Genomic DNA, 113,763 nt, shown 5'->3' with positions numbered 1-113,763 from the left:
CTCCTGCACCCGGTCGTCGCGCCGCCGGGTCGCGCCGTCGACGGGTGGCTCGCCGCGACCGCCGCTGACGCCGTGGCCGAGCCGGCGCAGCAGCGCGGCGACCTCCTGGGCGGCTGTCGAGTCGCCGCCGTCGGGCACCACTGCGCCGACCGTCCCCAGCACGTCGGCCAGCGCCCGTTCCTCGTCATCGAGCAGCCCGCGGTAGGCGGGGTCCAGGAGGTAGCCGGTGGGCGGGGTGGACAGGCAGCCGATCAGGTCCAGCAGCACCTCGAGCAGCCGCGCCGCCTCGGCCGGCGACGCATCGGCCGGGGCCATCGCGACGGTCTCCACGTCCCGCTCCCACAGCCGGGCGCGGGCCGGGTCCTCGCGGAGCGCCAGCACCGTGCCGCTGCGGTGGCCGCCGTCGGAGCCCTGCACCTGCAGCGCGCTGCGCACCTGGTGGGAGATCCGGATCAGGTCGTCGTCCAGCATCGAGGTGCCGACGAACAGCACGTGCCGGGTGAGCAGCAGCGAGTGCAGCACGCCGGCCAGCGCGGCCCGGGTGTCGCCGAACTCCAGGTACTCCTCGCGGGTCAGCACGACGCTCTCCGGGTGCGCCGAGTCGCCGTGCAGCTTGAGCAGCCAGGGCGCCCCGGGCAGCGCCTCCTGGAAGGGCAGCACCCGCGGGTCGCGGCCGATGTCGGCGGCGGCGAGCTCGACCAGCGGGTCGTAGTTCGTCGTCACGTACTCCTGCACCGGCAGGTCGGCGATCAGCGCGTGCGCCAGCGCGTAGGGCCCGGGGCCGAAGCGCTGCTCGACGAAGCCCTCGACCTCGTCGCGCCCCAGCTCGCGGGCCAGCAGCGCGGCGGCGTCCTGCGGCGGCAGCTGGGCCAGCCCGGCGCGCAGATCGCCGGGCAGCCCGGACCGGGCGGCCAGCTCGTCGAGCAGCTGCTCCCAGGTGGGCAGGCCCGCCGCGGCGCTCACCCCGGCGCCGATGAACAACGCCAGCTGCCCCCGCCGGGCCCGCTCCCCGAGGTCACCGGCCAGCTCCTGCAGGTGACCGGGCAGGTCCCAGCCGCCGTCCTCCCCCCGGCGCACCCGCTGCGCGGCGGCCAGGTCGCTGGCCCCCTTGAGCACGAGGGCGACGTCGAAGCCGTGCTCCTCGGCCGCCTCGCGGAGCACCGGCAGCAGCTGCTGCAGCAGCGCTCCGCGCTGGCCCGCCGCACCGCCCCAGCCGGTGCCCAGCGCCGGCAGCCCCACCAGCCGACGGGCACGGCCGTGCGCGGGCTCCCGCACCTCCCGCCGGGCGACGGCGGCCAGCGCCTCCCGCGCGCCGTCGAGCAGCCACGGCAGGCCGCGGCCCTGGTCGTCGACGGTGTCGACCAGCCACACCCGGCGGGCGCCCTCACCCGGGACCGCGAGCACCCGCTCGTCGCCGGACCAGGACAGGCCCACGCAGGCACCGGTGTCGTCGGCGTCGGTGACCAGCTCCGGGGGCAGCAGCGGGCACCAGCCCGGCGACACCCGCAGCGTGCGGCCGGTCGGGACGAGGACGTCGTCGCACGACAGCCGGGTGAGATCGGCGCCCACCACGAAGACGTGTCCGGTCACGCCCCGCCCCTACCCGCGGCGGAACGCCTGCGACACGGAAGGGGTCAGGCGGCGCCGCAGCCCCCGGCACCGCAGGCGCAGCCACCGCAGCCGGCGCGCACCGGTGCGGGCTCCGGCTCCGGCTGCGCCGCCACCGAGCGCAGGTTGGCCGCGGCGACCAGCACGGGCACGCCGAGGACGGCGACGGCCAGCGCGGCGGCGACGGTGGCCAGGTCGGCGGCGCGGTCCCAGTCGCGGCCCAGGCCCGTGGCGACGATCAGGCCGGTGACCAGCACCGCCCACACGCCCAGCACCTGACCACCCCGGCGGGCGACGCCGCCGCGGGAGAGCAGCGCGAGGGCCCCGCCGATCAGGAGCACGGGGACGCCGACGAGCAGCACGGTCGCGGCCGCGGCTCCGGAGATGAGGGCGACGACGAGCGCGGCGACGCCCGCGAGGCCCGCGACGGTCCCCAGGCTCCGGGCCCGGCCGGCCAGCTCGCCGTCGAGGTCCGGCGCGCTGCGCAGCAGGACCGCGCCCCGGACGGCGAGGAACAGGCCCAGCGCGCCGAGCAGCAGCCGCGAGCCGCCCTCGGTCCAGACCGCCGACACGACCGCGACGGCGATCATCGCGACGCCCAGCGCCAGCCAGCGCGGCCACGCCCGTCGGGCCACCCCGGGGGTGGGCTGCGCGGTCAGGATGCCGGTTCCAGCGTTCGCCACGGACCCAGTGTCCCTCACCCGTCCGCGGTATCGGCAGGCAGCGCGACGTCGCGCGTGCCACGCTGAACCGTTCCCCTCGTCGCCGTGAAGGAGTCCACCGCATGAGTGCGCAGCGTTCGGCCGGCCGCGTCCTCGGCGCCGCCGACGGCGACGGCCTGGAGCACCTGGCCCGCGTGGGCCTGATCGCCTACGGCGTCGTGCACCTCCTGCTGGCCTGGCTGGCGCTGCAGCTGGCGTGGGGCGGCGGCGACCAGCAGGCCGACCAGTCCGGCGCGATGGCCACCCTCGCCGAGTCCCCGCTGGGGAAGCCGCTGCTGTGGATCGTGGCCGTCGGCCTGATCGCGCTGGCGGTCTGGCAGGCACTCGAGGTGGTGCGCTGGCGGTCCGGGTGGTCGGCGTCGGGCAAGCAGCGCACCCGCGCCCTGCGCAGGTCCGGGAAGGCGGTGGTCAAGGCCGCGGTCTACGCCGCGCTGGCCGTGCTGGCGATCCGGTTCGCCACCGGCAGCAGCAGCTCGGGCTCGAGCTCCCAGCAGCAGCAGGACACCGCCGCCGGCGTCTTCGGCTGGCCCGCCGGGCGCTGGCTGGTGGGTGCCGCCGGGCTCGTGCTGGTGGGGGTGGGCGCCTACCACGTCTACAAGGGCGTCACGAAGCGGTTCCTCAAGGAGATCGACCTCGGCGAGGCGCCGCGACCGGCGGTCCGGCTGGTCACCCGGCTCGGTCAGGTCGGCTACCCCGGCAAGGGCGTCGCGCTCGGGGTGGTCGGCGGCCTGCTGGTCTACGCGGCGGTCACCTTCGACCCGGCCAAGGCGACCGGCCTGGACGGCGCCATGCACACGATCCTCGACGCACCGTTCGGCCAGTGGCTCCTGACGCTCGTCGCGCTCGGCATCGCCGCCTTCGGCGCCTACCTCTTCGTGCGGGCCCGCTACCCCGAGCGCACCTGAGCCCGCAGCTCGCGGTCGAGGAACGCGGTGACCTCACGCACCGCCCGGGTCCGGACCTCGCTCTCGCGCGTCGGTCGAGCGCGCGCCGCGTCGTCGACCTCGCGGTGTCGCGGTGAGGCGCGCGGTCGACCGCGCGCCTCACGGCCGCACGACGAGGACGACGTCACGCGGTGCGGACGACGCCGCGGGGTCGGGGGGCGCGGTGACGGTGCGTCGCGCCGGAACGGGCGTGGCCAGCAGTCGCACTCCCGCCGTGGGCACGCCGGCACGCCAGCGGCCCGGGTCGCCCATGGCAGGCGCATCCCGCACGATCGGCGCGTGCCTTCCGCCCGCTCGCTGCGCGACCGCGTGCACGCCGCCGTCGAGCAGGCCCGCGAGGTCACCGACCACCCGGTGCTCACGCACCTCGCCCGCGTGGGGCTGATCGCCTACGCCGCCGTCCACTTCCTCATCGGCTGGCTGGCGCTGCGCATGGCCTGGGGGCTGCGCGGCGCCGACGCCGACCAGACCGGGGCGCTGGAGACCGTCGCCACCGGCCCCGGCGGGCGGGTGCTGCTCTGGACGATCGGGCTGGGCATGCTCGCGCTCGCCGTGTGGCAGGCCGGTGAGGTGCTGCTGTGGTGGCGCGGGCTGCTCGACCGGGCGCACCGCGTGCGCACCGCCGTCGTCTGCGCCAAGTGCCTGGCCAAGGCGCTGGTCTACGGCGTCCTCGGGGTCACCGCGCTGCTCTTCGCGCTCGGCCTGGAGTACGAGGCCGACGAGCGGCTGCAGGAGCTCACCGACGACGCGCTGCACATCCCCGGCGGGGCGGTCGCCGTGGGCGCCGCCGCGGTGGGGGTGCTCGCGGTCGGCGCGTACACCGTCGTCCGCGGCTTCACCGGCGGATTCATGAAGGACGTCGACCTGCCGGCCACCCCCGACCGCTGGGAACCGCTCATCGAGGGCATCGGCCGGGTCGGCTACGTCGCCAAGGGCATCGCCTTCGGGCTGGTCGGCGTCCTGCTCTGGCGCGCGGCGGCCTCGGCCGACGTCTCCACCGCCACCGGGCTCGACGGCGCCATGACCGCCATCGCCGGCGTGCGGGCCGGGCCGTGGCTGCTCACCGCGGTCGTCGTGGGCTTCGCCGCGTTCGGGCTCTACGCCCTGGCCCGCGCCCGCTACCCCGATCGCGACCCGTCGTCGTGACCGGCGCCGGGGCCCCCGCACGCCGGGCCGGGGGATCGCGCTGGACCGCCCTCCGGCTGGCGCTGACCGGCACCCTGTGGCCGCTGCCGGCGCTCGCCGTCGCGCTGGCCGTGGGACTCGGGGTGGCGCTTCCGGCGGTCGACGAGGCCCTCGCCTACGGCGACCACCCGATCACCTTCGTGTTCGGCGGCGGCCCGTCCGCGGCACGCACCATGCTGTCGGCGATCGCCTCGTCGCTGATCTCGGTGACCACGCTGCTCCTGTCGCTCACGATCGTCACCCTGCAGCTGGCGAGCAGCCAGTACTCGCCGCGCCTCCTGCAGACCTTTGTCCGCGACCGGGTGGTGCAGACCTGCCTGGGCGTCCTGCTCGGCACGTTCGTCTACGCCCTGGTCGTGCTGCGCACCGTCCGGTCCGCCGACGAGGACGCCGGCGGCGCCTTCGTCCCCCGGCTGTCGGTCTCGGTCGCCTTCGTGCTCACCCTCGCCTCGGTCGCGGCGCTGGTGGCGTTCCTGAACCACCAGACCCGCCAGCTGCGGGCCGAGACGATGATGCGGGACGTGCACGCCGAGGCCTCGGCGACGTTGCACCGGCTGGCCGACCAGCTGGCCGACCAGCCGGCCGGGGGCCTCCCGGCGGTACCCCCGCACGCCCGGCCGGTGTGCGCGCGGCGCAGCGGCTTCCTGGTCCAGGTGCGGGAGGACCCGCTGCTGGATGCGCTGACCGCCACGCGGACGCGGCTGAGGCTGGTCCCGCGGCCGGGCGACCCGGTGGTCGAGGGAACCCCGGTGGCCTGGGCCTGGGCCGACACCCCGGACCCCGACACCCCGGACGCCGGCGTGCCGGTGGACGAGCTGGCCGAGGTGCTGGATCGAGGGCTGCTGGTGGCCCACGAGCGGCAGGACGAGGGCGATCCCAGCTACGGCCTGCGCAAGCTCGTGGACATCGTGGTGCGGGGCCTGTCCCCCGGCATCAACGACCCGACGACCGCCGTCCACGCGCTGTCGCACGTGTCGGCCCTGCTCGGCGCGCTCGCCTCGCGGAGCACGTGGCACCGCCGGGTGACCGACGCGTCGGGTGCCGAGCGGCTCACCGTCCCGTCGTGGGAGTTCGCCGCCCTCCTGGACCTCGCCCTCACCCAGCCGCGCTGCTACGGCCACCGCGACGCCGCGGTGGTCGAGCGGCTGTTCGCCCTCCTGGCCGAGACCGCCTGGCGCACGACCGCGGCCGACCAGCGGAAGGCCGTCGACCACCAGCGGCAGCTGCTCGTCGAGCAGGTGTCCGCCGCGCCGCCCGTCGGCCGGACCCGGGAGGACGTGGCGACCTGGTCGGCGCGGATCGGCGCCGCGCTGGCCGGCGACTGGCCGCGCCCCTGAGGCTCAGTTCCGCGGGCCGCCGGCGACGTAGACCACCTGACCGGAGACGAAGCCGGCGCCCTCGCTCACGAAGAACGAGACCGTGTGCGCGATGTCCTCGGGCACACCGGCGCGGGCCACCGGGATCGCGGCGGCGCGCTTGGCCACGTAGGGCTCCCACTCCTCGCCGATCCGCTCCGCCGTCGCCTTCGTCATCTCGGTCTGGATGAAGCCCGGCGCGATGGCGTTGGCGGTGACGCCGAACTTGCCCAGCTCGATGGCCAGGGTCTTGGTGAAGCCCTGCAGGCCGGCCTTGGCGGTGGCGTAGTTGGCCTGGCCGCGGTTGCCCAGCGCCGAGGTGCTCGACAGGTTCACGATCCGGCCCCAGCCGGCGTCGATCATGTGCTTCTGCACCGCGCGGGTCATGAGGAACGAGCCGCGCAGGTGCACGTGCATGACGACGTCCCAGTCGGCGTCGCTCATCTTGAACAGCAGGTTGTCGCGGGTGACCCCGGCGTTGTTCACCAGCACCACCGGCGGGCCGAGCTCCGCGGCGATCCGGTCGACGGCCGCCTGCACCTGCTCGGCGTCGGCGACGTCGGCGCCCACCGCCAGCGCCCGGCCGCCGGCCGCCTCGATCGCGGCGACGGTGCCGGCGCAGTCGTCCTCGCGCAGGTCGAGGACGGCGACGGCGAACCCGTCGGCGGCGAGCCGCTGCGCGGTGGCCGCCCCGATGCCCCGCGCCGCCCCGGTGACGACCGCGACCCTCACGGCGCGACCCGCTCGAACACCGCGGCCAGGCCCTGGCCGCCGCCGATGCACATCGTCTCCAGGCCGTAGCGGGCCTCGCGGCGGTCCATCTCGCGCAGCAGCGTGGCGAGGATCCGCCCGCCGGTGGCGCCCACCGGGTGGCCGAGCGAGATGCCCGAGCCGTTGACGTTGGTGCGCTCCCAGTCGGCGTCGGTGAACGCCCACTCCCGCGCGACGGCGAGCACTTGGGACGCGAACGCCTCGTTGAGCTCGATCAGGTCGATGTCGGCGAGCTTCAGCCCGGCCAGGCCCAGGGCCTTCTCGGTCGCCGGCACCGGGCCGATGCCCATGGTCCTCGGCGGCACGCCGGCCACGCTCCAGGAGACCAGCCGGGCCAGCGGGCGCAGCCCGAGCTCGGCGGCCTTCTCCGGCGAGGTGACGATCGCGACCGCGGCGCCGTCGTTCTGCCCGCTGGCGTTGCCCGCGGTGACGGTGGCCTCCGGGTCGTCCTTGCCCATGATCGGCCGCAGCTTGGCCAGCGTCTCGACGCTCGAGTCGGGGCGGATGTGCTCGTCGCGGTCGACGACGGTCTCGCTCTTCCGGCCCTTCACCGTGATCGGGACGATCTCGTCGGCGAACCGGCCGGCCTCGGTGGCGGCCGCGGCCCGCTGGTGGCTGCGCACCGAGTACTCGTCCTGCTCCTCCCGGGAGATCCGGTACTCGCGGCGCAGGTTCTCGGCGGTCTCGAGCATGCCGCCGGGCACCGGGTGGTTCCGGCCGCCGGCGGTGACGCGGCCGCGGGCAAGCCCGTCCTGCAGCAGGACGCCTGGTCCGGCCTTGATCCCCCAGCGCATGGCGGTCGAGTAGAACGGCGCGTTGCTCATCGACTCCGCGCCGCCGGCCAGCACGAGGTCGGCGGCCCCGGTCTGCACCTGCATGGCCGCGTAGACGACGGCCTGCAGCCCCGAGCCGCAGCGGCGGTCGATCTGCAGCCCCGAGGCGGTGACCGGCAGACCGGCGTCCAGCGCGGCGACGCGACCGAGGGCCGGTGCGTCCATCGTCGGGTAGCAGTGGCCGAGCAGGACGTCGTCCACCGACTCCGGCGGGAGCCCGGTCCGCTCGACCAGCGCCCGGATGACGGCGCTGGCCAGGTCCTGGACGGGGACGTCGCGCAACGAGCCGCCGAAGCCGCCGACGGGCGTCCGGAGGGGCTCGCAGATGACCGCGTCTCGCACGGGGGTCCTCCTCGGGGGTCCGGGCGCCGGTGCGGGCCCGAGCGACCCCGAGTCTGCCCTCCTCCCCCGCGCGACGTCGCGCGGGGCGGGCGGGCCCCGGGTCAGGCGATGCCGCGCTCCGCCGAGGAGTCCGCGACCTGCTCGGCGGAGAGCAGGTCCCACAGGCCGGTGATCTGCAGCGGGCGGACGACCGCCCGGGAGGAGGCGACCACGCGCACGCGGCCGCCGGCCGCTTCGGCCCGGCGGTGCGCCATGGCCAGGGTGGACAGGCCGGCGGAGTCGAGGAACGTGACGCCGCGGAGATCGACGGTCACCGCGGCCGGGCTGGTCTCGAGCACGGTGTCGAGGTGGTGGGCGAGGACGGGGGCCGACGAGGAGTCGACCTCCCCGCTGACGGCGACGAGGATCCCCGTCGCATCGGGGAGGACGTCGACGGTCACGAGGTCGGACGTCGGGGGTTCAAGGGTGGCGGTCACGGTCTGCCTCTCGGGCGGGTGGTACCGGACCAGTGCAAGAAGTGGCGCCACGGCGAAGCGGCGACAGAACCCGTACCGGAGTGACGGCTTGCTGTTGAACCGCTCCCCCGAGAGTAGGGACACGGTGTCCGCCCTGTCCAGGGGCGAGGCGCCGACGCCACCACCGGCGGCGGATACTGGGAGCCGTGAGCACCGGCCCGGACCCCGCCCGACGCCGCACCCGTCCGGTCCTGGGCGTCGTCGCCGTCGCCGTCCTCTGCGCGCTCGCCTTCGTCGTCCTCGACGTGGTGATCGCCGCCTTCGTCGTGGTCCTCCTGCTCACCGGCCTGGTCATCGCCCTCGCGGCCCGCGACTGGGACCAGCACCCGGATTTCGAGCAGCGCGAGCTCGAGCGCGCCCGGCGCCGCAAGGAGAAGTGGCAGCGCAACGCCGGTGCCCGCGCCCGCGACCGCGCCCGGTGGGAGGCGCACCAGGCCCGCCGGTCCGCCGCGGGCGGCGCCGCCGACGACAGCCGCTCGCAGCCGCCCGCGTAATTCCGTCGACAGGTCGGCACGACGCTCCTAACGTCCCGGGGCATGCGGTACTCCGTGCGCACGCGCACCGTCTGAGCTGACGTCCCGCGGGCCGGCCTCGCCGCCCGCCGATCGCGCCCCGGCCCCTCGCCCGGGCGCCGCTCCCGCCCCACCCCGTCCGGCCCCTCTGCGGCCCCGGGTCCCGCACGCACCCCGCACGGAGGTACCCCGTGTCACGACCGACCCCGCACCCCGCCGCCGCCGAGGCCCGCACGGCCCTGCCCGACGTCGACACCACCGACTTCGACCGGCTGGCCGCCGCCGTCCTCGCCGCACCCGGCGCCCCGCTCGGCGCGGTCCTCCGCGGCCAGCTGCCCGGCACCGCCGGGGTCCGCTGGCTGCGCCAGGAGGGGCTGCCGCCGACCACCCGGCCGACGGCGCTCACCCCGGCCCAGTGGCTGTCGCTGTTCGAGTGCTGGCACGCCCAGCACCGAGCCCCCGTCCCCGGCGCCCCGGGCGACCGGCGCGGCGGGCGGCCGTCCACCCACGGTCACGCCCCGGGCGCGACCGCGATCCCCCGCTGGGGCTCGTAGCCCCGTCGACCGGATCGGCCAGCCGCAGCACCCACGCACGGCTCCCACCTGCAGTCGCTGTAACGACCCAGGTGGGGGCCGTTGCGGTGTTCGGCCTCCGCCCGACGGGAGGCACCGTGCCGAAGGGGTCGGCAACGAGCGGACCTCCCACGGGTCGCGACCACAGAGGCCGCACCGACCCATCCGGGTGAGACGGAGGTTGGGAGGTCTCGGGACCGGGCACCGGCGTCCCGAGACCGATGGAGCGGTCTCGATCGAACCAGGGAAGGCGGTGGCGGCGTGGCGCTGTGGCAGTCCCTGCCGCTCCCGACCGGCTTCACCGAGCTGTGGTGCCAGCAGCTCAGCTCCCTGGCCGAGCTGGCCGGGCTGCGGGCACGGCTGCGCGCCGCGCTCACCGGCCACGAGACCGTCGAGCACCCCGAGCGCGAGCACTGGTCCGAGCGGCTGGTGCTGGTCGCCGACGAGCTCGCCTCCAACGGGCTGCGCCACGGTGGCGCGCCCGTCGCCGCGGCGCTCAGCCGGGGCCCGGGACGGTGGCTGATCGCGGTCAGCGACACCTCCCCCGACGTGCCGCCGACGCCCGCCCAGGGCCGCGATCCCGGCAAGGGCGGCTTCGGCCTGTACCTGGTCGCCGACCTCGCCGAGGCGCACGGCTGGGCGCGCACCGCCCGTGGCGAGAAGACCGCCTGGGCCGTCCTCGCCGAGGCCTGAACCCCGGCCGGGCGACCCTCGGGCAGGTACGTGTGACTCGCGGGTAACCTGCGCCACATGTCGCTCGCGGAGCAGATGGACACGGTCACCGACGACGCTGCCGGGACCGTGGACCGGCACGACACCAGCCAGACGTTCGAGTCCACCGACCCGGCCACCGGCGCCGTCGTCGGCGTCTTCCCGGTGCACGACGCCGACGCCGTCGCCGAGACGGTGCAGCGCGCCCGCGCCGCCGCCGAGGCCTGGGGCGCGCTCGGCTTCGAGGGGCGCAAGCAGAAGCTGGCCGCCTACCGCGGCTACCTCGCGCGCCGCATGCACGAGCTGGCCGACCTGGTGCACCGCGAGAACGGCAAGCCGCACGCCGACGCGATCCTCGAGATCACCCTCGCCGTCGACCACCTGGCCTGGGCCGCCGGCCACGCCCGCAAGGCGCTCGGCCCGCGCCGGGTGAACCCGGGGCTGATCGCCGCCAACCACGCCGCCTACTTGGAGTACCAGCCGCTGGGCGTCATCGGCGTCATCGGGCCGTGGAACTACCCGGTGTTCACGCCGATGGGCTCGATCGCCTACGCCCTGGCCGCCGGCAACGCCGTCGTCTTCAAGCCCTCCGAGCACACCCCGGCGATCGGCGCGTGGCTGGCCGCCGCGTGGCGGGCCGCCGTCCCCGAGGTCGCCGACGCCTTCCAGGTCGTCACCGGCTTCGGCGACACCGGCGCCGCGCTGTGCCGGGTGCCGGTCGACAAGATCGCCTTCACCGGCTCCGCGCCCACCGGCAAGAAGGTGATGGCCACCTGCGCCGAGACGCTCACGCCGGTGCTCATGGAGCTCGGCGGCAAGGACGCGATGATCGTCGACGACGACGCCGACGTCGTGGCCGCCGCCGACGCCGCCGTCTGGGGCGCGATGAGCAACGCCGGCCAGACCTGCATCGGCATCGAGCGGGTGTACGCCACCTCCGCCGTCTACGACCGGTTCGTCGCCGAGGTCACCGAGCAGGTGCGCAAGCTGCGCCCCGGTGCCGACGACGAGGCCACCTACGGGCCGATGACCATGGCCTCGCAGATCGACGTCGTGAAGCGGCACGTGCAGGACGCCGCCACCGCCGGGGCCCGCGTGGTCACCGGTGGTCCGGACGCCGACGCGTTCCCCGGTGAGGGCTACGTCGCACCCACCGTCCTGCTCGACGTGCCCGAGGACTCCTCGGCCGTCAAGGAGGAGACCTTCGGCCCGACGCTCACCATCACCAGGGTGCGCGACGCCGAGGAGGCGCTGCAGCGGGCCAACGACACCACCTACGGCCTGGCCGGCTCGATCTTCTCCGCGTCCAAGGACAAGGCCATGGACCTCGCCCGCCGGATGCGCAGCGGCATGACCTCGATCAACTCGGTGCTCACCTTCGCCTCGGTGCCGGCCCTGCCCTTCGGCGGCGTCGGCGACTCCGGCTTCGGCCGCATCCACGGCGAGGACGGGCTCAAGGAGTTCACCCGCGCCAAGGCCATCACCCGCCAGCGGATGCCGCTGCCGGTGAACCTGATGAGCTTCGGCCGGCCGGAGAAGGCCGCCGACGCGCTCGCCCGTGTCATGGGCATGCTGCACGGGCGGCACCGCTGATGGGCGTGCAGGAGGAGTACGACGTCGTCGTCGTCGGCGCCGGCTCGGCCGGGTGCGCGCTGGCCGGGCGGCTGAGCGAGGACCCGTCGCTGAAGGTCCTCCTGCTGGAGGCCGGCGGCTCGGACAAGCTGCTCGAGGTGCAGGCCCCGGCCGGGCTGTACAAGGTCTGGCGCACCCGGCGCGACTGGAACTACACGACCGACGAGCAGCCCGGCCTGGACGGTCGCAAGCTCTTCTGGCCGCGCGGCAAGCTGCTCGGCGGCTCCTCGTCGATCAACGCGATGATCTACATCCGCGGCGCGGCGGCCGACTACGACGAGTGGGCCGAGCTGACCGGCGACCCGTCGTGGTCCTACGAGCACGTGCTGCCGCTGTTCCGCCGCATGGAGGACAACGCCCGCGGCGCCGACCGGTGGCACGGCGTCGGGGGCCCGCTGCGGGTCGAGGACCTGCGCTCGCCGCACCCCTGGACGACGGCGGTCGTGGAGTCGGCGGTCGCGGCCGGCTACCCGCGCAACCCCGACTTCAACGGCGCCACCCAGGAGGGCGTCGGCCAGTACCAGGTGACGCAGAAGCGCGGCCGCCGCTGGTCGTCGGCCGACGCCTACCTGCACCCCGCCGAGGGCCGGCCCAACCTGACCGTGCGCACCGGCGCCCTGACCACCCGCGTGCTGGTCTCCGGTGGCCGGGCGACCGGCGTCGAGTACCGCTGCGGCGGGCAGCTGCACACCGCCAGGGCCACCTCCGAGGTGGTGCTCTCCGGCGGCGCGGTCAACTCCCCGCAGCTGCTCATGCTCTCGGGCATCGGCCCGGCCGACCACCTGCGCGAGGTCGGCGTCGACGTCCTCCACGACCTGCCCGGCGTCGGTGCCGGCCTGCAGGACCACCCGCTGGTGCCGGTCATCTGGGACGTGCGGTCGGGCACCTCGCTACGCCTGGCCGAGACGCCGCTCAACGTCGCGAAGTGGAAGGCCGCCGGGCGCGGGCCGCTCACCTCGAACCTGGCCGAGGCCGGGCTGTTCACCCGGTCCCGCCCCGACCTGGCCGAGCCGGACCTGCAGTTCCACTTCCTGCCGGTGAAGTTCTGGAAGCAGGCCGAGATCGACCCCGACGCCGAGGCGTTCACCGCCGCCGTCGTGCTGGTCGACGTGCACTCGCGCGGCTCGGTGCGGTTGCGCTCGGCCGACCCGACCTGGGCGCCGTCGATCGACGCCGGCTACCTCACCGACCCCCGCGACCTCGACGCGCTGGTGTGCGGCGTGGAGAAGGCCCGCGAGATCGCCTCGGTCGGGCCGCTGGCCTCGGTGCTGGCCGAGGAGTGGTCGCCCGGCGGCACGGTGCACGGGGCCGACGCGCTGCGCGGCAAGGTGCGGGAGACCCTGGAGTCGCTGTACCACCCGGTGTCGTCGTGCCGGATGGGCACCGACGAGCAGTCCGTCGTCGACCCGCAGCTGCGGGTGCACGGCATCGAGGGGCTGCGGGTGGTCGACGCCTCGGTCATGCCGACCCTGGTCCGCGGCAACACCAACGCGCCGACGATCATGATCGCCGAGCGGGCCGCCGACCTGATCCTGGGCCGCACCGTGGACCCGGAGCTCGCCGCCGCGAGGTGACCCCGCTGCCGGCTTCCGGTACCGAGAGCTGCGGTCCACCGCGCAGCTTTCGGTACCGAAAGCCGGTTCAGCCGTGGGCCTGGGCGGCGGCCGCCTCCTGCCGGTCGGTGGGCAGCGCGGTCGCCGCGGGCGCGGGCAGGTTGCGGCGGATGGAGATCGACAGCACGGCGGCCAGCACGCACAGCGCGCCGGCGGCGAACCAGGCGAGGTCGTAGGAGCCGGTGACGTCGCGGACCACGCCCCCGCCGAACGCGGCGAACGCCGAGCCGAGCTGGTGGGCGGCGAACACCCAGCCGAACACCACCGGCGCGCGGGACCCGAAGTGCTCGCGGCACAGCGCCAGCGTGGGCGGCACGGTCGCCACCCAGTCCAGGCCGTAGAAGACGATGAACGCGATCATCGCCACCTCGAGGTCGGGCCCGAACAGCGGCGGCAGCAGGAACAGCGAGAACCCGCGCAGCGCGTAGTAGGCCAGCAGCAGCACCCGCGGGTCGACCCGGTCGGTCAGCCAGCCGGAGAGCACGGTCCCGGCGATGTCGAAGATGCCGACGACGGCGAGCAGCCCGGCCGCGGTGGTCACCGGCATGCCGTGGTCGTGCGCGGCCGGGATGAAGTGCGGCTGCACCAGCCCGTTGGTCGACAGCCCGCAGATGAAGAAGCCACCGGCCAGCAGCCAGAACGGCCGGGAGCGCGCCGCCTCGGCCAGCCCGCGGACCGCGGCCCGCGCCGCGCCCTGCCGCACCGGGTCGACGTCGTCGGCGGCGGTGCCGCCGTAGGGGACGGCGCCGGCGTCGCGCGGCCGGTCGCGCAGCAGCCAGGCCACCAGCGGGACGACGGCCAGCGCGGCGGCGGTGGTGCCCAGCGACGCCGAGCGCCAGCCCCAGTTCTGGTCCGCCCACGCCACCAGCGGGAGGAACACCAGCTGACCGGTCGCGCCGCCCGCGGTGAGGATGCCCGACACCAGCCCGCGGCGGGCGACGAACCATCGGCCGGTCACGGTGGCCACCAGCGACAGCGCCATCGAGCCGGTGCCCAGGCCCACGGCGAAGCCCCACAGCAGCACCAGCTGCCAGCTCGCCGTCATGAAGACCGTCAGCCCGCTGCCGGCGGCGGTGAGCAGCAGCGCGCCGATCACGACGCGGCGGATGCCGAACTTCTCCATCAGCGCCGCCGCGAACGGCGCGGTCAGCCCGTAGAGCGCCATGTTGACCGCGACGGCGGCGGAGATGGTCGAGACCGACCAGCCGAACTCCTCGCGCAACGGGTCGATGAGCACGCCGGGGACGGCACGGAAGGCGGCGGCACCCACGAGCGCCAGGAAGGTCACCGCGGCCACCCACCACGCGGGGTGGATGCGCGTCGTCGTCCGCGTGCTCACGCCGGACAGGATGACCCAGCGGGCCGGGGCCGGACGAGGCCCCCGGCCTGCCGGGACCCACCGGTTTCCTGCCACCTCCCTCACCCGATGTGATCCTCCCCTCCCCCGCGGTGGGCACGGATCGGCGCCGGGTCTGGTTGAGTACGGAGTACCGGCGCCGCCCTTTGCTCATCCGGAGCGGCAGGAATCGACGTCGGGCTGAGGCTGCGCCACCGAGGCGCGCCCGGCTGACCGACGTCTCGCCGACGATGCGAGCCCCGCACCCCGAGGTGCGCCGGCGCTCGCGCTCGCCGAGCTCGCGGCGGCCACTCGAGCGTTGGGACATCACCGCATGAGCACCCCCACTCCCCCTGCCGCCGACGGCACCGCCCGTCCGCGCCGCCGTCGCGGCGGCCGCGGTCGCGGCACCCGCCCGGCCGGCGAGCAGACGCAGGTCCAGCAGCAGAGCACCCCGGCGCCGGCTCCCGTCGTCGTCCCCGTCGGCGCGGACGCCACCGTCCTGCCCACCGACACCACGTTCGCGGCGCTCGGCGTGCCCGCGCCCATGGTCGAGGTGCTCTCGGCCAGCGGCATCACCGCGCCGTTCCCGATCCAGGTCGCCACGCTGCCCGACAGCCTCGGCGGCCGCGACGTGCTCGGCCGCGGGCGCACCGGCTCGGGCAAGACCCTGGCCTTCTCCATCCCGCTGGTCGCCCGGCTGGCCGCCTCCGACAGCCGCCGCTCCGCCAAGCGCCCCCGGGCGCTGGTGCTGGTGCCGACCCGCGAGCTGGCCAACCAGGTGTTCGCCGTCGTCGACCCGCTGGCCCGTGCCCTGGGCATGAACGCCACCACGATCTTCGGCGGCGTCGGCCAGAACCCGCAGGTCCAGGCGCTGGCCAAGGGCGTCGACATCGTCATCGCCTGCCCCGGCCGGCTCGAGGACCTCATCGGCCAGGGCCACTGCGACCTCGGCGCCGTCGAGATCACCATCCTGGACGAGGCCGACCACATGGCCGACCTCGGCTTCCTGCCCGGCGTCAAGCGGCTCATGGACCGCACCCCGAAGACCGGCCAGCGGCTGCTCTTCTCGGCGACCCTGGACAACGGCGTCGACGTCCTGGTCAAGCGCTACCTGAGCAACCCGGTCACGCACTCGGTCGACCCCGCGGTCGCGCCGGTGAGCACCATGACCCACCACGTCTTCCACGTGCAGACCGCCGACAAGGGCGAGGTCGTGCGCCAGCTGGCCGCGGGCCTCGGCCGCAGCGTGCTGTTCACCCGCACCAAGCACCAGGCCAAGAAGCTGGCCAAGCAGCTCACCGCGTCGGGCATCCCGGCCGTCGACCTGCACGGCAACCTCAGCCAGAACGCCCGCGAGCGCAACCTCGAGGCGTTCAGCAACGGCTCCTCCCGGGTGCTGTGCGCCACCGACATCGCCGCCCGCGGCATCCACGTCGACGACGTCGCGCTGGTCGTGCACGTCGACCCGCCGACCGAGCACAAGGCCTACCTGCACCGCTCGGGCCGCACCGCCCGCGCCGGCGCCGGTGGCACGGTCGTCACCATCACCACCCCCGACATGGTCGGCGAGGTGCGCACGCTGACCCGCCAGGCCGGGATCACCCCGACCGTGACCCAGGTCCGGCCGGGCGCCGAGCTGATCGCCGAGCTCGCCGGCCCGCCGGCGCCCTACGTGGAGCCGGCCCCCGCGCCGGAGCCGCAGCCGCAGGGCTCCGGTGGCGGCCGTCGTCGTCGCGGGGGGTCGGGCTCGGGTTCCGCGTCGGCCAAGCCGGCCGCCTCGGGCCGCGGTGGGGCCTCCGGCGGCGGCCGGGCCAGCGGCCCGGCGCGCACCCGCGCCGAGCTGGCCGCCCGCGCCGGCACCAGCAGCGCCGCCTCGTTCAGCGCCCGCTCGCGCCGCGGCCGCTGATCTCCCGCCGGACCCGGGAGACCTCCGCCGGTCTCCCGGGTTCAGCGCTGCCCGGGGTGGGCACCGAGGACGGCATGGGACTGCCGATCACCCTCTCCGAGATCGCGCCGCGCATCTCCGCGGGCGCCTTCATCCTGAACAGCGGCCTCGGCAAGCGCGGGGCCGACGCCGAGACCGCCGCCGGCATGCACGGCTTCGCCGCCGGCGCCTACCCGGTGCTGAAGAACGTCCCCCCGCAGCAGTTCGTGCAGGGGCTGGCGACGGCGGAGATCGTCGTGGGGGCGGCGCTGCTGACGCCCTTCGTGCCGACCTTCGCGGCCGGTGTCGCGCTGACCGCCTTCTCCGGCGGGCTGCTCGGCCTGTACCTCAAGACGCCGGGCATGCGGAAGCCGGGCAGCCTCGCGCCGACCGAGCAGGGCCTGTCCATCGCCAAGGACAGCTGGCTGGTCGGGATCGGCATCGGCCTCATGACCCGCGGGCTGATCGAGCGCCGTCCCCGCGTGTCGGTGAAGAAGGCGGAGAAGCTGGCCCGTACCCAGGCGAAGCAGGCCGCGAAGGACGCCCGCCGCGAGGCGCGGGCGCGCTAGTCCCCCGGCAGGTGCACGGTGCTGACCAGCCGGCGGCGGCGCCCCTCCGCCGGCTGGTTCGCCGCGCGGGCGGCCAGCACCGCCCGCAGGTCGGCCACCAGCTCGGCGAACTCGTCCTCGGTGAGCCACAGCCCCACCTGCCGGTAGCCGACGCCGTCCCGCGCGAGGTCGACGTTGCCGCGGGTCAGGTACCGGTCGAAGTCGGCCAGCAGCGCGGCGACGAACGTGGTGAACGCCCGGCGGTGCTCCTCGGGGTCCATCCGGGACGCGGCGTCGGGGCCGATGGACGCCGCCGCGGGCACCAGCCGGTAGCTGCGCTCGGCGGCGCCCCGCACCCGGCGCTCCCCCACGACCTCCAGCACGCCGGCCTCGGCCAGCGTGGCGACGTGCCGGTAGAGCGACGCCGTCGGGACGTCGGGCAGCCCGGCGTGCAGGTCGGCGGTGGTGAGCGTGCGCTCGCCCAGGAACGCCTGGACGATCCGCAGCCGCACCGGGTGCAGCAGCAGGTCCGAGGTCGGCATCCGCGCCACCATTCTCATCTTTGACAACGCTCTCGCGATTGAGAATGATGGTGCCATGGCGACGATCCGGACGACACCCGACAGCCTGCAGATCTCCCTCACGCGGGCGGAGAAGTTCTTCGGCATGCTCCGCGACCTCGAGGTGCCCCCGTCGGCCGTGACCTCCGTCGAGGCGGTGCCGTCCGGCCTGGCCGCGCTGCGCGGGCTGCGCGCGCCGGGGCTCGGGCTCCCCGGCGTGCGCGCCATCGGCACCTGGCGGCGGCGCGGCGAGAAGACCTACGTCTCGGTGCGCCGCGGGCAGCCCGCGCTCCGGATCCGGCTGACCGGCCAGCGCTACGACACCGTGCTGGTCGGGGCCGACGACGCCGCGGCGCTCGCCGGCACGCTCTCCCCCGCGGGCTGAGCGTGCGCGAGCTCCCCCTGGCCGTGCCGGGCGAGCACCCGCTCGCCGGCACGCTCACCCTCCCCGACGGCCCGCTCCCCGCGCCCGCCGTGGTGCTGGCCGCCGGGTCGGGGCCGGTCGACCGGGACTCCGACCACCCGCGCGCGCGGTTCGGGGTCACCCGCGCCCTGGCGCACGCGCTGGCCGGCGCCGGCCTGGCCAGCTACCGCTACGACAAGCGCGGCGTCGGCGGCAGCCCCGGCGACTGGCGCCGAGCCGGGTTCACCGACAACGTCGACGACCTGGCCCGCGTCGTGACCGCCGTCGCGGACCGGCCCGAGGTGGACGCCGACCGGCTGCTCCTGGCCGGCCACAGCGAGGGGGCGCTGCTGTCCGCCGCCGTCGCCGCCCGCGGTGCGCACGTCGCGGGGCTGGTCCTCCTGGCCATGAGCGCCAGCCCCGGCGAGGAGCTGCTGCGCTGGCAGGCGCGGCAGATCGCACCCACCCTGCCGGCACCGGTGCGGCTGCTGCTCCGCGTCCTCCGCACCGACCTGGAGAAGAAGGTCGCGGCCAACCACGTCCGCATCAAGGCGACCACCACCGACGTCGCCCGGATCGGCGGAGCGCGGGTCAACGCCCGGTGGACCCGCGAGTTCATGGCCCACGACCCGAGCGCAGACCTGCGCCGGGTGCGCGTGCCGGTCCTGGCCATCACCGGCGGCAAGGACCTGCAGGTGCCGGCCGACGACCTCGACCGGATCGCGGCGACCGCGGCCGGGCCGGTCGAGGTGCGCCGCGTCCCCGACCTGACGCACACGCTGCGCCGCCAGTCCGGGCCGCCGTCGATGTCGCGCTACAAGGCCGAGCTGCGCGAGCCGGTCGACCCCGAGGTGCTCGCCCTCGTCACCGGCTGGGCCCGCCGGGTCACCGGCTGACCCCTTCCGCCCGGTCCTTGACGGTTGCACCATCGGGGCAGCGCCCCCCGCGAGGGACGCCCGACCCAGGAGGCGCCATGCCCCGGACCCCGCTGACCGCCGGTGCGCTGCCGGCCGCCGCCGTCCTGACCGTCGCCGTCCTGACCGGCTGCGGGAGCTCCGAACCGGAACCGGACTCCCCCGCCGCCGCGTCGACCACCAGCCCGGGCACGGCCGAGCCGACCGACGTGACCCCCGCGGCGGAGAGCGCCGCGCTGGAGGTGACCGCGGTCGACTTCGGCTTCGAGCTCGACGACGAGGAGCTGACCGCCGGCACCTACGAGATCACGCTGACCAACGACGGCGGCTCCACCCACGACCTGGTCGTCGAGCGGGACGGCGAGGACGTCGCGGAGTCCGAGGACGTCGACCCGGGCGAGAGCACCACGTTCACGGTGACGCTGGACGAGGGCGAGTACGTCTTCTACTGCTCGATCGCCAACCACCGCGCCATGGGCATGGAGGTGCCGGTCGAGGTGGGGGCGTGACCCGCACGCCGGTGCGGGTGCGGCGCACCGGGACTCCGACGCTGTGGGGCCTGCGGCTGCTCGGCGCGGCGCTGCTGGCGGCCACGGCCTGGATCCACCTGGACCTGTGGCGCGACGGCTACCGGGACGTCGACGTCATCGGGCCGGCGTTCCTGCTCGCCGTCGTCCTGGGGTCCGGGTCGGCGGCGCTGCTGCTCGTGGTGCCGCGCGCCGTCCTGCCGTGGGTGGCCGCCCTGGGCGCGCTCGTGTGCGGGGGCACGCTGGCCGCCCTGCTGGTCTCCACCTGGGTGGGCCTGTTCGGCTTCCGCGAGTCGACCGCGGCGGCCCTGTGGTGGGAGTCGTTCTGGGTGGAGGCGGCGGGCGCTCTCGTGCTGGCCGGGCTGGCCTGGCTCGCGAGCGCCCGCCGCTGATCGGTCAGTTCCCGCTGGCGAAGGCGGCGTCGAACGCGGCCGCCGGCGGGTCGAACGCCAGCCGGCGCACGAACTCCAGCGCCTCGGGGGCGCCGACCAGGCGGTCCATGCCGGCGTCCTCCCACTCCACCGAGATGGGGCCGTCGTAGCCGATCGTGTTGAGCATCCGGAAGCAGGCCTCCCACGGGACGTCGCCGTGGCCGGTGGAGACGAAGTCCCAGCCGCGCCGCGGGTCGGCCCAGGGCAGGTGCGACCCCATCCGGCCGTTGCGGCCGTTGCCCACCTGCTTCTTCGCGTCCTTGCAGTCGACGTGGTAGATCCGGTCCTTGAAGTCCCAGATGAAGCTGACCGGGTCCAGGTCCTGCCAGACGAAGTGCGACGGGTCCCAGTTGAGCCCGAACGCCTCGCGGTGGCCGATGGCCTCCATCGTGCGCACCGTCGTCCAGTAGTCGTAGGCGATCTCGCTCGGGTGCACCTCGTGCGCGAACTTCACGCCGACCTCGTCGAAGACGTCGAGGATCGGGTTCCAGCGGTCGGCGAAGTCGCGGTAGCCGTCCTCGATCATCGACTCGGGCACCGGCGGGAACATCGCCACGGTCTTCCAGATCTTCGACCCGGTGAAGCCCACGACGACGTCGACGCCGAGCTTGCGGGCCGCCCGCGCGGTCAGCTTCATCTCCTCGGCCGCCCGCTGCCGGACGCCCTCCGGGTCGCCGTCGCCCCACACCCGCGGGTGCACCATGCCGCGGTGCCGCTCGTCGATCGGGTCGTCGCACACGGCCTGGCCGTTGAGGTGGTTGCTGATCGCGAACACCTGCAGGCCGTAGCGCTTGAGCAGGTCGAGCTTCTCCTGCACGTAGGAGTCGTCGTTCGCCGCGCGCTCGACGTCGAGGTGGTCGCCCCAGCAGGCGATCTCCAGGCCGTCGTAACCCCACTCCGAGGCCAGCCGCGCCACCTCCTCGAACGGCAGGTCGGCCCACTGGCCGGTGAACAGCGTGACGGGACGGGGCATCAGCGGTCTCCTTCGATCGGGGTCCAGCGGGAGTCGTCGGCCGCGCTGCGCTCGACGGCGTCGAGCACCCGCTGCACCTGCAGGCCGTCGGCGAAGGACGGCGCCGGGTCCTCCCCCTTGGCGATGGCGGTGACCAGGTCGACGACCTGGTGGGTGAAGCCGTGCTCGTACCCGAGCCCGTGCCCGGCCGGCCACCAGGCGCCGACGTAGGGGTGACCGGGCTCGGTGACGACGATCCGGCGGAAGCCCGCGGTCTCGTCCGGGTCGTCGCCGTCGAAGAAGTGCAGGACGTTCATGTCCTCGAAGTCGAACGCCAGGCTCCCGCGCGAGCCGTTGATCTCGATGCGGATGGCGTTCTTGCGCCCCAGCGCGAACCGGGTCGCCTCGAAGCTGGCCACCGCCCCGCCGTCGAACCGGCCGAGGAACAGGGCCGCGTCGTCGACGGTGACCGTGCCGGTGCCCTCGCCCGCGACACCGGACAGCGAGCCGGCAGCCGCGGGCAGCGGGCGCTCCGTCACGAAGGTCTCCAGCAGCGCGCTCACGCCGGTGAGCCGCTGGCCGGTGATGTGCTGGGTCAGGTCGACGACGTGCGCGCCGATGTCGCCCAGCGCGCCCGAGCCGGCCTTGTCCTTCTCCAGCCGCCACGACATCGGCGCGCTGGGGTCGGCGATCCAGTCCTGCAGGTACTGCGCGCGCACGTGCCGGATGTCGCCGAGCCGGCCGGCGGCGACCAGCTGGCGGGCCAGCGCGATCGCCGGCACCCGGCGGTAGGTGAACCCGACCATCGAGCGGACGCCGTTGCGGGCGGCCCGCGCGGCGGCCTCGGCCATCGCCTCGGCCTCGGCGACCGAGTTGGCCAGCGGCTTCTCGCAGAGCACGTGCTTGCCGGCCTCGAGCGCGGCGATCGCGATCTCGGCGTGGGTGTCCCCGGGCGTGCAGACGTCGACCAGGTCGACGTCCTCGCGTCCGAGCACCCGCCGCCAGTCGGTCTCGGTGGCCGACCAGCCGAGCTTGCCGGCCGCCTCGGCCACGCGGGCGGGGTCACGGCCGACGAGGACGGCGAGGTCGGGCCGCAGCGGCAGGTCGAAGAAGTGGGGGGCGGTGCGCCAGGCGTGCGAGTGCGCGGCGCCCATGAAGGCGTGGCCGATCATGGCCACGCGCAGGTGCGGCCGGTCGGGAGTGGTCATCGGAGCTCCTCGGGAAGCGGGGTGGCCGGGCGCGGGCAGACGCCCGGCCACCCCACGGCGATCAGGACTCGAACGCGGCGTCGATGAAGTCGTCGACGTTCTCCGAGGTCACGACCGGGGCGTTGAGGACGATCGTCCGCGGCACGCCCTGGGAGTTGAGGTCGGAGATGCTCTTGCCCTGCGCGACCAGCCGGGCCAGCCGGACGCCGTCCGCGGCCTGGGTGTGCGGGTAGATGACCGTCGCCTGCAGGACCGAGTCGCCGGACTCGATCTCGCGCATGGCGTTGGCCGAGCCGGCGCCGCCGACCATGAAGAACTCGTCGCGGCCGGCGTTCTCGATGGCGGCCAGGACGCCGACGCCCTGGTCGTCGTCGTGGTTCCAGATCGCGTCGATCTGCGGTGCGGCCTGGAGCAGGTTGGCCGCGGCCTCCTCACCGCCCTCGACGGTGAAGTCGGCGGCGACCCGGTTGGCCACCTCGAGCCCGCAGTCGGCCAGCGCGTCGGCGAAGCCCTGGCTGCGGTCCTGGGTGAGCGGCAGCGAGTCGATGCCGGCGATCTCGGCGACGACGGCGTCGCGCTGGTCGCCGAGCTGCTCGCAGACGTAGGTGCCGGCCGAGACGCCCATGCCGTAGTTGTCGCCGAGGATGGTGGCGCGGGCGGCGAACGGGCTGTCGAACTCGCGGTCGACGTTGATGACCGGGATGCCGGCCTCCATCGCCTCCAGCGCGACCGGGGTCAGCGCGGCACCGTCGAACGGCAGCAGCACGATCGCGTCGACGCCGTCGTTGATGAACGTCTCGACCTGGCTGATCTGGGTGCCGACGTCGTTGGTGCCCTCGGCGACCCGCAGCTCGACGTCGTCGTACTCTTCGTCGACGGCGCGCGCGGCCTCGGTGATGCCGGCCATCCAGCCGTGGTCCGCGGCGGGGGCGGAGAAGCCGATGACGACGGTGTCGCCTTCCTCGTCGTTGTCGCTCGCGGCGTTGGCGGTGCCCCCGCCACCGGAGTTCTCCGGCTCGTTGCTGGTGCAGCCGGCCACCAGCGCGGCGGCGCCGAGCAGGGCGACCGCGGTGTAGGGCAGGCGGCGGAACGGACGCTGCCTCGCTGCAGACATGTTCTCTCCTCGGGTCTGGCCGTCCTGGCGGGAGGCCAGGTGGTCGGGGTGGTGCGGGGATCGGGGGTGGAGCGCCCACGGGGCGGGCCCGGTGGGAGTCGGTGCTGACCGGCGCGCGGCGGCAGGACAGGACGCCGCGCGCCGGTCAGGTCTGGGGTGCGCCGGGGCGGGCGCCGCCGGGGCCGCCGGGTTCGCTCGTCCCGCCGGACACCGCGCCGGCCGGGCTGCCCTGGACGACCGGGGCGCCACCGCGGGCGCCGCCGCCGCCGGAGCGGGCGAAGGAGAAGCCGCCGGTGGCCAGCCGCTGCTGCAGCAGCACGGCGAGGACGATGATCACGCCGCGGGCGACGGCCTGGGCCGAGCTGGACAGGTTGTTCAGCGTGAAGACGTTGCCGAGCGTGGTGAAGATCAGCACGCCCAGGACGGTGCCGACGATCGTGCCCCGGCCGCCGATGAGCAGCGTGCCGCCGATGACGACCGCGGCGATCGCGTCCAGCTCCCACAGCGTGCCGTGCGTGGAGCTGCCGGTCGTCGTGCGGGCCATGATCATCACCGCGGCGATGCCGCAGGTGAACCCGGAGAGCACGTAGAGCTTCACGGTGTGCCGCTGCACGCGGATGCCGGCCAGGCGGGCCGCCTCGGCGTTGCCGCCGACGGCGAAGGTCCGCCGTCCGAAGGTGGTGCGGTTGAGCAGCACCCAGCCGGCGACGGCGACCAGCGCCCAGATGATGACCAGCGTCGGGATGCCGAGCACGTCGCCGGAGAAGAACGACAGGAAGTCCCGGTCGCGGATGATCTGCGTCCGCCGGTTGGAGATGATCTCGGCCAGCCCGCGCGCGGCCGCGAGCATGGCGAGGGTGGCGATGAAGGCGGCCAGCTTGCCGTAGGCGATGACCACCCCGTTGACCAGCCCCGCGATGCTGCCCACCAGCAGCGCGGTGACCACCATGACGATCCAGTGCACGTCCTCGGCCATCTGCTGGGTGGCCAGCGTGGTCGCCCAGACCGAGGAGAGCGCCGCGAGCGCGCCGACGGAAAGGTCGATGCCCCCGCCGATGATCACGAAGGTCATGCCGATGCTGACCACGCCGATGACCGCGGACAGCCGCAGGATGGTCAGCACGTTGTCGAGGTCGGCGAAGCGGTCGCCGGCCGTCGCGATGCCGACGATGCAGAGGATGACCAGGGCGACCACCAGGCCGAGGTTGCGGCCCACCGGCCCCGCCATCAGGCTCTGCCGCTGCCCGCCGTTCGGGCCGCGCCCGGCCGGGTCCACGGACGCGTCCGTCGTCCCGCTCGTCGTCGCGGTGGTGCTCCCGCTCATGCCACGTCCCCTTCGTGCTGCGTCTCGTGCTGCGTCGGGCGGAGGGGCGCGCCGCGGTGGCCGGTGCCCTCCATGACCAGGTCGAGCACCCGGTGCTCGTCGAGTTCTCCGGCCGGTGCCTCGGCGACGACGGCGCCCTCGGCGATCACCAGCACGCGGTCGGCCAGGCCGAGGACCTCCGGGATCTCGCTGGAGACCACGACGACGGCGACCCCGCGGTCGGCCAGGTCGCGGATCAGCGCGTAGATCTCCGAGCGGGCGCCGACGTCGACGCCGCGGGTGGGCTCGTCGAGCAGCAGCACCCGGCAGTCGCGCAGCAGCCACCGGGCCAGCACGACCTTCTGCTGGTTCCCACCGGACAGCGTGCGGACCTCGCGGTCGACGTCCTTCGGGCGGACGTCGAGCGAGCCGACCAGGTCCTGGGCGGCGTCGCGCTCGGCACCGCGGGAGAGGAAGCCGCCGCGGGCGAACCGGGCCAGGCTGGAGATGGAGATGTTGCGGTAGACGGAGTCGCCGAGCAGCAGCGCCTGGCTCTTGCGCTCCTCGGGGGCCAGGCCGACACCGGCGGCCACCGCTCCCCCGACGTCGCCGGGCCGCAGCCGCTTGCCGGCGACGCGCACCGTGCCGCTGGTGGCGCGGCGGGCGCCGAAGACGGTCTCCAGGATCTCGGAACGCCCGGCGCCGACCAGCCCGGCCAGGCCGACCACCTCGCCCGGGCGGACGGCGAAGGAGACGCCGCCGAAGCTGCCGCGCAGCCCGAGGTCCTCGACCTCCAGCAGCGGCTCCTGGTCGACGGCGACCTGTGCGCGCCGCTCCGGGAAGACGTACTCGATCGTCCGGCCGGTCATCAGCGTGATGACCTCGCGGGTCTCGGTCTCGCGCGCCGGCAGGCCGGTGGCCACGGTCCGGCCGTCCTTGAGGACGGTGATCCGGTCGCCGATCTGGCGGATCTCCTCGAGCCGGTGGGAGATGTAGACGACGGCGACGTCGTGGGCGGTGAGGTCGCGGACGACGGCGAAGAGCCGGTCGACCTCCTCGGTGTCCAGGACGGCCGAGGGCTCGTCCATGACGATCAGCTTCGCGTCCTGGGACAGCGCCCGGGCGATGCTGACCATCTGCTGGCCGGCCGCGGACAGGGAGCCGACCTCGGCGCCCGGCCGGATCTCCGGGTGGCCGAGCCGCTCGAGCAGCCGCGCGGCGGCCCGGTTGACCTCGGCGATGCGGGTCAGGCCGAACCGCGAGCGCTCCCGGCCGAGGAAGATGTTGTCGGCGACGCTCAGGCCGGAGACGAGGTCGAGCTCCTGGTAGATGGTGGCGATGCCCAGGCGCATCGCGGCCTGCGGGCTGCTCAGCCGCACCTCCTCGCCGCGCCAGGTGATCCGGCCCGCGTCGGGCTGGTGGGCGCCGGCCAGGACCTTGATCAGCGTCGACTTGCCGGCACCGTTCTGACCCAGCAGGCAGTGCACCTCGCCGGCGCGCACGTCGAGGTCGACGCCGTCGAGCGCCCGGACACCCGGGAACGTCTTGACGATGCCGTGCATCTCGAGGAGCGGGGTGCTCCCGGGTTCCGCCACGTTGCCTCCGGACTTTTGCTCAACACTGACCATTAGTCGGCTGAGGCAGCAACATATGTCCCGGGTCACACGGGGTCAAGGGACCTCCGGCACGGTTACCGGAACGAGACCAAGCCCGGGACCCGACGGGTCCCGGGGTGCTCGGTCCCCGCGGGTCAGCGCTCGGCGGCGAGCAGCGCGACCGAGTCCTCGTCCAGGAACTCCTCGATCGCCATGAGGGCCGCACCGACGCGGCCGGAGAGGTCGGGCGCGTCGCTGACGGTGATCTCCAGCGCCCGGGCGGCCAGCGGCATGGACCGCCGGTACACCGCCTCGCGGATGCCGGCCAGCAGGGGCACGCCCGCCCGCGCGACGCCGCCGGTCATGACGATGCGGTGCGGGTTGAAGAAGTTGACCAGCGCGGCCAGGACGGTGCCGATCGTGCGGCCCGCCTCGCGCACCAGCTCGAGCGCGGCGCCGTCCCCCTGCGCGGCGAGCTGGACGATGTCGCGCACCGTCTCGACCGGCAGGCCGGCCGCGACGGCGTCGCGCAGGATGGCGCCGCCGCCGGCGATCGCCTCGAGGCAGTTCTCCTGCCCGCAGCGGCAGACGACGGTGCGCCCGTCGGGCTGGGCGACGTGGATGTGCCCGATGTCGCCGGCGCTGCCCTGCGCGCCGCGGTACACCCGGCCCTCGACGATGACCCCGCAGCCGATGCCGGTGCCCACCTTGACCACGAGGAGGTCCTGGTCGGAGCCGGCGACGCCGATCTCGCCGAGCGCCATCACGTTGACGTCGTTGTCGACGTAGACCGGGCACTCGTACCGGCCGAACGCGCTGGGGACCGGGTAGTCGTGCCAGCCCGACATGATCGGCGGGTGCGAGGGCCGTCCGGTCGAGAACTCGACCGGTCCGGGCACCCCCACGCCGACGGCGCGCACGTCGGCCGGGGTCAGCCCCGCCTCGGCGAGCGCCTTCTGCGCCAGCCGGTCGACCTCGGCCAGCACGGGCCGGGGGCCCTCGGCGATGTCGATCGGGTGGCCGGCGGTGGCCAGGATCTGCGCGGACAGGTCGGTGACCGCGACGTCGACGCTGCTGGCGCCGAGGTCGACGGCGAGCACGCAGCCCGCCCGGCTGTTGAACTGCAGGAGCGTGGGCGGCCGGCCGCCGGTGCTCCAGCCGCGACCGCCCTCCTCGAGGAGGTTCGCCGCGATGAGCTGGTCCACCCGCGCGCTGACCGTGTTGCGCGACGCGCCGGTGAGCGCCACGAGGTCGGCGCGGCTGCGCGCACGCCCCGTGCGCACGTGCCGGAGCAGCGCCCCGGCCGACGCTGAGGTGGTGGCCACGTCGCCATAGTGGCACGGCCGGGCGTCCTCCCCGGCCCGCCTGCGGGGTGGCCTCCACCGGACGAGGGGCCGGGCAGCGTGCGCTCCCCGGCCCCTCGTCAGCGTGCGGTGGTCAGCGGACGCCGAGCAGGTGCTCCATCGCCAGCTGGTCGAGCCGCTCGAACTGCAGGCCGCGCTCGCCCAGGGCGACCGGGTCGTGCGCCTCGTCCCGGAGGGCCTGCAGCGACTCGCCCTCGCCCAGCGTGGGGACGGCGAGCTCGGTGACGCGGGCGGCCTCGAGGGCCTCGGCGACCTCCGGGTCCGCGCGGAACGCCTGCGCCTTCTCCTTGAGGATCAGGTAGTTGCGCATGCAGGCGCGGGCGGTCTCCCACACGCCCTCGATGTCCTCGGTCCGCGGCGGCTTGTAGTCGAAGTGCAGGTAGCCGTCGTAGGCGCGGCCGGAACCGGAGCCGAGCAGCGTGTCGACGGTCCAGAAGGCCCCGCGCAGGTTGCCGGCGCCGAAGCGCAGGTCCTGGTCGAAGCGGGGGCCGTGCTGGCCGTTGAGGTCGACGTGGAAGAGCTTGCCGTGCCACAGCGCCTGGGCGATGCCCTGGGCGAAGTTCAGCCCGGCCATCTCCTCGTGCCCGACCTCCGGGTTGAGGCCGACGCGGTCGGGCTCCTCGAGCTCGTTGATGAAGGCGATGGCGTGCCCGATGGTCGGCAGCAGGATGTCGCCGCGCGGCTCGTTGGGCTTGGGCTCGAGGGCGAACCGGATGTCGTAGCCCTGCTCGCGCACGTAGGCGCAGAGCAGGTCCAGGCCCTCCTTGTACCGGTCCAGCGCAGCGGCGACGTCCTTGCTGCCACCGGACTCGGCGCCCTCGCGGCCGCCCCACAGCACGTAGGTCTTCGCACCCAGCTCGGCGGCCAGGTCGATGTTGCGCAGCACCTTGGCGATCGCGTACCGGCGGACGGCGCGGTCGTTGGCGGTCAGGCCGCCGTCCTTGAACACCGGCGCGCCGAACAGGTTGGTGGTGGCCATCTCGACGCCGACGCCGGTCTCGGCGAGCGCCTTCTTGAACCGCTCGAGGGTGGCCTCGCGGGTGGCGTCGTCGGGCACCAGGTCGTCGTCGTGGAAGGTCACCGCGGCCGCACCCAGCTCGGCGAGCTTGTGCACCGCCTCGACCGGGTCCAGCGCCGGGCGGACGGCGCCGCCGAAGACGTCGACGCCCTGCCAGCCCACGGTCCACAGACCGAAGCTGAACTTGTCGTCCTTGGTGGGGGTGTAGCGGTCGCTCATGAGCGGTTCTCCGTCCGGGAGGGTGGATGGGCAGCAGGTCCCCCGCCGGTGGCGGGGGGACGGACGACGGGGATCGGGGTCACGAGACCCCGGCCGGTACCGCGTCGGGGACCGGCACGAGCGTGGGGTCGTCGAACACCGACTCGAGCGCGACGTGGGCGCCGCCGCGCACGGCGGCGCTGAAGCCGAGGGTGGAGAGCACCACGCGCGCGCCGGCCACGCCGGGCCCGAGCACGCGGGCCTCCAGCTCGGCCATCACCGGCCCCATGAGGTACTCGCCGAGGACGGCGAAGTACCCGCCCAGCAGCACGACGCGCGGGTTGAACACGTTGATGAGCACGGCCGCGCCGGCGCCGAGGGCGGTGCCCACCCGGTGCAGCGCGGCGAGCGTGCGCTCGTCGCCGGCGGCGGTGCGGGCGGCCACCTCGGCCAGCCGGGTCTCCAGGTCGCGGGTGTGGTCGTGCACGGGGTCGTCGTCGTCCGCGACCGCGTGCAGCAGCGCAGCCAGGCCGACGACGGTCTCCCAGCAGCCGGTCCGGCCGCAGCCGCAGACCGCATCGGGGTCGCCGAGGGACGTGTGCCCGACCTCGCCGGACAGGCCGCCGGCGCCGCGCAGCAGCTGACCGGCGACGATCACGCCGCCGCCGACGCCGACCTCACCGGTCAGGTAGACCAGGTCGGGGGTGCGCGCCTCGGCGCCCATCGCCCACTCGGCGATCGCGGAGAGGTTGGCGTCGTTCTCGACCCGGATCGGGAAGTCGACGTCGAGCCGGGCGCTGAGGCCGTCCAGCACCGGGACGTCCCGCCAGCCGATGTTGGGCGCGAGGATGACGACGCCGTCGACGCTGCGGACGAGGCCGGCGACGGCGACGGTGAGCCCGGCCGGGCGGGCGCCGCGGGTGGCGGCGGCGTCGACGGCCCGGCGGACCAGCGCCGCGACCTCGTCGAGGGTGCGGTCCACGCCGGCCGACGGCACGTCGAGGGCCAGCCGTTCCTCGAACAGCACCTCGCCGCGCAGGTCCAGCACCAGGACGGCGACGTAGTCGACGTTGAGCTCCACCCCGATGCCGCAGACGCACCGGCCGGCCAGCTCGACGATCACACCGGGGCGGCCGACCGAGCCGGCCCGGTCGATCTCGCCGGCGGTGACCAGCCGCCGCTCGCCCAGCTCGGCGACCAAGCTGGACACGGTGGCCTTGTTCAGCCCGGTGTCCTGGGCGATCCGCGCCCGCGACCGGGGGCCGGCGTCGCGCAGGTGGCGCAGCACCAGCCCGAGGTTGTTGCGCCGCACGGTGGCCTGGTCGGCCGGGGCGTTCCGGCGCGCACGGGGTCCGTCGTAGAGACCACGCTCCTCGAACACGGCGGTACACCTCCTCGCAACGGCAGCGTCATTTGTCTGTTGCGCAAACAAATTATGGGTGCGAACGACCGTGGTCAAGGTCGCACCCACCCGTTACCCAACCGCAACGCCGTCGTTCCCGCGCCGTGGGAGCGGAGAATAGTTCGACGCCCCGACGAACCGCCCGCGCCGCCGTTAAGGTCTGCGCCCATGACGCTCGTCGCCGGAGTCGACACCTCCACCCAGGCCTGCAAGGTCGTCGTGCGCGACGCCGCCACCGGGGAGCTGGTGCGCTCCGGCCGCGCAGCGCACCCTGCCGGCACCGAGGTCGCACCGCGGGCGTGGGAGGAGGCGTTCACCGCCGCCGCCGAGGCCGCCGGCGGGCTGGCCGACGTCGCCGCGCTCGCCGTCGGCGGGCAGCAGCACGGGATGGTCTGCCTCGACGAGGACGGCGAGGTCGTCCGCGACGCGCTGCTGTGGAACGACGTCCGCTCCGCCGGCGCGGCCCACGACCTCATCCTCGAGCTCGGCGACGGCGACGAGACCGCCGGGCGGCAGGCCTGGGCCGACGCGGTGGGCGTGGTACCGGTCGCCTCCTTCACCGCGACCAAGCTGCGCTGGCTCGCCGACGCCGAGCCTGCTCACGCCGACCGCACCGCCGCGGTGTGCCTCCCCCACGACTGGCTGACCTGGCGGATCTCCGAGGGCCGGACCCTCGGCACGCTGGCCACCGACCGCGGCGACGCCAGCGGCACCGCGTACTGGTCGGCGCGCACCGGCGAGTACCGGCTCGACCTGCTGGAGCGCGCGCTGCGCGGCCGCCGCCCCGCCGTCCCCCGGGTGGCCGGACCCGCCGAGCAGGTCGGCGCGCTCGCCGACTCCGGTGCGGTGCTCGGCCCCGGCACCGGCGACAACGCCGCCGCCGCGCTCGGCCTGGCCGCCCGGCCCGGCGACGTCGTCGTCTCGATCGGCACCTCCGGGGTGGTCTCCGCCGTCACGCCCACCGCGGTCGCCGACGTGACCGGCACCGTCGCCGGGTTCGCCGACGCGACCGGCAACCACCTGCCGCTGGTGGCCACGCTCAACGCCGCGCGGGTGCTGGACGCCGCGGCCCGGCTGCTCGGCGTCGACCACGCCACGCTGTCCGACCTCGCGCTGCAGGCCCCCTCCGGCGCCGACGGGCTGGTGCTGGTGCCCTACCTCGAGGGCGAGCGCACGCCCAACCTGCCGCACGCCACCGGCGCGGTGCACGGGCTGACGCTGCGCACCTCGACCCCGGCGCACCTCGCCCGCGCCGCCGTCGAGGGGCTGCTCTGCGGCCTGGCCGACGGGATCGAGGCCGTCGTCGCGCAGGGGGTCGCCGTCGAGCGGGTGCTGCTCATCGGCGGCGCGGCCGCCTCCCCCGCCGTCCAGCAGCTGGCCCCGGGCATCTTCGGCCGGCCGGTCGTCGTCCCGGCGCCGGGCGAGTACGTGGCCGACGGCGCCGCGCGGCAGGCGGCGTGGGTGCTGTCGGGGGCCGACGCCGCCCCGGAGTGGGCGCAGCCCGGGCTGCAGACCTTCGAGGCCGAGCCGACGCCCGCCGTCCGCGAGCGCTACGCCGAGGTCCGCACCCGCACTGACGGCCAGTAAGAGGACCACCCTTCCCCCCACGCCTCGCGCGCTCGGCGCGGGCCCCTGAAGGGCGGCCGTTCCATCACGTCACCTGCTCGGCGCGGGTCGGCACCCTCGCGCTGTGGCAGCGAGGCTCGCGGTCGGCGGCGAGGGTGGTTGCCGCACCGCGAGGACGACGACGGGCGGCGCGGTCAGATCGCGCGCAGGACGTCGGCGACGGCGGCGGGGTGGGTCATGGGCAGCAGGTGCGCGCCGCCGTCGATCTCGACCAGGCGGCCGGCCGGGGCCGATGCGGCCACGGCCCGGGCCCAGCCGGCGTCGCAGAGCCGGTCGCGGGTGCCCCGCACGACCACGACCGGCACCCGGACCTCGCGCAGCCGGTCCTCGATCCGGTCGGGAGCCGCCCGCCGCCACAGCGCGGTCATGGCCCGCGGGCCGGTCGACCACCACTGGGCCAGGACGGCCGGCACGATCCGCACGGGCTCGCGCACCGCCGTCGCCAGCCACCGCCCGACCAGCCCGCGCGCGGTGCGCAACCGCGGGTCCGTCGTCGGTCCCAGGAGGACGACGGCCCGCACCCGGGGGTCCCGCGCCACCGCGGCCACCACCTGGCAGCTCTGCGAGTGGCCGACGAGCACGACCGGGCCCTCCCCCAGCCCGGCGCTCAACCGGGCGGCCAGCACGTCCAGGTCGGGCACCGGCGCGGCTTCCCCCATACCGGGGAGCCGGACGACCCGGGCGGTCAGGAGCGACCGCAATCGGGCCGATGAACGTTCATCGAGGCCGAGACCGGGCACCAGCAGGTACGGAACCTCGGACGACGACACCCCGCTGGGTCTACCGGCCTCCGGCGGGGCCCGCGAGCCGGAGATCCGGGTGTGACCCGGGTCTCGCCGAGGCGGCGGGCAGCCGCGACAGCCGGAGTGGAAGGATATTCGTCATGACGACATCACCAACGCGCCTCCCCGCCGCCCACGAGACCACGGGCCGGCCGCGCGTCGTCATCATCGGGTCCGGCTTCGGCGGCCTCTTCGCGGCGAAGGCCCTGGCCAAGGCCCCGGTCGACGTCACCGTGATCGGGAAGACCGCGCACCACCTCTTCCAGCCGCTGCTGTACCAGGTGGCCACGGGCATCCTGTCCGAGGGCGAGATCGCCCCGGCCACCCGCGAGGTGCTGCGCAAGCAGCAGAACGCCACGACGGTGCTCGGCGAGGTCACCGACATCGACGTCGACGCCCGCACGGTCACCTCCCAGATCCTGGGCCGCGCGACCGTGCACCCCTACGACGAGCTCATCGTCGCCGCCGGTGCCGGCCAGTCGTACTTCGGCAACGACCACTTCGCCGAGTTCGCCCCCGGCATGAAGAGCATCGACGACGCGCTGGAGCTGCGCGGCCGCATCTTCGGCGCCTTCGAGCTCGCCGAGCTGGCCACCGACCCCGCCGAGATCGACCGGCTGCTCACCTTCGTCGTCGTCGGCGCCGGCCCCACCGGCGTCGAGATGGCCGGTCAGATCTCCGAGCTGGCCCGCCGGACGCTGCGCCGCGACTTCCGCCGCATCGACCCCACCACCGCCCGGGTCATCCTGCTCGACGCCGCGCCCGCGGTGCTCCCCTCCTTCGGCGAGAAGCTGGGCGAGCGCGCCCGGCGGCAGCTCACCGCCGGCGGCGTGGAGGTGCAGCTCGGCGCGATGGTCACCAACGTCGACGCCGACGGCATCGAGGTCAAGGACGCCGACGGCCAGGTCCGCCGGATCGACGCGGCCACCAAGATCTGGGCGGCCGGCGTGCAGGCCAGCTCGCTGGGCCGGCTGCTCGGCGAGAAGACCGGTGCCGAGGTGGACCGGGCCGGCCGCATCTCGGTGCAGCCTGACCTCACGCTGCCCGGGCACCCCGAGATCCACGTCGTCGGCGACATGATGGCGCTCGACCGGCTGCCGGGTGTCGCGCAGGTCGCCATCCAGGGTGGCCGCTACGCCGCCGAGGCCATCAAGCGCCGGGTGGCCGGCAAGCAGCCCCAGGCCCCGTTCCACTACAAGGACAAGGGCTCGATGGCGACGATCAGCCGCTTCCACGCGGTCGTCGACCTCGGCACGCTCAAGTTCGAGGGCTTCACCGCCTGGGTCATGTGGCTGGCCCTGCACCTGCTGTACATCGTCGGCTTCCGCAGCCGGTTCACCGCCGCGGTCAACTGGCTGGTCAGCTTCTTGGGCCGCGGTCGCTCCCAGCGGGTCGCCACCCAGCAGCAGGTCTACGGCCGGCTGGCGCTCGAGGCGCTCGGCGCGGGCTGGGAGGCCACCAAGACCGGTGGCCCGAAGAACGTCGACCCCGCGGGCGAGGACATGACCAACCGGGAGTCCGCCTAGCGGCTGCCGGGGGACCGCTGGGCCGTCCGGCTCAGCGGTTCTCCAGCGCGGTGCCCTCCCGGACGATCCGGGCGGCCACCGCGCGCCAGTCACCGGTCTCCTGCCAGGTCCGGCGCTGCCGCGACGCCGACGTCCCCCGCTCGAACAGGCCCTCCACCAGGTCGACGACCAGTGCCCACTCGTCGTGCGCCGCCAGGTCCTGCCGGAGCTCGGCCAGCAGCCGGCGCACCGCCACCCGTGCCGGGACGAGCTCGCAGGTCAGCGGGTCGAACAGCTGTCCCTCGAGGCCGAACCGGGCCGCCCGCCACCGTGCGGCGCGCAGCAGCTCCGGGCGGGGGCGGGGGCAGGGCTCGCCCCGCTCCGCCCGCCCGGCGAGGACCCGCACCAGCGACCGGACCAGCCCGGCGTGCAGGACGACGTCGTCGACCTCCGTGCAGACGTCGGCCATGCGGAACTCCAGCGTCGGCAGGTGACTGGACGGGCGCAGGTCCCAGTACAGGTGCGAGGAGTCGGCGACGACGCCGGAGGCGACCAGGCCGGCGACCACCTCCCGGTAGCGCTCGGCGCTGCCCAGGTGCTCGGGCGGGCCGGTCGTCGGCCACCGCGACCACCACACGGTGCGGTAGCTGTGGTGCCCGGTGTCGACGCCGGAGTGGAACGGCGAGCTGCCGGTCATGGCCAGCAGCGTGGCCAGGTAGGGCCGGGCGCGGTCCATCACCGCGACGGCGGTGTCCAGGTCGGGGACGCCGACGTGCACGTGGCAGCCCACGATGTCCTGCTGCTGGGCGAGACCGGCCCAGCGGTCCACCATCGCCTCGTACCGCGGGGCAGGCGTGATGTCCTGCTGCTGCCAGCTGTCGAACGGGTGGGTCGAGGCGGGCAGGATGCGCACGCCCGCGCGCGCCGCGGCGCCGGCCGCCTCCGCGCGCGTGGTGACCAGCTCGGCGCGCAGCTGCGGCAGGGACGTGCAGATGCCGGTCGCGGTCTCCAGCTGGGTCGTGGTGATCTCCGCGTGCAGGTGCGGCCCCGACTCACCGCGCAGCACGGCCTCCGCCAGCGCCGGGCTGCGGGTGAGCCGGTAGCTGCCGGGGTCGACGAGGTGGAACTCCTCCTCGACGCCGAAGGTCGCGCCCGTCGTGGTCGCCGCCGGGGGCGGGGCGGGTGCCGCGGGGCGTGCTGCGGCGGGCATCTGCATCGGCGCTCCTGGCGCGGGAGGGACCCGGTGGGCGCGACGGTACGGGGCCGCCCCGGTGTTCGCCCAGGGCGTGACCGGAGCGGTGGGCGGAGCCCGGCCGGCGGCGTTCACTGGTGCTCCTCCTCGATCCGGAGGTCGCCGATGAGCCTGGCCGCGGAGTCCCCGCTGGACGCCTACTCCCGCATCGTCACCGAGGTCGCCGCCGACCTCACCCCGCACGTGGCCGCGCTGCACGTGAGCGACGCCCGGGGCCGGGCCGGTGCCGGCTCGGCCGTGGTCGTGTCCGACGACGGGCTGCTCCTCACCAACGCCCACGTCGTCGGCGGCGCTCGCTCCGGCCGCGCCGTGTTCGGCGACGGCGGCGAGACCGACGTCGTGGTGGTCGGCGCCGACCCGCTCTCGGACCTCGCGGTGGTGCGGGCCCGCGGCGCGACGCCGCCACCGGCGGTGCTCGGGGACGCCGCCTCGCTGAGGGTCGGCCAGCTGGTGGTCGCCGTGGGCAACCCGCTGGGCCTGGCCGGCTCGGTGACCGCCGGCGTCGTGAGCGGGCTCGGGCGATCGCTGCCGACCCGGGACGGGCGCACCGCGCGGGTGGTCGAGGACGTCATCCAGACCGATGCGGCGCTCAACCCCGGCAACTCCGGCGGGGCGCTGGCCGACTCCACCTCCCGCGTCGTCGGGATCAACACCGCCGTCGCCGGCTGGGGGCTGGGGCTGGCGGTACCGATCAACGCGACCAGCCGGCGCATCGTCGACGCGCTCGTCGCCGACGGCCGCGTCCGACGTGCCTACCTGGGCCTGGTGAGCACCCCGGCACCGCTCCCCGCCGCGCTGGCGGAACGGACCGGGCGACGGCGGGGGCTGCGCATCGTCGACGTCGTCCCCGGGGCGCCCGCCGACCGGGCCGGGCTCAAGCCCGGCGACCTCGTGCTCGAGGCGGGGCGGCGACCGGTCGCGGACGCGCAGAGCCTGCAGCGGCTGCTGTTCGCCGAGGCGATCGGGCAGGCGCTGCCGATGACCGTGCACCGCCGCGGGGCGATGGTCGACGTGCTCACCGTCCCGGTCGAGCTCACCGGCTGATGCCCCGTCCGGGTGCCGTCGTCACCCGAACGGGAGGGCTCGGAACTCCCCGTGATCGCCGTCGGCGGGTCAAGATGCCGGGCATGGAGAGCGGACGCGGAGCGCCGGCGACCCTGCTGGCGGTCCTGTACCTCGTCGGCGGGGGGCTCTGCTACGCCGGCGCCGCCTGGCCGATGAACCCCGACGCCCCGATCGGGCTCCTCTGGGTGCTCGGCACGGTGGGGGTCGTGGGTGGCGGCGCGCTGGCGCTCTGGCCGCACCCGCTGCGGCCCTGGGTGGTGCACTCCGCCCTCGCGCTGGTGGCGCTGCTCGTCGCCGTCCTGGCCTGGCGGTCCGCGACGCCGGTCGGGGTGGTCGCCCTGGGCCCGGTGATCACCGCGGTCGCCCTGTACGCCGCGCACTTCCTGTGGCTGCCGGCCGCCCGGGCGCACACCGCGTTCCTGGTCGCCGTCACCAGCCTGGGCGCCCTGGCCGCGGAGCCCACCGGGTTCCTGGTGCCGTGGCTGGCGCTGGTCTGCACCGTCGTCGCGCTCACCGAGGCGCAGGGCCGCCTGGCCGGGCAGCTGCGCGCGGCGGCCGGCACCGACCCGCTGACCGGGGTGGCCAACCGCCGGGCCTGGGAGGCCGAGGCGGCCCGCCACCTGTCCCGGGCGCAGCGCACCGGCGAGCCGCTGTGCGTCGCGCTGCTGGACCTGGACGACTTCAAGCTGGTCAACGACCGCGACGGGCACGGCGCCGGCGACGCGCTGCTGCGCGAGCTGACCACCCGGTGGCGTGAGCGGCTGCGGCACGCCGACCTGCTCGGGCGGTACGGCGGCGACGAGTTCGTCCTGTGCCTCCCGGCCACCGACGAGACCGGCGCCTGGGAGCTGCTCGGCCGGCTGCAGGACGCCCACCCGTTCGGCTGGACCGTGGGCCTGGCCGTCGCCCGTCGCGGCGAACCGCTCCCCGACGTGCTCTCCCGCGCCGACGCCCACCTCTACGCGCGCAAGCGGAGCAGCCGGCGCGCGTGAGTCAGCCGCGGCGCCAGTCGCCGGACTCCAGGTGCGAGCCGGCCATCGGCCCCATCTCGAGCATGCCGCCGTCGACCGGCCACGACGCGCCGGTCACGTAGCCGGCCGCGGGTGAGGCCAGGAAGGCGACGACGGCGGCCACCTCGCGGGCGTGCCCCGGGCGGCCGATCGGCACCCCGGGCCGCTCGTGCCCGGGCGCGGTCGGGTCCTCGTCCTCCTGGCCGGTCATGGCGGTGGCGATCTCGCCCGGCGCCACCGCGTTCACCGTGATGCCGTGCTCGGCCAGTTCCAGCGCGGCCACCTTGGTGAGCAGCCCGAGCCCGCCCTTGGCCGCGCAGTAGGCCGCGGCCCCGACGCGGGGCGCGTGCTCGTGCACGCTGGTGATGTTGACGATCCGCCCGCCCCGGCCCGCGGCGACCATCCGCCGCGCGGCGCGCTGGAGGCAGAGGAAGGCCCCGTCCAGATCGGTGGCCAGGACCTCGCGCCAGGTGGCGAGGTCCAGCTCGAGCAGCGGCGTCATGTGCCCGGTGCCGGCGTCGTTGACCAGGACGTCGACGCCGCCCAGCGCCTCGGCCAGCTCGTCCACGACGTCGGCCGCGCCCGGCAGCCGGGTGAGGTCGAGGTGGCGCACCTCGGCGCGCCGGCCCCTGTCCCGCACCTGCCGGGCGGTCTCCTCGGCCGCCTCCTCCTCGCGGTACCAGGTGACGCCGACGTCGCAGCCCTGCTCGGCGAGGGCGACGGCGACGGCCCGCCCGATGCCGGACTCCGAACCGGTGACGATCGCGGTGCGCGGGGTGCCGTCCACGGAGCCGACGCTAGCCAGGGCCGGCGCGGTCCGCAGCCCGGTGGAACCGCCCCGCCCAGTCGGCCAGCAGGTCGCGCAGCCCCGGTGGGGAGAGCACCGTGAACTCCGCCCCGACCGAGCCCAGGGCCAGCGCCGCCCAGCTGAGGTCGTGGGTCTCCATCCGCACCCGGCACCGCCCGTCGTCCACCGGTTCCACGGTGGCCCACGGCCCGAGCCGGGCCCGCACCTCCTCGGCGGGGGCGTGCACCTCCGCCTCCATCACGTGCCCCGACGGCCGCTGGCCCTCCAGCCCGCGCCGCACGAAGGCGGCCGCGTCCGCGCCGGGCAGCGTCCGCGGGGAGAACCGCTGACCGGTGCCGCGCGGCTGCCCGATCCGGTCGAGCCGGAAGCTGCGCCAGTCGCCGCGGTGCAGGTCGTAGGCGACCAGGTACCAGCGCCGGCCGTGCGCGACCAGGCGGAACGGCTCCGTGAGCCGCTCGGTGCGGGCCCCGTCGCCGGCGGTGTAGCCGAACTCGAGCCGCTCGGTGTCGCGGCACGAGGTGGCGACGGCGGTGAGCACCTGCGGGTCGACGGCCGGGCCGGCGGCGCCCCAGGCGGCGGGCACGGTGACGGCCCGCAACGCGTCCGCCCGGCGCCGCAGGCGGGGCGGCAGCACCTGGGTCACGGTGGTCAGCGCGCGCACCGATGCCTCCGCCATGCCGGCGACTGCGCTCTGCGCGGCGGCCTGGAGCCCGACGGTCAGCGCCACGGCCTCGTCGTCGTCGAGCACCAGCGGGGGCAGCGAGGCCCCGGGCGCCAGCCGGTACCCGCCGTCGACGCCGGGCTGCGCGTCGACGGGGTAGCCGAGGTCGCGCAGCCGCTCGACGTCGCGGCGCAGCGTGCGCAGCGAGACCCCCAGCCGCTCAGCCAGCTCGCCACCGCCCCACTGCCGGCGTTGCTGGAGCAGCGAGAGCAGCCGCAGGGTGCGGTTCCCGGTCCCGGTCACGACCGCAGATCCTCCCCCATCGCGGCCAGAATCTGGCACCGATGGTCCCTAGCGTGGTCGGTGACGGACCTCCCGGGACGAAAGGACTCCCCCATGACCACCTCCACCGCCCTCACCGGCGAGCGCGCCGACCTCCTCGAGACGCTGGCCGCCCACCGCTCCTTCCTCCGGTACACCGTCCAGGGCCTCACCGACGAGCAGGCCCGGCAGCGCACCACCGCCAGCGAGCTCACCCTGGGCGGGCTGGTCAAGCACGTCGCGCACACCGAGGCGCAGTGGGCCCGGTTCGTCCTCGAGGGGCCCGACGCGATGGCCCCGCCCACCGACGACGCCGGCTACGAGGCCTGGGCGAACGCCTTCCGCCTGCTCCCCGAGGAGACGCTGGAGGGCGTGCTGGCCGGGTACGAGGAGGTGGCCCGCCGCACCGACGAGCTGGTGCGCACCCTGCCTGACCTGGACCTCTCGCACCCGCTGCCCGAGGCGCCGTGGTTCGCGCCGGGCGCCCGGCGGTCGGCCCGGCGGGTCTTCCTGCACATCGTGGCCGAGACCGCGCAGCACGCCGGCCACGCCGACATCCTGCGGGAGTCGCTGGACGGGCAGAAGACGATGGGGTGAGGGTCCGGGGTCAGCCCTCCTCGAGCTCGGCCAGCCTCGCGCGAGCCGTCTCGAGGGCGGCCTCGGCGTCGGCCGCCTCCCGCTCGGCGGTGCGGCTGCGGCGCTCGGCGCGCTTCAGCTCGGCGTCGGCCTCGGCGTCCTCGCGCTCGGCCTGCGCCAGCTGCTCGGACAGCTCGGCCACCCGGGCGCGGGTGCGCACCCGCCGGTCGTCGGCGGCCTCCGCGGCCCGGCGCTCCTCCTCCGCGGCGGCGCGCGCCTCCCCGGCGGTCTCCTCCGCGTCCTCCAGCGCCGCGCGGGCCTGGGCGAGCTCCGTGCGCCGCTGCTCCTCGGCGGCCCGGCGGCGCTCCTCCTCGCGCTCCCGGCGGCGCTGCTCGGCGTCCCCGCGGGCCTTCGCCGAACGCGCCGGAGCCGGCCGCGCCGGCTCCTCGGGCCGGACCACGCGCAGGTCGGGACGGCGACCGACGGTGCCCAGCCCGCTGTAGGACAACGCCCCGGTGAGCCGGCCGGACAGCAGCGCCTCCCCCGCCTCCGGATCGGCCATGGCGGCGCGCAGCGTGTCCTCGACCTGACCGGCGATGGCGGTGCTCACCCGGTGGCCCTGCTCGCGGGCCAGCGCCGCCGCCTGCCGGCCGAGGGCGTTGAGCAGCTGGGCGCGCTGCTTGTTCAGGGCGCGCAGCTCGTCGCCGGCCAGGTTCTCCTGGGCCTCGCGCAGCAGCCCGCCCAGCTCGACGAGCCCTTCGATCTCCGCGCGCCGGGCCCGGACCAGCAGGTTGCACACCCACGCCGCGGTCGAGGGCTTGGGCAGCCCGCCGATCGCCTTGGCCAGCGCGCGGTCGCCGTCGTCCTTGGCCTCGTCCTGCCGGGTCGTGCGCAGCGCGATGAAGTCGTCCGGCGGAACGGCGTACAGCTCGTCGGCGACCTCGTCGAACTCCACGCCGTCCAGCTTGCCCGAACCCTGCGCGCTCGTGGCGACCGACGCCGGATCGCCACGAGCGCGCGGAGATCGCCGGATCAGCAGCAGGAGGCCGTGAGGCGGGCGTCGGTGCCCGATCCCTCCGGCCGGCAGCAGCTCCCGTCGCCGCCGACCGCCGACAGGTCGGTGGCGGTCTTCCCCTCCAGGTCGGGGCGCGCGCCCCCGGTGACGGTGTAGACCTCCCACGGCTCGCCGCCGGGGCCGTTCACCCACACCTTGTCCTGGACGGCGTAGCAGCAGGTGGTGCCGTCCTCCACCCGCGTGGCCAGGCCCGCGTCGGCCAGCCGGTTCGTGGCTGCGGCGACGTCGTCGGTGGTGGCCACCTCGACGCCGAGGTGGTCCATCCGGGTGGGCTCGCCGGCCTCGCCCTCGAGGAGCACGAGCTTCAGCGGCGGCTCGGCGACGGCGAAGTTGGCGTAGCCGGGGCGGCGCTTGGCCGGCTCGGTGCCGAACAGCCGCGAGTAGAAGCCGACGGCGGCGTCGAGGTCGGCGACGCGGAGGGCGAGCTGGACACGGGACACGGGAACCTCCTGGGGTGAGGACATCGACGGACGTCGATGTCTGAACGCAGAATGAACACCGGACATCGACACTTGTCAATACGATGTCTGTCGTTACGATGGGCGCCGATGTCCACCGACGAGGAGACGACGATGAGCGACCCCGGGCTGGCCTGCTGCACCCCGCTCTCGGGCACGGCGATGTCCGCCGAGCAGGCCGAGCAGGTGGCCCCGCTGCTCAAGGCGCTGGCCGACCCGGTGCGGCTGCGCCTGGTGAGCCTGATCGGCTCGAGCGCGTCCGGCGAGGCGTGCGTGTGCGACCTCAACGACGCCTTCGAGCTGACCCAGGCGACGATCAGCCACCACCTCAAGGTGCTGCACTCGGCCGGGCTGCTCGACCGCGAGAAGCGGGGGGTGTGGGTCTACTACTCCGTGCGCCCGGCGGCCCTCGCCGCGATCGCCGGCCTGTTCGACACGACCGCCCTGGCGCCGGCGTGAGCGACGCCGTCCGCGAGACCGCCCGCGCCGGCGCACCCGCCGACGCCCCGGTCCTGCAGAAGCTGTCGACCCTCGACCGGTTCCTCCCGGTCTGGATCCTCGCGGCGATGGCCCTCGGCCTCGCGCTGGGCCGCTGGGTGCCCGGCCTGGACGACGCGCTGTCCGCCGTCGAGGTCGGCGACGTGAGCCTGCCGATCGCCGTCGGGCTGCTGCTGATGATGTACCCGGTGCTGGCGAAGGTGCGGTACTCCGAGCTGGACCGCGTCACCGGCGACCGGGCCCTCCTCGGCGCCAGCCTGGTGCTCAACTGGGTGGTCGGGCCGGCGCTGATGTTCGCCCTGGCCTGGCTGCTCCTCCCCGACCTGCCCGAGTACCGCACCGGCCTGGTCATCGTCGGGCTGGCCCGCTGCATCGCCATGGTGCTGATCTGGAACGACCTCTCCTGCGGTGACCGCGAGGCCGCCGCGGTGCTGGTCGCGATCAACTCGGTGTTCCAGATCGCCGCCTTCGCGGCGCTGGGCTGGTTCTACCTCCAGGTGCTGCCCGGCTGGCTGGGCCTGGAGACCACCTCGGCGGAGTTCAGCGTCTGGGCGATCGTGCTCAGCGTCCTGGTCTTCCTCGGCATCCCGCTGGTCGCAGGTTTCCTCACCCGGACGATCGGCGAGCGGCGGCGGGGCCGCGCCTGGTACGAGGGGAGCTTCCTGCCGCGGATCGGCCCCCTGGCGCTGTACGGGCTGCTGTTCACGATCGTCATGCTCTTCGCGCTGCAGGGCGATGCGATCACCTCCCGGCCCTGGGACGTCGCCCGGATCGCACTGCCCCTGCTGGCCTACTTCGCCCTGATGTTCGGCGGGTCCTTCCTGCTCGGCATGCGCCTGGGGCTGGGCTACGCGAAGACGGCGACGCTCGCCTTCACCGCGGCCGGCAACAACTTCGAGCTGGCCATCGCCGTGGCCATCGGCACCTTCGGGGTCACCAGCGGGCAGGCGCTCGCGGGCGTCGTCGGCCCGCTGATCGAGGTGCCGGTGCTGGTGGGCCTGGTCTACGTCGCCCTCTGGGCCGCCCGGCGCTGGTTCCCCGGCGATCCCACCGTCCCCACCCCCTCTCCCCGGAGCGCTCGATGACCACCGAGAAGTCGCTGCCCGGCCTGCTCACCCCCGAGGCGTCGCTGCACCGGCTCGCCGACGACCTCAGCGCCCGCTTCGCCGGGGTCTTCGCCCGCGAGACCGTGGACCGCTACGTCTTCGAGTCCTACACGGCGCTGGCCCGCACGGCCCGGGTCACCGCCCACCTGCCGGCGCTGACCGCCCGGTTCGCCACCGAGCGGCTCACCGCGCTGGCCCAGGCGAAGGGCGCGGTGGCACGCGAGGTCCCGGAGGTCCTGTTCGTCTGCGTGCAGAACGCCGGCCGCTCGCAGATGGCCGCCGGGCTGCTGCAGCTGCGCGGCGGCGACCGGGTGCACGTCCGCTCGGCCGGCTCCCAGCCGGCACCGGCCGTCGACGACGCGGTCGTCTCCGCCATGGCCGAGCTCGGCGTCGACCTCGGTGCCGAGTTCCCCAAGCCGCTGAACGACGACGTCGTCCGCGCGGCCGACGTCGTCGTCACCATGGGCTGCGGCGACGCCTGCCCGGTCTACCCCGGGAAGCGCTACCTCGACTGGCAGGTGCGCGACCCCGCCGGGCTGACCGTCGGGGAGGTGCGCGCCATCCGCGACGACATCGACGCCCGGGTGCGCGCGCTGCTGACCGAGCTGCAGCCCGCGCCCGCCTGACCCCCACTGACCCGATCCCGACGAGAGGAACCCGTGTCCGACAAGCCCAGCGTCCTGTTCGTCTGCGTGCACAACGCCGGCCGCTCGCAGATGGCCGCCGGCTGGCTGCGGCACCTGGCCGGCGACGCCGTCGAGGTCCGGTCCGCCGGCTCGCTGCCCGCCGACCAGGTGAACCCCGCGGCGGTCCAGGCCATGGCGGAGGTCGGCGTCGACATCGCCGAGGAGCGCCCGAAGGTGCTCACCACCGACGCGGTCGAGGCCTCCGACGTCGTCATCACCATGGGCTGCGGCGACGCCTGCCCGGTCTTCCCCGGCAAGCGCTACCTGGACTGGCAGCTCGACGACCCGGCCGGCCAGGGCGTCGAGGCCGTCCGTCCCATCCGCGACGACATCGAGGGCCGGATCCGGGGTCTGCTCGGCGAGCTGGGGGTCAGCCCTCGCGGGTGAGCCGGAAGAAGAACGGCTCGGGCAGGCCGCGCAGGTCCATGAGGCCCAGCACCGAGCCGTCGTCCACCCGCCGGAAGACGTCGATGATCGGCAGCGCGTCGTAGACCATCGCCGCCGTCACGACGCCCCGGTGCTCGACGGCGCGCAGGCGGGCCCGCGGCTTCGTCGTCGTCACCAGCGGCCGGACGGCGCGGAAGGCGAGCCGGGTGGCGCGGGCGTGCGCCACCGCGGGCCGGTCGCGCAGGACGCCGATCGGCACCAGCGCGGGGTCGACCGGCCGCGGGCCGGACCGGGTGCCGAACAGCAGCGGGTGCACGGTCTCGGTGTCGACGAACTCCTTGCCGTACCAGCCGTAGGACTCCAGCAGCCCGTCCAGCGGCGAGCCGGTGGGCACCCCGCTCCCCCGCCACCGGCCGAGCATCTCCTCGACCGCGACCGCCGGCGCCGCGTCGAACTCCGCCAGGACCTGCTCCCGCTCGCGCAGCGCCAGGCTCACGCGACGGGTCGCTCGAAGGTGACCAGCACGCCCTCGACCCCGCCGGGACCGATCCTCCCCTTCACCTCGACCGAGGTGATCGCCTTGAGCTGCCAGCCCTCGCGGGCGTGCTCGTTGAGCACCCTCTCCAGCTTCCCGCCGGACATCTTGCCGCCGATCATCCCCTCGCGGAGCTCCTCGACCTTGTACTCGTAGCGCGCTGCCATGCGTCCTCCTCGGGTCGCCGCCAGCCTGCCGGGCCGGGCCGCGGACGTCGAGGGGTCAGCCGAGCACCGGCAGGGTCCGCCTGGCCGCCAGCCGGTCCATGCCGGCCTGGATCTCCGCCTCGACCTGGCCGTAGATCTTCTGCACGTAGGCCTCGTCGTCGGCCCGGTCGGGGTCGGCGTCGACCTCGACCGGGTCGAGCAGCTCGGTGCGGATCTTGGCCGGGAGCGGCACGTGCGCGGGCAGCACCTCGACCGCCACCGGGAACGGGAAGCCGGCGATGATCGGCAGGTTGGCCCCGCGCAGCGTCTTCTTCAGCCCGGTGACCCGGTCCAGCGCGTCGGCCAGCCACTTGCCCTCGGAGACGACGAACACCGTGTCGTGCCCACCGACCGTGGCCACCGGGAGGATCGGGACGCCGGACCGGATCGCCTGCTTCACGAAGCCGGTGCGCCCGGCCAGGGTGGCGACGTCCCGCTTCCGCCAGCTGCGCATGGAGTCGACCTCGCCGCCCGGCCAGACGACGACGTCCTCGCCCCGGTCCAGGGCCGCCGACACGCTCCGCCGGTTGGCCGCGATGACCCCGACGGCCCGGAAGTAGTCACCCAGCCCGGGCGCGGCCATGAGCACGTCGTGCGCGGTGCCGTGCAGCGGGCGCCGACCCTCGAAGTGCGTGTGCCAGGCGTTGACCAGGGTCCAGGCGTCCATGGTCAGCGCCCCGCCGGAGTGCCCCCCGACGACCAGGCAGGTCCGGTCGGGGACCCGGTCCCAGCCCTCGACCTCCAGGCGGAAGTACCACTTGTTGAGCAGGTCGTAGAACGGCTGCTGCAGCTTGAGCAGCGTCTCGTTGGGCGGGTGCGGCTCCATCGCGGCACCGACCCGCCAGTCGATGAGCCGCTTGAGGATGTTGTCGGCCATGCTGCTCCCTCGTCTCTGAAGGACAACGGCCGTGCGACCTGCGAGGTCACGCGGCCGGCCGACAGGATGCCGGGTCAGGAGCCCGTCGGCACCTCGGGCGGCGGAGCGGGTCAGCCCGCGGTGCGGGCGCCCTCCCAGAGGTCGATGCCGCTGTCCACGGCGTGCCGGTCGATGGCGGCCAGCTCGTCGTCGGTGAAGGCCAGGTTGCCCAGGGCGCCGACGTTCTGCTCCAGCTGCCGCACGCTGCTCGCCCCGATCAGCACCGTGGTCAGCCGCGGGTCGCGCAGCGCCCAGGCCAGCGCCATCTGGGCGAGGGACTGGCCGCGCTCCCCCGCGAGGTCGTTCAACGCACGGATGTGGGTGAGCGCCTCGTCGGTCAGCAGGTCCGTCGACAGCGACTTGCCCTGGGTGGCGCGGGAGCCCTCGGGGATCCCGTCGAGGTACTTGTCGGTGAGCATGCCCTGCGCCAGGGGCGAGAAGGCGATGCAGCCGGCGCCGACGTCCTCGAGGGTGTCGAGGAGCCGGTCGGACTCGATCCAGCGGTTGAGCATCGAGTACGAGGGCTGGTGGATGAGCAGGGGCGTCCCGAGGTCGGCGAGGATCGCCGCCGCCCGGGCGGTGTCCTGCGCGGAGTAGGACGAGATGCCGGCGTACAGCGCCTTCCCCGAGCGGACAGCGGTGTCGAGGGCGGTCATCGTCTCCTCGAGCGGCGTCGTCGGGTCCGGCCGGTGCGAGTAGAAGATGTCGACGTAGTCCAGGCCCATGCGGCCCAGGGACTGGTCGAGGCTGGCCAGCAGGTACTTCCGCGAGCCACCGCCCTGCCCGTACGGGCCGGGCCACATGTCCCAGCCGGCCTTGGTGCTGATCACCAGCTCGTCGCGGTACGGGCGGAAGTCCTCGGCCAGGTGCCGGCCGAAGTTCGCCTCGGCGGAGCCGTAGGGCGGGCCGTAGTTGTTCGCCAGGTCGAAGTGCGTGATGCCGAGGTCGAAGGCGCGGCGCAGGATCGCCCGCTGCCGGTCGAACGGCACGTCGTCGCCGAAGTTGTGCCACAGGCCCAGGCTGATCACCGGCAGGTCGAGACCGCTGCGACCGGTGCGGCGGTAGGTCATGGAGTCGTAGCGCGCGTCGGCGGCGGAGTAGGCCATGCCCCGATCCTTCCTCCTGCCCGCCGGCGCCGCCGCCGGGGGCCTGCGGATCCGCTGCGTGATGCTCCCCATCCGCAGCGCGACGGCGCTCGCCACCGCCCGGCGAGCCGCTGTGACGCCGCGCACGCGGGGACCGCCGTCGTGCGGGGTGGGCTGTGCGGAACGTGGACGGGCAGTCGAGAATCGGGGCGGACCGGCGCCGAGCAGGTGCCCGGCGCTCTTCCCCCGCGCAGAGGAGACGACATGACGGTGCAGGCCGACCGTTCGCAGGAGGCAGGGTCGGCGCCCCGTCGTCCCAACCTGGACGGCGACCTCGACGAGCTGCTCGACGACCCCGGCCCGCACTTCCGCACCGCGCTGCGCGGGTACGACCGGGTGCAGGTCGACAACTACGTGATCTGGGCCGAGGCCGAGCTCGCCGCCGCCCGCCAGGCGGCCGCCGAGCAGGCCGCCCGGGCCGCCGCCCACCGCGCCGAGCTGCAGGCCCTCCGCGACCGCGCGGCGACCTCCGGCCAGGCCACCGAGTACGCGCGCCTCTCGGAGCGGTTCGCCGAGATGCTGCGCCTGGCGACCGAGGAGGCGACCGCGGTGCGCGAGGCCGGCGCGGCCGAGGCGGCCGAGATCGTCGCCTCCGCCCGGGCCGAGGCCGAGGAGATCGTCGGGTCGGCGCGCGCGGAGGCCGACCTCACGCTGCGCCGCGCGCAGAAGCTGGAGGCCGACGCGGCGTCCCGGCGCGCGGAGGCGGAGCAGGTCGTGGCGGCGGCCCAGGAGACCGCGGCGGCGCGGGTGGCCGAGGCCCTGGACGCCGCGGCGGGCCGCCTCGCCGAGACCGAGTCGCGGGTGGCGGAGCTGCACCGGCGGGGCACCGAGCTGCGCGCCGTGCTGGACGCGCTGGCCGGGCGGACCGACCAGGCGCTGCGGACCCTGGCGGACGGCGCCGTCGAGGCACCCGTCGACGCCGAGCCGGAGCCGGAGGTCGTGCACCAGAGCCGGCCGATGGTCGTGCACCGGACGCCGGCCGGTGCGCAGCCGGTCGACCGCACCCAGCTGCTGCCCGCCGTTCCGGCTCCCGGGCCCGGCCGCCGTCCGGAAGCCGAACCCGTCTGACCCGGGGACGCACCCCCTAGGCTGGCGGCGTCCGACCTGTCGATCCGGGGAGCTGCCGTGCTGCGTGTCATCGGGCTGCTGCTGGTGCTCTGGCTGGCGATCAGCCTCATCGGCGCGATCATCAAGGGCCTGTTCTGGCTGGCCCTCCTCGGCGGTCTGCTCTTCGTGGCGACCGCGGCGCTGGGCTGGACGAAGCGCGACCGGAAGACGCTGCCGCGCGGGTGGTGACCGGCTCCCCCGACGCGCCGGCGGCGCGCACCGCGACGCTGCGCGCCGCATCCGGCTACCTCCGCTCCTGGGTGGAGGCGCAGGCGGCGCACCGCCGGGTGCCCGGCGTCCAGGTGGCGATGCGCTCTGGGGACGAGCTGGTGCTGTCGGCCGCCGTCGGCCTGGCCGACGCGGTGTCCGGCGCGCCGCTGACCACGCGGCACCTGTTCCGGATCGCCTCCCACTCGAAGACCTTCACCGCGACCGCCGTCCTGCAGCTGGTCGAGGCCGGGCGGATGCGGCTGGACGACCCGATCGCGCAGCACGTGCCCGAGCTCGCCGGCTCCCCGGTCGGCCGGGCCACCGTGCGCGAGCTGCTCGGGCACCAGTCCGGCGTCATCCGCGACGGCGAGCACGCCGACTTCTGGCAGCTCGGGACGCCGTTCCCCGACCGCGCCGGCGTGGTCGCGGAGGTGCTGCGGGCCGGCGCGGTGCACGCCCGCAACGAGCACTTCAAGTACTCGAACACCGGCTACGCGCTGCTGGGGCTGGCGATCGAGGCGGTCACCGGCACGACGTACGCCGAGCACACCCGGGCAGCGATCCTCGAGCCGCTCGGGCTGCGCGACACCGGTGCGGAGTACGACCCGGCGCGGGCGGGCGAGTTCGCCGCCGGGCACACCGGGCTGCTGCTCGGCGAGGGGACCCGCGAGGTCATCGAGCACGTCGACACCCGGGCCATGGCCGCGGCCACCGGCTTCTACTCCACGGCCGAGGACCTGTCGGCCTACGGCGCGGCGCACTACCTCGGCGACGAGCGGTTGATCGGCGACGACTCGAAGCGGCTCATGCAGCGGCTGGAGTCGGTGGTCACCGCCTACGGCAGCGAGATCGGCCGGTACGGCCTCGGGCTGGAGCTCATGACCGTCGGGGAGCGGCAGCTGGTCGGGCACAGCGGCGGCTACCCCGGGCACATCACGCTCACCCTGGTCGACCCGGTCGGCCGGCTGGTGGTCAGCGTGCTCACCAACGCCATCGACGGCCCGGCGCACGAGCTGGCCGTCGGCCTGGTCAGGCTGGTCGACGTCGCGCTCTCCCCACGCACCGAGGTGCCTCCCCCGCCCGCGGACGCTCCGCCGCTGGCGTCCTTCACCGGCCGGTTCGCCGGCCTGTGGGGGCTGCTGGACGTCGCCGAGCTGGGCGGCCGGCTGGTGCTGCTGCGGCCGACCGCGCCGGACCCGCTGCCCACCGTCGAGGAGCTGCAGGTGCTCGACGCCAGCACGCTGCGGGTCGCTGCTCAGCCGGGGTTCGGGGCGTCCGGGGAGCGGGTGCCGGTCGAGCGCGACGCCGCCGGGCGGGTCACCGCGATCCGGCTGGCCGGGGTGACCAGCCGCCCGGTCGAGGAGTTCCTGCGGCGGCGGTCGGCGATGACCCGGGTCGGCTGGGCTCAGTCGCCGTCGCCGTCGATGTCGCCGCCCATCCCGTCGCCGTAGGGCAGCGGGTCGGTCGTCCAGCCGGCCGGTGGCTGCCGGATCTCGGCCTGCACCTCGACCTGGTCGGTGACCGGCACGTGGGTGCGTGCCTCGAACTCCTCCAGCGGGACGGCGAACCGGTTCTCGCTCATGCCGCCACCCTGGCCGAGAGACCTCACGCCGTCCAGCCCGTCCCGCTGTCAGGCGGCGGCGAGCACCGCGCGCCGGCCGCCGATCGGCACGACGGGCGCGCCGGGCACGCGGCTGCGCAGCACCGAGCAGACCACGAGCGCGCAGAGCAGACCGAAGCCGGCCGAGAGGGCGACCGCCGGCTGGTCGACCAGCCACCCGTACCCCGCCCAGGAGGCGCAGGAGGCGGCACCGAGGTGCCAGCGCGCCGGCGAGAGACCGGACAGGTCCTGGCTGCGGTCGCGCAGCAGGCTCACCGGCTGCGGCAGGGCGGCGGCCGCGCCGACGACCGAGGCGACGGCGGCGAGAGGGGCGCCCACGGCCGCGGGCACCGCATCGAGCAGGACGACGGCGACGACGCTGCCGGCCGCGAGCGCGGCCAGGCACGCGGCGCCGGACGCGGTGCGCAGCAGGGCCGCGCGGGTGCGCAGCTCCGGCTGGGTGAGCAGCAGCGCGCCGAGGACGGCGGTGTTCGCCGCGCCGACGACGGCGTTGGTGAGGGTCTGCGCGAGGTCGCCGGTGAGCAGGCCGAAGACCAGCCAGCAGAGGTTGAGCGCGACGGCCAGCCAGGCGCTGGTGGGCGACAGGCCGCGGGTGCGCCGGTGCCGGCAGGAGAGCCAGACCTGGGGCCAGACGAGGGCGATGCTGAAGGTGGACGCGAGGACGCCGAGGACGGCGGACATGGTGGAGCGGGATTCCGTTCGAGAGACAGCACGGTCGTGGCCGCCGGCGGGGATCACCCGCGCACCGGTTCGCGTGCGCTCCTCGATGAGCGGCGCCCGGAGGGCGCGGGCCACGCGCGGCCAGGAGGGTTCTCGGCGTTACCGGTTCGTGACCGGAACGGGAACGGCCTGATCGTCCTGTGACCTCCGTCGCGGCGGCCGGTCCAGGTCCGTAAATCGGCTGACGGACCGCCCGTCGTCGCGCATGCTGTCCGACGGCCCGGGAGCGGATCGGACGACGGAGGAGCAGGAACGGTGCAGGCGCTGACGGAGAAGCAGGTGCGGCGCTCGTTCGTGAACTGCTCGAAGGGCGAGGCCAACGCGCTCACGCTGCCCAAGGAGTTCGACGAGCTGGACTGGGCCGAGCTGGAGGTGCTCGGCTGGCGGGACCCGAAGGCGCCGCTGCGCGGCTACCTGGTGGTGGAGGTCGACGGCGAACCGGTGGGCATCGCGGTGCGCGCCGCCGACACCCGGATGTCGGCCCGGCGCTCGGCGATGTGCCTGCTGTGCCAGACCCCGCGGTCCGCCGACGGCATCTCGCTGTTCACGGCCAAGCGGATGGGCGAGGCCGGCCGCAACGGCAACACGGTCGGCACCTACATCTGCGCCGACCTGGCGTGCTCCCGGCGGGTGCGCACCGAGATCCCCCCGTGGCTGCAGGAGCGCGATCCGGCCGAGGTCATCGAGGAGCGCTCGTTCGAGCTGCACGAGCGGGTGCTGGGCTTCCTGGAGTCGGTCCGCCGCTGACCGCCGGCCGAGCCAGCTCCGGCGGCGGGTCGTACCCGCGCAGCACGGTCCGGTCGGCCGGGCTGCCGTACAGCGTGCCCTCGTAGGCCTTGACCGCTGCCACCAGCACGATGCTGACCACGACCAGCAGCGACCACGAGCCCAGCTTCGACGCGTGCACGAGGGTCCACACCGACTCCTGCGACGGGTACTGCCAGGCCCGCAGCAGCGTCGCGGCGTTCTCGGCCAGCCAGAGGAAGAAGCCGATCAGCCCGAAGGAGACCGCCAGCGGCATGGCGTAGCGGCGCCGGCCGACGGTGAAGTGCACCCACGCACGGCGGGTGACCAGCAGCAGCACCAGCGCCAGCGGGACCCGCACGTCGACTGTGACGTGGTGGGTGAAGAAGTTGAGGTAGACCAGGGCCGCGACCGCGGCGGTCGCCCACGGCCGGTAGCCGGTGATCCGCAGGTCGAGGCGGCGCCAGGCCTGGCACACGTAGCTGCCGACGGCCGCGTACATGAACCCGCTGTAGAGCGGGACGCCGCCGATGGCCGCGTGCCCGGTGTCGGGGTAGGACCACGAGCCCTGCGCGACCTTGAACAGCTCGAGGGCGAGCCCGACCAGGTGGAAGCCGAAGATGACGGCCACCTCCCGCCCGGTCTCCCAGCGCACCAGCCAGAGGACGACGGTGACGCCGAGGCACCAGACCAGCAGGGCGTCGGCCGGGTCGAGCGGCAGCGGCAGCACGCGGACCGCCGCGAGGCCGGCGAAGAAGAGGACGGCGAACAGGCAGCACTGCGCCTCGAGCCACGCGAACCGGAGCAGCTGCCGCACACCGCCGACGCTAGGCCAGCGGACCCGCCGTTCCCGGAAGCGACGCCGGGGCACGGGCGGCTGCCGCCACCCGTGCCCCGGTCCGGTCGGATCAGTCAAGGGTCAGGAGTCGTGCGCCTCCAGCGCGGCGGCGACGCGGCGGTGCGCCGTCCAGATCTCCTCCGGCAGGTCGCGGAACAGCTTCAGGTGCTCCTCGCGGTGCTCCATCTCCTGCCGCCAGCGACGGGTGTCGATGGACAGGAGCGTGTCCAGGTCGTCCTGGCGCAGGTCCTCCATGCCCTCGAGCTGCAGCTCCTCCTTGACCGGGACGATGCCGACCGGGGTCCGCCGTCCGGTGACCTCGCCGTTGCGCAGCTGCATGAGCCACAGCAGCGGACGCAGGTTGTCCCGGTAGCCCGGCCACAGGAAGCGCCCGTCCTCGCCGCGCTGGAACCAGTTCACGTGGGCGAAGATCGGCCCGTCCTTGGCGGCGCCGAGGACCTTCAGCCAGTGCGCGGCGTAGCGGCCTTCGGGGTAGGCCATGAACGGACGCATCGACATGGGGTCGTAGCGCAGCACACCCTCGGTGCCCTCGGCGGCGAAGGTGGCCTCCGCGCCCAGGGTGAGGCCGTCGTAGACGCCTTCGGCGAGGTCGGTGATCGCGCGGATCAGCGGCTCCCGGTCACGGGTACGCCCGCCGAAGATGATCGCGTCGACCGGCACGCCCTTCGGGTTCTCGTAGTCCGGCGCGATGTTCGGGATGTTGGCCAGCGTGGTGGTGAACCGGCTGTTCGGGTGCGCCCAGGGCGAGTTCTCCGCGCCCTCCGGCCGCTCGGAGATCAGTGCCCCCGTCCAGTCGCGCCAGCCGGTGACGTCGGCCGGCGGCTCGGGCGTCTTGCCCTCCCACCAGACGTCCTGCGTCAGCTCGTTGTAGGCGACGTTGGTGAAGATCGTCCCGGTGCCCTCGGCGATGGCCTGGACGGCGGTGGGGTTGGTGACCTCGTTGGTGTCCTTGGCGACGCCGAAGGCCCCGTACTCGGGGTTGATCGCGTAGACGCGGCCGTCCTCGGAGTCCACCCACAGCCAGGCGATGTCGTCGCCGTAGAAGTGCACCTGGTAGCGGTCACCGAGTGCGTCGGGCGACAGGATCATGGCCAGGTTCGTCTTGCCCGACGCGCTCGGCATGCCACCGGCGATGTGGTACGTGCGGCCGGTCTGCTTGTCGGTGATGCCGAGGAGCAGGAACTGCTCGGCGAGGAACTTCCCCGACGCCTGGCCGTCGTAGGTGGCCTGGCGCAGACCGTGGGCGATCTTGCCGAGCAGCGCGTTGCCGCCGTAGGAGGAGCCGTAGTGCAGGATCGTCCGCTCGTCGGCGACGGTGACGAACCAGCGCTGGTCCTCGGGCGTGCCCTGGCCCAGGTTCTCCAGGTCGCCGGTGACGTGCACGCCGCGCACGAAGCTGTTCTGGTCCGCCAGGTGGTTGACGTGGTCCACGCCGACCCGGGCCATGCGGATCATGTGCAGCACGACCGTGCGGGTGTCGGTGAGCTCGACGCCGGCGGCGAACGGCTCCAGGGGGCTCCCCGGCGGGGCCATGAGGTAGGGGACGACGTACATCGTCTTGCCGGCCGAGGCGCCGCGCATGCGCTCCTCGAGCAGCGGCTTCATCTCCGAGGAGGGCCGCCAGTTGTTGTAGACGCCCTCGTCGGCGGGGTCGCTGGTGGCGACGACGGTGCGCTCCTCCGAGCGCGCGGTGTCCTTGATGTAGCTCCGGGAGTAGTAGCGCCCCTCCCCCGCCGGCAGGATCTCGCCGGCGTCCAGCGCCTCCTGGAGCAGGCGGGCGTCGTCCTCGGCGTTGATCACCTCGACCCGGGCCGCGCCGGTCAGCTCGGCGTACCGCCGCACGAACTCCCGGACATGGCTGTTGGTCACACCTGCGGTCTCGAGCACCTGATCAACGTTGATCACAACTCACCTTCTCGTTCGGAACCAGCAGACTCAAATCGGAGGACGGTGCGGCCGCGACGTGCCGGGCGGCGTGCACCGCCGCTTCGGGGAAGGTAGCGAAGACGTGCCCCCGCTCGACGAGCGGTTCCAGCGCGCCGACCGCGGTGAGCAGTCGCCGGTGCTCCTCGCTGGCCAGCTTCACGAGAACGGTGGTGCCCCGGCGGTGCAGGCGGTCGGTGATCTCCCCCAGCGCGCGGGCGCCGGTGGCATCCAGCGCTGCCAGCGACCCCAGGCGCAGGATGACCACGCGGACGTCGGCCACCGCGGTCAGCTCCCGGAGGAAGCGGTCGGCGACGGGGAAGAACAACGGTCCGTCCAGGCGGTAGGTGAGCACGTGGCCCTGGAGCAGCGCGTGCTCGGTGGCGCTGTCGACACCGTCGGCCACCGGCGGCTCGGGGACGACGCGCGCGGTCCGGGCCAGCCGCGCGACGGCGAGCAGGACGGCCAGGCCGAGGCCGAGCTCCACCGCGGTGACGAGGTCGAAGGCGACGGTGGCTGCCGCGGTGAGGACGAACACGAGGGCGTCGCTGCGGGTCGAGGTCAGCACCGCCCGCACGGTGCTCCGCTCCACCATCCGGTAGGCGGTGACCAGGAGGACCCCGGCCAGCGCGACCAGCGGGATGCGACCGACCAGGCCGGACGCCGCGTACACGATCGCGGCCAGCACGAGCGCGTGGGTCAGCGCAGCCACGCGGGTGGTCGCGCCGGCCCGGGCGTTGACCGCCGTGCGCGCGATCGCGCCGGTGGCCGGCAGCCCGCCGGACAGCCCGGAGGCGATGTTGGCCAGGCCCTGGCCGAACAGCTCGCGATCGGGGTCGTGCCGCGGGGCGTCGCTCATGCCGTCGGCGACGCGGGCGGACAGGAGGCTCTCCAGCGCGGCGAGGAAGGCGACGACCAGCGCCGCACCCACCAGCTCCGGCGCCGCCCCGAGGTCGGGCACCGACGGCACGGGGAGCGACGACGGCAGCGAGCCGATCCGAGCCACCTCGACGCCGGACAGCTCCACGACGACCGTGACCAGCGCGACCGCGAGCAGGCTCGCCGGCAGCGCGCGGTGCACCCGTGGCAGCAGCGCGGTGAGCAGCACCGACGTGGCCAGCAGGGCGAGCACCGGCCAGTCGGGCCGGGCGGCGAACCGGGCGACCGCCACCGCCGCGGCGCCGGCGGCGTTCTCGACGCCGGGCGGGGCCACGCCGAGGGCGGTGGGCACCTGCTGCGCGGCGATCACGACCGCGATGCCGAGCGTGAAGCCCTCCACCAGGGGCCAGGGAACGTAGGCGAGCAGCCGGCCCAGCCGGAGCACCGCCGCCGCCACCACGAGGACGCCGGCCATGACGGCGACCGGGTAGACAGCTCCCGCGCCGTGCTCGGCGGCCACCGGGACGAGGACGACGGTCATGGCCCCCGTCGGGCCGGACACCTGCAGTGACGAGCCGCCGAGGACCGCGGCCACGGCGCCGGCCACCACCGCCGTGATCAGTCCCGGGGCGGCACCCACGCCCGAGGCCACGCCGAAGGCGAGGGCCAGCGGCAGGGCGACGACGCCCACCGTGACGCCGGCCGCCAGGTCGCGGGGCCAGGAACGCCGCAGGCCCGCGTAGTCCGCCCGCCGGGGCAGCAGCCGGGTCAGGGGGCGCAGCGCCTGGGTCAGCGCGCCCCTGCGGGCGCCGGTCACGCCGGCTTCCGCGCGAGGTCGCCGAGGGGCACGACATCACTTTACGACTTGATGGATCCGTCAAACAGGGACGTGCGCGTGAGCTCCGTCCCTACTCCGCGTGCATCGCACGGAGGATGTCGAGTCGCGCAGCCCGCCTGCTGGGCAGGGCGGCCGCGAGCAGGCCGGCCAGACCGGCGAGCACGACCACGACGGCGAGCGTCGTCCAGGGGACGTCGAACACGTCGAGCCCCTCGTCGGCCAGCGCCCGGGTCAGGGCCCAGCCGAGGAACATCCCGAGGACCAGCCCGAGGGCCGTGCCCTGGACGGCGATGACCACCGACTCCCAGCGGATCACGCCCCGGAGCTGACCGCGGGTCATGCCGACCGCCCGCAGCAACCCGATTTCGCGGATCCGCTCGACGACGGAGAGCGCCAGGGTGTTCCCGATGCCCAGCAGCGCGATGACGATGGCCAGGCCGAGCAGCGCGTAGACCAGCGACATGAGCGGGTCCAGCGGCGCGTAGATCGACTCGGCGAACTCCGCCCGGTCCATCACCTCGGCCCCCGGGTAGCCGGCGACCACGTCGTCCACCGCGGCGCGCGCTTCCGCGAGCGTGACGTCCGGGGCCTTCGCCACGACGACCTTCCAGTCGACGTCGTCGGCGACGTTCGCGGCGTACGTCGCCGTGCCGATGACGTAGGTCCCGACCGGCCCGTTCGCCTCGAGCTCCTCGCCGTAGATCATCGCGACGGTGAGCTCCTGCGGACCGGTGTCCCTGAAGACGACGGGGACCGTGGAGCCGATCTGCAGCCCCTCCTCACGGGCGGTGTCGTCGAGGACGGCGATGGCGTCGGGCGCCCCCAGTGCCTCCGGTGAGCCGTCCTGCGGCTGCAGGTCCAGCAGGTCGAAGGCGGTCGCGGGGTCGACCGCGCCCAGCAGCACCGGATCGCCGTCGAGCTCCGCCGGGGTGACGCGAAGACCCGTCACAGCTCCCACCTCCGGCAGCGCGTCCAGCCGGGCCGCGAGGGACGGGTCGACGCCGCCGGTGAGGCCGGCGCCGGAGTCGACGACGAGGTCGGCGGTGAACGCGCGCTCGATCTCGTCGTCCACGGTGGCCTTCGTCGACGACACGAAGACGTTGATGATCACCACGATCCCGACCCCCAGCATGAGGGCGGTGCCGGCCGCGGCGGTGCGCTTCGGGTTGCGCATCGCGTTCTCCCGGGCCAGCTGACCCGGGAGGCCACGCAGCCGCGGCAGCGGGGCGCTGATCACCCGGCTGAGCGGCAGGGAGATGGTGCGCCCGAGGACGAACACCCCGAGGAAGACCCCGGCGCTGCCGGCACCGATGACCGCCCAGCGGTTGCCGACGTCGGCGAAGATGCCCGTGAGGGTCGCCGCGAGGCCCGCAGCCAGGGCCACCCCGCCGACGACGACGCGGCTGACCGAGCCGTAGCCGGCGCTGCCGACCACCTCCGACGACATCGCCGCGATCGGTGGGACCTTGCCCGCTCGTCGGGCGGGTGCGACGGCGGCGACCAGCGTCACCAGGATGCCCGCGGCGAGGGCGACGACGACGGTCCGCGTCGCGAACACCAGCCCCCCGGCCGGGATGCCGAAGCCCAGCGCGTCGAGCAGCGCTTTCAGCCCGGTGGCGATGCCGAACCCGGCGAGCAGCCCCAGCACGGAGGCGAGCACGCCGACGGCGAGGGCCTCGATCAGCACCGACCCCAGCACCTGCCGGCGCGTGGCACCGAGAGCCCGCAGCAGCCCGTTCTGCCGGGTCCGCTGCGCCACGGTGATCGAGAAGGTGTTGAAGATCATGAAGGCGCCCACGAGCAGCGCCACGACGGCGAAGAAGTTCATGAAGTAGGTGAAGAACGACTCGCGTCGCGCGCGAACTGCTGGTTCTCCTCGACGACGGTCGATCCGGTCACCGCCTCCACGCCGGTCGGGACGACGGCGGCCAGCCGCGCGGTGAGCGTGGCCTGCGAGACCCCCTCCTCGGCGATCACGGAGATCTCGTTCCACGTACCCGGCTGGCCGAGCAGCGACTGGGCGGCCTGCGGGGTGAAGGCGACCATGGTGGCCCCGCCGATCGTCTCGGCGCTGCCGAACGCGATGGTGCCGACGACCGTCTTGCGCACCGGACCGGCCTGCACGAGCACCGTCATCGGATCGCCCAGACCGAGCCGGGACGTCTCCAGGCTGGGCGCGTCGACGACGATCTCGTCCGCCGACCGCGGCGCCCGGCCCTCGGTGACGACGAGCGGGTTGATCCGGTCGTCGTCGGACCAGGTGAGCCCGATCGCCGGCCCGCCGTTGGCCGGGTCCCCGATGGCCTCGCCGTCGGCGTTGGTGAGCCGGGCGTACCCGGTCGAGGACCCCTCGGCGGTCTGGACGCCGTCGACCCGGCGCACGCGGTCGACCAGTTCGTCGTCCACGCGGGGGCGTTGCGCGCCGGTGCTCATGGGGCCCTCGAACTGCTCCTGGCCGCGCACCACGGCGTCGACGCCCGCGTACACCTCGCCCATGGCGTTGTCGAAGGTGCGGGTGACCGTGTCGGTGAGGATCAACGTCCCGGCGGTGAAGGCGACGCCGAGGGTCACCGCCAGGGCGGTGGCCAGCAGCCGGAAGCGGTGCGCGATCAGCCCCCGGAGGGTAATCCAGAGCATCGCGGGATCACTCCCCGAACCGCTTCATGCGCTCGAGCACCCGCTCGGCCGTCGGGTCGCGCATCTCGTCGACGACCCGGCCGTCGGCGAGGAAGAGGATCCGGTCGGCGGTGGCGGCCGCGGTCGGGTCGTGGGTCACCATGACGATGGTCTGACCGAGGTCGTCGACGGCCTGGCGCAGGAAGTGCAGCACCTCGGCGCCGGCCTTGGAGTCCAGGTTCCCGGTCGGCTCGTCGGCGAAGATGATGTCCGGCCGGCCGGCGAGCGCACGGGCGACGGCGACGCGCTGCTGCTGCCCGCCGGACAGCTCGGACGGCCGGTGGTGCAGCCGGTCGGCGATCCCGAGCGTGCGGGTGATCTCGTCGATCCAGGCCTGGTCGCCGCGGCGCCCCGCCAGGCGCATGGGCAGGCCGATGTTGGCGCCCGCGTCGAGGGTCGGGACGAGGTTGAAGGACTGGAAGACGAAGCCGATCCGGTCCCGCCGCAGCACGGTCAGGTGCTGGTCGTCCAGCGCCGAGAGGTCCTGGTCACCGATGAAGGCCGAGCCGGAGGTGAGCGAGTCGAGCCCGGCCATGCAGTGCAGCAGCGTCGACTTGCCCGACCCGGACGGCCCCATGATCGCCGTGAGCACGCCGACCGGGAACTCGGCGGTGACCCCGTCGAGGGCCCGCACCTCGGCGGGGCCCGTGCCGTAGATCTTGAACGCGTCGACCGTGCGGGCAGCGGTGCGCGTCTCCGCCCGGCGCCGTGCCGGGATGACGGGAGTAGCCATGGAGAGGTCCTTCCGGCTGCTCCGCGGGCCGGTCTTCTGCGCCTGTGTCGCTCGTGAGGCTCGACCGCGCACCCGCGGGCCCGTTGTCTCGGGATGTGCTGGCCCGTCGATCGTCGACCGGGCCCGGCCCCGCGACCACGTCCGAACGTCCCGTCCCCCGCTGCTCCCGACCCTGTTCCCCAGCCGGCCGGAGAACCCGGGCACACCTCCCGGTGGGCGAGAACGCCGCCGGCCCGGCCCCTCGAGGAGAGGGACCGGGCCGGCGGGTCAGCTGGTGATCAGCTGCAGCCGCTGGTGGAGCCGCAGCCCTCGCAGACGTAGCAGCTACCGGCCGGGCGCATCTTCGTGCCGCAGGTCATGCACAGCGGCGCGTCGGTGGCGGTCCCGGTGACCAGCTCGAGCAGCTCGGCCGAGGAGTGCGCCTCCTTGACCGACTTCGGGCCCTCGGGGGTGACCTTCTCCTTGGCCGGGGCGGTCTCGATCGGCGCGGAACCCCGCAGCTGCTCGAGGTCGACCTCGTCCTCCTCGACGACCGCGGTGGTCGAGGCGGAGGTGTCGTAACCGGCGACCTGGGCGGCCCGCTCCTCGGCGCTGAAGATGCCGAGGTTGGCCCGCTTCTCGACCGGCAGGTGGTCGAGGGCCAGGCGGCGGAAGATGTAGTCCATCACCGACTGGGCGATCCGGATGTCCGGGTCGTCGGTCATGCCGGCCGGCTCGAACCGCATGTTGGTGAACTTCTGGATGTAGGTCTCCAGCGGCACACCGTGCTGCAGCGCGATCGACAGCGAGATCGAGAAGGCGTCCATCACGCCGGCCAGGGTCGAGCCCTGCTTGCCGAGCTTCAGGAACACCTCACCGAGGCTGCCGTCCTCGTACATGCCGGCGGTCATGTAGCCCTCGGCACCGGCGACGCTGAACGAGGTGGTGACGCTCGTCCGCTTCTTCGGCAGGCGCTTGCGGACCGGGTGCGACAGCGTCGCGACCGGCGCGGCCGCGGGCGCCTCGTCCTTGGTGCCGTCGTTCTTGCCCTTGCCACCGGACAGCGGCTGGCCGACCTTGCAGTTGTCGCGGTAGATCGCCAGCGCCTTGAGGCCCATCTTCCAGCCCTGGAAGTAGATGGTCTCGACGTCCTCGACGGTCGCCGTCTCCGGCATGTTGACCGTCTTGGAGATCGCGCCGGAGATGAACGGCTGCACCGCGGCCATCATCCGGACGTGGCCCATCGGGGAGATGGCCCGCTCGCCCATGGCGCAGTCGAAGACCTCGTAGTGCTCCGGGCGCAGGCTCGGGGCGTCCACGACGTGGCCGTGCTCGGCGATGTACTCGACGATCGCCTCGATCTGCTCCTCCTGGTAGCCCAGGCTGCGGAGCGCGCGCGGCACGGTCTGGTTGACGATCTGCATGGAGCCGCCGCCGACCAGCTTCTTGAACTTGACCAGCGAGAAGTCCGGCTCGATGCCGGTCGTGTCGCAGTCCATCATGAAGCCGATGGTGCCGGTGGGGGCGAGCACCGAGGCCTGCGCGTTGCGCCAGCCGTTGTCGGCGCCGATGTCCAGGCACTGCTGCCACTGCTCGGTGGCGGCCTTGAGCACGTCGGCGTCGTCGGCACCGACCGGGCGGACGGCGTCGTTGGCCGCGGCGTGCTTGCGCATGACCCGGGCGTGGGCGTCGGCGTTGCGGGCGAAGCCGTCGTACGGGCCGACGATGCCGGCGAGCTCGGCCGAGCGGCGGTAGGCGGTGCCGGTCATCAGCGAGGTGATGGCCGCGGCCAGGGTCTGGCCGCCGCGCGAGTCGTAGGCGTGGCCGGTCGCCATGAGCAGCGCGCCCAGGTTGGCGTAGCCGATGCCCAGCTGGCGGTAGGCGCGGGTGGTCTCACCGATCGGCTCGGTCGGGAAGTCGGCGAAGCAGATCGAGATGTCCATGGCGGTGATGACCAGCTCGACGGCCTTCACGAAGTTCTTGGTGTCGAAGGTGCCGTCGTCCTTCAGGAACTTCATGAGGTTGAGCGATGCCAGGTTGCACGAGCTGTTGTCCAGGCTCATGTACTCCGAGCAGGGGTTGGACGCGTTGATGCGGCCGGTCTCGGGGTTGGTGTGCCAGTCGTTGATCGTGTCGTCGTACTGGATGCCCGGGTCGGCGCACTCCCACGCGGCCTGGGTCACCTTGCGGAACAGCGTCTTGGCGTCGACGGTCTCGAGTACCCGGCCGTCCATGCGGGCGCGCAGACCGAAGTCGGTGCCCTCCTCCACCGCGCGCATGAACTCGTCGGAGACGCGGACGGAGTTGTTGGCGTTCTGGTACTGGACGCTGGTGATGTCCTTGCCGCCGAGGTCCATGTCGTACCCGGCGTCGCGCAGCGCGCGGATCTTGTCCTCCTCGCGCGCCTTGGTCTCGATGAACTCCTCGATGTCGGGGTGGTCGATGTCGAGGACGACCATCTTCGCGGCACGGCGGGTCGCGCCACCGGACTTGATGGTCCCGGCGGAGGCGTCGGCGCCGCGCATGAAGGAGACCGGGCCGGAGGCGGTGCCACCGGAGGAGAGCAGCTCCTTCGAGGAGCGGATGCGGGAGAGGTTCAGGCCGGCGCCGGAGCCGCCCTTGAAGATCAGGCCCTCCTCGCGGTACCAGTTCAGGATCGAGTCCATCTCGTCGTCGACGGCGAGGATGAAGCAGGCGCTGACCTGCTGCGGCGCGCTCGTGCCGACGTTGAACCACACGGGCGAGTTGAAGCTGAAGTACTGGTGCAGCAGCATCCAGGTGAGCTCGTGCTCGAAGATCTCGGCGTCGCCCTCGGTGGCGAAGTAGCCGTGCTCGCGGCCGGCGGCACCGTAGGTGAGGACCACGCGGTCGATCAGCTGGCGCAGGCTCGTCTCGCGCTGCGGGGTGCCGACGGCGCCGCGGAAGTACTTCGTGGTGACGATGTTGGTGGCGTTGATGCTCCACTCGGCGGGGAACTCCACCCCGCGCTGCTCGAAGTTGATCGAGCCGTCGCGCCAGTTGGTCATGACGACGTCGCGGCGCTCCCAGGTCACCTCGTCGTAGGGGTGCACACCGGCGGTGGTGAAGACGCGCTTGATCTTGAGGCCCTTGCGGCTGGGCGCCTTCGGGCTGCGCCGCGAGCGGGTGCCGGCCAAGCGGTCGTCGGTCTCGGTCATGGTGTGGAGCTCTCCCTGGTCGTGTGGTGCCTGGTGGTGATGTGCCCGGCGGGGTGGTTCTGGGCGCGCACGGACGGGCCCGCGCGCTGCGGGATCGGAGGGCTGGGGAAGAGCCGCGATCGACGTGCTCGAGTCGTGTCTAGCGGTCGGTACTGACAGTTCTCAGGTGCCGGCGGCGTTGCCGGGCGGTCCCTCGGAGCCGCCGGCGGGGGCGCCCGCGCCGGCGCGGGCCTTCAGCTCGGCGATCTCCTTCTCGAAGTCGGCCACCGAGGTGAAGGCGCGGTAGACGCTCGCGAAGCGCAGGTAGGCGACCTCGTCGAGCTCGCGCAGCGGCTTGAGGATGGCCAGCCCGACTTCGTGGCTGGGGACCTCGGCCGCGCCGCTGGCGCGGATGGTGTCCTCCACCTGCTGGGCGAGGACCTGGAGCTGGTCGTCGTCGACGGGCCGGCCCTGGCAGGCACGGCGGACGCCGGCGACGACCTTGGTGCGGTTGAAGGGCTCGCTCACACCGCTGCGCTTGACGACGGCGAGCACGGCCTCCTCGACGGTGGTGAACCGGCGACCGCACTTCGGGCAGGACCGGCGACGACGCGTGGTGGCGCCCTCGTCGGCCTCCCGCGAGTCGATGACCCGGCTGTCGGCGTTGTGGCAGAACGGGCAACGCACTCCGGTTCACCTCCTCTCCCAGCTCCCCGCCGCCGGCCCTCCTGTGGACCTCCCTGGGGACATCCGGTGGACGCCGCGGGGAGAACCTGAGGAAGAGCCTGTGGACGGGCTTACAGCTGTGTAACTACTAGATCTAGTGGAACCCTAAGCCGGGCCACACAAGATGTGCAAGAGCTGGCCACCTCGGCGTGTTCCGTCCCGACCCGGCCGTCACCAGGGGGAACAGCCCTTCCCACGAGTCACACGACACGCCGGGACGACGCGCCGGGGACCCTGGAGCGCCCCCCCTCCACCGGGAGGTCGGCACAGCAGCGCGCGCCGCCGTCCGGTGGGGACGACGGCGCGCGAGAGGGGCTCAGACGCCGCTGAGCGACCCGTCCAGGCGAGGACGGCGGGAGTGCGGCACGTGATCGCTCAGCCGCATGGGTCGGGTCAGCAGGTCCGGCTCGGCCGGCCCGCCCCACGGAACCCGCGGGGTCCGCGACTCCTCGATCCGCGGGGTGCGGGCCGTCGGCACGCCCCACGTCTCCTCGCCGCGGCGCTGCGCCCGCGGCGGCTCGGCGGAGGCACGGGGACCGTCCGCGACGTCATCGCGCACGACCGCCCTGAGACCGGTGTCCGCGGCGCGGTGCCGGCCAGGCTCGATCGGCTCGGCGGCGGTGCTCCCCGGTGCGCGGTGGCGCCCGACCGGAACCGGCACGTCGGCCGCGGCGACGAGCTGCACGTCGACGTCCTCGGGGGCGCGACGACGTCCACCCGGGCGGGCAGGCGACGACGCGGCGGTGCCGGCATCGCGGACCATCGGCAGGGCCGCCGTCGTCGAGGGGTCTGCGCCGCCGACCCTGCTCCGGAGGGCGGAGATCGCCTGGGCGGCCGGCAGCTCCTGCTTCACCCGAGGATCGACCCGCGCGGGCTCCGGCGTCTCGGACGGCTGGCGCTCGGGCAGGCGCAGGCTGGCCAGCTCGGTCCAGGCCGTCTCCTCGATCCCCCCGACCACCACGCGCACCCACACCTGGCAGGCACCGGCGGAGTCGTGCCGCCACCCGAGCAGCTCACCGGCCCACCACGTACCTGCCTGGTAGACCTCGACGGCCTGCGGGGTACTGGTGAACACAGCTGCACGGCTGTCCCTGGCGCCTGACACGGCATGACCGTAAGCGCTGGACTCACCACATTCTGTGAAGACGCCCGCACGGAGGGTTGACGAAGTCGGGGCGGCACATTGGAGAGGTGTTGCCGTGGTGGGTGGTGGACCACCGGGCTCCACTCGCGAACCGGCCCACATCAGGGCAGCTGCAGCGTCTGACCGGGCACGAGACCCGCGCCCTCCAGGCCGTTGAGCTGCTGGATCGCGTCGACGACGCCGCGCAGGTCCTCGTCCCCCGCGATCGTGCCGGCGATCGACCAGAGCGTGTCGCCGGGGCGCACCACCACGGTGCTCTCACCGACCAGGCGCAGCTGCTCGCCCGCCCCGCCGGAGACCGCCGAGTCGACCAGCGCGCCGACCGCCACCCCGAGACCCACCGCCAGGACGACCGCGAGGCGGCGGGCGCGCGGGGTGAGCCGCAGCGCCGCGGCCACCTGCGGCCGCGGCCCGCCCGCTCGGCCGACCGTCGGGCGGGCGCCGACCCGGGCCCGTGCGGACTGCTGCGGTGCGCGCTGCACGGCAGCGGCTCCCCTGGGCGGCTCACCACCCGCGGCGGCGCCCCGGCGCACCTGGCCACCGGGCACCAGGTGCAGCGCCGGACGGCCGTCGCCGGCCACCGACCGCAGCGGGGGCCGCCACGGCGCCCGGACCGCCTCGTCGAACTCCGCCACCGCGTGCGCCACGTTGCCCATGTCTGCTCCTCCCGACCGCCCTGACACCTCTACGCCCGTTCGAACTGCTGTTCGATTCGAACGTCTGTGCGATGTCTACCGGAGGGCTCCGACAGAACGCCACCCGACACGGCCACATCTTCGAACACGTGTTTGAAACCGGCGGCTGACCGGGCTACGGTCCTCTCGACGGTTCGAGCACCGGCTGCACCGGCAGCCCGAGGAGGAGACGTGGCGGACACGAGCGGGACGTCGGGCGGGCGCCGGACGGCGGGCAGCACGGGGCGTCGGAGCCGCGCCTCCACCACCGGCGCGGGCGAGCCTCCGGCCGGTGGAACCGCGGCGGTGCGGGCGTTCCCCGACCGCGCGGCCGACGGGGACGGCCTCACGCAGCGCCAGCGCCGCGTCCTCGAGGTCATCCGCGACTCGATCGAGCGACGCGGCTACCCGCCCTCGGTGCGCGAGATCGGCGAGGCGGTCGGCCTGTCCTCCGCGTCCTCCGTGGCCCACCAGCTCTCCGTGCTGCAGAAGAAGGGCTGGCTGCGCCGCGACCCGAACCGCCCGCGCGCCCTCGACGTGCGCCTGCCCGGCGACGCCGGGCGCACCGCTCCGTCGGCCGGCGAGCCGATGGTCGGCACCGACGAGCCGGCCGCCGCACCCACGTACGTCCCGCTGGTGGGCCGGATCGCCGCCGGTGGGCCGGTGCTGGCCGAGCAGGCCGTCGAGGACGTCTTCCCGCTGCCGCGCGAGCTGGTCGGCGAGGGCACGCTCTTCATGCTGAAGGTCGCCGGTGACTCGATGATCGAGGCGGCCATCTGCGACGGGGACTGGGTCGTCGTGCGCCAGCAGCCCACCGCCGAGAACGGCGAGATCGTCGCCGCGATGATCGACGGCGAGGCGACGGTCAAGACCTACAAGCGCCGCGACGGCCACGTGTGGCTGCTGCCGCACAACCCGGCCTACGAGCCCATCCCCGGCGACGACGCGACGGTGCTGGGCCGCGTCGTCTCGGTCCTGCGCCGGGTCTGAGGGAGGCGCCGCCGGACTCAGGGCCGGCGGCGCACCTTCCCGCCGATCCACACCGCGACGGTCGCCACCGCGGCGGCGATGAGGGCGGACGTGATCGGCGAGAGCCCCGTGCTCGACGGGCCGGTGAGCGCCGCGAGCGGGCTGGTCGGCGCGGCCGCCGCGGTGGGCGCCGTGCCGGCCGGGACCGGCACCACCGTCACGTTCCCGGGCGCGCCCTCCCCCGCCACGAGGAGCTGCTGGTTGTCGGCGGTGAAGCTGATCGCCTCGCCCTGGGGCTCCTCCGGCAGCGGCACCCGCACGGGCGTCCCGGCCAGCGCCCCGGGCACGTCGGAGCCGACCAGCGGCCAGACGTAGGCGTCGGTGTAGGTCCGCAGGGCGATCCGGGAGCCGTCTCCGGCGACCGCACCGCCGGTGACCATCAGCTGCCCCGCCCGGCCCACCGGCCCGCCGGGCGTGCCGGTGAGGGTCATGTTGACCGTCGCCACCCGCTCCATCGCCACGGTGGCCGCGGCGTCCAGAGCCCCTGCGGGCCGGTACACGCCGCTCGACCCCAGGATCTCCTTGGTGACCACGTACGGGGTCCCGTCCGGAGCCAGCAGCAGGGCCTCGGCGTCGTGCGCCCCGTCGGGGTAGCTCAGCCGGTACAGCCCCGAGCTGCCGTCCGGGCGCAGCGCCAGCAGCGCGACGGTCGCGCGCACGTGGCTGTTGTCGCCGGTGTCGGACAGCCAGATCGTCCCGTCGGCACCCAGCGCGAGGTCCTCCGGGTCGTACGGGTCGAGGTCGGCGGTGCGGACGTCGACGACCTGGCAGCCGGCGTCCAGGACGGCGACCTCCACGCGGTCGCCCCCGTCGCCCGAGGCGAGCATGCGGGTGCCCAGGTCGACCAGGCCGGAGAGCTCCGCCAGCCGGGGATCGGTGACCTGGCAGCGCACGGACCCGGTGGCGGCGGTCTCCTCGGCCGCGGCGGGGACAAGCCCACCCAGCGGCAGCGCGCAGCCCAGGGCCAGCGCCGCACCGAGACGGCGTCCCGGTGCGCTCCGCCGTCCCCGCGAGCCGCTACGCGGACTGCCGGACACCTCGGGCACGTACCCAGCGTGACAGAACGACTGCATCGAGTCCGTGAACCACGCCCAGCAGCAGGACGCCCACGGCCGCGCCCACGACCGCGTCGGTGATCCAGTGGAAGTTCAGCGACACCATGGAGACCGCGGTCGCGAGCGGGCCGACGACGCTCAGCCACCAGAAGAGGCGCTGCACCCGTGCGGGCAGCCGGTACTCCACGGCCTGCCAGCGGGCGACGCCCCACATGAGGACGGCGTTGGCCACGTGCCCGGAGGGGAACGACCGGCCGTCGTCGTGGAAGAAGTAGGAACCCGGGAAGCGCGGCGCGGTGCGGCCGAGGCCGTGCTTCAGCGCGAACACCACCCCGGTGAGCAGGGCCACGGCGACGACCACCCGCAGCAGCGGGAGCAGGGTCCGCCGGCGCCAGGCCAGCCATCCCACCAGGACGGCGAGCACCGCGAGGATCGTGACCCGGCCGCCGACCTGGGTGACCACCCACACCGCCGGATAGGCCGCGGAGTCGACCAGCCCCCAGCTCTCGACGACCTCGGAGATCTCGAGGTCGAGCCGTTCCAGCACCCCGCCGGCGAGCAGGTCCGCGATCACCAGCCCGGCGACCAGCAGCGACACGACGAGCAGCCACCAGGGCGGTCGGCCGGGTGTCACCGGCCCGGGAGACGGGGGGAGCCCGGCCTCCCGCACCGCACCGCTCGCCACGCCGCTCACCGTACCGGCCCGTGACCTGGCTGTGATCTGGACGAGCGGGACGGCACGGCGGTCCTCACCCGACCGGGGAGGCGAACTCCTCGAGCGCCGCGGCGAGCGCACCGTCGACCCGCGCGGACAGCCGCGTTCCGCCGGCCTCGTGCTGCTCGGCCAGGACCTCGCCGTCCCGGTGCACCCGCGCCACCAGGTCGCCCCGGCCGTAGGGCACCAGGACGTCGACCTCGACGTCGGGATGCGGCAGCCGGGCGGCGATCAGCTCGCGCAGCTGGTCGATGCCGTGGCCGGTCCGGGCCGACACCCACACCGCGCCCGGCAGCGCCTGGCGGAGGGCGAGGACGTCGTCCTCGGTCATCGCGTCGACCTTGTTGACGACGACGACCTCGGGCACCGCGGAGGCGTCGATCTCCCGCAGCACGACGTGCACCGCGTCGATCTGGCCCAGCGGATCGGGGTCGGACCCGTCGACGACGTGCAGCAGCAGATCGGCGGCGGCCACCTCCTCCAGCGTCGACCGGAACGCGTCGACCAGCTGGTGGGGCAGGTGGCGCACGAAGCCCACCGTGTCGGTGAGCGTGTACTCGCGTCCGTCGGGTCCCTCGGCGCGCCGGACCGTCGGGTCGAGGGTGGCGAACAGCGCGTTCTCCACCAGCACCCCTGCGCCGGTGAGCCGGTTGAGCAGGCTGGACTTGCCGGCGTTGGTGTAGCCGGCGATCGCCACGCTGGGGACGGCGTTGCGGCCGCGGGATGAGCGCTGGGTGGCCCGGGCGGTGGCCATGCCGGCGATCTCGCGGCGCAGCTTGCTGACCCGCGACCGGATGCGGCGGCGGTCGGTCTCGATCTTGGTCTCACCGGGACCGCGGGTACCGATGCCGCCACCACCGGCGACCCGGCCACCGGCCTGGCGGGACATCGACTCACCCCAGCCGCGCAGCCGCGGCAGCATGTACTGCATCTGGGCCAGCTCGACCTGGGCCTTGCCCTCCCGGCTGGTGGCGTGCTGGGCGAAGATGTCGAGGATCAGCGCGGTCCGGTCGACCACCTTCACCTTGAGCACCTTCTCCAGCTGGTTGAGCTGGCCGGGGGTCAGCTCGCCGTCGCAGATCACCGTGTCGGCGCCGGTGGCGGCGACGATGTCGCGGATCTCGTTGGCCTTGCCCGAGCCCACGTAGGTGGCGGCGTCGGGCTTGTCGCGGCGCTGGCTGACCGCCTCGAGCACCTGGGAGCCCGCGGTCTCGGCCAGCGCGGCGAGCTCGGCCAGCGAGCGGTCGGCGTCGGCCTGCGTCCCCTCGGTCCAGACACCGACCAGCACGACGCGCTCGAGGCGCAGCTGGCGGTACTCGACCTCGGTGACGTCGGCGAGCTCGGTGGAGAGCCCGGCGACGCGGCGCAGGGCGCCGCGCGCCTCGAGGGCGTAGGAGCCGGTCGTGTCGTCGTCGAGCGGCATGTCGGGGGCGGTCGTCATCGCGTCCAGCGTCGCACGGTCGTGGGCACGGGTCACCTGAGTTGCATTCATCAGAGTCATACGACCTGTGCAACACCGCGGGGGCCCGCATGCATCCCGCCGTCCCGGGGGTAGGGCCGGGGGTGACACGTCGCCACGCACGAGGAGGTCGGAGATGAGCGAGACCGAGCCGGAGGACCCGGGCCGCGACCCGAAGGGCATCGGCGGCCCGCCGCGCAACCCGCTCGGCGGTGGCGCCGACCAGGACAGCGGCCGGGGCGACCCGACCGGCAGCCCGGGCATCGAGGGCCAGTCGATGATGCCGGAGGCACCCGACGGCGACGACGAACGCGTCTGAGCCTCAGGCCCCGAGCCACTCCGGGCACAGCACTCCGGCGGAGACCAGCACCGCCGGGCCGGTGAGGACCGTCGTCCGGGGGTCGACCTGCACGGCCAGGCGGCCCCCGGGCACGTCGACCACGACGGTGCCCTCGGTGCGGTCCTCGGCCGCCAGCGCCGCGTAGGCGGCGGCGCACGCGCCGGTGCCGCACGAGCGGGTCTCCCCCACCCCGCGCTCGAACACCCGCAGCCGCACGTGGGCCGCCGGCTCCAGCACGTTGACCAGCTCGACGTTCACCCCGTCGGGGAACAGCGCAGGATCGAATTCCGGCGCACCGGTCAGGTCGAGGGTGTCGACGTCGACGTCGGTGAGCGCCGCCAGGTGCGGGTTCCCCATCGACACGGCGCGGCCGGCGAAGCTGCGCCCGTCCAGCCGAGCGGTGCCGTGCCCGAACTCCCGCGCCGGCCCCATGTCCACCCAGTACCCACCGCCCGGGACGGCGCCGACCCGCCGCGGTCCGCCACGGGTGCCGACCAGGACGCCGGCCTCGCACGCCGAGCGCTCCAGCAGCCCCTCCGCGACGAGCGCGTGGAGGAACAGCCGGATCCCGTTGCCGCACATCTCGGCGTACGAGCCGTCGGCGTTGCGGTGGTCCATGAACCACTCGCAGGACCCGAGGGCCTCCCCCAGCACCGCGGGGGCGTCGGGCACGTGCACGCTGCGGACCAGCCGCAGGACGCCGTCGCCACCCAGGCCGGCCCGGCGGTCGCACAGCCGCCGGACCGTGGCCGCGTCCAGCCGGTCCTCCGGCCAGACCGTGCCGTCGGGGTCGGGCAGCACCACGAAGTCGTTCTCGGTGCCGTGCCCCTTCAGGACCCGGGGCCCCTTCAGCACGCGGGGGGAGGCGGTCACGTGCCGATCGTACGGTCGGCCAGCAGCGCGCCGACCGCCTCGGCCAGGTCGGGACGGGCGGCGTCGAACCAGGTCGTGGCCGCGTCGCGGCGGAACCACGAGCGCTGGCGACGGACGAACCGGCGGGTGGTGCTCACCGTCCGCTCCTTCGCCTCCTCCGGTGTGAGGACGCCGTCGAACTGGGCCAGCACCTGCGCGTAACCCAGCGCCCGGGAGGCCGTGGGCCCCTCACGCAGCCCGTCCTCGGCGAGCGCGGCCACCTCGTCGACGAACCCCGCGCTCCACATCCGGTCGACCCGGAGGGCGATGCGCTCGTCCAGCTCGGCCGGCTCGCGGTCCAGCCCGACGACCACGGCCGGGTAGTGCGGCGCCGGCTCGGGCAGCGACGCCCGGAACGGGCCGCCGGTGAGCTCGATGACCTCCAGCGCCCGGACGATCCGCCGTCCGTTGCTGGGCAGGACGGCGACTGCGGCGGCCGGGTCGAGCGCGGCCAGGCGGGCGTGCAGCTCGGCCGGACCGACCGCGGCGAGCTCCGCCTCGAGCCGCGCGCGCACCGCCGGGTCGGTCCCCGGGAAGTCGAGCTCGTCCAGCACCGCCCGCACGTAGAGCCCCGACCCGCCCACCAGCAGGGGCAGCACCCCGGCCGCCCGAAGCCGGTCGATCTCCGCCCGCGCCAGCCGCCGGTACTCGGCCACCGACGCCGGCGCGCGGACGTGCCAGAGGTCCATGAGGTGGTGCGGGACGCCGCCCCGCTCCGCGAGGTCGGGCTTGGCGGTCCCGATGTCCATGCCGCGGTAGAGCTGCATCGAGTCGGCGTTCACCACCTCCCCGCCGAAGCGCCGCGCCAGCGCCACCGCCAGCGCCGTCTTCCCGGTGGCGGTGGGGCCGACGACGGCGACGACGGGCAGCTCGCTCACGCCACGGTCCAGTCGGCGACCAGGTAGCCCACCCCGTACGGGGCGACCTGCGCGTGCAGCCGGCCGGTGATCGCCCGGCCGGTCAGCGCGGCCCCCACGGCCCGCCACACCGGGACACCGGCCGCGAGCAGCCGGGCGCCCTCCGCCTCGTCCAGCGCGGCCAGCGCGGCGGCGTCGCCGGAGGCCAGTGCGGCGGCGACCGCCTCGTCGAACGGCTCGGCGGCCGGGTCGAGGTAGCCCGGCGCCTTGACGCTGCGCCGCGCCGATCCGTCGCCCATTGCCAGCACCCCCACGGTGCCGGGGAGGTCGCGCAGCAGCGGCGCCACGTCGGCCGGCCCCACCCCCACCCGGGTGCCCGAGTGGCCGGCCTCGTCGAGCAGCCGGGCACCGAGGCCGTGCGCCAGCGGGACCGCCCGGCCGCCCGGGCGGACCCGACCGGCGAACGGCAGCTCGGCGTCGAGCCCGAGACCGCGCAGGGACGCGGCGTCCCCGTCGCCGAACCGCACGCCGGGCGGGACGCCGTCGCCGACGACGAGCACCACCCCGGGCCCGGGCGCGAGCAGCGCGCCGACCGCCTCGGCGCAGGCGTGCCGCAGCGCGGCGGTGTCCGGGGCCTCCTCCCCCTCCACCTCGGGCAGCAGCAGCGGCGGAGCCGGGCAGAAGGCGACGGTGACCCCGCCGGGGCGGGTCGGGGACGGCGACGTCCCGGCGGCAGCACTCACGCCAGCAGTGTCGCCGATGGGACGTGGGACACTGCCGGACGTGTCGAGCACGGACAACCCCGGCAGCGGGGAGCAGCAGGCCACTCCGCCGATTGCGGAGACCCCCGACGCGACCGCCGCGGAGGTGGAGCAGACGTCGACGGCGGTGACCCCGGAGGCCGGTACGGCAGCGGCGCCGACCCCGGCCGACGCCGCGCTGGCCGATCCCACGGCCGACGCGCCGGCGTCCCCGGCGGTCCCCCGGCCCACCCCGCACCCGGTGCCGCCCTCCCCCGCCGTGGTCGCCCCCGCCGTGGCGCCGGAGGCCCCGGCCGGCGACCCCGCGCAGTGGGGACGGGTCGACGCCGACGGCACCGTCTACGTGCGCACCGCCGAGGGTGAGCGCGCCGTCGGTTCCTGGCAGGCCGGCGACGCCGAGGCGGGGCTGGCGCACTTCGGCCGCCGCTACGACGACCTCGCCACCGAGGTGTCGCTGCTCGAGGCCCGGCTGAAGGCGCACACCGGCAACCCGGCCGAGATCAAGAACAAGGCGCAGGCCCTGGCCGACCAGATCCCGACGGCCGCGGCGGTCGGTGACCTGGAGGGCCTGGCCGCCCGCGCCCGGGCCATGGTGGGCACCGCGGACTCCGCCGCCGCCGAGTCGCGCGCGGAGAAGCAGGCCGCGCGGGCCGCGCAGATCGCCAAGAAGGAGGCGCTCGCCGCCGAGGCGGAGCAGATCGCCGCCGAGTCGACCGCGTGGAAGGCCGCCGGCGACCGGCTCAAGGCGATCGTCGAGGAGTGGAAGACGATCCGCGGGATCGACCGCAAGACCGACGAGGCGCTGTGGTCCCGGTTCGCCGCCGCCCGCGACGCGTTCGGCCGCCGCCGCGGTGCCCACTTCGCCCAGCTCGACGCCCAGCGCGGTGAGGCCCGCGCGGCCAAGCAGGAGCTGATCAAGGAGGCGCAGCGGCTGTCGACGTCGACCGACTGGGGCGCGACCAGCGCCGCCATGCGCTCGCTCATGGACCGCTGGAAGGCGGTGCCGCGCACCGGCCGGGACGGCGACGACGACCTGTGGAAGCAGTTCCGGGCCGCCCAGGACGTCTTCTTCAACGCCCGCGGTGAGCAGGACAAGGCGCGCAACGCCGAGGAGCAGGCCAACCAGAAGGCCAAGGAGGAGATCCTCGCCGAGGCCGAGCAGCTGGACCCGGCCAAGGACCTCCGCGGGGCGCAGAACGCGCTGCGCAAGCTGCAGGACCGCTACGACGCCATCGGCCACGTGCCCCGGGCGGTCATGCGGCAGCTCGAGGACCGCATGCAGGCCGTCGAGCAGAAGGTCCGCGGCGCGGCCGACGCCGGCCGGGTCCGCACCGCGCCGGAGAACCCGATGGTGGTCTCCATGCGGGCCGCGGTGACCAAGGCCGAGGAGCAGCTGGCCAAGGCGGAGGCCGCCGGCGACGCCAGGCGGATCGCCGAGGCGCAGGCCAACCTCGCCACCCGCCGCGAGTGGCTGGCCGAGGCGGAGAAGAGCGCCGGCCGCCGTTAGCGGTCCCCGGACGACCGACGTCCGGTCAGGTCAGGAGGTCGCGCAGCCGGCGGCGAGGGCCGGCAGCGGCGCCGGGACGCCGATCGACGGCATCCCCAGGGCGACGCCCGGGGTGGTCGGTCGCGTGCCGGCCTCGCTCGCGTCACCGGCGCGGGTGCGGCGGTGGGACAGCAGCACGCCGTCGGCGATGAGGTGGTGCGGCGCGGCCTCGGTGACCACGGTCTCGACGACGTCGCCCGGGCGGACGCCGTCGGCAGCCGTGAAGTGCACCAGCCGCCCGTCGCGCGCCCGGCCGGAGAGCCGCCCGCGGGCGGCGTCCTTCGAACCCTCACCCGACGCGACCAGCAGCTCCACGCGGCGGCCGATCTGCGCGCGGTTCTCGGCCCAGCTGATCTCGTCCTGCAGCGCGGTGAGCCGCAGGTAGCGCTCCTGGACGACCTCCTTGGGCAGCTGGTCGTCCATCTCGGCGGCCGGCGTCCCCGGGCGCTTGGAGTACTGGAAGGTGAAGGCGCTGGCGAAGCGCGCCTGCCGGACCACCTCGAGGGTCTGCTCGAAGTCGGCCTCGGTCTCGCCCGGGAAGCCGACGATGATGTCGGTGGTGATCGCGGCGTCGGGCATCGCCGCGCGGACGCGGTCGATGATCCCCAGGTAGCGCTCCTGCCGGTAGCCGCGGCGCATCCGGCGCAGCACGTCGTCCGACCCGCTCTGCAGCGGCATGTGCAGCTGGTGGCAGACGGCGGGGGTCTCGGCCATCGCCTCGATGACGTCGTCGGTGAACTCGCGCGGGTGCGGGCTGGTGAAGCGGACCCGCTCCAGGCCGTCGATGCGCCCGGTGGCCCGCAGCAGGTCGGCGAAGGCGCCCCGGTCCCGGAACTCCACGCCGTAGGCGTTCACGTTCTGGCCGAGCAGGGTCACCTCGAGCACGCCCTGGTCCACCAGCGCCTGCACCTCGGCCAGGATCTCGCCGGGACGGCGGTCCTTCTCCTTGCCGCGCAGCGCCGGGACGATGCAGAACGTGCACGTGTTGTTGCAGCCCACGCTGATCGAGACCCAGCCCGAGTAGGCGGAGTCCCGCTTGGCCGGCAGGGTCGACGGGAAGACCTCCAGCGCCTCGGCGATCTCCACCTGCGCCTCGGCGTTGTGCCGGGCCCGCTCGAGCAGCGCCGGCAGCGAGCCCACGTTGTGCGTGCCGAACACGACGTCGACCCACGGGGCGCGGCGGACGATCTCGCCGCGGTCCTTCTGCGCCAGGCAGCCGCCGACGGCGATCTGCATGCCGGGGCGGGCGTCCTTGACCGGGCGGAGGTGGCCGAGGTTGCCGTAGAGGCGGTTGTCGGCGTTCTCCCGGACGGCGCAGGTGTTGAGGACGACGACGTCGGCGTCGTCCCCCTCGGCCGCGGCGGTGTAGCCGGCCTGCTCGAGCAGCCCCGAGAGCCGCTCCGAGTCGTGCACGTTCATCTGGCACCCGTAGGTGCGCACCCGGTAGGTGCGGGCGGGGCTCTGGGTGAGGCTGTCCATGACGACTGCGAGGGTACGGCGCCCACCTCGCAGCCCGGCCGCGCCGACCTCGTGTGCCCCGGGAGGGGGAAAGGAACGCCGAAGTTACGGCTTCGTGATCCCACGGTGCGGGAACGGCAGCGTCCCGCCCTTAGGGTTCCACCGTGACCCGCCCGAACGGAGAGCCTCTCGTCCGCCTGTCCGGCGTCAACAAGTGGTTCGGCGAACTGCACGTCCTGCAGGACATCGAGCTGTCGATCGACCGCGGCGAGGTCGTCGTCGTCATCGGCCCCTCGGGGTCGGGCAAGTCGACGCTGTGCCGCACGATCAACCGGCTCGAGCCGATCGACTCCGGTGACATCACCATCGACGGCAAGCGGCTGCCCGAGGAGGGCAAGGACCTGGCCCGCCTGCGCAGCGACGTCGGCATGGTGTTCCAGAGCTTCAACCTCTTCGCGCACAAGACGATCCTCGAGAACGTCACCCTCGGCCCGATCAAGGTCCGCGGGCAGTCGAAGGCCGACGCCGAGAAGCGCGCCCGCGAGCTGCTCGAGCGCGTGGGCGTGAGCGCCCAGGCGGACAAGTACCCCGCCCAGCTGTCCGGCGGCCAGCAGCAGCGCGTGGCCATCGCCCGCGCCCTGGCCATGGACCCGAAGGTCATGCTGTTCGACGAGCCCACCTCGGCGCTCGACCCGGAGATGATCAACGAGGTCCTCGACGTCATGACGGCGCTGGCCCGGGACGGCATGACGATGGTCGTCGTCACCCACGAGATGGGCTTCGCCCGCCGCGCGGCCAACCGGGTCGTCTTCATGGACGGCGGCCGGATCGTCGAGACCGCCGAGCCCGAGAACTTCTTCACCAACCCGCAGTCCGAGCGGGCCCAGGACTTCCTGTCCAAGATCCTCAACCACTGACCCGGAAGGACATCCATGCGCATCGCCACCCGCTACGCCGCCACCCTGGCGGCCGCCGCCATCGCGCTGACCGCCTGCTCCAGCGACGCCGGAGACCAGGCCGAGGACGCGGCCGAGAACACCGCCGAGGTGAACACCGACGCCGAGTTCGAGGCCGGTACCACCATGGCCGAGCTCAACGAGGCCGGCTCCATCACCATCGGCACCAAGTTCGACCAGCCGGGCTTCGGCCTGCTGAACCCGAACACGAACACCCCCGAGGGCTTCGACGTCGAGATCGGCAAGCTGATCGCCGCCGAACTCGGCATCGAGGCCGACGACATCGAGTGGACCGAGACCGTGTCGGCCAACCGCGAGTCGTTCATCCAGAACGGCAACGTCAACCTCGTCGTCGCCACCTACACCATCAACGACACCCGCAAGCAGCTGGTGGACTTCGCCGGGCCGTACTACGAGGCCGGGCAGGACATCATGGTGGCCGAGGGCAACCCCGAGGGCATCGAGGGCCCGGAGGACCTGGCCGGCAAGAACGTCTGCTCGGTCGAGGGCTCGACGCCGGCGGAGAACATCCGCACCAACTACCCCGAGGCGCAGCTGACGCTGTTCGACGTGTACTCCAAGTGCGCCGACGCGCTGCGCAACGGCCAGGTGGACGCCGTCACCACGGACAACGTCATCCTCACCGGCCTGGTCGAGGGTGGTCAGGGCGCGTTCGAGCTGGTCGGCAACCCCTTCACCGAGGAGCCCTACGGCATCGGGCTGGCCCTGGGCGACACCGAGTTCCGCAACTGGATCAACGACGTCCTCGAGGAGGCCTTCGAGGACGGCCGCTGGGCCGACGCCTGGGACCGCACCGCCGGTGCGATCACCGGCCAGGAGGCTCCCGAGCCGCCGTCGGTGGACCGCTACTGATCCCCCCTGCGATGCCGCCCCGTCCCGTTCCCCGCTGACCCGACCCCGAGAGGAGGAGCGGTGCAGTTCTTCGTCGACAACTTCGACCTGCTGAAGGACGCGTTCCTCCAGACGCTGAGCCTGTCGCTGCTGGCCGGCCTGCTGGCGCTGGTCCTCGGCACGCTGCTCGCCGCCATGCGGGTCAGCCCGATCGCCCCGCTGCGCTGGTTGGCGACGTTCTACGTCGAGACGTTCCGGAACACCCCGCTGACCGTCGTCTTCTTCTTCATGATCTTCGGCCTGCCGCAGATCGACTTCGTCATCGACTTCTTCACCGGCGCGGTGCTCTCGGTGGGTCTCTACACCGCCGCCTTCGTCTGCGAGGCGCTCCGCTCCGGCATCAACGCGGTGGCCGCCGGTCAGGTGGAGGCTGCCCGAGCGGTCGGCCTGACGTTCGGCCAGACGCTGCGCGAGATCGTCCTCCCCCAGGCCTTCCGCACCGTGGTGCCCCCGCTGGGCAACGTGTGGATCGCGATGGTGAAGAACACCTCCATCGCGGCCGGCTTCTCGGTGACCGAGCTGAGCGCGGTCCTCCCCCGGCTGGTCAACGCCGACGCCGGCGACCTGACCCTCGTGCTGGTCGGCGTGGTCGCCGGTTACCTGATCATCACGCTGCCGTCGGCCTTCGCGGTCCACCGGCTCGAGCGACGGGTGGCGATCCTCCGATGAGCACCACGGTCCTCTTCGACACACCCGGCCCGCGAGCCCGCCGGCGTCAGCTGATCGGCACCGTCCTGGGTGCGCTGGTGCTCCTCGGGCTGCTCGCTTTCGTGCTGGCCCGGCTGAACGCCAACGGCCAGCTCGAGGGCCAGCGGTGGGCGATCCTCTTCGACACCAGCACCGGTGTGCCGCAGCGCCTCGGCGAGGCGTTGCTGCGCACCCTCCAGGTGGCGGCGGTCGGCATGCTGTTCGCGACGCTCTTCGGCATGCTGCTGGCCGTGGGCCGGCTGTCGGACCATCGCTGGGTGCGCATACCGGTGGCCACCGTCATCGAGTTCTTCCGCGCGGTGCCGCTGCTCGTGCTGATCTTCGCGCTGTACTTCGTGCTGCCGTCCTACGGCATCGACCTGAGCGCGTTCGCGGCCTTGACCACCGGCCTGGTGCTCTACAACTCCGCCGTCCTGGCGGAGATCTTCCGGGCCGGCATCCTGTCGGTGGACCGGGGGCAGCGCGAGGCCGGCTTCGCCATCGGCATGCGAAAGACGCAGGTCATGACCCTGATCCTGCTGCCGCAGGCAGTCCGCCGGATGCTCCCGGTGCTCGTCGCGCAGCTGGTCGTGCTGCTGAAGGACAGCTCCCTCGGCTTCATCATCGGCTACTTCGAGCTGCTGCGGCAGGCGCGCAGCCTGGTCGAGTTCTACAACCTGGGCTTCGGCAACACCTACACGTTCCAGCTGTACGTGGGTGCCGCGCTGATCTACATCCTCGTGAACGTCCTCCTCTCCTGGCTGGCTCGCGTGGTGGAGCGCCGCACGCGGCGCAGCAGCAAGGCCGCCGCGGCCGAGGACGTCGAGCTGCCCGCCGACGTGCAGATGGGCGGTGGCGGCGGCCCCGCGTGACCGCTCGCGGGGAACCGGCTGGACATCCGTCCTGATCCCCGGTCAAGATCCGCCCACTCGCGTCCGATGGTGAACGGGACAGGTTCCCGACGAGAGACGAGTGGACCGTGACCGCATCCGTGGCGCCCTCCCGCGCGCTCCGCGAGCCGGTCCTGCCCGCTCAGGCCGCCCGCTCGGGTCGACCGCGGTGGTGGGTCGAGGTCCTGCTCGTCGCCGTCCTCTACGGCGCCTACTCGCTGGTGCGCAACAGCGTGGGCGACGTGCGGGCCGAGGCGCACCGCAACGCCGAGACGATCCTGCGGCTCGAGGACAGCTGGCAGCTGGCCGTCGAGCGCGGCCTCAACGCCTGGGTCCACACCACCGACGCCGTGGCGGCCCTCGTGGCCCTGCACTACGCGACGCTGCACTTCCTGGTCACGCCCGCCGTGCTCGTGTGGCTGTACCGGCGGCGGCCCGCCACCTACCGGACGCTCAGCGGCGCCCTCATGGCGACGACAGCGCTGGCTCTCGTCGGCTTCTTCTGGCTGCCCACCGCGCCGCCGCGGATGCTCGCGCACGAGGGCTTCGTCGACGTCATGAGCGAGACCGCCTCGTGGGGCTGGTGGCCCACGTCCGGGGCACCGGGGTCCGACGCCATCTCGAACCAGTTCGCGGCCATGCCGTCGCTGCACTGCGCCTGGGCGGCGTGGTGCGGCGTCACTCTCGTGCTGCTCGCCCGCCGGGCCTGGGTCCGGGTGCTCGGGGCGCTCTACCCGGCGAGCACGTTCTTCGTGGTGCTGGGGTCGGGCAACCACTTCCTGCTCGACGTCGTGGCCGGCCTGCTGGTGCTCGCGGCGGGTGCGGCGCTGGCCGTGGGAGTGCGCCGCTGGGTGCGGACGCCGGCGGGGAGCCCCTGCCCCGCGGTGTGACGCGGTCGGCCGGCTCGCCCACCTCTCCCGCCCCACGGGCGGCGCGCCCCCGGACACGGTCCGCCGCCGTGGCGAGACTGGTCCCCACCATGGAGACCATCCACGCCGGCCTCCGCCGGAGCCTTCCCCCTGTCCCCCGCGCCGCCGGCACCGCTCCGGACCGGGACGGGCGGATGGACGCCGGGCAGCGGTTCGTCGCCCACCTCCGGGGCGCCGCCCCGGAGTTCGCCGCGGCGGCGGGCGCCCAGTCGGCGGTCGTGCGCGAGGTCGTTCCCCCGGCCCGGCACCGCCGCGCCCGCTGCCGCGTGGTGCTGCGCGACCTCGACGGCGCCGAGCGGGACCTCACCTTCCTCGGGCCGACCGGGAGCCCGGCGCTGACCCGGCCCGGGTTCGACGCAGACATCCTCCGCTGGCTCGCCTCGGGCCACGCCGGGGACGGCTCGTGGCTCGTGCCCGACCCGGAGGCCTCCGGCGGGACGGCGATCGACCTCACCGCCTGGCGCACCACGGGCTGACCGGTACCGCAGGCCCGGGGACCCATCGCTCGCCGGGTTTCGCCGCGCGCGGTGATGGGCCACCATGGCGGTGCCGCCCGCAGCACCCGGGCGACGCCAGGCGCACGACCGTCGAGGACCGGGGGGCCGTCCATGTCCCGCTGCTGCACCGTCCCGGGGCCGGTGGCCCGTGCTCGTGCGGAGGCGTGGCCGTGACCGCCATCGCCCCGCAGCCGATCATCAGCCGGCCCAGCCCGGCCGCGACGCCGGCCAAGGGCTCCCGGCTGGGCAACCTGCTGCGCACGACCGATCACAAGACGATCGGCCTGATGTACCTGACGGCGTCCTTCCTGTTCTTCTTCGTCGGCGGCCTGATGGCCATGCTGATCCGGGCCGAGCTCGGCCGTCCGGGGCTGCAGTTCCTGTCGCCGGAGCAGTACAACCAGCTGTTCACGATGCACGGCACGCTGATGCTGCTGATGTTCGCGACGCCGCTGTTCTTCGCCTTCGGCAACCTGATCATGCCGCTGCAGATCGGCGCCCCCGACGTCGCGTTCCCGCGGCTGAACGCGCTGTCGTTCTGGCTGTTCCTGTTCGGCAGCCTGATCGTCCTGTCCAGCCTGGTCACTCCCGGCGGTTCACCGGACTTCGGCTGGACGGCCTACACGCCGCTGTCGAACGGGGTGAACACCCCGGGCGTCGGCGGCAACCTGTGGATCGGCGGCCTGGCGGTCAGCGGCCTGGGCACGATCCTGGGCGGCGTCAACTTCATCACGACGATCGTCTGCCTGCGCGCGCCCGGCATGACGATGTTCCGGATGCCGATCTTCACCTGGAACGCCCTGATCACCAGCCTGCTCGTGCTGCTGGTGTTCCCGGTCCTGACCGCCGCGCTGTTCGCGCTGATGGCCGACCGCAACCTCGGCGCTCTCGTCTACTCGGACGAGATGGGCGGGCCGATGCTGTGGCAGCACCTGTTCTGGTTCTTCGGGCACCCCGAGGTCTACATCATCGCGCTGCCGTTCTTCGGCATCGTCACCGAGATCATCCCGGTCTTCGCCCGCAAGCCGCTGTTCGGCTACAAGGGCATGATCGGTGCGACCCTGGCCATCGGCTTCCTGTCGCTGGCCGTCTGGGCGCACCACATGTTCGCCACCGGCGCGGTGCTGCTGCCCTTCTTCGCCTTCCTGACCTACCTGATCGCCGTCCCGACCGGGCTGAAGTTCTTCAACTGGATCGGCACGATGTGGCGCGGCCAGCTGACCTTCGAGACGCCGATGCTCTGGTCGATGGGGTTCATGGTCACCTTCCTGCTGGGTGGTCTGACCGGTGTGCTGCTGGCCAGCCCGCCGCTGGACTGGCACGTGCACGACTCGTACTTCGTGGTCGCGCACTTCCACTACGTCGTGTTCGGCACCGTGGTGTTCGCGGCCAATGCCGGGATCGCGTTCTGGTTCCCGAAGATGTGCGGCCGGATGCTCGACGAGCGACTGGGGAAGCTGCAGTTCTGGATGACCTTCGTCGGCTTCCACGGCACCTTCCTCGTCCAGCACTGGCTGGGCAACGAGGGCATGCCGCGCCGGTACGTGGACTACCTGCCGACCGATGCGTTCACCACGCTGAACATGATCTCGACGATCTTCAGCTTCGTGCTGGGTGCGTCGGTCCTGCCCTTCATCTACAACGTGGTGCGGTCGTGGAAGTACGGGAAGCTCGCCCTGCGCGACGACCCGTGGGGCCACGGCAACTCGCTGGAGTGGGCGACGTCGTCCCCGCCGCCGCGGCACAACTTCGTCGAGATCCCGCGGATCCGCTCGGAGCGCCCGGCGTTCGAGGCGCACTACCCGCACCTGGTCGACCGGCTGCAGGACGAGGCGCACTTCGGCAAGCGGCACGAGCCCTACGGCGGCGTCAGCGAGGTCGGCGCGAGCGCCGGCCCGCGCCAGGGCCCGAACGACCCCGACCCGACCTGAGCCGAGCCCTTCCCGAGGGGAGCCCTCAGGGCAGCAGCTGGTCCTCGTCCTCGAGGAGGTCCGGGTCGACCGGCCCGTCGTCGAGGCCCTCGTGGTCGAGCGCATCGCGGTCCAGGGCCTCGCGCACCACGGCGGCAGCCAGCCCCCCGCTGTAGCCCTTCCGGGCCAGCATGCCGATCAGCCGGCGGGTGGCGGTGGCGCGGTCGAGCCTGCGCATCCCCCGCAGCCGGCGCTCGACCAGCTGCTGCGCTGCGGCGCGCTCGTCCTCGTCGTCGACCAGTTCGACGGCCTCGAGCGCGACGTCGTCGTCGACGCCCTTGGCCCGCAGCTCGGCCCGCAGCGCGCGCCGGGCGAGACCGCGCCCGGACTGCCGCGAACTCACCCACGCCCGCGCGTAGGCGGCGTCGTCGATGAGCCCCACCTCGGTGAACCGGTCGAGGACCGTGACCGCGGCGTCCTCGGGGACCCCCCGCTTCTCGAGCAGGTCGGCCAGCTGCTGCCGGGTCTTCGGCGCACCGGTCAGGGCACGCAGGCAGAGGTTGCGCGCCACCGACTCGGGATCACCGAGCTCGTCCTCCGGCGACCCGGGCACCTCACCCTCCGCGCGCTGCGCGTCCGGGCCGGCGTCCTCGTCCCGCCGCCGGCCCCGGGCGGACCCGGGGCCGCGGCGACGTCCGCCGAGCCGATCGCTCACCGGCGCGCTCAGAAGTCGACGGGAGCGGTGGGCGCGTCAGCCCCCGTGCCGAGCTGGGGGCCGATGCCCAGCTTCTCCTTGATCTTCTTCTCGATCTCGTCGGCGAGGTCGGGGTTGTCCTTCAGGAAGTTGCGGGCGTTCTCCTTGCCCTGACCGAGCTGGTCGCCCTCGTACGTGTACCAGGCACCGGACTTCTTGACGAAGCCCTGCTCGACGCCCACGTCGATGAGCCCGCCCTCGCGGCTGAAGCCCTGACCCCACAGGATGTCGAGCTCGGCCTGCTTGAACGGCGCGGCCACCTTGTTCTTGACGACCTTGACGCGGGTGCGGCTGCCGACCGCGTCGGTGCCCTGCTTGAGGGTCTCGATGCGGCGGACGTCGAGGCGGACCGACGAGTAGAACTTCAGCGCACGACCACCGGTGGTGACCTCGGGCGAGCCGTAGACCACGCCCACCTTCTCGCGCAGCTGGTTGATGAAGATCGCCGTCGTGCCGGAGTTGTTCAGGGCACCGGTGATCTTGCGCAGCGCCTGGCTCATCAGGCGGGCCTGCAGACCGACGTGGCTGTCACCCATCTCGCCCTCGATCTCGGCGCGGGGCACCAGGGCGGCCACGGAGTCGATGACGATGATGTCGAGCGCGCCGGAGCGGATCAGCATGTCGGCGATCTCGAGCGCCTGCTCACCGGTGTCGGGCTGGCTCACCAGCAGCGCGTCGGTGTCGACGCCGATGGCGCGGGCGTACTCGGGGTCCAGCGCGTGCTCGGCGTCGATGAACGCCGCGATCCCGCCGGCCTTCTGGGCGTTGGCCACGGCGTGGAGGGCGACGGTCGTCTTACCGGAGGACTCCGGGCCGTAGACCTCGATCACGCGGCCGCGGGGCAGCCCGCCGATGCCGAGCGCGATGTCGAGGGAGATGGAGCCGGTCGGGATGACCTTGATGGCCACCTCGGGGGTGTCGCCCAGCCGCATGACCGAGCCCTTGCCGAACTGCTTGTCGATCTGGGCGAGGGCCATGTCGAGGGCCTTGTCGCGGTCGAGCGTTGCCATGGGAGGTCACCTTCGGTTCGCGGGGAAGCGGGTCGGGACCGACGCTAGGGCGAGGCACCGACAGTTCTCGTCGTCCGCCGGATCTGTGGACGACCAGCGGCCTGTGGACGCCACTGTAGGCCGAACACCTGTTCGACTGCCAGGCCGACACGCACGCCCGATCAGGGTGGGGCGGGAGCGCGGCGTGGGGCGCGCTCAGCGCTCCTTGACCGGCACCTCGTAGACCTCGCAGATGGCCAGCCACACGCGCCGCACCGGCACGCCGGCGTCGATCGCGTCGATGGCGGTGCGGCCACCGAGCTCGGAGAACACGTGGTCGCGGGCCACGCTGTGGGCGCGCATCGGCCCGAACTGCTCGTCGAGCCGGGACCAGAACTCCTGCAGGCGCACGTCCCGACGCTAACCCGCCGCGGCGCCCGCGCGGCGGCCCACCCGGCCTACGCTCGGGATGTGATCCCCGGCACGGGCAACGACGCCCTCGACACCGTCCTCGAGATCGGCATCGCGCTGGCACTCGTCGTCACGCTCGTCCTGCTGATCAAGAACTACCGCGACCGCTGAGCACGGCCCCCCGCCCCGCCACCCACACGACCGCCAGGGGCACGACCAGCGCCGCCGACACGGCTGCCACCAGCCCGAAGCCGCCCCAGGCGAGCAGCGGGCCCCCGACGACGCCGGCGAGCGCCGCGCCCAGCCCCATGAGCAGGTCGGTACCGCCCTGAGCGGTGGGGCGCAGCTCGGCGTCCACCGCCCCGGTCACGAGGGTGGAGCCCGCGATGAGCCCGCACGACCAGCCCAGGCCCAGGAGCAGCAGGCCGGCACCCAACCGGCCCGAGTCGGCGGGGGAGGCCGTCCCCGCGACCGCCGCGGCGGCCAGCAGCAGCCCGCCGCCGACGGCCACCACGGTGCGGGCACCCACGCGGTCGGCGAGCGCACCGACCAGCGGCGAGAACAGGTACATGCCCGCCACGTGGACGCTGATGACCACGCCGACGACGCGCAGCACCGCTTCCTCGGAGCCCCCGGCGTGCCCCATGTGCACGGGCGTCATGACCATCACGCCGACCATCACCGAGTGCGCGACGACGACGGCGGTCAGCCCGAGCCGGCCCGACGGCGAGCCCCACACCGCGCGCAGCGCCGTGCCGGTCGCGTGCCGCGCCCTCGGGCCCGTGCCCGTCCCGCCGAGCTGCCGGGCCAGGAGCAGCGGATCGGGGCGCAGCAGCGCCAGGTAGCCGAGCGCGACCACCGCGAACACGACCGCGGAGACCACGAAGGCGCCGCCGAGCGCCGGCAGCCCCAGCGCCGTCCCCAACCCGGCTCCCGGCGCGGCCAGGTTGGGGCCGAGGACGGACCCGACCGTCGTCGCCCACACCACGAGCGACAGCGCCCGCCCCCGGTGCTCCGGGGTGGCCAGGTCCGCGGCCGCGTACCGCGACTGCAGGCCGCACGCCGTCGCCGCGCCGAAGAGGAACAGGCCGACGAGCAGCAGCAGGAGCGACGACGCCGCGGCGGCGAGCACCGTGAGGACCGCCCCGAGGACGCTGACGGCGTAGCCCGTCGCCAGGCCGGCCCGGCGCCCCGAGGTGTCGCTGATGCGGGCCAGCGGCACGGCGAGGACGGCGGCACCGAGCACCCCGGCGGTCTGGCCGAGCCCGGCGGCGCTGTCGGTGCCCGCGACGTCGCGGGCGAGCAGCCCGCCCGCGGTGATGCCGACGGTGACACCCAGCCCGGCCACCGCGACACCGCTCCCGAGGACGCCCAGGGTGCGCCGCTGGACGGCCGCGGGGTCCGGTCCGGCGGAGGCGGTCGCGGGCGTCGGCTGCATGCCGGGAGTGTGCCGCAGGACGACGAGGCGCTCCCCCGGTTTCCGCCGGGGGCGCATCCCCGGCCGGGTGGACCGGCCCCGCTCGACCGGCGAACTGTCGTAGGGCGCAGGGACACTGGTCCCCGTGTCCGCCCCCGCTGCCGGCTCCCCGGCGCTCGACCGGTTCTCCGAGGCCACCCGGGCCTGGTTCACCGGCGCGTTCGAGCGCCCCACGGCCGCGCAGGAGGGCGCGTGGGACGCGATCAGCAGCGGTGAGCACGCGCTGGTCGTCGCACCCACCGGGTCCGGCAAGACGCTGGCCGCGTTCCTCTGGTCGCTCGACCGGCTGACCGCCACGCAGCCGCTCGACGAGCAGCGGCGCTGCCGGGTCCTCTACGTCTCGCCGCTGAAGGCGCTGGCCGTCGACGTCGAGCGCAACCTCCGCGCCCCGCTGGCCGGCATCGGTCAGGCCGCCGCCCGGCTGGGCCTGGAGCGCCCCGGGATCCGGGTCGGGATCCGCTCCGGCGACACCCCGGCCGACGAGCGGCGGGCGTTCACCCGGCGGCCCACCGACATCCTGATCACCACGCCCGAGTCGCTGTTCCTCATGCTCACCAGCTCCGCGCGCGAGGCGCTGCGCGGCGTCGAGACGGTGATCGTCGACGAGGTGCACGCGGTCACCGACAGCAAGCGCGGCGCGCACATGGCGGTCACCCTCGACCGGCTCGACGAGCTGCTGGAGCGGCCGGCCCAGCGCATCGGGCTGTCGGCGACGGTGCGGCCGATCGAGGAGGTGGCGACCTTCCTCGCCGGCGGGCGCCCGGTGCGCGTGGTGGCACCCGGCTCGACCAAGGAGTGGGACCTCTCCGTCGTCGTCCCGGTCGAGGACATGAGCGAGCTCGGCCAGCCGACCGGTGAGCTCGACGGCTCCGCGGCCGGCAACCAGCCGCGCACCAGCATCTGGCCGGCCGTCGAGGAGCGGGTGCTCGACCTCGTCCAGGCGCACCGCAGCACGATCGTCTTCGCCAACTCCCGGCGGCTGGCCGAGCGGCTGACCAGCCGGCTCAACGAGCTCGCCTACGAGCGGGCCACCGGGGAGCCGGTCCCCCCGGGCACCAACGCCGCGGCGCTGATGGCCCAGGCGGGGTCCGGCGGCGGCCTGCCCGAGGCGTTCCAGCCGGTGGCGGCCGCGCACCACGGCTCCGTCTCCCGCGAGCAGCGGTCGATCGTGGAGGAGGCGCTCAAGTCGGGGCGGCTGCCGGCCGTCGTCGCCACCTCCAGCCTCGAGCTCGGCATCGACATGGGCGCGGTCGACCTCGTCGTCCAGGTGGAGGCGCCGCCGACGGTGGCCAGCGGGCTGCAGCGGGTGGGCCGGGCCGGGCACCAGGTCGGCGCGGTCAGCCGCGGCGTGCTGTTCCCCAAGTACCGCGGCGACCTCGTGCAGTGCGCGCTGGTCGCCGAGCGGATGAAGGCCGGCGCGATCGAGTCGATCCGCTACCTGCGCAACCCGCTCGACGTGCTGGCCCAGCAGATCGTCGCGATCGTCTCCGAGCGGCCGCGCACCGTCGACGAGGTGGCCGCGCTGGTGCGCCGGTCGGCGGCGTTCTCCTCGCTGCCGGAGTCGGCGCTGCACGCGGTGCTCGACATGCTCGCCGGCCGCTACCCGTCGGACGCGTTCGCCGAGCTGCGGCCGCGACTGACGTGGGACCGCGTCACCGACACCCTCACCCCGCGGGCCGGGGCGCAGCGGCTGGCGGTCACCAGCGGCGGCACCATCCCCGACCGCGGCCTCTTCGGCGTCTTCCTCGTGGGCGCGGAGGGCACCGGCGGACGGCGGGTGGGCGAGCTCGACGAGGAGATGGTCTACGAGTCCCGCGTCGGCGACGTGTTCCTGCTCGGGTCGTCGTCCTGGCGGATCGAGGACATCACCCACGACCGCGTGCTGGTCAGCCCGGCGCCCGGCCAACCCGGGAAGATGCCGTTCTGGCACGGTGACGCCCCCGGCCGGCCGCTGGAGCTGGGCCGCGCGCTGGGCGCGTTCCTCCGCGAGGTGGGGACGGCGACGCCCGAGGCCGGCCTGGACCGCGCACGGGCCGCCGGCCTGGACGAGTGGGGCGCGGCGAACCTGCAGGCATACCTCGCCGAGCAGAAGGCGGCCACGGGCCACCTCCCGGACGACCGCACGCTGCTGGTCGAGCGGTTCCGCGACGAGCTGGGCGACTGGCGGCTGGTCGTGCACTCCCCCTTCGGCGCGCAGGTCAACGCCCCGTGGGCGCTGGTCCTGGCCGCCCGGCTGCGGGAGCGCTACGGCGTCGACGTCGCCTCCATGCACTCCGACGACGGCATCGTGCTGCGCCTGCCCGACACCACCGGCGAGCCACCGGAGCCCGACCTCGCCGTCCTGGACCCCGACGACGTCGAGCGCGAGGTCACCGCGGAGGTCGGCGGGTCGGCGCTGTTCGCCAGCCGGTTCCGGGAGTGCGCGGCGCGGGCGCTGCTCCTCCCCCGGCGCGATCCACGCCGCCGGACCCCGCTGTGGCAGCAGCGCCAGCGCGCCGCCCAGCTGCTCTCCGTCGCCAGCGAGTTCGCCTCCTTCCCGATCACCCTCGAGGCGGCCCGGGAGGTGCTGCAGGACGTCTACGACGTGCCGGGGTTGGTCGAGCTGATGCGCGACGTGCGCGCCCGCCGGGTGCGGGTCGTCGACGTGCAGACCCAGTCGCCGTCACCGTTCGCCCAGTCGCTGCTGTTCGGCTACGTCGGCCAGTTCCTGTACGAGGGCGACGCCCCGCTGGCCGAGCGGCGGGCGCAGGCGCTGGCCCTCGACACCGGCCTGCTGGCCGAGCTGCTCGGCCGCTCGGAGCTGCGCGAGCTGCTCGACGGCGAGGCGATGGCGGAGGTCGAGGCCGAGCTGCAGCGGCTGCCCCAGCAGCGCCACCCGCGGGACGCCGACGGCGCGTCGGACCTGCTCCGGGGCATCGGCGACCTGACCGCGGCCGAGGCGGCCCTCCGCGGGGTCCCGCGCGAGTGGCTCGACGAGCTCGTGGCCGCCCGCCGGGTGCTGCAGGTGCGCATCGCCGGCGAGGAGCGCCACGTCGCCATCGAGGACGCCGGCCGGCTCCGCGACGCGCTGGGCACCGCGCTGCCGGTCGGGGTGCCCGAGGCGTTCACCGAGCCGGTGGCCGACCCGCTCGGCGACCTCGTCGGCCGCTACGCCCGCACGCACGGGCCGTTCCAGCCGGCCGAGGTGGCGGCGCGGCTCGGCCTCGGCGTCGCCGTCGTCACCGCGACGCTGCAGCGGCTGACCGGCACCGGCCGGCTGGTCACCGGCGAGTTCCGCCCCGGCGGCACCGGCCAGGAGTGGTGCGACGCCGAGGTGCTGCGCATGGTCCGCCGGCGCAGCCTCGCGAAGCTCCGCCAGGAGGTCGAGCCGGTGCCGATCGGCACGCTGGCCCGCTTCACGCCGTCCTGGCAGTCGGTGGGCAGCCGGCTGCGGGGCGCCGACGGCGTCCTGGCCGTCGTGGAGCAGCTGGCCGGCGCCCTGGTCCCGGCCAGCGCGCTGGAGTCGCTGGTGCTCCCGGCGCGGGTGCGCGACTACTCCCCCGCCATGCTCGATGAGCTGACCAGCGCCGGCGAGGTGCTGTGGGCCGGCGACGGCGGGCTGCCGGGCAACGACGGCTGGATCAGCCTCGTCCCCGCCGACCTGGCCCCACTGCTGCTGCCCGAGCCGCTCGAGCTCCCCGAGGCCGGCGGCCCGGTGCTCGACCTGCTCGCCGGTGGCCAGGCGCTCTTCTTCCGCGGGCTGTCCGACCTCCTCGGCGCCACCGACGACGCAGCGCTCGCCGACCTGGTCTGGGACCTCGTCTGGTCCGGCACCCTCACCAACGACACGCTCGCGCCGCTGCGCACCCGGCTCGCCGGCGGTGGCACGCACCGCCGAGCTCCGGCCGCCCCACGGGTGACGCGGAGCCGGTACGGCCGTCCGCGGGTCGGGCGGGCGGCGATGCCCAGCCGCACCGGCCCGCCGACCGTGGCGGGGCGCTGGTCCCGGCTGCCCGATCGCGAGGCCAACGCCACGCGGCGCACCACCGCCCGCGCCGAGGCGCTGCTGGAACGGCACGGCGTGCTGACCCGCGGCGCGGTCCAGGCCGAGCAGGTCGCCGGTGGGTTCTCCGCCGTCTACCCCGTGCTGCGCGCGTTCGAGGAGAACGGGCGGGCGCGGCGCGGCTACTTCGTCGAGACCCTGGGCGCCGCCCAGTTCGGCACCCCGGGCTCGGTCGACCGGCTGCGCAGCTTCGCCGCCCCCGACCGCGTGCCCGGCGGTGCGGTCGTCCTGGCGGCCACCGACCCCGCGAACGTCTACGGCGCTGCCCTGCCCTGGCCCGAGCGGGCGGACGGCGACGGCGACGGCGACGGCGAGGCCGTCGACATCGGCGAGGGAGCCGGGCGCAGGTCCGGCCACCGGGCGGGCCGCAAGGCCGGCGCCCTGGTGGTGCTGGTCGACGGCGAGCTGGTCCTCTACGTCGAGCGCGGCGGCAAGACGCTGCTCTCGTGGACCGACGACGAGCAGGTGCTCAAGGAGGCGGCCACGGCGCTGTCCGGTGCGGTGGCCGCCGGCGCGCTGGGCCGGATGGTGGTGCAGAAGGCCGACGGCGCGTCGGTGCACGAGTCCACGCCGCTGTCGGCGGCGCTGCAGGCCGCCGGCTTCGCCGCGACCCCTCGGGGGCTCCGCCTCCGCGGCTGAGCCGAGCGTTCAGCGGCGCCGCGAGCCCAACAGCCAGGGCTGCAACCGACGGCTCAGCCACGGCATGACCAGCCGCAGCGCCGTCACCACGAAGACGGCCGACAGCAGGAGCCGCAGCGGCCAGGGCCAGTCCTCGATGAACGGCACGGCGAGCACCTGGAAGGTCGACGTGAAGACCAGGACCACCGCGACGGTGAGCAGCCAGCTCCGCCACGCCGGTCCCTGGGGCGCCGGCCCGGGGAAGAAGCCCTCGAGACCGGTGACCCGGGCGTAGCGCTCGTCCTCCACCATGCCGGGCAGCCGGGCCAGGAAGTCGCGGCGCTGCGCCGAGCGCTCCCACTCCGCCAGGGAGTCGTCGTCGGCGAACCGGTAGACCAGGTGGTACTCGTAGCTGCCCGGCCCCGGCCGCAGCAGGCTGGCCCCCAGGTTGCCGGGGAAGTTCGCGGCCTCGGCGAGCACGGCCGCGGCGGCCCGCTCGAAGGCCACCCGGCGGTCGGGTCGCACCACACGGGCGACCGTGACGGTGACGGGCTCCGGGGTGGGCTGCATGGTCTCCTCGGCGGCACCCGACCGGGCGCGCAGACGCTGGGGGACGCTCACGTCCTGCTGCCAGCGCCCCGGGGAGGCCCAGGTCATCCCCGCTGTCGGCAGGTTCACACCCGGGAGGGAGCGGGGACACTGGCACCGTGCCCGAAGGAGACACCGTCTGGCTGGCCGCCCAGCGGATGAACACCGCGCTCGCCGGCGCCACGCTGCGCCGCGGGGAGTTCCGGCTGCCGCAGCTCGCCGCCGCCGACCTCACCGGCGCGACGGTGACCGAGGTGCTGCCCCGCGGGAAGCACCTGCTGATCCGCCTCGCCGACGGCCGGACGCTGCGCACCCACTTCCGGATGGACGGCAGCTGGCACATCCAGCGCCCGGGGGCGCGGTGGAAGGGTGGCCCCGCGCACGACGTCCGCCTGGTGCTGGCCACGGACCAGTGGGAGTGCGTCGGCTACCGGCTGCACGACGTCGAGCTGATCCCCACCGCCGAGGAGGACCGGCTCGTCGGCCACCTGGGACCCGACGTCCTCGGTCCCGACTGGGACCTCGACGAGGCGCTGCGCCGCCTGCGCAGCCATCCCGACGAGCAGATCGGCGTCGCCCTGGTCGACCAGCGCAACCTCGCCGGGATCGGCAACCTCTACAAGGTCGAGTCGCTGTTCGTCCGGCGGGTGCACCCCTGGGCGCGGGTCGCCGACGTCGCCGACCTGCCGGCCCTCGTCGAGCGGGCCCGCACGCTCATGACCGCGAACCTGCACCACCCCGAGCAGAACACCACCGGCGACCCGCGGCGCGGCCGCGACCACTGGGTGTTCGGCCGCAAGGGCCGGCCCTGCTACCGCTGCGGCACCGCGATCCTGCTCGGGGAGCAGGGACCGACGACCCAGGAGCGGGTCACCTGGTGGTGCCCCCGCTGCCAGGCCACCGGCTCCCCGATCGACCCGCAGGCGCGCACCGGGGAGCCGGGCCGGCCGCAGCCGGTGACGCTGTACCGCTGACCCTCAGGCGGAGGTCTCGGGCCGGTCGGCCGGCTGCGCCTGGCGCTGCTCGGTCGGGGTCTGCTCGACCGCCGGCGTCCCCTGCTCGATCGCCGCGGCCGGCGCCGCACCGGCCTCCACGGCCTGCGGACCACCGGCCATCGCCGCGCGGATCTGGTCCAGCCGCGAGGCGCCGGCGACGTCGAGGGTGGCCTTCTGCACCTCGAGCATGCGGCCCTCGACCGAGTTCTGCGCGAGCTCCGCCTGGCCCAGCGCGTTGGCGTAGCGGGCCTCGATCTTGTCGCGGACCTCCGACAGCGAGGGGGTGTTCCCCGGCGCCGACAGCTCGTTGACCTGCTTGAGCGAGCTGGCCACGTGCTCCTGCATCTTGGCCTGCTCGAGCTGGCTCATCAGCTTGGTGCGCTCGGCGAGCGTCGTCTGCAGCCGCATCCGGCTCTGCTCCACCGCACCCCGGGCCTGCTCGGCGGCCTGCAGCGCCTCGTCGTGGCTGCGCTTGAGGTCCTCCATCGACTGCTCGGCGGCGACCAGCTGGGTCGCGAACGCCTGCGCGGCCTGCTCGTACTCGGCGGCCTTGGCCGCGTCGCCGCCGGCGCGCGACTTGTCGGCCAGCACCAGCGCCTGGCGGGCCGAGCCCTGCAGCTTCTCCACCTCGCCCAGCTGGCGGTTCAGCCGCATCTCCAGCTGCCGCTGGTTGCCCAGCACCGCGGCTGCCTGGTTGGCCAGCGCCTGATGGCGCTGCTGCTCGGCCTCGATCGCCTGCGCGATCTGGATCTTCGGGTCCGCCCTCTCGTCGATCTTCGCGTTCGCCGACGCGGTCAGGTACTTCCACAGCTTCACGAACGGGTTGGGCATGGGTCCTCCTGCTCCGGCGCCGGTGCCGACAGGTGGCCGGACCGACGGAACTCGTCGTGCCCATCGTCCCAGGTGATCACTCCCGGCAGCCAACGCGGCCCGCGGTTAGGGTTCGGCGTGCCCTCCGCGATCCCCACGCTGTGCGTCCTGGGCGAGCTCGTGGTCGACCTGCTGCCCGTGCCCGTGGCCGGCGCCGGCCCCGAGGGCACCGCCCCGCAGTTCGTCGCACGTCCGGGTGGCAACGCCCTCAACGTGGCGGTCGCCGCCGGTCGGCTCGGCGCCCCCGTCGCGCTGCTGGCCCGCCTCGGCACCGGGCCGCTGGGCGCGAACCTGCGCCGGCACGCCGAGCTGTCGGGCGTCGACGTCTCCGGGTTCGTCGACGCGGCGGAGCCGGTGAGCCTCGCCGTCGTCGGCCTGGCCCCGGACGGCTCGGCCGACTACGGCTTCCACGTCATGGGTGCCGCGGACTGGCGGTGGACCGACGACGAGCTCGCGCGGGTGCTCCCCGAGGGCACCGCCGTGCTGCACGTCGGGTCGATCTCGAGCTGGACCGGACCGGGCTGCTCGGCGATCGCCGACCTCGTCGAGCGGCTGGCCGGCACCGCGCTGATCAGCGTCGACCCCAACATCCGCCCGATGCTCGCCGAGGGACCGGTCGGGGCCAGCCTGGGCAACGACCGCGCCGCCGTCACCGCCCGCCTGGACCGGCTGGTGCGCAGCGCCGCCGTGGTCAAGGTGAGCAGCGAGGACCTCGCCTGGCTCGAGGGCGGCACGCCCGACCTCGACGACGCCGCCCGCCGCTGGGCCGGGCGCGGACCGGCCCTGGTGCTGGTCACCGACGGCGGCGGACCGCTGCGGGTGGCGCGGCCCGGACGTCCCCTGCTGCACCGCGCGAGCCCCCGCGTGGCGGTCGTCGACACCGTCGGTGCCGGCGACTCGCTCGCCGCCGGGCTGCTCAGCGGCCTGCTCGCGGCCGGGGTCACCGACCGGGTCGCGCTCGAGCAGCTCCCGGACGAGCGGCTGCTGGAGATCCTGGACGACGCCGCGCTGGTGGCGGCGCTCAACTGCACCCGGGTCGGCGCCGACCCGCCCACGCGCGCCGAGCTCGACGCCGCCCGGGCGGCCCGGTGACCGGCGACCTGCGCCTGGTCGGGTTCGAGGAGCTCTCCGCGGGGCCGCTGCGCGGCCGCCTGCTGGCCGCCCGCGACGACTTCTGGCACGGCACGGCCCTCCCCGACGACGAGGTGCTGCGGCTGCACGACCCGGTGTTCTTCCACCAGCTCGGCGGCTTCGGCGCGCTCGCGCTGACCGCCGACGACCGCGACGCGGGCTACCTGCTGGGCGTCGTGAGCGCCGACCGGCTCGCCGTCGTCCACGCCGTGGCCGTGCACCGGGACCTGCGCGCCCGCGGGGTCGCGGCCGCGCTGCTCGACCGCTTCACCGGGCTCGCCACCCGGGTGGGAGCACGGGTGGTCCAGGCGGTCGCGCTCCCGGGTGACGCCGCCGCGCGCGGGCTCGCCGAGCACCTCGGCGCCTCGGCGGCCCCCTCCCCCGGGCACGGGGGTCCGGGCGAGGACCGGACGGTCTACACCCGGGGGCTGCCGCTGCCCTGAGTCACGGCCCGACCGGCACGGCGAGCGCTGCCGCGAGCCGCGCGGCCTGCCGGTGGCGGGCGCTGGACCGGCCGGGGTGCAGCACCACGCCCACCAGCCACCGGGCGACGAGGTCGGCACCGTCGTCGTCGAGCCGCAGCGCCCCGGCCAGCCGTGCGGTGAGCGCCGTCCACCGCTCCGGCCCGACGGCGAGCAGCTCGGTGAGCGCCTCCGGCTCGGCCTCGGCGAGCCGGCGCAGCACGGGGTGCGCCCCGAGCTCGTCGGAGAGCGCCGCGAGCGCCTCGTCCAGCGGCAGCGCCGCGGCCAGCTCGGTGAGCCGGCCCAGCTCCCCGCGCAGCAGCTCGCGGGCCACCTCGTCCTTGGTCCGGAAGTGGTTGTACAGCGTCGCCTTGGAGACGCCGGCGGCCGCCGCGATCGCCTGCATCGTGGTGCCGCGGAGGCCGTCCGACGCGAAGGCGCGGGCCGCTCCGTCGAGCAGCCCGCGCCGGGTGCGGTTCACGGGAGGGAAGCGGTCAGGCCGCCAGCGAGACCGCCTCGCCACGGCGCAGCGCCGAGCGGGCGGGGGCACCGACCAGGGCGAGCGCGGGCTCGGGCGCCGCGGGAGCGGTCTCCTCGGCGGCCGGCCCCTCGGCAGCGGCGGCGTCGGCGGGCACCGGCGCGGCCAGCGGGTGGACGCCACCGGCGGCGGCGACGCGAAGCTCGAGGCTCACCTCGGCGAGCAGGTCGGCCAGCTCCAGGTCGAGGGCGTCGCAGATGGAGGCGAGCAGCTCGGAGGAGGCCTCCTTCTGCCCGCGCTCGACCTCGGAGAGGTAGCCGAGGCTCACCCGCGCGGCGCCGGAGACGTCGCGGAGCGTGCGGTGCTGGCGCAGCCGGTGGCCACGAAGGGTGCTCCCGAGCTGGGTGCGCAGCAGCGTCATGGCCACTCTCCTGTCCTGCGAGCGGGGGAAGCGGCGGCACCCTTTCGGGCACCGTGCGCTCACGGTACGCGGCGCGGGGCCCGGGAGCCGAGCCACCCGGCACGCGTCCGCTCATGGCGTAACGCCGTCGCGACCGGTCCCGTTCCCGCGTTCACCCGAGCCGGGCGAGCAGCGCGTCCACCGCGGCGGCCACGGAACCGGTCCGCACGGCGTCGCGGTCGCCCGGCAGGTCGAGCTCGGAGACGTCGGTGCGCGCGCCGTCGGAGATGCCCAGGTAGACCCGGCCGGGTCCGTGCCCGTCGACCGGGTCCGGCCCGGCGACCCCGGTCAGACCGACGCCCCAGCTGCTGCCGCACCGCAGCCGGACGCCCTCGGCCAGCGCGGCGGCGGTCTCCGGCGCGACGGGGCCGTGCTCGGCCAGCAGATCGGCGGGGACGTCGGCGAGCGCCGTCTTGAGATCGGTGGCGTAGACGACCACGCCGCCGCGCAGCGTCGCGCTGGCACCCGGCACCGAGGCGAGCGTCGCGCAGAACAACCCGGCGGTGAGCGACTCCGCCGCGGCCACCGTCTCCCCGCGGGCCAGCAGCGCGGCGTGGAGGCGGGCAGCCGGTCCGGGTGGGGGCGCGGTGGTCACCGGTGCATCTTCCCCGCCGCGCGGTGACTCCTTCCTCCGCACCCACGAGCTCACTAGAGTCCCGGGAGTCGTCCCCTGGGGGAAGCGGGCTCCCGATCCGGGAGGCAGGGATGGACACCGACCCCGGCACTGCGCTGCGCGCGCCACTGGTGCGCGTGCTCGGCGGCCTCTCCGTCACCGACGCCGGCCGGCCGATCGCCGTCCCGCCCGGCAGCCGCCGCCTGCTCGCCTACCTCGCCGTGCACCCTTCGGGGGTCGACCGCCGGGCGGCCGCGGGCGTGCTCTGGCCGGCCGTGACCGACGGGCGGGCGGGCGGCAACCTCCGCTCGGCGCTGTGGCGGCTGCAGCAGGTGGGCTGCCCGCTCGTGCGCTGCGAGCCGTACACCCTGTCCCTCGGCGACCACGTGGGGGTCGACCTGCGGGACGTCGAGGCCTGGGCCGACCGGGTGCTCGACGGCACGCCGACGGCGGAGGACCTCGCCGTCCCGCCGGGCCCCATCGCCGACCTCGAGCTGCTGCCCGGCTGGTACGACGACTGGGTGCTCGCGCTGCGCGACCGGCTGGAGCTGCGCCTCCTGCACGCCCTGGAGGCCCTCAGCCGCCTGCTGCAGGCCTCGGGCCGCGCCGACGCCGCGGTGGAGGCGGTGCAGGTGGCCGTGCTCGCCGATCCGCTGCGCGAGAGCGGGCAACGCGCCCTCATCGAGGCCCACCAGGCCGCGGGCGACTGGGCCGCGGCACGCCGCCAGTACGACGCTTTCCGCCGCATCCTGCGGCGCGAGGTCGGGGTCGAACCGAGCGCGGAGCTCACCGCGGTGGCGACCGGCAGGCGGGTCCCTGCGACGCGCGTGTGACGCCTCGGTGACGGCTCCGGTGCCACGGTGCCGCTGCCGCCCGTGACCGCAGGACCGAGCAGCGGGCGGGTCGTCCACCCCCCGAGGAGCTGATCAGCGTGACCGTTCTCGAACCCAACGCCGCGCCCACGACCGGCGACGGCATGATCCCCGCGCCCCGGGAGTCCACCGTTCCCCAGGAAGAGCCCGCGATGGCGGCGGCGGGCGGCATCGTCGCCGACCCGAGCGCCGCGCCCGCGGCCGAGGCGACCGGCGGGTCGGACGCCGTCGACGCACGAGGCGGCGCCATCGGCACCGTCGTCGAGGACTGGCTGGCCGACCAGTCGACGGAGGCCGGGATCCCCGTGACCCCGATCCCGATCCCCCAGCGGCCGGTGCTGCCCGTCCGGATACGGCAGGCCAGCGGCCGCTACCGGTCGCCGGCGGCCGGCTTCCAGCTCGAGCTGCGCATCGACGTGGACGGCCGCCGTCCGCTGAAGAAGATCAGCGGCGACTACTTCAGCGTGTCCGGGGCCACGACCAGCTACTTCGGCTCCTGGACGGTCGACGCGGTCACCACGACCGTCACCAACGGGGCCCTGGTCGCCGTCGGCACCGCCCGCTGCACGTGGCCGACCACCTTCACCGTCGCCCGGGTCACGATCCCTCGCCGCACGATCTTCCAGAGCCCCGCGCCGGCGACCATCCAGTGGTCGACGCCCAGCGGTGCCATCGGCGCCACGTACACGTGCGCGCCCGAGGGCGCGGCGCTGCGGGTGGTCGAGCTGGAGCAGGACGTCGAGGCGGGGGTCACCGCCTTCACCAGCTACGACACCGGCTCCCTGCCGAGCGGCGGCCCGGCGAGGACGCTGACGGCCGCCGCCGCCTACGGCGAGGCCGGCATCCAGGTGCTGGACACCGGCGGGGGGAACACCATCGCGACGTCGTCGAACCACGTGTGGAACAACGCCAGCCTGCACGGTGCGATGACCGCCCACTTCTCCCGCTGGCAGGAGCGGGCGCAGTTCAAGGTGTGGCTGCTGCACGCCCAGCGGCACGAGCTCGGCACCGGCCTCCGGGGCATCATGTTCGACCAGCAGGGGCTCCAGCGGCAGGGCTGCGCCAGCTTCTACCAGGTCATCCAGGCCGGCACCCCGCAGAACCTGCGCGAGCAGCTCTACGTCGCCGTCCACGAGCTGGGGCACTGCTTCAACCTGTTCCACTCGTTCCACAAGGCGTTCATGACCCCGCCGCTGCCGAACCGCCCCGGCGCGCTGTCGTGGATGAACTACCCGCAGAACTACAACCCCGGCGGCGGTGCCCCCAGCGGCGCGGCGGCCTTCTGGGGGGCCTTCCCGTTCCAGTTCGACGACCTGGAGCTGGCCCACCTGCGGCACGGCTTCCGCGACAACGTGATCATGGGCGGCACCCCGTTCGGCACCGGCGCCGCCGTGGAGATGCCGGTCCAGCCGTCCGATCCGACGACCGACACCAGCGGTCTGCGGCTGCGCGTGCGCACGTCGCCGGAGCGGCCGGTGCTGGGCACGCCGATCGTCCTGGAGCTGGCGCTGACCGTGGACCGCGGCCAGCAGGTGCACCCCGCCGAGCTGCTGCACCCGAAGTACGGGCTGGTGCAGGTCACCATCAGCCGGCCGCGGGGCGACACGATCGTCCACCGCCCGCCGGTGCTGCACTGCGCCGAGCCGGAGCTGCTGCAGGCGGCTCCGGGTCAGGTGCTCCCGGTGAGCGCCTACATCGGCTACGACGCGGCCGCCGGCCAGCTCTTCGAGGATCCGGGCACCTACCGGATCCGCGCGGCCTACACCGCGCCCGACGGCTCGGTGGTCGTCTCCGACACCGCCACCGTGCGGGTGTGGGGCACGCGCAGCGCCGAGGACGACGCCGTCGCCGGGCTGCTCCTCGGGGAGGAGGTCGGCATGGCCATGACGCTGCTGGGCAGCGACGCGCCCGCGCTGGGCTCGGGCATGGCGGCCCTGGAGGAGATCACCGAGGAGCACGCCGACCACCCGAACGCGGTCTACGCCCGGCTGGCCCTGGGCATCAACGCGGCCCGCCCGTACACCGCCGTGGAGCCGGACGGCTCGGTGGCGGTGCGCGAGCGGGACCTCGACCGGGCCGACGCGCTGCTCACGCCGGCGATCGACGCCTCCCGCGGCGAGGGCGGGCTGGACGACCTGACCGTCCTGCAGGTCATGGGCTACCTGGCCCGCAGCCACGCCGCCGAGGGGGACGGCGTCGGCGCGCGGGACCTCCGCCGCGACGCCACCCGGCTGGCGGAGGAGAAGGAACTGCCCGGCGCCGCGCTGGGTCTGCTCGCCGAGGACCCGGCGGACTGACCGCTGGGCACCGGGGCCGGGAGGAGCGCTGTTCCTCCCGGCCCCGGACCCGAGCACCATGACCGACATGGCCGAACCGCTGGTGCTGGAGCTCGGCGCGGGCTTCCGGGACGACGAGGTGCGTGTGCTCCTCGACGGCCGGGAGGTGTGGGCCGGGACGGGCGTCAGCACGGACTGGTCGATCGGGGTGGCCGCGGTCGTGCCGTTGCCCGTCCCCGGGGGGACCGGCGGCCGGGTGGAGGTCCGGGTGGGCCACCGCGCGCGCGGCACGACGCAGCTGGCGGGGGCCCCCGGGACGGCCGACCAGCGGCTGCGCTGCGACCTGGACCCGGACGGCGGGATGACGCTGGGGCCCGCGCCCGAGGGCCCCTGGATGTGAGGGGTCAGGCGGCGGTGTCGGTGCGGGTCTCCCCCGCACCGGCGGCGCCCTTGGCGGCCCGCCGTTCCGCGGCCGCCCGCATGGCGCGGGCGCTGGTGCGGCGCAGCACGAGCGCGCGGTAGACGTAGTCGAGGCCGGTGACGACGGTGAGCACGACGGCGGCCGCCATCACCCACCAGCGAGCGGTGGCCAGCGCGCCGGTGAGCGGCAGGATGTACAGCCCGATGGCCAGCGCCTGCACCACGGTCTTGGCCTTGCCGCCGCGGCTGGCCGCGATGACGCCGTGCCGGATGACCCAGAAGCGCAGCAGCGTCACCCCGACCTCGCGCACGAGGATCAGCGCGGTGACCCACCACGGCAGCAGGCCGAGCACCGACAGCCCGATGAGCGCGCTGCCGGTGAGCGCCTTGTCGGCGATCGGGTCGGCGAGCTTCCCGAACTCGGTCACCTGCCCGGTCCGCCGGGCGATCATCCCGTCGTAGCGGTCGGTGATGATGGCCAGCCCGAACACCAGGGTGGCCCAGTAGCGGCCGGCGTCGTCGAGGCCCTCGTCCTGCAGCAGCAGGACGGCGAAGACGGGGACGACGGCGAGCCGGAGCACGGTGAGCGCGTTCGGCAGGTTGACCAGCCGCGCCGTCTGCGGCGGCGTCGCGGCCGGGTCGGGCAGCACCGCGCTCACCCGGTCACCGACCGGTTCCGGGCAGCGCCGGGACCAGCGCGCGGGCCACCAGGTCGACGCCCTCGGTGGCGACGACCTCGGCGGCCACGATCTCGCCCGCGCGGGCGCCGCCGGGCACGCCGGCCACCGTGGTCGTGCCGTCGGCGTCCGGGTCCTGGTGGGCGGCGTGGCCGAGCCAGGTGCCGGCGCCGTCGGTGGCGGAGAGGTCCTCGGTGAGCAGCACCTCGACCCGCTCGCCGATGCGGTCCTCGGCGCGCTGGGCGGTGAGCTCCTCGACCAGGTCGGTGATGCGGCGCACGCGGGCGTCGATCTCGGCCTGGTCCAGCTTGCCCGGCAGGCCGATCGCCTCGGTGCCCTCCTCGTCGGAGTAGCCGAACACGCCGACGGCGTCCAGGCGGCCCTCCACGAGGAAGCGCTCGAGCTCGGCGACGTCGTCCTCGGTCTCCCCCGGGAAGCCGAGGATGACGTTGGTGCGGAACCCCGCCGTCGGGGCCAGCGCGCGGGCCCGCTCGATCAGGGCCAGGAAGTCGTCGGTGCCGCCGAAGCGGCGCATCCGGCGCAGCAGCGACGGCGACGAGTGCTGGAAGGACAGGTCGAAGTAGGGGGCGATGCCGGGCGTGCCGGCGATCAGCTCCAGCAGGCCGGGGCGCATCTCGGCCGGCTGCAGGTAGGCGACCCGCACCCGGGTGATGCCCTCGACGGCGGCGAGCTCGGGCAGCAGCTTCTCCAGCGAGCGGAGGTCGCCGAGGTCCTTGCCGTAGGAGGTGGAGTTCTCGCTGACCAGCACCAGCTCGGTCACGCCCTCCGACGCCAGCCACTGCGCCTCGCCGAGCACCTCGGCCGGCGGGCGGGAGACGAAGGCGCCGCGGAAGGTGGGGATGGCGCAGAAGGCGCACCGCCGGTCGCAGCCCGAGGCCAGCTTGAGCGCCGCCGTCGGCCCGGAGGCCAGCCGCTTGCGGCGCAGCCAGTCGTGACCGGGGATCACCGGCGCGTCGGCGGCGGCCCGGGCGGCGCTGCGCTGCACCGGGCTGATCGGCAGCAGCGTGCGGCGGTCGCGCGGGGTGTGCGGCACCAGCGGGCGGCCCGCGATCACGTCGTCGAGCCGGTCGCCGATCTCGGCGTAGTCGTCGAAGCCCAGGACGGTGGCCTCGGGCAGCGCCCCGGCCAGCTCGGAGCCGTAGCGCTCGGCCATGCAGCCGACGGCGACGACGGGCGCGCCCGAGTCGGTGGCCGCGAGGATCGCGTCGACGGAGTCCTTCTTGGCCGACTCGATGAACCCGCAGGTGTTGACCAGGACGGCGTCGGCGCCGTCGGCGTCCTCGACGAGCTCGTAGCCGCCGGCGGCGAGCCGGCCGGCCAGCTCCTCGGAGTCGACCTCGTTGCGGGCGCACCCGAGGGTCACCACCGCCACGGTGCGGGCAGGGCGGGGCGCAGCTGTCACCCGGCCATCGTAGTCGCCGGAGGCGGCGCCTCCGGCGACCACGGGGGTGATGTGGCTCAGGCTTCGCCGCCGCGCAACGTGAACAACACCGACTCGAGCTCGTCGGGCTTGATCAGCACGTCGCGGGCCTTGGACCCCTCGGACGGGCCGACGATGCCGCGGCTCTCCATGAGGTCCATGAGCCGGCCGGCCTTGGCGAAGCCGACCCGGAGCTTGCGCTGCAGCATCGACGTCGACCCGAACTGGCTGGTCACGATCAGCTCCACGGCCTGCAGCAGGAGGTCGAGGTCACCGCCGATGTCCTCGTCGATCTCCTTCTTCTCGCCGGCCGCGCCCGCGGTGAAGACCTCCTCGCGGTACTCCGGCTCGGCCTGGCGCTTGGTGAACTCGACGACCGCCTCGATCTCGGCGTCGGTCACGAAGGCGCCCTGCACGCGCATCGGCTTGCCCGCCCCGATGGGCATGAAGAGGGCGTCACCCATGCCGATGAGCTTCTCCGCGCCCGGCTGGTCGAGGATGACCCGGCTGTCGGTGAGGCTCGAGGTGGAGAACGCCAGGCGCGAGGGCACGTTGGCCTTGATCAGGCCGGTGACCACGTCGACCGAGGGGCGCTGGGTCGCCAGGATCAGGTGGATGCCGGCGGCGCGGGCCTTCTGGGTGATCCGGACGATGTGCTCCTCCACGTCGCGGGGGGCGACCATCATCAGGTCGGCCAGCTCGTCGACGATCGCGAGGATGTACGGGTACGGGCGGTAGACCCGCTCGCTGCCCGGCGGCGCGGTGATCTCGCCCTTCTCGACCTTGCGGTTGAAGTCGTCGATGTGCCGCACCCCGGTGGACTTCATGTCCTGGTAGCGCTGCTCCATCTCCTCGACCAGCCAGGCCAGCGCGGTGGCGGCCTTCTTGGGGTCGGTGATGATCGGCGTGATCAGGTGCGGGATGCCGTCGTAGGGCGTCAGCTCGACCATCTTCGGGTCGACCAGGATCATCCGCAGCTGGTCGGGGGTGGCCCGCAGCAGCAGCGAGGTCAGGATCGAGTTGACGCAGCTGGACTTACCGGCACCGGTGGCACCGGCGACCAGCAGGTGCGGCATCTTCGCCAGGTTGGCGCAGACGAAGCCGCCCTCGATGTCCTTGCCCAGGCCGACCAGCATCGGGTGCGGGTCCTGCTTGGCGGCACCGGAGCGGAGGACGTCGCCGAGCGACACCTTCTCGCGGTCGGTGTTGGGCACCTCGATGCCGACGGCGGACTTGCCGGGGATGGGCGCCAGGATGCGGATGTTGTCGTTGGCCACCGCGTAGGCCATGTTCTTGGTGAGCTGGGTGATCTTCTCGACCTTGACGCCCTGGCCGAGCTCGACCTCGTAGCGGGTGACCGTCGGGCCCCGGGTGAAGCCGGTGACGGCGGCGTCGATGTTGAACTGCTCGAGCACCCCGCTGATCGCCTCGATGGCGACGTCGTTGGCCTTGGACCGGGCCCGCGGCGGGTCGCCCGGGCGCAGCATCGACAGGGCCGGGAGGACGTAGTCGCCCTCGACCGGCTGGATGGAGAGCTGCTCGGGCTCGGTGATCGGCGGCAGGTCCTCCGGCGGGGAGGTGCGGTCGACGACCGGCGGGCGCGTCGGCGCGTGCAGCTGGGTGTGCTCGGGCTCGGTGACGAGGGTGGCCTCGGGCGCGGCCTCGTACGCCGCGTGGTCGATCGGCCCGGTGGTGAGCAGGTCCTCCGACAGCGAGTTCTTGCGCCTGCGGCTCTTCGGCGCCGGCTCCTCCTCCTCGTAGTCGAAGTCGTCGTACGCGTCGTCGTCCTCGTAGTCGTCGGCGCGACCGAGGACGCGGTCACCCAGCTCGCGCAGCCGCTCGGGGATCTGGTGCACGGGCGTGGCGGTGATGACGAGCAGGCCGAAGAACGCGGCCAGCCCGAGCAGGACGACGGCGACGGCGCTGCTCATCCCCGCGACCAGCGGGGTGCCGACGGCCCAGCCGACCAGACCACCGGATCCGGGGACGCCGGCCTCGGGGTCGGCCGGGGTGCCGACGACGTGCGCGATGCCCAGCACCGCGGCGACCATGCACAGCCAGCCGATGGCCAGCCGGCCGCGTGCCTCGGGCCGCGGACCGCGACGCAGCAGGCGCAGCGCGGCGAAGAAGAAGACGACCGGCAGCACCATGACCAGCGAGCCGACGATCCAGCGGACGCCGTCGGTGAGCGCCTCGCCGACCGGGCCGATGCCGTTGCTCCACGCCGCGGCGCCGAGCACGATCGCGAGCCCGAGCACCGCCAGCCCGACGCCGTCGCGGCGGTGCTCCGGCGCGAGCGGCTCGGCCTCCTCCGGACGGGCCACGGAGCGCGCCAGTCCGCCGGCACCGCGGGCGAGCAGCCCCCAGGTGCCGCTGGCGGCGCGCCAGAGGCTGAACCCGGAGTCCTGCTTCTTGCGGGCGGGCGGGCGGCGGTTGGGCGCCCGCTTGGCGGCCGGGCGCTTCTTGCTGGCCGCGGTCGAGCCCGACCGGCTCTTGGCCGGCGGCTTGCGCGTCGGCGTGGTGCGGGCAGGCATGCGTCGAACGGTAATCCGCCGGGGCTCCGTGATCGGGCAGGCCGGACCTCGTGTCCCGCACCTCGTCCCCACCGGGGCATAACGTCACACGCATGAGTGCTCCGCTCCCCGCCGGCAGCTGGCAGACCCCGATCACCTCCGCCCTCGTCGTCCGGTCCGCCGCCCGCCTGGGCGAGGTCGTGGTGGACGGGGCCGACGTCTGGTGGTCCGAGGGCCGTCCCTCGGAGGGCGGGCGCTCGGTGCTGGTGCGCCGCTCCCCCGGCGGCGAGCCGACCGCCGTGCTGCCGGCGCCGTGGAACGCCCGCACCCGGGTGCACGAGTACGGCGGTGGCGCCTGGACGGTGTCCGACGGCGTCCTGTGGTTCACGAACTTCTCCGACCAGCGGCTGCACCGGCTGCTCCCCGGCGGCTCTCCCGTCGCCGTCACCCCCGAGCCGGCGATCCCCTCCGGCGTCCGGTACGCGGACCTGCGCGTGGTGCCCGGCGGCGTCCTCGCGGTGCGGGAGACGCACACGGAGTCCGGCGCGGCTGCCGACGTCGTCAACGAGATCGTGCGGATCGCCGACGACGGCAGCGCCGAGGTGCTGGTGAGCGGCCCCGACTTCGTCTCCGACCCCCGGCCCGGTCCCGGCGGCGAGCTCGCCTGGTTGCAGTGGGAGCACCCCGACATGCCGTGGGACGCCGCGCAGCTCGTGGTCCGGGCCGCTGACGGCACCGAGACCGTGGTCGCCGGCGGGAACGGCGACTCCGTCGTCCAGCCCACCTGGGCGCCCGACGGCACGCTGTGGTTCCTCTGCGACCGCACCGACGTCTGGTCGCTGCACCGGTGGCGCGCGGGTGCGGACGCGGAGCTCGTGCTCGACGTCGGCAGCGACATCGCCGGGCCGCAGTGGGTCTTCGGCAGCAGCCGGTTCGCCCTGCTCCCCGACGGGCGGATCGTGCTCGCGTTCGGCCGCGGGGGCCAGGACCGCCTCGGCGTCCTCGACGTGGACGGCGGGCTGCGCGAGCTGGACCTGCCCTACGCCGCGTTCCGCGGGGTGACCGCCACGGCCGACGGCGTCGTCTGCGTCGCCGGCGGTCCCGACAGCGAGCCGGTGGTGCTGCGCGTGCCGGTCGACGGCGGTGCGGCGGAGGTGCTGCGTCCCGCCCGCGACCTCGGCCTCGACCCGGCGTGGTTCTCCCGCCCCGAGCACGTCACCTTCCCGACCGAGGACCGCGGCACCGGGATCGGCGAGGCGCACGCGCTGGTCTACCCGCCGACCAACCCGGGGGCGACGCTCCCCGACGGCGAGGCGCCGCCGCTGCTCGTCGTCGTCCACGGCGGGCCCACCTCGGCGGCCGTGCCGGTGCTGAACCTGGACATCCAGTACTGGACGTCGCGCGGCTTCTGCGTGGCCGACGTCGACTACCGGGGGTCCACCGGCTACGGCCGCCGCTACCGCGACGCGCTCCAGGACCGGTGGGGCGTGGTCGACCTGGACGACGTCGTCGCCTGCGCCCGCTACCTCGCCGACGCCGGCCGGGTCGACCCGCGGCGGATGGCCATCCGCGGCGGATCGGCCGGCGGCTACACGACGCTGGCCGCGCTCACCATGCGGCCCGGCGTCTTCACCGCCGGGGCGAGCCACTTCGGCGTCGCCGACCTCGGTGCGCTGGCCTCCGACACGCACAAGTTCGAGTCGAGGTACCTCGACGGGCTGGTCGCACCGTGGCCGTCGGGCAGGGCCGTGTACGACGAGCGCTCACCCATCAACCACGTCGACGCGCTCGACACGCCCCTGGCGGTGTTCCAGGGCGACGAGGACGCCGTCGTCCCGCCCGCGCAGGCCGAGGCGATCGTCGCGGCGCTGCGCGAGAAGGGCGTGCCGCACGTCTACCTGCTGTTCGCCGGAGAGCAGCACGGCTTCCGCAAGGCCGAGAACATCCGCGCCGCGCTGGACGGCGAGCTGTCGTTCTACGCCCAGGTGTGGGGCTTCGAGCTCCCCGCCGACGAGGGCATCCGGCCGGTCGAGCTGCGCCGCTAGACCTCCAGCACGGTCGGGATGATCATCGGGCGGCGGCGGTGCTTGTCCGACACCCACTTCCCGACCGTGCGGCGGATGATCTGCGACAGCCGGTGCGCGTCGACGTCGTCGTCCTGCAGCGCCCGCCGCAGGTTGTCCTCGACCAGCGCCAGCACCTCGTCGAACGCCGACGGGTCGTCGGAGAAGCCCTTGGTCGACAGGTGCACCGGGCGCACGATCGTCCTCGTCGAGGGCTCGACCACCACGGTGAGCGCGACGAAGCCCTCGTCGCCGAGGATGCGGCGGGCCTGCAGCGACTCCTCGCCGACGTCGCCCACGTTCAGCCCGTCGACGTAGACGTCGCCGACCGGCACGCTGCCCACGATCGAGGCCTTGCCGTCGACCAGGTCGACGACGACGCCGTCCTCGGCCAGCAGCACGCGGTCGGCGCTCATGCCGGTCTCCTCGGCGAGCTTGGCGTGCGCCCGCAGGTGCCGCCACTCCCCGTGCACCGGCATCAGGTACCGCGGCTTGGCCACGTTGAGCAGCGTCCGCAGCTCCCCCGCGGGGGCGTGCCCGGAGACGTGCACCCGCGCGGTCTCCTTGTGCACCACGGTGGCGCCGAGCCGGGCCAGCCCGTTGATCACCTTGTAGACGGCGGTCTCGTTGCCGGGCACCAGCGACGAGGCGAGGACGACGGTGTCGCCGGCCTCGATGGTGACCTGGTGGTGGTCGCCGCGGGCCATGCGGCCGAGCGCCGACAGCGGCTCGCCCTGCGACCCGGTGCTGACCAGGACGACCTGGTGCGGCGGCATCGAGGCGGCGTCGTCGAGGGAGACCATGAGCCCCGGCGCGACCCGCAGCAGGCCGAGGTCGCGGGCCACGCCCATGTTGCGCACCATCGAGCGGCCGACGAAGGCCACCTTGCGGCCGTGCATCTCGGCGGCGTCGAGCACCTGCTGGATGCGGTGCACGTGGCTGGCGAAGCTGGACACGATCAGCCGCTGGGTGGCGCGCCGGAACACGTCCTCGAGCACCGGGCCGATCGAGCGCTCCGGGGTGACGAAGCCGGGCACCTCGGCGTTGGTCGAGTCGGCCAGCAGCAGGTCGATGCCGGACAGGCCCAGCCGCGCGAAGGCGCCGAGGTCGGTGAGGACGCCGTCGAGCGGCAGCTGGTCCATCTTGAAGTCGCCGGTGTGCACGAGGGTGCCGGCCGGGGTGTGCACGGCGACCGCGAGCGCGTCGGGGATCGAGTGGTTCACCGAGATGAACTCGCAGTGGAACGGCCCGGCCAGGTGGTCGTCACCGGCGGCGACCTCGACCAGCGTGGGCACGATCCGGTGCTCGCGCAGCTTGGCGGCGACCAGGGCGAGGGTGAACCGCGAGCCCACCAGCGGGATGTCGTCGCGGAGCCGAAGCAGGTACGGGATCGCCCCGATGTGGTCCTCGTGCCCGTGGGTGAGGACGACGGCGGCGATGTCGTCGAGGCGGTGCTCGATGACGCCGAAGTCCGGGAGGATCAGGTCGACGCCGGGCTGCTCCGCCTCCGGGAAGAGCACCCCGCAGTCGATGACGAGCAGCTGCCCGTCGAACTCGAGCACGGCCATGTTGCGGCCGATCTCGCCGAGCCCGCCGAGGGCCATCACCCGGAGCGCCCCCTCGGGCAGCGGCGGCGGGGCCTTGAGGTCGAGGTGGGGCTGGGTGACCTGACGAGTCACAGGGGGACGCCTCCGTCGGCGAGGTCGGCGCGCAGCTGCGCGATCTGTTCGGGGGTGGCGTCGACCAGCGGCGGGCGCACGGGGCCGGCGGGCAGCCCCAGCGCGTTCAGCGCCGCCTTGACCAGGATGACGCCCTGGGTGCGGAAGATGCCGGTGTAGACCGGCAGCAGGCTGTCGTTGACGGCGCGGGCCTTGACCAGGTCACCGGCCTCCACCGCGGCGATCAGCTCGGCCAGCCGCGGGCCGACCAGGTGGCCGACGACGCTGACCACGCCGACGCCGCCCATGGCGAGGATCGGCAGGTTCAGCATGTCCTCGCCGCTGTAGAAGGCCAGGTCGCTGCGCGCCTTGGTCCAGGCCAGCGCGCCCAGGTCGCCCTTGGCGTCCTTGACCGCCACGATCCTCGGGTGCTCGGCGGCGCGGACGAGCGTGTCGACCTCGATCGGCGTCCCGGTGCGGATCGGGATGTCGTACAGCATGACCGGGAGGTCGGTGCTGTCGGCGACGGTGGTGAAGTGCCGCAGCAGCCCGGCCTGCGGCGGCCGGTTGTAGTACGGGGTGACGACGAGCAGGCCGTGCGCGCCGGCCCGCGCGGCGGCCCGCGCCTTCTCGGCGGAGTGCTCGGTGTCGTTGGTGCCGACGCCCGCGACGACCGTCGCGCGGTCCCCCACGGCGTCGAGGACGGCCTCGAGGACGGCGTTCGACTCGCCGTCGGCGATGGTGGGCGACTCCCCCGTGGTCCCGAGGACGACCAGGCCGTCGTGGGCCTGCCGGTCGACGAGGTGCGCGGCCAGCTCCTGGGCCCCGGCGAGGTCGATCGAGCCGTCCTCGGCCAGCGGGGTGACCATCGCCGTGAGCACGCGTCCGAACGGCCGGGCGGGGTCGGTGGTCATGGGGAGAATCTACCCAGCGGAGGGGACCGTTCCCCGCGCGTACTCCGACACGGCGAACCGCAGGTCCCCGGACGCCGACGTCGTCCACCCCTCCGCCGGGGTGCGGGCGACCAGCTGCCAGCCCGTGACCGACGGCGCCCAGGTGTCACCGGCCACGTCGGTGTCGACGTCGGTCACGACCAGCCGGTCGGCGTGCGGCAGGAACGCCGCGTACACCGCACCGCCGCCGATCACCCAGAACGACTCGTGCTCGGCGAGCACCTGCGCGACCGAGGCGGCCCGCCGTGCCCCGTCGGCGGACCACCCGTCGTCGGAGGTGAGGACGACGTTGACCCGGCCCGGCAGCGGGCGGAAGCGCTCGGGCAGCGACTCCCAGGTGCGCCGGCCCATCACCACGGTGGAGCCGGTGGTGAGCCGGCGGAAGAGCGCCAGGTCCTCGGGCAGGTGCCACGGCAGGCCGCCGTCGGCCCCGATCACCCCGCCGCGGGCCTGGGCCCAGATGAGCGAGACGGTCACGCTCAGACCGCCACGGCGGCCCGGATGGCCGGGTGGTGGCGGTAGTCGCGCACCGTGAAGTGCTCGTAGGTGTAGTCGAACAGCGACGGCGCCGGCGCCAGGTCCAGCGCCGGGAACGGGTACGGCTCGCGGGAGAGCTGCTCGCGCACCTGCTCGACGTGGTTGCGGTAGATGTGGCAGTCGCCGCCGACCCAGATGAACTCGCCGGGCTCCAGGCCCACCTGCGCCGCCACCATGCGGGTGAGCAGCGCGTAGCTGGCGATGTTGAACGGCACGCCCAGGAACATGTCGGCGCTGCGCTGGTAGAGCTGGCAGGAGAGCTTCCCGCCGGCGACGTAGAACTGGAAGAACGCGTGGCAGGGCGCGAGCGCCATGTCCGGCAGGGCGGCCACGTTCCACGCGGAGACGATCATCCGTCGCGAGTCGGGGTCGGTGCGCAGCGTGTCGAGCAGGTTCGCGATCTGGTCGACGTGCCCGCCGTCGGGCGTCGGCCACGACCGCCACTGCACGCCGTAGACCGGGCCGAGCTCCCCCTCGGGCGAGGCCCACTCGTCCCAGATGGTGACGCCGTGGTCGCGCAGCCAGCCGACGTTGCTGTCGCCGCGCAGGAACCACAGCAGCTCGACGGCGATCGACTTGAAGTGCACCTTCTTCGTCGTCACCAGCGGAAAGGTCTCCGCCAGGTCGTAGCGCAGCCGCTCGCCGAAGAGGCTGACCGTGCCGGTGCCGGTGCGGTCCTCCTTGGGCGTCCCCTGCTCCAGGATCCGGCGCAGGAGGTCCTCGTACTGGGTGTCGATCGGCGCTGCCACGGCCCGAGACTACGGCCGCCCGCCGACGGTCCGGCGAGCGCTCGGCGCACCCGCCCCAGGGGGCTCAGCCCTCCCCGACGAAGGGGCTGGCGGCCACCTCGCTGCCGTCGGCGAGGGTGCTGATCCGGAAGTCACCGAAGACGGTCCCGGCCACCCGCTGCAGCTCGCGCAGGCAGGCGACGGCGACCTCGCGCATCTCGACGTCGGCGTGCTCGCTGGCCCGCATCGCGACGAAGTGCCGCCAGGCGCGGTAGTTGCCGGTGACGACGATCCGCGTCTCGGTGGCGTTGGGCAGCACCGAGCGGGCGGCCTGGCGCGCCTGCTTCCGGCGCAGCGTGGCGTTGGGGACGTCGGCGAACCGCCGCTCCAGCCCCTCGAGCAGCTCGGTGTAGGCGGCGCGGGCCGCCTCGGTGGCGGCGGTGAACGCCGCGTGCAGCTCGGGGTCCTCGGCGATGACCGCGGGCTCGACGAGGTCCGCGCCGTCCTCGGGGACGTAGCGCTGGGACAGCTGGCTGTAGGAGAAGTGCCGGTGCCGGATCAGCTCGTGGGTGAGCGACCGGGAGATCCCGGTCAGGTACATGCTCACGCTGGCGTGCTCGAGGACCGAGAGGTGCCCGACCTCGAGGATGTGCCGCAGGTAGCCGGCGTTGGTCGCGGTGGCCGGGACGGGCTTGTCCCAGGACTGGTAGCAGGCGCGGCCGGCGAACTCAGCGAGCGCCGGACCGCCGTCGGCGTCGGTGTCCCACGGGACGTCGGACGGCGGCGTGAACTGCGTCTGCGCGATGACCTGGACGCGGAGCGGCGCGATCTGTGGCACGGATCGAGCCTACGGGCGGCGTGCTCCCGCCCCGGGCGGCCCGACCGGCAGACTGGCGTGGTGGAGGAGCTCCTGGTGGCGGCCAGCGGCCTGCTGCTGCTCTGGCTCCTCCTCGTGCTGCTCCTCTGGCGGTCGCGGGCGCTCGCCGCGCGGGAGGCGCTGCGGCTGCTGCCGGACCTGGTGCGGCTGGTCCGCCGGCTGGCGGCGGACCGCTCGCTGCCGCGCGGGCTGCGGCTGCGCCTGTGGGTGCTGCTCGCCTACCTCCTGTCGCCGCTGGACCTCGTGCCCGACGTCGTCCCGGTCCTCGGCTATGCCGACGACGTCGTCGTCGTGGCGTGGGCGCTGCGGGCCGTGGTGCGCCGGGCCGGCGGCGACGCCCTGGCGCGGCACTGGCCCGGGTCCCCGGCCGGGCTGGCCGTGGTCACGCGCCTGGCAGGGCTGCGACCGACGGCGGACGGCGGACCTCCCGGCTGAGGTCGGCAGCGAGGTCGCCGGCCTCGACCACCGCGACGTCCTCCAGACCCAGCCACCCGGCCATCAGCCGCAGCTCCGCGGCCAGCTCCTCCGCGACCTCGGCGCGGTCGACCCCGGGCTCGGCGTGGGCGGCCTGCACCCGGAGGACGCCGGCCTGCCGGTCGGCCTTGAGGTCGACCCGCGCCACCAGCCGGTCGCCGAGCAGGAAGGGCAGCACGTAGTAGCCGTGCACCCGCTTGGCCGCCGGGGTGTAGATCTCCAGCCGGTAGCGGAAGCCCCAGATGCGCTCGACCCGCGGCCGCTCCCACACCAGGGAGTCGAAGGGGCTGAGCAGCGCGCGGGCCCGGATCCACCGGGCGCGGCGGGCCGCGGGGTCCAGCCACGCCGGGCGTCCCCAGCCCGCCACCTCGACCGGGAGGAGCTCTCCTGCGTCGGCGAGCTCGCCGATCGCCGTGCGGGCGTCGGCCACCGGCAGGCGGAAGTAGTCCCGCAGATCGGTCTCGGTCGCCACGCCCAGCGCCCGCGCCGCGGTGCGGACCAGCTCGCGCACCGCCTCCTCGCGTTCCGGGGTGCGGGTCTGCACCACGGCGGCCGGCAGCACCCGCTCGGTGAGGTCGTAGACCCGCTCGAACCCGGGGGTGCGGCCGCGTGCGGTGAGGACGCCGGTGAAGAACAGGTACTCCAGCGCCGCCTTGCCCGCGTGCCAGTTCCACATGCTGCCGGGCCGGTTCGGGCGCTCCTCCTGCAGCTCGCTCGCCCGGATGGGACCGCCGTCGCGCACCCGCTCGACGAGCGCCGCCACGTAGTCGGGGCGCTCCCGCGCGACGCGCGTCATGGACCCCCATGCGTGCTGGTCGGCCGCGGCCATCCGCCAGCGCAGGAACGGCTGCAGCCGCACGGGCAGGAACGACGCCTCGTGCGCCCAGTACTCGAACAGGTCGTGCCGGCGGTCGGCCAGCGCGTCGAGCGCCTCGCGCGGGTACGGGCCGAGCCGGCTGAACGCCGGCAGGTAGTGCGAGCGGGACAGGACGTTCACCGAGTCGATCTGGACCACACCGAGGCGCTCGGTGAGCCGGCGCAGCTGCCGGGTGCCCACGGGCCCGGCCGGTCGGGGGTCGGCGAAGCCCTGGGCCGCCAGGGCGATCCGGCGGGCCAGGGCGGCGGGCAGCCGCTCGACGGGTGCGTGCACGGGTCGGATCGTGCCCCGCGGTACCGACATCCGCGCAGGCGGGCCCCGCTGCCTAGGCTCGCGACGTGGACCCGACGCCCTTCCCCCGCCTCACCGGCACGGCGGACGTCTCGGTGCGCCCCGCCCGCCCCGAGGACGCCGAGGGCATCGCGCGGGTGCAGGCGGTCACCTGGCGCACCGCGTACCGGGAGGTCCTCCCCCGCGAGCTGCTCGACGGGTGGGACGAGCCCGCCGCCGCGGCCTCGTGGCACGCGGCGATCACCGCCCCGCCGACTCCCGGGCACGTCGTCCTGGTGGCGCTGGAGAGCGATGCGCTCGTCGGCTTCACCGCGTTCGGCCCGGCGGAGCTCGCCGACGGCGAGACGGCGGACCCCGCGGGGCCCACGGCGGAGGTCTCCACCCTGCTCGTGGAACCACGCTGGGGGCGCCGGGGCCACGGGAGCCGGCTGCTGGCGGCGGTCGTGGACACCGCCCGCGTCCAGGGGGTGGCCCGCCTGACGACGTGGCTCCTCGAGCAGGACCGCGTCTCCGCCACGTTCCTGCGATCGGCCGGCTGGGAGCCCGACGGCTGGGCCCGCACGCTGGACACCGGGGGGACGCCGGTCCGCGAGATCCGGCTGCACACAGCCCTGGGCACCGACGAGGAGAGCGACGCGTGACGTTCAGCGGTTTCCCCGACGAGGGGCTGGTCTTCTACGAGGGTCTGGAGGCCGACAACACGAAGACCTTCTGGACGCAGCACAAGGCGGAGTACGAGGCGTACGTCCGCGCCCCGCTCCAGGCGCTCCTCGACGAGCTGGCCGCCGAGTTCGGGACGGCGAAGGTGTTCCGCCCGTACCGGGACGTCCGGTTCAGCAACGACAAGACCCCGTACAAGACCCACCAGGGCGCCGTGGTCGTCCCGGAGGGCCGCGGTGCCGGTGCCTGGTACGTGGAGGTGTCCGCCGACGGACTCATGGTGGCCGGCGGCAGCTGGCGGCTGGAGTCCGACCAGGTGGCGCGCTACCGCAGGGCGGTCTCCGACCCGGTCCAGGGTCCCCGGCTCGAGGACGAGGTCGACCGGCTGCGCGCCGCCGGGTGGTCGATCGACGGCGAGCGCCTGGTGCGGGTGCCGGCCGGCTACGCGGTCGACGCGGAGCGGCTGGAGCTGCTGCGGCACAAGGCCCTGCACGCGAGCCGCAGGTGGACGCCGGAGGAGGACTGGCTGCACACACCGTCGGCGCTGGATGTCGTGCGCGACGCCTGGCGCGATCTGCGGGCGCTCAACGCGTGGTTGGCCGACAACGTGGGTGCCACGACCAAGGAGCCCCGCCCCCGCCGCTGACCGACCGGCCCCCTCGCAGCTTTCGGTACCGAAAGCTGAAGCCCGGAGCCGGCCTTCGGTACCGAAAGCTGGAGGCCTGGTCGGCTCTGGGTACGGGTGGGCCGGAGCCGGCCCGGGCTTCGGTACCGGAAGCTGACACCGGGCCGGTCGTCGGGGGAATGCACGCAGGGCCCCAGCCTGGTGGCTGGGGCCCTGCGTGTGAATGGTTGTCCGGCGGCGTCCTACTCTCCCACCCCGTCTCCAGGGCAGTACCATCGGCGCTGAGAGGCTTAGCTTCCG

At 74.6% G+C, this 113,763-nt stretch carries 110 protein-coding genes (1 of these 110 only partly in view); 48 read left to right on the top strand and 62 right to left on the bottom strand.

The genetic code is table 11. From position 1 onward, the window contains the following. Together DQ241_RS04885 and DQ241_RS04880 are read right to left on the bottom strand one after the other, a co-directional pair. Positions 1–1,590: the 5' portion of an SIR2 family protein gene (locus tag DQ241_RS04885; RefSeq protein ID WP_113829063.1), read on the bottom strand. 15 nt of this gene lie to the left of the window's left edge; only the first 1,590 of its 1,605 coding nucleotides appear in the window; its start codon is at positions 1,588–1,590; its stop codon lies beyond the left edge, outside the window. 44 nt (positions 1,591–1,634) lie between these two features. Then, positions 1,635–2,291: a hypothetical protein gene (locus DQ241_RS04880; RefSeq protein WP_113829062.1), complete on the bottom strand. Its 657-nt coding sequence runs from the start codon at positions 2,289–2,291 to the stop codon at positions 1,635–1,637. 101 nt (positions 2,292–2,392) lie between these two features. Between DQ241_RS04880 and DQ241_RS04875 the strand changes: the two genes are divergently transcribed. The 3 genes from DQ241_RS04875 (at position 2,393) to DQ241_RS04865 (ending at position 5,796) form a co-directional block, all read left to right on the top strand. Further along, positions 2,393–3,235, top strand: coding sequence for a DUF1206 domain-containing protein (locus DQ241_RS04875; RefSeq protein WP_113829061.1), 843 nt, complete (start codon positions 2,393–2,395; stop codon positions 3,233–3,235). A gap of 318 nt (positions 3,236–3,553) precedes the next feature. Then, positions 3,554–4,420 (top strand): DUF1206 domain-containing protein, encoded by an 867-nt coding sequence (locus DQ241_RS04870; RefSeq protein WP_113829060.1) that lies wholly within the window; start codon positions 3,554–3,556, stop codon positions 4,418–4,420. Then, positions 4,417–5,796, top strand: coding sequence for a DUF2254 domain-containing protein (locus tag DQ241_RS04865; protein ID WP_158545873.1), 1,380 nt, complete (start codon positions 4,417–4,419; stop codon positions 5,794–5,796). The genes DQ241_RS04870 and DQ241_RS04865 overlap by 4 nt, the downstream gene beginning before the upstream one ends. A 3-nt stretch (positions 5,797–5,799) precedes the next feature. Here DQ241_RS04865 and fabG read toward each other — a convergent pair whose 3' ends face one another. The 3 genes from fabG to DQ241_RS04850 form a co-directional block, all read right to left on the bottom strand. Next, complete coding sequence (gene fabG, locus DQ241_RS04860) at positions 5,800–6,546, bottom strand: 3-oxoacyl-ACP reductase FabG (protein WP_113829058.1); 747 nt, start codon at positions 6,544–6,546, stop codon at positions 5,800–5,802. Beyond that, the gene (locus DQ241_RS04855) at positions 6,543–7,760 is read right to left on the bottom strand and encodes an acetyl-CoA C-acetyltransferase (protein WP_113829057.1); all 1,218 of its coding nucleotides are present in this window, start codon (positions 7,758–7,760) and stop codon (positions 6,543–6,545) included. The genes fabG and DQ241_RS04855 overlap by 4 nt, the downstream gene beginning before the upstream one ends. 101 nt (positions 7,761–7,861) lie before the next feature. Then, entirely contained in the window at positions 7,862–8,236 is a 375-nt protein-coding gene (locus tag DQ241_RS04850; RefSeq protein ID WP_113829056.1) for an STAS domain-containing protein, read from the bottom strand. A gap of 185 nt (positions 8,237–8,421) precedes the next feature. Here DQ241_RS04850 and DQ241_RS04845 point away from each other — a divergent pair, with 185 nt between their 5' ends. The 5 genes from DQ241_RS04845 (at position 8,422) to DQ241_RS04825 (ending at position 13,276) form a co-directional block, all read left to right on the top strand. Next, a complete protein-coding gene (locus DQ241_RS04845; protein WP_113829055.1) occupies positions 8,422–8,769 on the top strand; it encodes a hypothetical protein in 348 nt (115 codons plus the stop codon). A 209-nt stretch (positions 8,770–8,978) separates the two neighbouring features. Then, complete coding sequence (locus DQ241_RS04840) at positions 8,979–9,341, top strand: hypothetical protein (protein WP_113829054.1); 363 nt, start codon at positions 8,979–8,981, stop codon at positions 9,339–9,341. 279 nt (positions 9,342–9,620) lie between these two features. After that, complete coding sequence (locus DQ241_RS04835; RefSeq protein WP_113829053.1) at positions 9,621–10,052, top strand: ATP-binding protein; 432 nt, start codon at positions 9,621–9,623, stop codon at positions 10,050–10,052. A gap of 57 nt (positions 10,053–10,109) precedes the next feature. Then, positions 10,110–11,663 carry an aldehyde dehydrogenase family protein gene (locus tag DQ241_RS04830; protein WP_113829052.1) on the top strand — a complete coding sequence of 518 codons (1,554 nt, stop codon included), beginning with the start codon at positions 10,110–10,112 and terminating at the stop codon, positions 11,661–11,663. Further along, positions 11,663–13,276, top strand: a complete 1,614-nt coding sequence (locus tag DQ241_RS04825) for a GMC family oxidoreductase (protein ID WP_113829051.1) — start codon at positions 11,663–11,665, stop codon at positions 13,274–13,276. The genes DQ241_RS04830 and DQ241_RS04825 overlap by 1 nt, the downstream gene beginning before the upstream one ends. A 67-nt stretch (positions 13,277–13,343) precedes the next feature. Here DQ241_RS04825 and DQ241_RS04820 read toward each other — a convergent pair whose 3' ends face one another. Further along, entirely contained in the window at positions 13,344–14,654 is a 1,311-nt protein-coding gene (locus DQ241_RS04820; protein ID WP_113829050.1) for an MFS transporter, read from the bottom strand. A gap of 331 nt (positions 14,655–14,985) precedes the next feature. On the opposite strand from DQ241_RS04820, the gene DQ241_RS04815 reads away from it, so the two are divergent. Both DQ241_RS04815 and DQ241_RS04810 read left to right on the top strand, forming a co-directional pair. Then, on the top strand, positions 14,986–16,560 hold the full coding sequence (locus DQ241_RS04815) for a DEAD/DEAH box helicase (RefSeq protein WP_113829049.1): 1,575 nt from the start codon (positions 14,986–14,988) through the stop codon (positions 16,558–16,560). 74 nt (positions 16,561–16,634) lie between these two features. After that, positions 16,635–17,147: a hypothetical protein gene (locus tag DQ241_RS04810; RefSeq protein ID WP_113829424.1), complete on the top strand. Its 513-nt coding sequence runs from the start codon at positions 16,635–16,637 to the stop codon at positions 17,145–17,147. Here DQ241_RS04810 and DQ241_RS04805 read toward each other — a convergent pair. Further along, entirely contained in the window at positions 17,144–17,668 is a 525-nt protein-coding gene (locus tag DQ241_RS04805; protein WP_113829423.1) for a helix-turn-helix domain-containing protein, read from the bottom strand. The genes DQ241_RS04810 and DQ241_RS04805 overlap by 4 nt on opposite strands. Positions 17,669–17,723: 55 nt before the next feature. Between DQ241_RS04805 and DQ241_RS04800 the strand changes: the two genes are divergently transcribed. From DQ241_RS04800 to DQ241_RS04785, 4 genes are all read left to right on the top strand, one after another. After that, positions 17,724–18,071, top strand: a complete 348-nt coding sequence (locus DQ241_RS04800) for a hypothetical protein (protein WP_113829048.1) — start codon at positions 17,724–17,726, stop codon at positions 18,069–18,071. Positions 18,072–18,073: 2 nt separating this feature from the next. After that, positions 18,074–18,985, top strand: a complete 912-nt coding sequence (locus tag DQ241_RS04795) for a S9 family peptidase (RefSeq protein WP_199584093.1) — start codon at positions 18,074–18,076, stop codon at positions 18,983–18,985. Positions 18,986–19,062: 77 nt separating this feature from the next. Next, positions 19,063–19,512, top strand: coding sequence for a cupredoxin domain-containing protein (locus tag DQ241_RS04790; RefSeq protein WP_113829046.1), 450 nt, complete (start codon positions 19,063–19,065; stop codon positions 19,510–19,512). Then, entirely contained in the window at positions 19,509–19,922 is a 414-nt protein-coding gene (locus DQ241_RS04785; RefSeq protein ID WP_113829045.1) for a hypothetical protein, read from the top strand. Before DQ241_RS04790 ends, DQ241_RS04785 begins: the two co-directional genes overlap by 4 nt. Positions 19,923–19,926: 4 nt before the next feature. Here DQ241_RS04785 and DQ241_RS04780 read toward each other — a convergent pair whose 3' ends face one another. From DQ241_RS04780 to DQ241_RS04745, 8 genes are all read right to left on the bottom strand, one after another. Then, positions 19,927–20,934 (bottom strand): sugar phosphate isomerase/epimerase, encoded by a 1,008-nt coding sequence (locus tag DQ241_RS04780; protein ID WP_113829044.1) that lies wholly within the window; start codon positions 20,932–20,934, stop codon positions 19,927–19,929. Further along, the gene (locus tag DQ241_RS04775; RefSeq protein WP_113829043.1) at positions 20,934–22,121 is read right to left on the bottom strand and encodes a Gfo/Idh/MocA family protein; all 1,188 of its coding nucleotides are present in this window, start codon (positions 22,119–22,121) and stop codon (positions 20,934–20,936) included. The genes DQ241_RS04780 and DQ241_RS04775 overlap by 1 nt, the downstream gene beginning before the upstream one ends. A 61-nt stretch (positions 22,122–22,182) precedes the next feature. Continuing rightward, positions 22,183–23,235: a substrate-binding domain-containing protein gene (locus DQ241_RS04770; RefSeq protein WP_113829042.1), complete on the bottom strand. Its 1,053-nt coding sequence runs from the start codon at positions 23,233–23,235 to the stop codon at positions 22,183–22,185. Positions 23,236–23,380: 145 nt separating this feature from the next. Then, positions 23,381–24,559 carry an ABC transporter permease gene (locus DQ241_RS04765; RefSeq protein WP_113829041.1) on the bottom strand — a complete coding sequence of 393 codons (1,179 nt, stop codon included), beginning with the start codon at positions 24,557–24,559 and terminating at the stop codon, positions 23,381–23,383. Next, positions 24,556–26,133 (bottom strand): sugar ABC transporter ATP-binding protein, encoded by a 1,578-nt coding sequence (locus DQ241_RS04760; RefSeq protein ID WP_233492214.1) that lies wholly within the window; start codon positions 26,131–26,133, stop codon positions 24,556–24,558. The genes DQ241_RS04765 and DQ241_RS04760 overlap by 4 nt, the downstream gene beginning before the upstream one ends. Positions 26,134–26,288: 155 nt before the next feature. Next, positions 26,289–27,458, bottom strand: a complete 1,170-nt coding sequence (locus tag DQ241_RS04755) for an ROK family protein (RefSeq protein ID WP_113829040.1) — start codon at positions 27,456–27,458, stop codon at positions 26,289–26,291. Between the two features lie 112 nt (positions 27,459–27,570). Next, on the bottom strand, positions 27,571–28,734 hold the full coding sequence (xylA, locus tag DQ241_RS04750; protein WP_113829039.1) for a xylose isomerase: 1,164 nt from the start codon (positions 28,732–28,734) through the stop codon (positions 27,571–27,573). 79 nt (positions 28,735–28,813) lie between these two features. Further along, complete coding sequence (locus DQ241_RS04745; RefSeq protein WP_113829038.1) at positions 28,814–30,094, bottom strand: ROK family transcriptional regulator; 1,281 nt, start codon at positions 30,092–30,094, stop codon at positions 28,814–28,816. A 189-nt stretch (positions 30,095–30,283) separates the two neighbouring features. Here DQ241_RS04745 and DQ241_RS04740 point away from each other — a divergent pair, with 189 nt between their 5' ends. Beyond that, a complete protein-coding gene (locus tag DQ241_RS04740; protein WP_113829037.1) occupies positions 30,284–31,702 on the top strand; it encodes a xylulokinase in 1,419 nt (472 codons plus the stop codon). Between the two features lie 173 nt (positions 31,703–31,875). Here DQ241_RS04740 and DQ241_RS04735 read toward each other — a convergent pair whose 3' ends face one another. After that, on the bottom strand, positions 31,876–32,481 hold the full coding sequence (locus DQ241_RS04735) for an alpha/beta fold hydrolase (RefSeq protein ID WP_233492277.1): 606 nt from the start codon (positions 32,479–32,481) through the stop codon (positions 31,876–31,878). Between the two features lie 143 nt (positions 32,482–32,624). Here DQ241_RS04735 and DQ241_RS04730 point away from each other — a divergent pair, with 143 nt between their 5' ends. Then, positions 32,625–34,049, top strand: coding sequence for an NAD(P)/FAD-dependent oxidoreductase (locus DQ241_RS04730; protein WP_113829035.1), 1,425 nt, complete (start codon positions 32,625–32,627; stop codon positions 34,047–34,049). 31 nt (positions 34,050–34,080) lie between these two features. Here DQ241_RS04730 and DQ241_RS04725 read toward each other — a convergent pair whose 3' ends face one another. Then, positions 34,081–35,244, bottom strand: a complete 1,164-nt coding sequence (locus tag DQ241_RS04725; protein ID WP_113829034.1) for a glutamate--cysteine ligase — start codon at positions 35,242–35,244, stop codon at positions 34,081–34,083. Positions 35,245–35,385: 141 nt separating this feature from the next. Here DQ241_RS04725 and DQ241_RS04720 point away from each other — a divergent pair, with 141 nt between their 5' ends. Further along, positions 35,386–36,324: a S1C family serine protease gene (locus tag DQ241_RS04720; RefSeq protein WP_113829033.1), complete on the top strand. Its 939-nt coding sequence runs from the start codon at positions 35,386–35,388 to the stop codon at positions 36,322–36,324. An 83-nt stretch (positions 36,325–36,407) separates the two neighbouring features. Further along, positions 36,408–37,337: a GGDEF domain-containing protein gene (locus DQ241_RS04715; protein WP_147252327.1), complete on the top strand. Its 930-nt coding sequence runs from the start codon at positions 36,408–36,410 to the stop codon at positions 37,335–37,337. A gap of 1 nt (position 37,338) precedes the next feature. Here DQ241_RS04715 and DQ241_RS04710 read toward each other — a convergent pair whose 3' ends face one another. Continuing rightward, on the bottom strand, positions 37,339–38,142 hold the full coding sequence (locus DQ241_RS04710; RefSeq protein WP_113829031.1) for an SDR family oxidoreductase: 804 nt from the start codon (positions 38,140–38,142) through the stop codon (positions 37,339–37,341). Between the two features lie 10 nt (positions 38,143–38,152). After that, positions 38,153–39,127: a YafY family protein gene (locus DQ241_RS04705; RefSeq protein WP_113829030.1), complete on the bottom strand. Its 975-nt coding sequence runs from the start codon at positions 39,125–39,127 to the stop codon at positions 38,153–38,155. Between the two features lie 93 nt (positions 39,128–39,220). On the opposite strand from DQ241_RS04705, the gene DQ241_RS04700 reads away from it, so the two are divergent. Further along, the gene (locus DQ241_RS04700) at positions 39,221–39,742 is read left to right on the top strand and encodes a DinB family protein (protein ID WP_113829029.1); all 522 of its coding nucleotides are present in this window, start codon (positions 39,221–39,223) and stop codon (positions 39,740–39,742) included. Positions 39,743–39,752: 10 nt separating this feature from the next. On the opposite strand, the gene DQ241_RS04695 is transcribed toward DQ241_RS04700, so the two are convergent. Then, positions 39,753–40,676, bottom strand: coding sequence for a hypothetical protein (locus DQ241_RS04695; protein ID WP_113829028.1), 924 nt, complete (start codon positions 40,674–40,676; stop codon positions 39,753–39,755). 77 nt (positions 40,677–40,753) lie between these two features. Then, on the bottom strand, positions 40,754–41,236 hold the full coding sequence (locus DQ241_RS04690) for an ArsI/CadI family heavy metal resistance metalloenzyme (protein WP_113829027.1): 483 nt from the start codon (positions 41,234–41,236) through the stop codon (positions 40,754–40,756). 108 nt (positions 41,237–41,344) lie between these two features. Between DQ241_RS04690 and DQ241_RS04685 the strand changes: the two genes are divergently transcribed. The 4 genes from DQ241_RS04685 to DQ241_RS04670 are packed head-to-tail and all read left to right on the top strand — an operon-like array spanning position 41,345 to position 43,931. Next, on the top strand, positions 41,345–41,713 hold the full coding sequence (locus DQ241_RS04685; protein ID WP_113829026.1) for a metalloregulator ArsR/SmtB family transcription factor: 369 nt from the start codon (positions 41,345–41,347) through the stop codon (positions 41,711–41,713). After that, a complete protein-coding gene (gene arsB / locus DQ241_RS04680) occupies positions 41,710–42,837 on the top strand; it encodes an ACR3 family arsenite efflux transporter (RefSeq protein ID WP_113829025.1) in 1,128 nt (375 codons plus the stop codon). The genes DQ241_RS04685 and arsB overlap by 4 nt, the downstream gene beginning before the upstream one ends. Next, positions 42,834–43,484 (top strand): arsenate reductase ArsC, encoded by a 651-nt coding sequence (locus DQ241_RS04675; protein ID WP_113829024.1) that lies wholly within the window; start codon positions 42,834–42,836, stop codon positions 43,482–43,484. Before arsB ends, DQ241_RS04675 begins: the two co-directional genes overlap by 4 nt. Positions 43,485–43,517: 33 nt before the next feature. Next, the gene (locus DQ241_RS04670; RefSeq protein WP_113829023.1) at positions 43,518–43,931 is read left to right on the top strand and encodes an arsenate reductase ArsC; all 414 of its coding nucleotides are present in this window, start codon (positions 43,518–43,520) and stop codon (positions 43,929–43,931) included. Here the strand turns inward: DQ241_RS04670 and DQ241_RS04665 are convergent. The 4 genes from DQ241_RS04665 to mgrA all read right to left on the bottom strand — a co-directional run bounded on the left by DQ241_RS04665 (position 43,915) and on the right by mgrA (position 46,694). Further along, the gene (locus DQ241_RS04665) at positions 43,915–44,427 is read right to left on the bottom strand and encodes a DUF4334 domain-containing protein (RefSeq protein ID WP_233492213.1); all 513 of its coding nucleotides are present in this window, start codon (positions 44,425–44,427) and stop codon (positions 43,915–43,917) included. The genes DQ241_RS04670 and DQ241_RS04665 overlap by 17 nt on opposite strands. Beyond that, a complete protein-coding gene (locus DQ241_RS04660; protein ID WP_113829022.1) occupies positions 44,424–44,633 on the bottom strand; it encodes a DUF4177 domain-containing protein in 210 nt (69 codons plus the stop codon). Before DQ241_RS04660 ends, DQ241_RS04665 begins: the two co-directional genes overlap by 4 nt. A gap of 55 nt (positions 44,634–44,688) precedes the next feature. Continuing rightward, entirely contained in the window at positions 44,689–45,549 is an 861-nt protein-coding gene (locus DQ241_RS04655; RefSeq protein WP_113829021.1) for a lysophospholipid acyltransferase family protein, read from the bottom strand. 110 nt (positions 45,550–45,659) lie between these two features. Then, the gene (mgrA, locus tag DQ241_RS04650; RefSeq protein ID WP_113829020.1) at positions 45,660–46,694 is read right to left on the bottom strand and encodes an L-glyceraldehyde 3-phosphate reductase; all 1,035 of its coding nucleotides are present in this window, start codon (positions 46,692–46,694) and stop codon (positions 45,660–45,662) included. A gap of 243 nt (positions 46,695–46,937) precedes the next feature. On the opposite strand from mgrA, the gene DQ241_RS04645 reads away from it, so the two are divergent. Genes DQ241_RS04645 through DQ241_RS04640 form a run of 3 tightly spaced genes read left to right on the top strand, consistent with a single transcriptional unit; the run spans position 46,938 to position 49,501 of the window. Beyond that, the gene (locus DQ241_RS04645) at positions 46,938–47,801 is read left to right on the top strand and encodes a hypothetical protein (protein WP_113829019.1); all 864 of its coding nucleotides are present in this window, start codon (positions 46,938–46,940) and stop codon (positions 47,799–47,801) included. A gap of 57 nt (positions 47,802–47,858) precedes the next feature. After that, positions 47,859–48,029, top strand: coding sequence for a hypothetical protein (locus tag DQ241_RS20810; RefSeq protein WP_199584092.1), 171 nt, complete (start codon positions 47,859–47,861; stop codon positions 48,027–48,029). Beyond that, a complete protein-coding gene (locus DQ241_RS04640) occupies positions 48,026–49,501 on the top strand; it encodes a serine hydrolase (RefSeq protein WP_233492212.1) in 1,476 nt (491 codons plus the stop codon). Before DQ241_RS20810 ends, DQ241_RS04640 begins: the two co-directional genes overlap by 4 nt. Here the strand turns inward: DQ241_RS04640 and DQ241_RS20505 are convergent. Continuing rightward, positions 49,456–49,632 (bottom strand): hypothetical protein, encoded by a 177-nt coding sequence (locus DQ241_RS20505; RefSeq protein WP_158545871.1) that lies wholly within the window; start codon positions 49,630–49,632, stop codon positions 49,456–49,458. The two genes, DQ241_RS04640 and DQ241_RS20505, sit on opposite strands and share 46 nt — an antisense overlap. A 48-nt stretch (positions 49,633–49,680) precedes the next feature. After that, positions 49,681–50,352 carry a SemiSWEET transporter gene (locus tag DQ241_RS04635; RefSeq protein ID WP_113829017.1) on the bottom strand — a complete coding sequence of 224 codons (672 nt, stop codon included), beginning with the start codon at positions 50,350–50,352 and terminating at the stop codon, positions 49,681–49,683. A gap of 294 nt (positions 50,353–50,646) precedes the next feature. Between DQ241_RS04635 and DQ241_RS04630 the strand changes: the two genes are divergently transcribed. After that, positions 50,647–51,138, top strand: coding sequence for an FBP domain-containing protein (locus DQ241_RS04630; RefSeq protein WP_113829016.1), 492 nt, complete (start codon positions 50,647–50,649; stop codon positions 51,136–51,138). Here the strand turns inward: DQ241_RS04630 and DQ241_RS04625 are convergent. The 10 genes from DQ241_RS04625 to DQ241_RS04580 all read right to left on the bottom strand — a co-directional run bounded on the left by DQ241_RS04625 (position 51,071) and on the right by DQ241_RS04580 (position 64,703). Continuing rightward, on the bottom strand, positions 51,071–51,952 hold the full coding sequence (locus DQ241_RS04625; RefSeq protein WP_113829015.1) for a DUF817 domain-containing protein: 882 nt from the start codon (positions 51,950–51,952) through the stop codon (positions 51,071–51,073). The two genes, DQ241_RS04630 and DQ241_RS04625, sit on opposite strands and share 68 nt — an antisense overlap. Before the next feature lie 102 nt (positions 51,953–52,054). After that, the gene (locus tag DQ241_RS04620; protein WP_233492211.1) at positions 52,055–53,881 is read right to left on the bottom strand and encodes a phosphoenolpyruvate carboxykinase (GTP); all 1,827 of its coding nucleotides are present in this window, start codon (positions 53,879–53,881) and stop codon (positions 52,055–52,057) included. Between the two features lie 4 nt (positions 53,882–53,885). Next, entirely contained in the window at positions 53,886–55,613 is a 1,728-nt protein-coding gene (locus DQ241_RS04615) for a SulP family inorganic anion transporter (protein WP_199584090.1), read from the bottom strand. A gap of 91 nt (positions 55,614–55,704) precedes the next feature. Next, positions 55,705–57,462 (bottom strand): ABC transporter permease, encoded by a 1,758-nt coding sequence (locus tag DQ241_RS04610; RefSeq protein WP_113829013.1) that lies wholly within the window; start codon positions 57,460–57,462, stop codon positions 55,705–55,707. Continuing rightward, the gene (locus tag DQ241_RS04605; protein ID WP_113829012.1) at positions 57,459–58,271 is read right to left on the bottom strand and encodes an ABC transporter permease; all 813 of its coding nucleotides are present in this window, start codon (positions 58,269–58,271) and stop codon (positions 57,459–57,461) included. Before DQ241_RS04605 ends, DQ241_RS04610 begins: the two co-directional genes overlap by 4 nt. Before the next feature lie 7 nt (positions 58,272–58,278). Then, positions 58,279–59,043, bottom strand: a complete 765-nt coding sequence (locus DQ241_RS04600; RefSeq protein WP_113829011.1) for an ABC transporter ATP-binding protein — start codon at positions 59,041–59,043, stop codon at positions 58,279–58,281. A gap of 278 nt (positions 59,044–59,321) precedes the next feature. Next, on the bottom strand, positions 59,322–62,198 hold the full coding sequence (locus tag DQ241_RS04595; RefSeq protein WP_113829010.1) for a vitamin B12-dependent ribonucleotide reductase: 2,877 nt from the start codon (positions 62,196–62,198) through the stop codon (positions 59,322–59,324). A gap of 162 nt (positions 62,199–62,360) precedes the next feature. Continuing rightward, a complete protein-coding gene (gene nrdR / locus DQ241_RS04590) occupies positions 62,361–62,864 on the bottom strand; it encodes a transcriptional regulator NrdR (RefSeq protein ID WP_113829009.1) in 504 nt (167 codons plus the stop codon). A 355-nt stretch (positions 62,865–63,219) separates the two neighbouring features. Further along, positions 63,220–63,978 (bottom strand): hypothetical protein, encoded by a 759-nt coding sequence (locus tag DQ241_RS04585; protein ID WP_113829008.1) that lies wholly within the window; start codon positions 63,976–63,978, stop codon positions 63,220–63,222. Between the two features lie 170 nt (positions 63,979–64,148). Continuing rightward, entirely contained in the window at positions 64,149–64,703 is a 555-nt protein-coding gene (locus DQ241_RS04580) for a LysM peptidoglycan-binding domain-containing protein (protein WP_113829007.1), read from the bottom strand. Positions 64,704–64,913: 210 nt separating this feature from the next. Here DQ241_RS04580 and lexA point away from each other — a divergent pair, with 210 nt between their 5' ends. Continuing rightward, positions 64,914–65,711: a transcriptional repressor LexA gene (lexA, locus tag DQ241_RS04575; RefSeq protein ID WP_113829006.1), complete on the top strand. Its 798-nt coding sequence runs from the start codon at positions 64,914–64,916 to the stop codon at positions 65,709–65,711. A gap of 17 nt (positions 65,712–65,728) precedes the next feature. Here lexA and DQ241_RS04570 read toward each other — a convergent pair whose 3' ends face one another. The 3 genes from DQ241_RS04570 to hflX form a co-directional block, all read right to left on the bottom strand. After that, positions 65,729–66,796, bottom strand: a complete 1,068-nt coding sequence (locus DQ241_RS04570) for a hypothetical protein (RefSeq protein WP_113829005.1) — start codon at positions 66,794–66,796, stop codon at positions 65,729–65,731. Further along, positions 66,768–67,490, bottom strand: coding sequence for a phosphatase PAP2 family protein (locus DQ241_RS04565; protein WP_233492210.1), 723 nt, complete (start codon positions 67,488–67,490; stop codon positions 66,768–66,770). The genes DQ241_RS04570 and DQ241_RS04565 overlap by 29 nt, the downstream gene beginning before the upstream one ends. Positions 67,491–67,554: 64 nt before the next feature. Continuing rightward, positions 67,555–68,961, bottom strand: coding sequence for a GTPase HflX (gene hflX / locus DQ241_RS04560; RefSeq protein ID WP_199584088.1), 1,407 nt, complete (start codon positions 68,959–68,961; stop codon positions 67,555–67,557). 154 nt (positions 68,962–69,115) lie between these two features. Between hflX and DQ241_RS04555 the strand changes: the two genes are divergently transcribed. Next, positions 69,116–69,298, top strand: a complete 183-nt coding sequence (locus DQ241_RS04555) for a hypothetical protein (protein WP_113829003.1) — start codon at positions 69,116–69,118, stop codon at positions 69,296–69,298. Between the two features lie 3 nt (positions 69,299–69,301). Here DQ241_RS04555 and dapF read toward each other — a convergent pair whose 3' ends face one another. From dapF to DQ241_RS04540, 3 genes are read right to left on the bottom strand one after another with little or no spacing between them, the layout of a single operon-like run. After that, on the bottom strand, positions 69,302–70,192 hold the full coding sequence (dapF, locus tag DQ241_RS04550) for a diaminopimelate epimerase (RefSeq protein WP_233492209.1): 891 nt from the start codon (positions 70,190–70,192) through the stop codon (positions 69,302–69,304). After that, positions 70,189–71,109, bottom strand: a complete 921-nt coding sequence (gene miaA / locus DQ241_RS04545) for a tRNA (adenosine(37)-N6)-dimethylallyltransferase MiaA (protein WP_113829002.1) — start codon at positions 71,107–71,109, stop codon at positions 70,189–70,191. The genes dapF and miaA overlap by 4 nt, the downstream gene beginning before the upstream one ends. Beyond that, the gene (locus DQ241_RS04540) at positions 71,106–71,831 is read right to left on the bottom strand and encodes a hypothetical protein (protein ID WP_113829001.1); all 726 of its coding nucleotides are present in this window, start codon (positions 71,829–71,831) and stop codon (positions 71,106–71,108) included. The genes miaA and DQ241_RS04540 overlap by 4 nt, the downstream gene beginning before the upstream one ends. Before the next feature lie 40 nt (positions 71,832–71,871). Between DQ241_RS04540 and DQ241_RS04535 the strand changes: the two genes are divergently transcribed. After that, positions 71,872–73,356, top strand: a complete 1,485-nt coding sequence (locus DQ241_RS04535; protein WP_113829000.1) for a DUF349 domain-containing protein — start codon at positions 71,872–71,874, stop codon at positions 73,354–73,356. A gap of 30 nt (positions 73,357–73,386) precedes the next feature. Here DQ241_RS04535 and miaB read toward each other — a convergent pair whose 3' ends face one another. Beyond that, positions 73,387–74,874: a tRNA (N6-isopentenyl adenosine(37)-C2)-methylthiotransferase MiaB gene (miaB, locus tag DQ241_RS04530; protein ID WP_113828999.1), complete on the bottom strand. Its 1,488-nt coding sequence runs from the start codon at positions 74,872–74,874 to the stop codon at positions 73,387–73,389. A gap of 143 nt (positions 74,875–75,017) precedes the next feature. On the opposite strand from miaB, the gene DQ241_RS04525 reads away from it, so the two are divergent. The 7 genes from DQ241_RS04525 (at position 75,018) to ctaD (ending at position 81,655) form a co-directional block, all read left to right on the top strand. Beyond that, a complete protein-coding gene (locus DQ241_RS04525) occupies positions 75,018–75,770 on the top strand; it encodes an amino acid ABC transporter ATP-binding protein (RefSeq protein ID WP_113828998.1) in 753 nt (250 codons plus the stop codon). Between the two features lie 15 nt (positions 75,771–75,785). Then, complete coding sequence (locus DQ241_RS04520; RefSeq protein ID WP_113828997.1) at positions 75,786–76,682, top strand: glutamate ABC transporter substrate-binding protein; 897 nt, start codon at positions 75,786–75,788, stop codon at positions 76,680–76,682. A 60-nt stretch (positions 76,683–76,742) separates the two neighbouring features. Beyond that, the gene (locus DQ241_RS04515; RefSeq protein ID WP_113828996.1) at positions 76,743–77,390 is read left to right on the top strand and encodes an amino acid ABC transporter permease; all 648 of its coding nucleotides are present in this window, start codon (positions 76,743–76,745) and stop codon (positions 77,388–77,390) included. Beyond that, complete coding sequence (locus DQ241_RS04510) at positions 77,387–78,280, top strand: amino acid ABC transporter permease (protein ID WP_113828995.1); 894 nt, start codon at positions 77,387–77,389, stop codon at positions 78,278–78,280. The genes DQ241_RS04515 and DQ241_RS04510 overlap by 4 nt, the downstream gene beginning before the upstream one ends. Positions 78,281–78,387: 107 nt before the next feature. Then, complete coding sequence (locus tag DQ241_RS04505) at positions 78,388–79,188, top strand: phosphatase PAP2 family protein (protein WP_199584082.1); 801 nt, start codon at positions 78,388–78,390, stop codon at positions 79,186–79,188. 68 nt (positions 79,189–79,256) lie between these two features. Next, a complete protein-coding gene (locus DQ241_RS04500) occupies positions 79,257–79,703 on the top strand; it encodes a hypothetical protein (protein WP_147252326.1) in 447 nt (148 codons plus the stop codon). Between the two features lie 191 nt (positions 79,704–79,894). Next, positions 79,895–81,655, top strand: a complete 1,761-nt coding sequence (ctaD, locus tag DQ241_RS04495) for a cytochrome c oxidase subunit I (RefSeq protein ID WP_113829417.1) — start codon at positions 79,895–79,897, stop codon at positions 81,653–81,655. A gap of 25 nt (positions 81,656–81,680) precedes the next feature. On the opposite strand, the gene DQ241_RS04490 is transcribed toward ctaD, so the two are convergent. The 4 genes from DQ241_RS04490 to DQ241_RS04475 form a co-directional block, all read right to left on the bottom strand. After that, the gene (locus DQ241_RS04490; protein WP_233492208.1) at positions 81,681–82,247 is read right to left on the bottom strand and encodes a regulatory protein RecX; all 567 of its coding nucleotides are present in this window, start codon (positions 82,245–82,247) and stop codon (positions 81,681–81,683) included. Between the two features lie 110 nt (positions 82,248–82,357). Further along, the gene (recA, locus tag DQ241_RS04485) at positions 82,358–83,398 is read right to left on the bottom strand and encodes a recombinase RecA (RefSeq protein ID WP_113828991.1); all 1,041 of its coding nucleotides are present in this window, start codon (positions 83,396–83,398) and stop codon (positions 82,358–82,360) included. A gap of 195 nt (positions 83,399–83,593) precedes the next feature. Beyond that, positions 83,594–83,788: a DUF3046 domain-containing protein gene (locus tag DQ241_RS04480; protein WP_113828990.1), complete on the bottom strand. Its 195-nt coding sequence runs from the start codon at positions 83,786–83,788 to the stop codon at positions 83,594–83,596. A gap of 148 nt (positions 83,789–83,936) precedes the next feature. After that, positions 83,937–85,226 (bottom strand): MFS transporter, encoded by a 1,290-nt coding sequence (locus DQ241_RS04475; protein ID WP_113829416.1) that lies wholly within the window; start codon positions 85,224–85,226, stop codon positions 83,937–83,939. Between the two features lie 124 nt (positions 85,227–85,350). Here DQ241_RS04475 and DQ241_RS04470 point away from each other — a divergent pair, with 124 nt between their 5' ends. Next, entirely contained in the window at positions 85,351–89,946 is a 4,596-nt protein-coding gene (locus DQ241_RS04470) for an ATP-dependent helicase (protein ID WP_113828989.1), read from the top strand. A gap of 9 nt (positions 89,947–89,955) precedes the next feature. On the opposite strand, the gene DQ241_RS04465 is transcribed toward DQ241_RS04470, so the two are convergent. Next, on the bottom strand, positions 89,956–90,546 hold the full coding sequence (locus tag DQ241_RS04465) for an antibiotic biosynthesis monooxygenase (protein WP_233492207.1): 591 nt from the start codon (positions 90,544–90,546) through the stop codon (positions 89,956–89,958). Positions 90,547–90,632: 86 nt separating this feature from the next. On the opposite strand from DQ241_RS04465, the gene DQ241_RS04460 reads away from it, so the two are divergent. Continuing rightward, the gene (locus tag DQ241_RS04460; RefSeq protein WP_113828988.1) at positions 90,633–91,487 is read left to right on the top strand and encodes a DNA-formamidopyrimidine glycosylase family protein; all 855 of its coding nucleotides are present in this window, start codon (positions 90,633–90,635) and stop codon (positions 91,485–91,487) included. A 3-nt stretch (positions 91,488–91,490) separates the two neighbouring features. Here DQ241_RS04460 and DQ241_RS04455 read toward each other — a convergent pair whose 3' ends face one another. Continuing rightward, positions 91,491–92,339, bottom strand: coding sequence for a PspA/IM30 family protein (locus tag DQ241_RS04455; RefSeq protein WP_113828987.1), 849 nt, complete (start codon positions 92,337–92,339; stop codon positions 91,491–91,493). A 117-nt stretch (positions 92,340–92,456) separates the two neighbouring features. On the opposite strand from DQ241_RS04455, the gene DQ241_RS04450 reads away from it, so the two are divergent. Both DQ241_RS04450 and DQ241_RS04445 read left to right on the top strand, forming a co-directional pair. Further along, positions 92,457–93,470 (top strand): PfkB family carbohydrate kinase, encoded by a 1,014-nt coding sequence (locus DQ241_RS04450; protein ID WP_113828986.1) that lies wholly within the window; start codon positions 92,457–92,459, stop codon positions 93,468–93,470. Beyond that, positions 93,467–93,952 (top strand): GNAT family N-acetyltransferase, encoded by a 486-nt coding sequence (locus DQ241_RS04445; RefSeq protein WP_158545870.1) that lies wholly within the window; start codon positions 93,467–93,469, stop codon positions 93,950–93,952. The genes DQ241_RS04450 and DQ241_RS04445 overlap by 4 nt, the downstream gene beginning before the upstream one ends. A 1-nt stretch (position 93,953) precedes the next feature. On the opposite strand, the gene DQ241_RS04440 is transcribed toward DQ241_RS04445, so the two are convergent. The 3 genes from DQ241_RS04440 to DQ241_RS04430 all read right to left on the bottom strand — a co-directional run bounded on the left by DQ241_RS04440 (position 93,954) and on the right by DQ241_RS04430 (position 95,503). Continuing rightward, complete coding sequence (locus DQ241_RS04440; RefSeq protein ID WP_233492206.1) at positions 93,954–94,451, bottom strand: TetR/AcrR family transcriptional regulator; 498 nt, start codon at positions 94,449–94,451, stop codon at positions 93,954–93,956. A gap of 13 nt (positions 94,452–94,464) precedes the next feature. Further along, positions 94,465–94,869: a helix-turn-helix domain-containing protein gene (locus DQ241_RS04435; protein ID WP_113828984.1), complete on the bottom strand. Its 405-nt coding sequence runs from the start codon at positions 94,867–94,869 to the stop codon at positions 94,465–94,467. A 151-nt stretch (positions 94,870–95,020) separates the two neighbouring features. Further along, positions 95,021–95,503: a CinA family protein gene (locus DQ241_RS04430; protein WP_113828983.1), complete on the bottom strand. Its 483-nt coding sequence runs from the start codon at positions 95,501–95,503 to the stop codon at positions 95,021–95,023. A gap of 110 nt (positions 95,504–95,613) precedes the next feature. Here DQ241_RS04430 and DQ241_RS04425 point away from each other — a divergent pair, with 110 nt between their 5' ends. The 3 genes from DQ241_RS04425 to DQ241_RS04415 all read left to right on the top strand — a co-directional run bounded on the left by DQ241_RS04425 (position 95,614) and on the right by DQ241_RS04415 (position 99,069). Beyond that, positions 95,614–96,354 carry a BTAD domain-containing putative transcriptional regulator gene (locus tag DQ241_RS04425; protein WP_113828982.1) on the top strand — a complete coding sequence of 247 codons (741 nt, stop codon included), beginning with the start codon at positions 95,614–95,616 and terminating at the stop codon, positions 96,352–96,354. 98 nt (positions 96,355–96,452) lie between these two features. Continuing rightward, a complete protein-coding gene (locus DQ241_RS04420; RefSeq protein ID WP_113828981.1) occupies positions 96,453–98,690 on the top strand; it encodes a hypothetical protein in 2,238 nt (745 codons plus the stop codon). A 67-nt stretch (positions 98,691–98,757) separates the two neighbouring features. Beyond that, on the top strand, positions 98,758–99,069 hold the full coding sequence (locus DQ241_RS04415) for a hypothetical protein (protein ID WP_147252325.1): 312 nt from the start codon (positions 98,758–98,760) through the stop codon (positions 99,067–99,069). A 4-nt stretch (positions 99,070–99,073) separates the two neighbouring features. Here DQ241_RS04415 and pgsA read toward each other — a convergent pair whose 3' ends face one another. From pgsA to DQ241_RS04400, 3 genes are read right to left on the bottom strand one after another with little or no spacing between them, the layout of a single operon-like run. Beyond that, on the bottom strand, positions 99,074–99,748 hold the full coding sequence (gene pgsA, locus DQ241_RS04410) for a CDP-diacylglycerol--glycerol-3-phosphate 3-phosphatidyltransferase (RefSeq protein ID WP_113828979.1): 675 nt from the start codon (positions 99,746–99,748) through the stop codon (positions 99,074–99,076). A 4-nt stretch (positions 99,749–99,752) separates the two neighbouring features. Then, positions 99,753–101,189, bottom strand: coding sequence for a 30S ribosomal protein S12 methylthiotransferase RimO (gene rimO, locus DQ241_RS04405; RefSeq protein ID WP_113829413.1), 1,437 nt, complete (start codon positions 101,187–101,189; stop codon positions 99,753–99,755). Positions 101,190–101,245: 56 nt separating this feature from the next. After that, positions 101,246–103,741, bottom strand: a complete 2,496-nt coding sequence (locus tag DQ241_RS04400) for a DNA translocase FtsK (RefSeq protein ID WP_113828978.1) — start codon at positions 103,739–103,741, stop codon at positions 101,246–101,248. Between the two features lie 92 nt (positions 103,742–103,833). Between DQ241_RS04400 and DQ241_RS04395 the strand changes: the two genes are divergently transcribed. Next, positions 103,834–105,765 (top strand): S9 family peptidase, encoded by a 1,932-nt coding sequence (locus DQ241_RS04395; RefSeq protein ID WP_113828977.1) that lies wholly within the window; start codon positions 103,834–103,836, stop codon positions 105,763–105,765. On the opposite strand, the gene DQ241_RS04390 is transcribed toward DQ241_RS04395, so the two are convergent. From DQ241_RS04390 to thyX, 5 genes are all read right to left on the bottom strand, one after another. Continuing rightward, positions 105,762–107,462 carry a ribonuclease J gene (locus tag DQ241_RS04390; protein WP_113828976.1) on the bottom strand — a complete coding sequence of 567 codons (1,701 nt, stop codon included), beginning with the start codon at positions 107,460–107,462 and terminating at the stop codon, positions 105,762–105,764. The two genes, DQ241_RS04395 and DQ241_RS04390, sit on opposite strands and share 4 nt — an antisense overlap. Beyond that, positions 107,459–108,355 (bottom strand): 4-hydroxy-tetrahydrodipicolinate synthase, encoded by an 897-nt coding sequence (dapA, locus tag DQ241_RS04385; protein ID WP_113828975.1) that lies wholly within the window; start codon positions 108,353–108,355, stop codon positions 107,459–107,461. Before dapA ends, DQ241_RS04390 begins: the two co-directional genes overlap by 4 nt. Before the next feature lie 9 nt (positions 108,356–108,364). Next, entirely contained in the window at positions 108,365–108,871 is a 507-nt protein-coding gene (locus DQ241_RS04380; RefSeq protein WP_113828974.1) for a dihydrofolate reductase, read from the bottom strand. Between the two features lie 2 nt (positions 108,872–108,873). Beyond that, positions 108,874–109,680: a thymidylate synthase gene (locus DQ241_RS04375; protein WP_113828973.1), complete on the bottom strand. Its 807-nt coding sequence runs from the start codon at positions 109,678–109,680 to the stop codon at positions 108,874–108,876. A gap of 64 nt (positions 109,681–109,744) precedes the next feature. Further along, positions 109,745–110,497, bottom strand: a complete 753-nt coding sequence (gene thyX, locus DQ241_RS04370) for an FAD-dependent thymidylate synthase (protein WP_113828972.1) — start codon at positions 110,495–110,497, stop codon at positions 109,745–109,747. A gap of 60 nt (positions 110,498–110,557) precedes the next feature. Between thyX and DQ241_RS04365 the strand changes: the two genes are divergently transcribed. Further along, positions 110,558–110,971 carry a YkvA family protein gene (locus DQ241_RS04365; RefSeq protein ID WP_233492205.1) on the top strand — a complete coding sequence of 138 codons (414 nt, stop codon included), beginning with the start codon at positions 110,558–110,560 and terminating at the stop codon, positions 110,969–110,971. Here the strand turns inward: DQ241_RS04365 and DQ241_RS04360 are convergent. Beyond that, a complete protein-coding gene (locus DQ241_RS04360; RefSeq protein WP_199584081.1) occupies positions 110,919–112,160 on the bottom strand; it encodes a winged helix-turn-helix domain-containing protein in 1,242 nt (413 codons plus the stop codon). The two genes, DQ241_RS04365 and DQ241_RS04360, sit on opposite strands and share 53 nt — an antisense overlap. A gap of 65 nt (positions 112,161–112,225) precedes the next feature. On the opposite strand from DQ241_RS04360, the gene DQ241_RS04355 reads away from it, so the two are divergent. Together DQ241_RS04355 and DQ241_RS04350 are read left to right on the top strand one after the other, a co-directional pair. Further along, a complete protein-coding gene (locus DQ241_RS04355; RefSeq protein ID WP_113828969.1) occupies positions 112,226–112,819 on the top strand; it encodes a GNAT family N-acetyltransferase in 594 nt (197 codons plus the stop codon). Further along, positions 112,816–113,484 carry a DUF2461 domain-containing protein gene (locus tag DQ241_RS04350; protein ID WP_113828968.1) on the top strand — a complete coding sequence of 223 codons (669 nt, stop codon included), beginning with the start codon at positions 112,816–112,818 and terminating at the stop codon, positions 113,482–113,484. The genes DQ241_RS04355 and DQ241_RS04350 overlap by 4 nt, the downstream gene beginning before the upstream one ends. Positions 113,485–113,763: the final 279 nt, after the last annotated feature.

Origin of the sequence: Blastococcus sp. TF02A-30, from assembly GCF_003319185.1 — a bacterium.
Classification (GTDB): Bacteria; Actinomycetota; Actinomycetes; order Mycobacteriales; family Geodermatophilaceae; genus Blastococcus.
Note: the sequence above shows the minus strand (reverse complement) of the source record. Positions and strands in the feature narration are given on the sequence as shown.

Bases quoted from the DNA above. Each gene is read 5' to 3' on its own strand.
- DQ241_RS04580 (WP_113829007.1), bottom strand. From the start codon at position 64,703: ATGGGCAACGTGGCGCACGCGGTGGCGGAGTTCGACGAGGCGGTCCGG.
- DQ241_RS04830 (WP_113829052.1), top strand. From the start codon at position 10,110: ATGTCGCTCGCGGAGCAGATGGACACGGTCACCGACGACGCTGCCGGG.
- DQ241_RS04875 (WP_113829061.1), top strand. From the start codon at position 2,393: ATGAGTGCGCAGCGTTCGGCCGGCCGCGTCCTCGGCGCCGCCGACGGC.
- DQ241_RS04645 (WP_113829019.1), top strand. From the start codon at position 46,938: ATGACGGTGCAGGCCGACCGTTCGCAGGAGGCAGGGTCGGCGCCCCGT.
- DQ241_RS04395 (WP_113828977.1), top strand. From the start codon at position 103,834: ATGAGTGCTCCGCTCCCCGCCGGCAGCTGGCAGACCCCGATCACCTCC.
- DQ241_RS04675 (WP_113829024.1), top strand. From the start codon at position 42,834: ATGACCACCGAGAAGTCGCTGCCCGGCCTGCTCACCCCCGAGGCGTCG.
- DQ241_RS04435 (WP_113828984.1), bottom strand. From the start codon at position 94,869: ATGACGCTGCTGCGCACCCAGCTCGGGAGCACCCTTCGTGGCCACCGG.
- DQ241_RS04555 (WP_113829003.1), top strand. From the start codon at position 69,116: ATGAGCGAGACCGAGCCGGAGGACCCGGGCCGCGACCCGAAGGGCATC.
- recA (WP_113828991.1), bottom strand. From the start codon at position 83,398: ATGGCAACGCTCGACCGCGACAAGGCCCTCGACATGGCCCTCGCCCAG.
- DQ241_RS04730 (WP_113829035.1), top strand. From the start codon at position 32,625: ATGACGACATCACCAACGCGCCTCCCCGCCGCCCACGAGACCACGGGC.
- DQ241_RS04825 (WP_113829051.1), top strand. From the start codon at position 11,663: ATGGGCGTGCAGGAGGAGTACGACGTCGTCGTCGTCGGCGCCGGCTCG.
- DQ241_RS04415 (WP_147252325.1), top strand. From the start codon at position 98,758: ATGGCCGAACCGCTGGTGCTGGAGCTCGGCGCGGGCTTCCGGGACGAC.
- DQ241_RS04475 (WP_113829416.1), bottom strand. From the start codon at position 85,226: ATGCAGCCGACGCCCGCGACCGCCTCCGCCGGACCGGACCCCGCGGCC.
- dapA (WP_113828975.1), bottom strand. From the start codon at position 108,355: ATGACCACCGACCCCGCCCGGCCGTTCGGACGCGTGCTCACGGCGATG.
- DQ241_RS04635 (WP_113829017.1), bottom strand. From the start codon at position 50,352: ATGTCCGCCGTCCTCGGCGTCCTCGCGTCCACCTTCAGCATCGCCCTC.
- DQ241_RS04810 (WP_113829424.1), top strand. From the start codon at position 16,635: ATGGGACTGCCGATCACCCTCTCCGAGATCGCGCCGCGCATCTCCGCG.
- DQ241_RS04700 (WP_113829029.1), top strand. From the start codon at position 39,221: ATGACCACCTCCACCGCCCTCACCGGCGAGCGCGCCGACCTCCTCGAG.
- DQ241_RS04685 (WP_113829026.1), top strand. From the start codon at position 41,345: ATGTCCACCGACGAGGAGACGACGATGAGCGACCCCGGGCTGGCCTGC.
- DQ241_RS04800 (WP_113829048.1), top strand. From the start codon at position 17,724: ATGGCGACGATCCGGACGACACCCGACAGCCTGCAGATCTCCCTCACG.
- DQ241_RS04655 (WP_113829021.1), bottom strand. From the start codon at position 45,549: ATGGCCGACAACATCCTCAAGCGGCTCATCGACTGGCGGGTCGGTGCC.
- DQ241_RS20505 (WP_158545871.1), bottom strand. From the start codon at position 49,632: ATGAGCGAGAACCGGTTCGCCGTCCCGCTGGAGGAGTTCGAGGCACGC.
- miaB (WP_113828999.1), bottom strand. From the start codon at position 74,874: ATGGACAGCCTCACCCAGAGCCCCGCCCGCACCTACCGGGTGCGCACC.
- DQ241_RS04660 (WP_113829022.1), bottom strand. From the start codon at position 44,633: ATGGCAGCGCGCTACGAGTACAAGGTCGAGGAGCTCCGCGAGGGGATG.
- DQ241_RS04610 (WP_113829013.1), bottom strand. From the start codon at position 57,462: ATGAACTTCTTCGCCGTCGTGGCGCTGCTCGTGGGCGCCTTCATGATC.
- DQ241_RS04775 (WP_113829043.1), bottom strand. From the start codon at position 22,121: ATGACCACTCCCGACCGGCCGCACCTGCGCGTGGCCATGATCGGCCAC.
- DQ241_RS04815 (WP_113829049.1), top strand. From the start codon at position 14,986: ATGAGCACCCCCACTCCCCCTGCCGCCGACGGCACCGCCCGTCCGCGC.
- DQ241_RS04520 (WP_113828997.1), top strand. From the start codon at position 75,786: ATGCGCATCGCCACCCGCTACGCCGCCACCCTGGCGGCCGCCGCCATC.
- DQ241_RS04600 (WP_113829011.1), bottom strand. From the start codon at position 59,043: ATGGCTACTCCCGTCATCCCGGCACGGCGCCGGGCGGAGACGCGCACC.
- DQ241_RS04715 (WP_147252327.1), top strand. From the start codon at position 36,408: ATGGAGAGCGGACGCGGAGCGCCGGCGACCCTGCTGGCGGTCCTGTAC.
- DQ241_RS04805 (WP_113829423.1), bottom strand. From the start codon at position 17,668: ATGCCGACCTCGGACCTGCTGCTGCACCCGGTGCGGCTGCGGATCGTC.
- DQ241_RS04605 (WP_113829012.1), bottom strand. From the start codon at position 58,271: ATGCTCTGGATTACCCTCCGGGGGCTGATCGCGCACCGCTTCCGGCTG.
- DQ241_RS04770 (WP_113829042.1), bottom strand. From the start codon at position 23,235: ATGTCTGCAGCGAGGCAGCGTCCGTTCCGCCGCCTGCCCTACACCGCG.
- DQ241_RS04720 (WP_113829033.1), top strand. From the start codon at position 35,386: ATGAGCCTGGCCGCGGAGTCCCCGCTGGACGCCTACTCCCGCATCGTC.
- DQ241_RS04595 (WP_113829010.1), bottom strand. From the start codon at position 62,198: ATGACCGAGACCGACGACCGCTTGGCCGGCACCCGCTCGCGGCGCAGC.
- DQ241_RS04425 (WP_113828982.1), top strand. From the start codon at position 95,614: ATGGACACCGACCCCGGCACTGCGCTGCGCGCGCCACTGGTGCGCGTG.
- hflX (WP_199584088.1), bottom strand. From the start codon at position 68,961: ATGACGACCGCCCCCGACATGCCGCTCGACGACGACACGACCGGCTCC.
- DQ241_RS04765 (WP_113829041.1), bottom strand. From the start codon at position 24,559: ATGAGCGGGAGCACCACCGCGACGACGAGCGGGACGACGGACGCGTCC.
- DQ241_RS04740 (WP_113829037.1), top strand. From the start codon at position 30,284: ATGACGCTCGTCGCCGGAGTCGACACCTCCACCCAGGCCTGCAAGGTC.
- xylA (WP_113829039.1), bottom strand. From the start codon at position 28,734: ATGAGCGACCGCTACACCCCCACCAAGGACGACAAGTTCAGCTTCGGT.
- mgrA (WP_113829020.1), bottom strand. From the start codon at position 46,694: ATGGCCTACTCCGCCGCCGACGCGCGCTACGACTCCATGACCTACCGC.
- DQ241_RS04790 (WP_113829046.1), top strand. From the start codon at position 19,063: ATGCCCCGGACCCCGCTGACCGCCGGTGCGCTGCCGGCCGCCGCCGTC.
- DQ241_RS04725 (WP_113829034.1), bottom strand. From the start codon at position 35,244: ATGCAGATGCCCGCCGCAGCACGCCCCGCGGCACCCGCCCCGCCCCCG.
- DQ241_RS04510 (WP_113828995.1), top strand. From the start codon at position 77,387: ATGAGCACCACGGTCCTCTTCGACACACCCGGCCCGCGAGCCCGCCGG.
- DQ241_RS04455 (WP_113828987.1), bottom strand. From the start codon at position 92,339: ATGCCCAACCCGTTCGTGAAGCTGTGGAAGTACCTGACCGCGTCGGCG.
- DQ241_RS04400 (WP_113828978.1), bottom strand. From the start codon at position 103,741: ATGCCTGCCCGCACCACGCCGACGCGCAAGCCGCCGGCCAAGAGCCGG.
- DQ241_RS04780 (WP_113829044.1), bottom strand. From the start codon at position 20,934: ATGCCCCGTCCCGTCACGCTGTTCACCGGCCAGTGGGCCGACCTGCCG.